The sequence below is a fragment of the Rhizobium sp. SRI_017 genome (assembly GCF_057586295.1).
Genome location: NZ_JBYCZP010000021.1, coordinates 1 through 100,072 on the forward strand (window position 1 = coordinate 1; position 100,072 = coordinate 100,072).

A 100,072-nucleotide genomic window follows, 5' to 3' on the forward strand; every position below is an offset into this window, starting at 1 on the left:
GGCGCTCGGCCGCTCGCGTGGCGGGTTCACGACGAAAATCCACGCCAAGGCGGACAATTCGGGCGGCATCATCGCGTTCGACCTGACCGGTGGCCAGGTGGCGGACACGACCCGCTTCGAGACCCTGCTCGACATAGGGCCGGACATCACCCCCCGCGCCGCGCTGGGCGACAAGGGCTATTCCAGCAAGGCCAATCGCGCCGCCGCCCGGGCTCGCGGCATTGCCCCGGTGATCCCTCACAAGGCCAACGAGAAGAACCCGCCCACCTTCTTCGCAAGGACGCTCTACAAGGCTCGCGCCCGCATCGAACAGGGCTTCGGGCGGCTCAAGCGCTTCAAGCGCGTCGCCCTGCGCTGCGAAAAGACCGCACGGAACTTCCGATCCATCGTCAGCTTCGCTGCCGGCCTATGCTTGATCAAATTCGTCCACACTGCCTAGCATGCCCCTGGTCATTCGTACGGGCCACATTTCTTGCCGGAAGAAATTCTTCCTGAGCTTGGCATTTGTCATTTCCGGTCCAGCTAATATGTAAAATATTAACAACTCCGGTTCATTTTTTTCTAAAGATCGTACGGCTTGTTAACCAGTAACCCGTTCGACTGCAGCTTCGCATGCATCATCTACGATTGATCGGACCAATTGCCAGTGGCATTGGCGAACGGAGAACTATTGATGTCCAGACCCACTATTCGCACATCCTTGATTTCAATGTTCGCCGTCTTCATTGTGCTCCTCGTCGCGATCTCGACTTTGTCGTTTTCGACGATGTCAAAGATGCATGGCAATACCACTGTGGTCGGCGAGGATAAGCTCCCGAAAGTCGTCGTGCTCGGTGAGATCAAATTCAATTTCAATCTTCTGCGTGCGGCCACGGCCAGGCAATTGCTGGCTGTTTCCCCCGCAGAAATTACAGCTGAAAACAAATTTACCGCCGACATCGAAACGATCCTTGATGCCGATATGGCAAAGCTTCAGTCGATGTTGAACACGGAGCGCGGCAAAACACTGTTTGCCGCAATAGACGCGGAGACGCACAAATATCGGACGATGCGTGACGAGTTGGTGATTGCGAAGCGTGACACCGGAAAGCTGGACGAAGCCAAGACAAACCTGCGTGGACCTCTGAAGAAGCAAACAGAGGCGGCCAACAAGGCCATTGACGAACTGGTGCAATTCAATCTCGAGCTGACCGCCGTCAACTTGGCCGAAAGCAAATCCAGCTTTCATAGTGCATTGTGGATCGTTCTGGCTTCAGCTTTCAGCGCGATTGGGATCGCCCTCGGCTGTGCAATCTATGCCGTACGAGGCATCTCCCGACCGATCTCTCGCATTACAGGGGCAATGGCGGGCCTCGCAGCGGGCGACACCGCGTCGGAAATACCCTTCGCTGGTAGGGCCGACGAAATCGGCGCGATGGCGGCGGCGGTGGAAGTGTTCCGCAACAACGCCATCAACAATGCGCGCCTCGAAGAGGAGGCGGTCGCCAACCGCAGCGCGACAGAGGCCGGCCGCCTCGCAGAGCAGCAGCGGATCGCGCGGGAGGCCGAGCAGTTGCGGATCGCGACGTCCTCGCTTGGCGAAAACCTGAAGAGGCTTGCCGGCGGCGACTTGACCTGCCGCATCGACACTCAGTTTGCCACCGACTACGAGCCGCTGCGGACCGATTTTAACGCCACGGTCGATCAACTCAGCCAGACAATCAGCGCCGTCTCGATTGCCGTCCAGAACATGGATAGCGGTACCCGAGAAATCGCCGAAGGAACCAATGATCTTTCCAAGCGTACGGAACAGCAGGCCGCCGCGCTTGAAGAAACGGCTGCCGCGCTTGAGCAGATCACGGCCAATGTATCTAGTTCGAGCAAGATGACCGACGAAGCACGCAACGTCGCGCAGGCTGCCAACAAGAGTGCGGCTCAGTCTGCCGAAGTGGTATCTCATGCTGAAGAGGCTATGGGCAGGATTGAGGAGAGTTCGCAGCAGATCTCCAACATCATCGGTGTGATCGATGAAATTGCGTTCCAAACCAATCTCTTGGCCCTGAACGCCGGTGTCGAAGCGGCACGGGCGGGAGAAGCGGGCAAGGGGTTTGCTGTTGTGGCGCAGGAAGTGCGCGAGCTTGCCCAGCGCTCGGCCCAAGCCGCAAAGGAAATCAAGGGATTTATTCAGAAGTCCACCACTGAAGTGGAGAGCGGCGTCACTCTGGTTCGCAACACCGGTGTTTCTCTGAAAGCCATCGGCGATTATGTCACTGAAATCAACAAACATATGCAAACGATCGCCACATCGGCACAGGAGCAGTCGACGGGTCTTTCGCAGGTCAATGTCGCCGTCAATCAAATGGATCAAACGACACAGCAGAATGCGGCCATGGTCGAAGAGTCGACCGCTGCCGCAGCGTCTCTTGCGCAAGAGGCGGCGAAGTTGCGCGATCTCGTCGCTCAGTTCAAGCTCGAGCAGAGTGCCGACCAAACTCGGGTATTGCGCCAGACCGCCGTTGCTATGGCACGCCCGGCACCTTCGCAGGTAGCCAAGACATCCGCCCCGCTGGTTCGAAAGCCGACAAATCATGTGGCCGCTGGCAATCTGGCTGCCAAGAGTGACGAGTGGCAAGAGTTTTGATTCTTTGCGAGCCGCCTCGTTGTCGGGGGAGGCCGCCTCTCGTCGCCCAGCATTCCTGCATGGCTTTCCTTCGAACTGCGTCAATCATACCTTGGTGAGTTGGCGCATCCGATGGCCAAAGCTGCGTAATAGGCAGGAGGTGCCGGCGACGTCTCAACGACGCTTTCTTGCGTCGCGATTGAGGGCTTGATGGTTCGAATCTCATTCTCCAAATGCCCATGCACGCAACGTCACAAAATGCCATGCGCATGTCTGGGTTGGCCCGCCATCCGGACGGGCCAAGCGTGGCGCCGAACCAAATAGCGATGGCGGGGTCGGAGGATCTGCTCCCCTCAAGACCTCGCAGTACTCGCACCGAAACGCGGAAATAATTTCCGCATCTTGCCGATGGGCAGGGCAGCCGTCGGGCCAGCTCAACTCCGGTGTTCTCCGGTTCGACTCCACTCATCTGCCATCATATTTCTGCGCCACGCAACGTCTGCCGAATACCAGCGAGATTTGCAGTGCGGGCGGCCTCGCCATCGGACGAGGCCGTCCGCGGCAGTCGGACTAGGAGGAGGGTCCGGCCACCCTTCGACCGTCCTGGTCGAAGTAATGCCCGTGGCCGTCCCTCGGTGACATCTTCAACTGGTCGCCAGGCTTCAGTGCAGGCGTCCCGACCAGTCGAAGGGTCAGATTGCCGACTTCCGAATCCAGGTAAGCAATCGCTTCGTTGCCAAGTTTCTCCACAACTCTGACAGTGGCGCTCCATGTCCCGGCGTCGCCGACATCCAGATGTTCCGGCCGTATTCCGATGGTCGCCACACCCATCGCCTGCGCGGCCGCGCCCTTGATCAGGTTCATTTTGGGCGAGCCGATGAAGGTCGCGACGAATTCGGTCTCCGGCTTCTCATAAAGCGTCAACGGATCGCCGATCTGTTCGATACGGCCTGCGTTCATGACGACGATCTGGTCCGCGAGCGTCATGGCCTCGACCTGGTCATGCGTCACATAGATCATCGTCGCTTTCAGTCTTTGATGGAGCTCGGCCAGTTCGACCCGCATTTGCCCGCGCAGTGCGGCGTCGAGATTCGACAAAGGCTCGTCGAATAGGAACACCTTGGGATCGCGGACGATCGACCTGCCGATCGCCACGCGCTGGCGCTGGCCGCCTGACAGTGCCGAGGGCTTGCGATCGAGCAGCTTCTCGAGCTTCAAGACCCCAGCGGCATAGGCCACCCTCTTCTCCCGCTCCTCCTTCGGCATTTTGGCCAGCCGTATGCCGAAATCGATATTCTGGCCGACCGTCATGTGCGGAAAGAGCGCGTAGGACTGGAAAACCATCGATATCCCGCGCTTCGAGGGCTCCTCATGCGTCACGTCGGTGCCTCCGATCGCAATGGAGCCGCGCGTCGGCTGCTCAAGTCCGGCGATCATTCTGAGCAGGGTCGACTTTCCACATCCCGATGGCCCGACAAGGACCGTGAACGAACCATGCGGCACATTCAGGTTGAGGTCCGGGATTATCTCAAGCGCACCGAACGTTTTGTTCAGCGAACGAATTGTCACGTCAGTCATGCCGATATCCTCCGATTGGCAAGGTTTACATTTCGACCATCAACCTTTGACCGCTCCTCCGGTCAGACCTGCCACGATGTATTTCTGCGCGGCGAAGAAGAAGGCGATGGACGGCAGGATGGTCAGGGTGATGAAGGCGAGCGTCCTGTTCCACTCGACAAGATACTCACCCCGGAACTGCATCATCCCGAGCGGCCAGGTGAACAGGTCGCGCGAGTTGACGACCACCAGGGGGAGCAGGAAGTTGTTCCAGCTCGAGACGAATGCGAACACGCCGACGGTCGCGAGAATTGGCGTCGAAAGTGGTAGCGTGAACCGCCAGAAGAACCGGATGTAGCCACATCCCTCGACATAGGCCGCCTCGAACAACTCCTTCGGCAACTGCTCGAAAAAGGTCTTGAACAGCAGGATAGAGAGAGACAATCCGAAGGCGGTCTGCGGCAGGATAACCGCCCAGGGGGAGTCGAGCAGGCCGAGGTCCCGCACCTTGATGAACAGAGGCAGAATGGCCGTGGCGAACGGAAAGACCAGGCCAAGGAGCAGATAGGACTGCAGATAGCGCGCGCCGAAGAACCTGATCTGCGCGAACACATAGGCCGCCGCGGCCCCGACAATCAGAGTGAGCATCACCGTAATCGAGGAAATGAGCAGCGAATTGCCCATGTAACTCCAGAAGGACGGGGCAACGACCAGGTCCGAATAAAATTCGAAGTGCCACTCTCGCGGCATGCCGAAAGGATTGACCCGAAGTTCGCCATTTGTCTTGAAGCCCCCCAGAAAGGTGGCGGCCATCGGCACGAGAACAAAGGCAGAGGCCGCGAGGAGTGCCGCCCAGCGGCCGGCACGCGCCAGATGTTGGTTCGCATTCATCGACGTGCTTCCTTGTTGAGTTGAGTTTGATAAAGAACCGCCACGGCAACCGCCGCCAGGAACAGAAGCACGCCCACGGCGCTGCCGTATCCAATCCGCAGGCGGACCAGGCCGAAGCTGTAGAGATAGGAGACAATCGTGTGGGTCGAATTGGACGGACCGCCACCCGTCAACGGCATCACCACGTCAAACAGCTGCAGAGCGCCGACCACTGCGAAGAAGCCGCTGACGACGAGGGCCGGCTTGATTTGAGGCACGAGGACGTGGCGGACGACCGCCGCCCGACCCGCACCCTCGATCTTGGCGGCCTCGACGAGTTCCTCGGGAACGCCCTGCAAAGCGGCGATGTAGATCATCATGTGGAAGCCGAAATACTTCCAGATGACGACAATCGTGATCGCGAGGAATGCCCAGTTCGGGTCCGCCAGGATGAACACGGGGTCCAGCCCCAGATAACGGAAAAGCCCGGCCGCAAGGCCAACCTTGCCATCGAAGACGAAGCTCCAGATCAGTCCCGACGCGATCTCCGCCAGAATGAAGGGCACGAAGAATATCATCCGAAACGCGGTATTGGTCGGCGTCTTGCGATAGATGAGGAGTGCCAGACCGAGTGCCAACGGAATCTGTATGCAGATCGAGACCGCCAGGACGATCACCGTATTGAGCAGCGATCGATAGAAGACGGGGTGATGAAGCACTTGGATGTAGTTCTGCAGTCCGATGAACTCGGTGGGGGAACCGTAGCCGTTCCATTTGAAGAAGCTGTAATAGCCTGCGTCCAGCAAAGGAAGGATCACGAACAGCGTGAAGAGAAGGAGAGCCGGGGGCAGCATTAGGAGGATGGCGGGAAGCCGGCCATCGCTGAGGCGCGGCCATGTGGCAAAGCGCGTGGCTGGCCCGACGGAAACATCATGTTCCATGGCATTGATCTCCAGGTGATGGGACATTGGAGCGGCCGAGGCATGGCTCGGCCGTCCGTATTGTCAGCGATTGGCCCAGGCATCCTGGATCGCGGCCGCGGCATCCTCAGGCGTCGTGTTACCTTGCGCCAGGTCAGCGGAGAGGTCGTTGAACGTCGCGCCAACATCCGCGCCAAGGGCCTGATCGAGGAACACCTGGTGGAAAGTGGACAGACCGAGTGCCGCCGAAATCTGCGCGTAGAAGGGATTGGACAGCCCCTTCTCCGCCCCAATTGCGACCGGGATGAAGAAGCCCTTGGCGGCGGATTCGGTCTGAATTTCCTTGCTGGTGAAAAACTTCAGGAAATCCACGGCCTCGGGCTTGGCACCTGTGGCGACGGCCCAGCCGTTGATGCCACCGAATGTGTCGGTCGGCGCACCTGCACCATCCTTGACCGCAGGGAACCGGACAAGCGCGAGATCGGAATCCGGGATGCCCTTGCCAGATGTCGAATTCTGCTTCGAGGTTGCGTAGTCCCAATCGCCCATGAGGTGGAACACCGCAGTTCCGTCGCCAAACATGCCCGATGCCTGTTCGAAGGTCGTGTCCATGAAGCCGGCCTGGAAAGGCTGAAGATCGACGAGGCGCTTGAATTCTTCGCCTGCTTTGACGAAGGCGGCACTGTTAAAACCGTCGCCCTGGCCGGTCATGGCGTCGGCGAAGCCCTTTTGACCTGCTTCGCGAACCGCGAGATAGCCGTAGTAGAAATGAAGAGGCCACTTGTCCTTGCCGCCGGCGACGATCGGCGTGATCCCGGCGGCCTTGGCTTTCTTGACGGCGTCGAGGAAATCGTCCCAGGTCTTGATCGCGGCCGGATCGATACCTGCCTTTGCGGCCAGCGGTTTGTTGACCCAGAACGCGACGTCGCTCGCGTTGATCGGAACGCCGTACACCTTGCCATCGATGGTGAAGGCATTGACGCCGGCCGGCGACAGGGACTTCGCCCATTCGCCGGTCATCTCGGGACTGATGTCCTGTAGAAAGCCTGCCGCTGCCTGGTCCTTGAGGACGCCCCCACCCCAGCTGTAGAATATGTCGGGCTTCTCGTCGGATTGAAGCAAGGTCGGCAGCTTCTGCTTGTAAGCTTCGTTCGCCAAATATTCGAAGACGATGTCCACGCCGGGATGCTTGGCTTCGTATGACTTGGCGACGTCTTCGTTGAAGGCTTTCTCGGCCGGGGGTGTCTCCGCCCGCAGGATTTTTACCGTTACCTCGGCATGCGCCATCTGGATGGAACCAAACAGGCTCAGAACGAGCGCGGTCGTCGATAGGGTCAGTCTCTTCATTTTCTCCTCCTCAGGGGTTGGTCTTCAGGCGTGGGCCGCGCGGGACGATCCCGTCAGGCCCGGTTGGTCAGGGTTGCGAAGGATTTCGGGGGCAAGCGCACAACCCAGGTCGAACCGCCGAGCTCGACGCGAACGTCGCGCTCGCTTGCCAGCGGGTTTTGGAGCACTGCGACGTCGTTACCGTCGGAGGTGCGAAACATCATGGTGTTGGCGGCCCATATGCCGACGGTTTCGAGAACCGACGAGCCTTGGCGGACAAAGCCCGCGAGGTGCCGCATGAGATGGTATTCGGGATTGGCGACAACGCCGCCCGTGGCTGGATCGACGCAGAAGAGACTGTTCTGCCGCCAGCCCCATGTGCTCACGCCGCCCGCTTCAAGCACGGCGTTCCAATAGACATAGGCTTCCGCGCCGTTCGAAAGATAATGCTGGATGAGGTCGAACACGTAATGGGCGTATGCCCATTCGTTTCTTCCATCGCCGCATTCGTTTTCGGTCTGGATAATGGGTAGGTCCGGCGCTGCCTGTCGGGTCCGCTGGACGGCCCCCTTGCCTGCCCACTGGAAGCCCACGCCGCCGATGATACTCTTGGTGTCGGGATCGAGCAGCGTCGGCGCGACCCAGTCGTTGAAACTGCCGCGCTCGATCGTCCCCAGCCAGATTTCGGCATCGACGCCTTCAGAGAGGAATACCGGTGCCAGATCATCGCGGATGAAGTCGCGCATCCGTTCGCCAGTCCAGCAGCAGGATGGAAACTTCTGGTCGGAATCAGGTTCGTTCTGGACATGCAGCGCGTCGATATCGATGCCCAGCGCCTTGTAGGCCTGCAGAAACCTGGCGAGGTAAAGCGCATAGGCCTTCCGGTGTTCATCGCGCCAGATCAGGCGGCCGTGATTATAGGCCTTGCGGTCCTTGAGCCATGTGGGCGGGCTCCAGGGGGATGCGAAGAGGTCGAAATCGCGGCCATGCGCGTTCCTTGCTGCTTCGAGGTAGGGAAGCAGATGGCGCTTGTCGTGGTCGATGGAGAAATGCTCCATCGACAGGTCGCCATCGGTTTCGTTGTGGCTGTACCAGCTTTCCGCATAGTCGCTGGCCCCGATCGGAAGGCGGCAATAATGGAAATCAAGGCCGGATGGCGAAAAGAGCCGTTCGAGGACTGCCTGTTGTTCCGCCTCGTCGACGGACTGTAAGGCGATCCATCCGAGCTCGTTGAAACACACGCCGAAACCACGGAAGCGCGGTGTCAGCACATCGCGAGACCTGACTTCTGCCTGGCCTTCAGCAGGACGGCATTCACCGTCCACCCAGGAGGCCTGGCTGGTTGAAACTTTGAACTGCAATTGATCCTCCATGCGCGGCAAGGCCCTCGAGCCGCCGCGGAATGTCCCGTGGCGCTTCCGCGCCCTCGAAATCCCCACTCCTGAGGAGTCTATAGCAGCCTCGGGAGCGCATTACAATACTTAATTAATTTAATGAAGTAAGTTTGACGATGTACAAGACCTGCTATTCGTGAGAAATCGACGGCGAACAAAGCGGTGACTGAATGCACGGAAAAGGCGACCCGACCAGCGCGAGAAAGGCCAATGGCCGCTTCCTTCTCGACCTGCTTCGCCGAGAAGGCACATTGAGCCGGGTGGAACTGGCCCAGGCGACGGGCCTTTCCGGTGCTGCCGTTAGCATGCTCATTGCTGAGCTGATCGAGGAAGGGCTGATCACCGAAGGCCCGCAGCAAAAGAGCTCCGGGGGACGGCGTCCCATTTCGCTGCAGATAGATTATGCCAGCCGGCTTTCGATCGGCGTGAAGATCATGTCTCGTTCCATCGAGGCCGTTCTGACGGACCTGGCGACCAATCCGATCCGTTCCGCGACCGTCACGATCTCTGAACCCGCCCCCGACATCATTGCCGCCGCTTGCCGCCAGATCGTCGCTGAACTGGTCCCGGATGCGACCGAGCGGAATCGAAAGCTGATCGGCATGGGCATGGGCCTGCCGGGACTGATCGATAGCGAAGCCGGCATATGCCTGAAATCCCATCGCTTCGGCTGGGACATGCTGCCGATTGCATCGATCGTTGAAGCAGCGGCAGGCGTGCCGGTCTGGATTGACAACGATGTCAACGCCTATGCGATTGCCCAGCAATTGTTTGGCCATGGCCGGACGCATCGGTCCATGGCGGTTTTCGTTGTCGGGACTGGCCTGGGGGCAGCTTTGATCTGCAATGGCCAGATCATCCGAGGAACCCGCTTCGCGGCTGGAGAAATTGGATTTTGCCGTGATCCAAATGAAAGCGCCGACAAACCGAACTGGGGCGAGCGGTTTTCCGAGCCTGCGCTGATCGACACTTGGCAACGCATTGGGGACGGCTCCGATCTTTTGGAGGCTGCTACGGTGTCAAATCCGGACGCACTCCGATTCCTTGAAGTCGTGGGCCGCGAGATGGGCGAGCGGATCGCCAATCTGGCTGCATTTATCGATCCGGAATTGGTGATCGTTAGCGGAGAAGCAATTCGCTTGGGTCCGGCTCTGACTGATGCGATCCGTATCGGTTTCGAGCGCCAGTTTCCACTCACGAAGCCAGAGCTCACAATGGACTGGCAAAGCGACTACTGGACCAGAGGCGCAGCTTCGCTCGTCGTTCAGGGGTTCTTTTCCCAAACTTAGTTCGCAACCGTCTTCGTGGCGCTGGACCCGCCAGTTCGATTCCAATCAAAGGCGTCGGAAGTTGAAGCGGTGAAGGGTTGATCGGTTTGCTGACCAAAGCTGGGCGATGCCTTCAGCCACCCGTCAGTCTCGGCAGCAGATAGATTTCCGCTCCGATCGGCAGTTCCTTCGACCACGTGTCGCGATAGATTGTTCCGTCGATTGCCACCGCGACCCCGCGATCCATGAGGGGCTCGAGCCCAGAGAACCGTTCGCTCAACCTCTTGAACAGTTCCCTGATATCTCTTGCCTCGATCTCGACCGTGCTGTTGCCCTCAGCGGCTGCCGCAAGAGAACCCCAGAGCGTTACCTCGACCATCTGGCCTCCTCAAGCTTCTAGCGCTGCCAGGATTCGCGGCGGCGACATTGGAATATGTTGCATGCGCACGCCCACGGCATTGGATACGGCATTGGCCACGGCCGCGAGCGGGGGGACGATCGATGTCTCCCCGACGCCGCGAACTCCATAGGGGTGATTGGGATTTGGGATCTCCAGGATCTGCGTGTCGATCATCGGCAGATCCGAGCATATGGGAATACGGTAGTCGAGGAAGCCCGCATTCTGCAGTCTGCCGTCCTTGCCGTAGATATACTCTTCGTTGAGTGCCCAGCCAATGCCTTGCGCGGCGCCACCCTGGTACTGTCCTTCGACATAGGTCGGATGGACGGCTTTGCCGGCGTCCTGCACCACGGTGTAGCGCAAGACCTTGGTGCCCCCCGTTTCGGGATCCACCTCGATATCGCAGATGTGGGTAGCGAAGGACACGCCGGCGCCATCGGCCACGAGTTCGCTGTGCCCGGCGATCGGGCCACCGGTGGTACCAGACGCGGCCGCAATCTCCTTCAAAGACAGATTTGGAAGGTTTCCGTGTGTGTCACCGTTGGCGACGGCACGGCCCTTTTCCCAGGCCACGTCTTCGACGGGAATGTCCCACATCTGCGCCGCACGCTCGCGGAGGATTTTGATTGCGTTGCGGGCGGCGGAAATGGTGGCCATCGAGGATGAGAAGGTTCCCCGGCTGCCGTCGGTCATGTCATTGTAGCCGAGACTTGACGTGTCGGCGATCACCGCCCTGACATGCGCGTAGTCGATCCCGAGTTCCTCTGCCGCGACCAGCGACAGCGACGCCCGCGAACCGCCGACATCCACTGTGCCAACCGCCAGTGAGACCGTGCCGTCCATGCCGATATTCAGGTCGACACATGTCTGGCCCCCAAAGTTGAACCAGAAGCCACACGCCATACCACGCCCCTGGTTCTTGCCGAGGGGTGCCTTCATGTGCGGGTGGTTCTTCACGGCCTCCAGGGTCGGGCCAATGCCGATCGGGCCATAGACGGGTCCATACGATGCCCTGGTTCCTTCCTGCGCCGCATTCCGGATACGGAAGTCCACCGCATCCATGCCGACCTTCTTGGCAAGCTCGTCGATGGCGCTTTCGACCGCAAACGCTGCCATTGGTGCCGAAGGCGCGCGGTATGCTGCGGTTTTCGGCCGGTTCACCAGCACCTCATATCCGACGGTCCGGACATTTTCGAGCCTGTAGCAGGCGAAGGCCGTCATGGCGCCGACCTCGGCCCAAGCGCCGGCATAGGGGCCGCAGGAATAGCGCAGCGTCGCTTCGGCGGCGACGATGGTTCCGTCCTTCAATGCGCCGATCTTCACGTCGATCGACGTAGCGCTTGTAGGGCCCGATGCGCGGAACACTTCGTCACGCGTCATCACCAGCTTGACCGGCCTGCCGGCCTTGCGCGACAGCGCGAGCGCGACCGGCTCGGCCCAGACATGGGTCTTGCCGCCAAAACCGCCGCCGATTTCAGACGATGTCACGCGCAGCTTGGAGGCGTCCATGCCGAGCAGTTGTGCGCAATGCTGGCGATAGACAAAATGGCCCTGCGTGCAGACCCACAGATCCGCCGTGCCATCCGAACTGACATTGGCCACGCAGGCGTGGGGCTCAATGTAACCCTGATGCGTCTGTTCGGTCTTGAAACTCCGCTCGACCACGAGGTCGGCCCTCGCCATGCCGGCATCGACATCGCCATGACCGAACTGGCTCCGCATGGAGACATTCGACGCGCGCTCGGGCTTGGGATCGACACCTGTCGTGATGATCGTGTCGTTGATGAGCGGGGCCCCCTCGGCAAATGCCTGGTCGACGTCGGTAACATGCGGCAGGAGTTCGTACTCGATCTCGATGAGCTTGAGAGCCTGTTTGGCGATGCGCGCATCGATCGCCGCCACGGCGGCCACGGCGTGTCCGTCGTAGAGCGCCTTCTTGCGGGCCATGCAGTTATCGAGAATGTCATACATCGCCGCGTCGCCATCGGTGAGGTCGGGCAGGTCCGCCGCCGTCAAAACCGCCTTGACGCCAGGAAGTTGCTCGGCCTTCGACGTGTCGATCTTTCGAATGATGGCATGGGCGTGGGGGCTGCGCAGAATCCGTCCGACCAGTTGTCCGGGCATATTGAAGTCCGCGCCGTAGCGCGCGCGGCCCGTCACTTTGTCGACCCCATCCGGCCGGATGGGTCGGGTGCCGACCGAGGAGAAGCTGCGTGTCGAATGGGTTGGATCGAAAGTCATGGTCATGCTCCTCTCATCACGCCTGCGGCGTCCTGGACGGCGCGCACGATCTTGTCATAGCCGGTACAACGACAGAGATTGCCGGCAAGGCCGAACCTTATTTCCTCTTCGGTCGGATCCGGGTTCTTGGCGAGGAGATCCTTGGCCGCGATGAGAAAGCCCGGTGTGCAGATTCCGCATTGCAAGGCGGCATGTTCAAGGAACTTTTGCTGCAGCGGATGAAGCTTGTCGCCCTGTGCCATCCCCTCGACGGTCTCGATGTGCCGCCCTTCCGCCTCGGCGCCGAGCACCAGACAGGAGCAAACCAGGCGGTCATCAAGAATGATGCTGCAGGCGCCGCAGTCGCCCGTTCCGCAACCTTCCTTTACGCCCATAAGTCCCAGTCGGTCCCGCAAGACGTCAAGCAGCGTTTCGTCGGGGTGACAGAGGAACTCGGCATTATCGCCATTGATTGTCGTCGAAACTGCTATCCCTGCCATCACTTCTGTCCTGCACGTTGATAGGCGGTCAGCGCGACCCGCTTGGCCAGCACTCCCGCGACTTTCTTTCGGAATTCGATAGTGCCTCGCTTGTCGTCGATCGGACGACAGGCGGCGGAACAGGCCTCGGCGAGGCGGTCCAACGTGCCATCGTCGACGCGGGAGCCGATGAGGATATCGGCGGCCTCTTGGACGAGAATCACCGTCGGTGCTGCGGCGCCAAGCGCGACACGCGCTGATTGGACGACCCCCTGATCGTCGAGGGTCAGGTGGATTGCGGCACTGACGACGGCGATGTCCATCTCGGTGCGTGGCGTGAACCGTTGATAGGCGTCTCCCGAATGTGGTTGCCGCTTGTCGAGGAGAATGGCTTCGATGATCTCGCCCGGCGCGAGCGACGTCCTGCCGGGTCCCACGGGAACCATTTCCACGGCGATCGTGCGAGAACCGGCGGGGCCTCTGATCAGAGCCTTGGCGCCAGCCGCCACCAATGCCGGCACACTATCAGCCGCCGGCGACGCGTTGCAGAGATTTCCGACTATGGTGCAGCGCCCCTGCACTTGCTTGGAACCGATCAGTTTGGCTCCCTCCACGACGCCGGGCCACGCGCGCCGAAGCGCTGCATTCTCGCCGAGGACTGCGCAAGGCACGGTGGCGCCGATGACGAAACCATCGTCGCTTTCACGGATGTGGCGAAGGGCATCTATGGCTTTGATGTCGATGATAAGGTCAGGCTCGACAAAGCCTCCCTTCATTCTCACCAGCAGATCGCTCCCACCGGCAAGAATTGCGGCTTTGCCTGACGCTTCCGCGAACAGGCCAAGGGCGTCCTCCAATGAACTCGGACGAATGTAGCGCAAAAAGTCCTCCTCGTGATAATCTTAGGGCAGAAACGAATATTGCGATCGATAGCATCCGTCGGATTCCATTCTCGGGCTCTGCAACTGCTCTATCAATGGACGTGTCACAAATTCTCTTGATTTACGGCATGTTGACGAACGCTGGTCTGTCCAGCGCCGGCATCTTCGCTCTTCTGCTTGTAGAGATCGCGAAAGTCGCGCTGCAGATTCATCATCTTGAGTATGTCGTCACGCGACAGGTTGATATGCCGGCGTGTTTCGCGGCAAGCCCGATCCATGTCGCGTGCGGCGATGGCCTCGACGATCGCGTGATGCTCGTCGCGCGCCGCCTGCCAGTCGTTGAGTTGTGTCAGTTCCATCCAGACATAGACCTGGCACTTTTCCAGCAAGCCATTCAGCATGTCGGCCAGCATGGGATTGCCGCTGAACCGCGCGATGGCGCGGTGAATCTCAAGCCCGGTCTGCAATTCTTCCAGCCGCCCGCGGGGCGTCGTATCCTGTTCGGCAAGCCGATTGCACTCGGTCACCAACCCGCGCAGCACTTCGACTTCGTCGTCGGTGATGCGCGCGATGGCAAGGCGGGTGGCGTACTCGTCAAGCTCGGCGCGTATGTCAAAAACGTTTCGTAGCATCGCTTCATCGAAATGCACGACGGCAAACCCCGTGCGCGGCCGTTCGATCACGAGCCCGTCGCGTTCCAGCCTGTTGAGCGCTTCGCGAACCGGCGTCCGGCTGACCTGCAACTGTTCTACCAGCTCGAGTTCGGTCAGCCGACTGCCCGGCGTTAGCTGGCCGGTGACGATCATCGCCTTGATCGCTTCATAGGTCGTCTGCCGCAAATGGCCGCGGGCAATTTCGTTCATCTGAACCCCGAGTGATCTCTGTGGAAGTCATCGATACCGGTTGACTCGCCGATCTGCAAGTGCATTATGTATACAAAAACGTATCCTATAATTATCGACAAAGATGTCGAAATGCGGATATCGACCAAGGGGAACTGCATGCACGCTGACATGGTCGTCACCAACGCGAGGATTCTAACCATGGATCCGGACAGACCTACGGCAACGGCCATCGCCGTTAGGGGTGGGCGGGTTGTCGCCATAGGCGATGACAGCGAAATCCAGGCACTAGTAGGCGCTGACACACGCAAGGTGGACGGTGGGGGACGCAGCCTGCTGCCTGGCTTCATCGAAGCGCACATGCATGTCTTCGGCGGCGGTGCCACCCTCAACGACCTGTCGCTGAATGGCGTTAAGGGGGATGACAAGGTCCGGCAGATAGTCCGCGACTATGCGGCCGCCAATCCCGACACCAAGGTGCTGTTCTGCCAGAGCGTCGATTACGTCATGCGCGACGGTGCGCCGATCGACCGCCATTATCTCGATTCCATCATCAGTGATCGAGCGCTCGCTTTCGTGGCCTTCGATCATCATACGCTGTGGGCCAACACCTTCTTGCTCGAGGAAGTGGGGCTGCTGCACGGCAAGGCGCTCGGTCCAGGCAACGAAATCGTCATGGGCCAGGATGGCCTGGCGACGGGTGAACTGCGCGAGGTCGAAGCCTTCGGACCGGTCGATGTCTATGCCGGCACCTTTCGTTCATCGCTGGGTCTCTCCACCGGAGGCGAGCCGCCCGAACCGCCGACGCCAGAGGAGCGGGCGATGGACCGGGCGTCGATAAGCGCTGGCCTTGATTGGTGCGCCCGTCACGGCATCACCTCAATCCACAATATGGACGGCAATCTCTACACGCTCGAGCTGCTCAGGGAGATCGAAGACGAGGGTAACCTGATCTGCCGCGTGAAGGTGCCGTTCCACTTCAAGAATTTCATGACAGTCGACATGCTGGAAAAAGCGTCCCGCATGAAGGAAGACTATCAGGGCGACTGGCTGAGCTCCGGCTTGGTCAAAGCCTTCTACGACGGCGTCATAGAAGGCTATACGGCCTATCTCGCAGGGGGCTATGCCGATCGCCCCGACTTCACCGGCGAGCCGCTCTTCACCCAGGCGCAGTTCAGTGAAATGGCCGTCGAGGCCGATCGCCGCAGCTTACAGATTGCGGTTCACTCGATTGGCGACGGCGCTGTCCATGCCGTCCTCAATGGGTATGAGGCCGCGCTCAAGGCGAACGGCGCGCGCGATGCCCGCCATCGCGTCGAGCACGTCGAGGTGATCCTGCGCGATGATATCCCACGTTTCGCCGAGCTCGGTGCAATCGCATCCATGCAACCCCCCCATCCTCCAGGGCTCATGGATTTCTCGCCGGAACCTGGCAGAACCCGGATCGGGCCCGATCGGTGGGCACTCGCCTATGCCTGGCGGACCTTGAAGCAGGCGGGCGCCCATGTCGTGTTCGCCTCAGACTGGCCGGTGGCCAGGATCGATGTCCTTGCCGGAATTCACGCCGCGGTCAATCGCACGCCGTGGGCGCCGGGCCTGCCGGACCAGAGCTTTTCGCTGCATGAAGCGATTGCGGCCTACACGGTCGAGGGCGCCTATGCGGAGCATGCGGAAGATCGCAAGGGCAGGTTGGCACCCGGCTATCTCGCCGATTTCGTTATTCTCTCCGATGACATCGAAAACGTGCCGAGAGACGCGATCAAGTCGGTTTTCCCGGTGTTGACCGTCTGCGGCGGTCGCGTGACATTCGAGGCCTGATCATGAGCGTATCGCCGCATGTTGCCTCCGCCGCCGCCCGAAAATCCGCCATCCAGACCATCGACCTGCAAAAGAGTTATGGCTCGGGCGCTGCCACCTTCCTGGCGCTCGACGACGTGTCGATCGACATTGCCGAAAACGAGTTCTTCACCCTGCTCGGACCGTCGGGTTGCGGCAAGACCACGCTTCTCAGGCTGATCGCCGGCTTCAACTTTCCTACAGAGGGCCAGATCCTGCTGCATGGCAAGGATATCGCTCCGTTGCCGCCGTTCAAGCGACCGATCAATACCGTGTTCCAGAATTATGCGCTCTTCACCCATATGTCGGTGGCGGAAAATATCGGCTTCGGCCTGAAGATGCTGGGATGGCCCAAGGCGAAAATCGCCACGCGCGTGGCGGAAATGCTCCGTCTGGTGCGCATGGAAGCGCTCGCCGGCCGGCGAACCAGCGAAATCTCAGGCGGCCAGCAGCAGCGCGTGGCACTTGCCCGCGCGCTTGCGCCACAGCCGCAGGTGTTGCTGCTCGACGAGCCGCTTTCGGCACTGGATTACAAGCTGCGCAAGGAAATGCAGGTCGAGCTGAAGCGGCTCCAGACCGAAACCGGTATCACCTTCATCTTCGTTACGCACGACCAGGAGGAAGCCCTGGCCATGTCGGATCGTATCGCGGTGATGAATCGCGGACGCGTGCTCCAGGTCGGTCGCCCGAAGGAAATCTACAACGCCCCGGTCGACAGGTTCGTGGCTGATTTCATCGGCGAATCCAATATTCTACAAGGCCAGCTCGCGGGCCCGGCAGGGACGGATGGATACCGCGTCGACATTGCCGGAACGGTCATCACCGCTTACAGCAGCGCCCCAATGCCAGACGCTGGCCCCGTCCAGGTTTTGGTCCGCCCGGAACATGTCGACGTGCTCGACGCGGCTGCGCCGGAAGCCATTCCCGCCGTCATCGAAGGCGAAGTCTTCGTCGGAACCGACACCCGTCTGCAGGTCAGACTGAAGGACGGCGCAGCCTTCACCGCGCGCGTGCCCAACAGTCCGGAACTTGAGAAGGTGAGGGCGCCAGGCACGCAAGTATGGCTGCGAATTCATGGCCATAGCGCCTGCATTCTGGGAGGCGAGGATGACCAGCATCGCTGAAATGGCCGCCGCGCGCCGGGCCGCAGAGACCCGGCGCCGATGGCTGCTCAAGGCGCCGGCCCTGCTCACCATCATTCTGGCTTCTGTCGGCCCGCTTGCCGTGATGCTCATCTTTTCGGTGATGGAAAAGGGCGCCTTCGGGGGCGTCATACTCGGCCAGTTCAGTCTCGATGGCTGGATGAACGTCTTTGTCGAGCGGGATCTCTTTGACGACACACTCATGTTGGCCGATGCCAACCTCATAATCCTCTGGCGCTCCATCAAGCTGGCGCTGGTGACGACACTGGCCACGCTGCTCATCGGCTTCCCCACGGCCTATTACATCGCGACCCGGCCCGAGCACATCCGGTCGCAATGGATGCTGCTGATCACGATCCCTTTCTGGACCAATCTCCTGATCCGCACATTCGCGATCATGGGCCTGCTGTCCAACCAGGGGCCAATCAACAATGTCCTCGTGTGGGCAGGGCTGATCGACAAGCCAGTCCAGATGCTCTTCACGGACGGCGCCGTTCTGATCGGGCTGGTCTACGTCTACCTGCCGCTCATGGTGCTGCCGATCTATGCGAGCCTCGAGCGGATGGATTTCAATCTGGTCGAGGCCGGATACGATCTTTACGCAACCCGGTTGAAGGTGCTTTGGCACATCGTCATTCCCTCCTGCAAGCCGGGCCTGATCGCCGGCTCGATCCTGGTCTTCATCCCTGCAATCGGCGCCTATGTGACACCGCGCGTCCTGGGCGGGGGCAAGAACATGATGATGGGCAACCTCATCGAACTGCAGTTCGGCCAAGGACGAAACTGGCCGCTCGGCGCAGCGCTGTCAATCTGTCTCCTCCTGATCGTGACGGTGGCCCTCGTCATCTACATGCGCGGAAGCGCGGCGAAGGAGAATGCCCATGGCCAATAGTCGCCACGCATTCGATCTCAAGGCACAACCCGGCTTCGGCATCATTGCTTGGCTGGCGATCGTCGCACTCTACCTGCCGATCCTCCTTCTCGTGGTCTTCGCTTTCAACGCGACGTCTTCGCTTGGTGTCTGGGGCGGCTTCTCGTTCAATTGGTTCGTCAAGGCCTGGCATAACGACCTGATCATCAACGCCGCCCTCTTCTCCTTGTTTCTCGCGACCGCGGCAGGCACCCTGGCGACGGTCATGGCAACCATGGCCGCGATCGCCATGACCCGGACCGGCGCCTATCGCGGGCAGACGATCTCCTATGCCCTGATCAACCAGCCACTGATCGTGCCTGAGATCGTCACGGCGATCTCGCTTCTGATCGTGTTTGCGGCGGTGAAGTCGACGACCGGCTATTCGGGCACCGGCTACCTGGTGATCGCCCACACAGCCTTCTGCATTCCCTTTGCCTATCTGCCGATCCGCGCACGGCTGGAAGGCATGGATCTGACCCTCGAAACCGCGGCAGCCGATCTCTATGCGGATGCGTGGAAGACCTTTGTTCATGTTACGCTTCCCAGGCTGGCCCCCGGCATCGTGGCGGGTTTCATGCTCGCCTTCGTCGTATCGCTGGATGACGTCGTCATCACCGATCTGGTGAAGTCCGGCGGCCAGGAAACCCTGCCGACATACATGCTGGGTCAGATCCGCCGTGACATGACCCCCGAAGTCAATGCCGCCGCCACCATGCTGCTGATCCCGTCGATTCTGCTGGTGACCGCCGTGCATCTGATCAACCGCAAAAAATAAACAACCTACAGAGGAGTGACAAGCATGCGATCCATATTGACAACCCTGACATCGGTGGCGCTGCTCGCGATGGCGAATTCAGCAGCGCTTGCCGAAGAGCCGGTCTTGAGCTTTTACAACTGGGGCAACTATACCAGTCCGGAACTGCTTGAAAAGTTCAAGAAAGAAACCGGTATCACCGTCACCGTCACGGATTATGACTCAAACGACACTGCGCTGGCCAAGGTCCGCGCAGGCGGTTCGGGTTTCGACATGGTGGTGCCCGGCGCCAACTTCATACCGATCTGGGTCAAGGAGGGTCTTCTCCTCGAATCCCGGCCGGACCAGATGCCGAACTTCAAGAATATGGATGAGCGCTGGGTCAATGTCGACTGGGATCCCGGCCGTCACTATTCGGTGCCGTGGCAGTGGGGCATGATCGGCCCGGTCGTCGCGACCTCGGTCTACAAGGGTGACATCAACACCAGCGCAATCTGGCTCGACCCGCCGGAAGAACTGAAGGGCAAGATCAATGTCGTACCGGAGAAGAATGACGTCCTTTACGCCGCGATCCGCTACATGGGTGGCACCTTTTGCACCGGCGACAAGGCGCTCCTGAAAAAAGTTCGCGATAAGCTGCTCGAAGCCAAGAAGTCCTGGGTCTCGATGGATTACGGCATCGAGAAGATGGACAGCCGCGATACGCTGGCCCAGCTCTACTACAACGGCGCCGCATTCCGGGCGCGACAGGTCAATGCAGATATAAAGCTCGGCTTCCCGAAAGAAGGTTACTCGATGTTCATGGACAGCGTTGCCATCCTCGCCGACGCCCCGCATCCGGAAAATGCCAAGAAGTTCCTGAACTTCATCATGGCGCCCGAAAACGCGGCGCTGATTTCGAACTTCGCGACTTATGCCAACGGCATCAAGGGCTCGAGCGAATTCATGCGTGAGGATATCAAGAACGCCCCCGAGCTGAACATTCCCAGCGAGCATCTGGCCGCGGCCGGCTGGCATACTGTTTGCCCAGCCGAGGTGGACGAGCTCTACACCCGTATCTGGACCGACCTCATGAAATAATGTGCGTGCCCGGCGGCGGCCATCCTCCGCCGGGCGCCCGAAACTCTGCTATACACAGGCCGCCCCAGCAGACATGCGTGACTTTCCAGCTATCAGGGTGCTCGCCCGCAACCTCCTACCCGCTCTCTACCCAGGCCGCTCGCGAGATACTGCGCGCGGGCGGCAACGCCGTGGATGCGGCCATTTGCGCAAGCGCGGCAAAGCGAGCCGTAAGTAAACGCTTACGGTGATTTACCGACTGGAGTGCTTGATGAGGTATTGACCTTGGATCGAGACAATGATTGGATATGTGGATACAAAAATATTTTTTGGTGCCGCATGCCCGCAGCCTTTTCCCCAGAGCCCCGAACATCCGCCACCGCAGAGGAGGAGGCATACCGCCATATCCAACGGGCTCTTCGCGTTGGCCGCTACAAGCCGGGCGAGCGGCTCATTCCCGAGGACATAGCAGCCGAGATCGGCATGAGCCGCATGCCGGTACGGGAAGCCTTTCGGCGTCTGGCGTCAGAGGGGCTGGTGGTTCTGCGTCCCAATCGGGGATGCGTAGTCGCGGGTCTGACAATTGACGAGCTCTACGAGATCTTCGAAATGCGTTCCGTGCTCGAAGGCCTCGCCGTGAGACTGGCGATGCCACGTATCGACGAGGATGAACTCGACGAACTCGAGAGCTTGCTCGACCGCATGGAGCGCGCCGGCAAGAGCGGCAGTAGCGACTGGGTGGTCCGCCATCAGGAGCTTCACGGCCGCATCTGTGCGCTCAGCCAAAGGCCGAAACTCATCCGCCAGATCTCAGCACTGCACGCGGTGATCGAACCCTACATGCGGATCTGGTTCGATGACATCGACAAGCCGCTTTCCGCACGAGACGAACATGCTGCACTGATCGCGGCGTTGCGCTCTGGCGATGCCCGTCATGCGGAGCAGGTGATGCAGGATCATATTCTCAGCACGGCACCGATGCTTGCCGAGTTCGTGACGCTGAGCAGGTAATGAGCGCCGGCCAGCTAAAAATGGTCTCCAACCGGCAATCAGACCGGCGCGGGCCGCGGGAACAGCTAGAACAGTCTAACAAAAGGGGAAAGCACATGAAAATTCGTCACTTGGTCGCTATGGCGGCCGTGTTCAGCGCGTTCGGTTTCGTCCAATCCGCGCCTGCTCAGGAGGCGCCTAAGGCCATAACCATCGCGACCGAGGGGGCCTATGCACCCTGGAACTTCACCACCGCCGATGGCAAGCTCGACGGACTGGAAATCGAGCTCGCCAATGATCTTTGTGCGCGGATGAAGATCCAATGCACGATCATCGCACAAGACTGGGATGGCCTCATCCCCTCGCTGAAGGTTGGCAAGTTCGACGTGATCATGGCCAGCATGTTCATCACGCCGAAGAGGCTTGAAACCATGGACTTCACGCAGCCCTACGCGGTCGATCCGTCAGGCTTCGCTGTTGCGAAGGACAGCGAACTCGGCAAACTGGGTGTTTCGGCCGACAAGTTCAAACTGGAGGACGAGGCTGCATCCACCACCGCGATCGAGGCGTTGAAGCCCTTGCTCAAGGGCAAGGTGATCGGTGTCCAGGCAGCCACGGCAAATCTCGAGTTTCTGAAGAAATACTTCGCCGACACCGTGGAAATTCGCGAATACAAGACCACCGAGCAGCATGACCTCGACCTAGCCGCCGGCCGCATCGACGCCCTGTTCGCGCAGCAGACGGCGCTGGCTGCAACACTCGCAAAGCCGGAATTCTCCAGTTTCACGCTCGCAGGCCCGGGCTTCGTGGGCGGCGTTTTCGGCCTCGGGACCGGTGCCGGTTTGCGCAAGGAAGACACCAAGCTCAAGGAGATGCTGAACGCTGCGATCGATGCGGCCATCGCCGACGGAACGATCAAGCGCATCTCGGAGAAATGGGTGAAGACCGACGTGACGCCGGTCAAGTAGGCGCGGGCGGACCCGCCCGATGGGATCGGCACTGTCGATCTCGTCGGGCGGCGCGCTGAAAGGCTTCTATTCAAATGATGGATATCTTGCATCTTCTCGCATTCGGCAAGGGTGGCTGGGGCGCAGCACTGTTGCTTGCATCCGGCGTTACGCTTTCGCTGTCCGTCTTCGGCTTTCTTATGGGCGCGGCGTTCGGCGCGGTGGCGGCGGGCGGACGACTTTCCTCGCGCCGTGTCCCGTCCTGGCTGGCCAATGCCTATAGCACGGTGTTCCGGGGCGTGCCTGATCTCCTGACGATCTATCTGCTCTATTACGGCGGCAGCATCGCGCTCACGCAACTCGGCAAGTTCTTCGGAAGTTCGGGCTTCATCGGGCTTCCGGCCTTTGCGACAGGCGTCCTAGCGATCGCGATAATATCGGGCGCCTATCAGGCCGAAGTCTATCGCGGCGCCTACTTCGCCGTCGACCGGGGCCAGTTCGATGCGTGCAAGGCACTTGGCCTGTCCCGCTTTCAATCGCTGCGCCTGGTCATCGTGCCGCAATTGATGCGTCATGCCCTTCCGGGGCTCGGGAACGTTTGGCAATTGGTGCTCAAGGATTCGGCACTGATTTCCGTGATCGGCCTCGTCGAACTGATGCGGCAAGCCCAGATCGGTGCCGGATCAACGCGGGAGCCGTTCGTCTTTTATATAGCCGCGGCCGCGCTTTACTTCGTGATCGCAGGTGTGACTGGTCTGGTCTTCCGCCATGGCGAGGCCAGAGCGTGGCGAGGCATGGTCCACGCATGATCGACCTCACCTTCTTTCTCGAAATCATCCCCACCCTGTTGTCCGGCTTGCCATTGACCTTGCAGCTCGCGGCCTCGTCGATCAGCATCGGCTTCGTCATGGCCCTGCTGCTTGCGCTGGCCCAGCAGGGAAATCATCGGGCTGTGGTTTGGCCTATCCGTGCTTTTGTCGCAGTCTTCCGCGGCACGCCTTTGCTCGTGCAGATATTCCTTATCTATTACGGCCTCGGCCAGTTCCGCCCGTCTCTACAGACGATCGGGCTCTGGTGGCTGTTCCGCGAGCCCTACTGGTGCGCCATCATCGCACTCAGCCTCAACACCGCAGCCTATGGCAGCGAGATCCTGCGCGGGGCGATACAGGGTGTGCCACGCGGCCTGGTCGAAGCCGCTACTGCCTCCGGCATGTCACGGTACCTCACGTTGCGGCTCGTCGTCCTGCCTCTGGCCCTGCGCCAGGCGATCCCGAGCTACAGCAACGAGATCATCCTGATGGTCAAGGGTACGTCTCTCGCATCTATCATCACGCTCGTGGAGGTCACCGGCATCGCCCAGGGGCTCATTTCGCAAACCTACCGGGCTGTCGAGGTCTTCGTGGCCGCAGGCGCCATCTACCTCACGCTCAATTTTATGATCATCTCAGCGCTGAATGCGCTTGAGACATGGCTCACACCCTATCGAGCACGCGCCTGAGGCGTGCAGGGCCTTGCAGCCAAATGACGAGGAGAACAAACCGAATGCGCAACTTCGAGATTCCAACCCGATCCGTCGCCGTGTCACGCCACGCGATGGCCGCGACATCGCATCCTTCCGCGACCCTTGTCGCGTTGCAGATTGTCGAGGCCGGCGGCAATGCCATGGATGCGGCGATCGCCGCCTGTGCCGTGCAGTGCGTCGTTGAACCGGGTTCGACAGGCATCGGCGGCGATTGTTTCGCGCTCTATGCTCCGAACGGCTCCGACAACGTCATTGCCTATAACGGTTCCGGACGGACTCCTGCTGCCTTGACCGCCGGCTGGTTCGAGGAACGAGGACTGATCGAAGTGCCCCGCCGGTCGCCCGCGGCCGTCACAATTCCCGGGGCGATCGATGCCTGGACGCGTCTGCATGCCGACCACGGTCGGCTTGCTTTCGCAGCAGTGCTTGCGCCCGCGATTCGGTTTGCGGAGGAAGGTTACGCGATCTCGCCGCGCGTTCATCACGATTGGTCATTGGAGGAAGCGGTACTCGCGGCGGATCCAACGGCAGCACGGATCTTCCTTCCCACCGGGCGGGCACCGAAAATCGGCGAGGTCCACCGACAGCCGGAACTTGCGCAAACTCTCAAACGCATCGCCGCCGAGGGGCGGAGCGGCTTCTACGACGGACCCGTTGCCGAGGACATGGTCTCCTATCTGCGCTCGCTCGGCGGGCTCCATACGATGGAAGACGTCGCGGACGCCTGCGGCGAATATGTGACGCCGGTGACGACGGATTTTCGCGGATACACGATCCATGAATGCCCGCCGAACGGCCAGGGCATTATCGCCCTCCTGATCCTCAACATCCTCAGCCGTTTCGAAGCAAAGGGCGATCCACAATCTCCCGACCGGCTGCATATCGAGATCGAAGCCACGCGTCTCGCCTATGCCGCGCGCGACGCCTGGCTTGCCGATCCGGACAAGGCGGACGTGCCAGTGGACGAACTGCTGTCGGACGCGCTGGCCGACCGGCTGGCGGCGATGATCGACCTGCGCCACGCGCTGACCGACCTGCCGTCTTTCGACATGCCGCTTCATCGCGACACCGTTTACATTTCCGTGGTCGATCGCGACCGGAATGCCGTGAGTTTCATCAACTCGATCTTCGACAGCTTCGGTACCGGCCTCGTCGCTCCGCGTTCCGGCGTCATCCTGCACAATCGTGGCCAGAGTTTCTCGCTCAAGCCGGGTCATCCCAACCGGATCGGTCCATCCAAGCGGCCGCTTCACACCATCATCCCGGGCATGGTAACGCGAAATGGCAGAGTAGAGATGCCATTCGGCGTCATGGGCGGACACTATCAGGCTCTCGGCCACGCTCACCTGATCTCCAAGATCGTCGATTACGGCATGGATCTGCAGGAAGCGATCGATCTCCCCCGCTTCATGCCGACGTCCGTTGGGACCAGGGTGGAGGCCGAGCATACGCTTGCCGGTTCGACCCGCACCGAGCTTGAGCGGCGGGGCTTCATCTTCTCTCCAGCACAAGATCCAATCGGTGGAGCCCAAGCGATCCGCATCGACTGGGAGAACGGCACTTTAACAGGTGCTTCCGAACCGCGGAAAGACGGCGTTGCGCTCGGAGTCTGAAGGCGCGGCATCAAGAATTCAATTGCCCCAGACTACTAAGGAGAGAATGAGATGGCGCGCGCAATCCTCGTGATCGACGTACAGAAAGTCTATACCGACCCGGCTTCGCCCTTGCATTGCGTTGGCAATGCCGAAGCGATTGCCAACATCAATGCGATCGTTTCGGCGGCGGAAGACGCCGGTGATCTCGTGGTTCATGTCCGGCATGTCCATGGCGCCGATGGCTTCGACGCCGGCCGCATGTTCGATTTCAGCGGCGAGTCCGGCGAGCTCGGATTTGTCGAGGGCACAGAGGAGGTCGAAGACGACCCAAGGCTCAAGATCCCGGCCAGCGCTTTGACGATCAGCAAGCAGCGCTATTCCTGCTTCATCGGCACGGGCCTGGACAGGGTGCTGCGGGGACGGTCGGTGGACCGGATCGTGGTGACCGGCTTCATGACCAATTTCTGCTGCGAGTCCACGGCGAGACACGGTCATGATCTCGACTACTTCGTTGACTTTCCTGTCGATGCCACCGGCTGCCCCGATCTGTCAGAAACCGCGACACAGGATGTGATCAAGGCGGGGGCGGCTGCAACACTGTCCGCCGGCTTCGCAAGAGTGATGACAACAGCAGAATGGCTCGCCGGCTCCTGAGCTTGACCGATGAGCGGGAAGGCCACCTTCCAGCCCATTTCACACTTCGAATGGACGACAGGAATACAATGATCAAACGCAAACTCGGCCAATCCGGCCTTTCAATTGCTCCCCTGGTATTGGGTGGCAATGTCTTCGGTTGGAACGTCGATGAGGATACAGGATTTCGTGTCCTCGATGCCTTTGTCGACCATGGCTTCAACGCGATCGACACGGCTGACGTCTATTCCAATTGGGCGCCTGGCAACTCAGGCGGTGAATCCGAAGCCATGATCGGCCGCTGGCTCAAGGCGCGGGCGGGCATGCGCGATCGGGTGGTGATCTTCACGAAGGTTGGCTCCGACATGGGCGGACCCGGCCAGAAGGGATTATCGCGGCGGTGGATCCTTGAAGCTGCCGAGAATTCCCTCCGCAGGCTCGGAACCGATGTCATCGATCTCTATTTCGCGCATGTGCCGGATCCCAAGACGCCCCAGGAAGAGACGCTTTCGGCCTTCGGCACGCTGCTTCAGGCCGGGAAAATCCGATCGATCGGCGCATCAAATTTCGATGCGGACCAACTGCGGGAGGCTTTGGCCTTGTCCCATAGCGGATTGCCCCGCTACATGGTCGTGCAGCCAGAATACAATCTTCATGACCGTTCTGGCTTTGAAGGGCCGCTGCAGGACCTTTGCGTGCAGGAAGACATCGGCGCGGTCACCTATTTCAGCCTGGCCTCGGGCTTTCTCAGCGGAAAGTATCGCAGCGAGTCGGATCTTTCGAAATCGGTCCGCGGGGAGGATGTCGAGAAATATCTCACACCACGCGGCTTCGCCCTTCTGAACGCTCTTCAGGCGGTTGCGGACACGTATGGCGCAAGTCTCAGCGAGGTTGCGCTGGCCTGGCTCATGGCCCAGCCAGCGGTGGCCGCACCGATTGCCTCGGCAACGAAGGTTGAGCACGTCAGCGGCTTTGCCCGGGCCGCCGGTCTGCAACTGACCGCCGAGGATCTTGCGCAACTCGCCACCTGATGATCTGGGTCGCGACCGGCGACAATCATGTCCAATCGAAACGCCTGAGGTTCGGCCACCATGATGCTGAAGAATTTTGAGGCCGGGTTGAAGCGCGTCGGCCTGGATCGTTACCTGATGATCCTGTTCCTGACCGTGGTGCTCGCCGCCTTCCTTCCCGCACGCGGGCAGTTTGCCACGGTCCTATCTTCTGTGACCTTCTGGGCCGTGGCGCTGCTGTTCTTTCTCTACGGCGCCAAGCTGTCACTGGCCGCAACTTTGGCCGGCCTCACCAACTGGAAACTCCAACTCGGTTGCCTCCTGTGCACCTACGCTCTGTTTCCGGTGCTTGCGCTTGGGCTGTTCGGCCTTTCGCAAGCCTGGTTTCCGGTGGCGATCGGCATCGGCTTTCTCTATCTCGGCTGCCTGCCCTCGACGGTGCAAAGCTCGATCGCCTTCACCTCGGTGGCGGGCGGCAATATCGCCGGCGCAATCTGCGCGGCATCGTTGTCGAACATTATCGGCGTGGTGCTCTGCCCGCTTCTGCTTGCGGTGATCCTGCAGGCCAGCAACGGCGCAGGCGATCCGCTGGCGGCAATCTGGAAGATCGCCCAGCAGATCCTCCTGCCGTTTGTGCTCGGGCAGATCGTTCGACCCTGGCTCTCCGGCATTCTCAACCGCCACAAACAGGCGACCATGCTGGTCGATCGTGGCTCGATCCTGCTGATTGTCTATTCGGCCTTTTCGGCAGGCGTCGTTGCCGGGATCTGGCATCTGCTGTCGTGGGCGCATATTGGCCTGGTGATCGCGACCTGCGTCACTCTTCTCGGCGTGGCGATGGCCATCGTGGAAGGCAGCGGGCGCGCATCAGGCATGGTACGGGAAGACCGACTGGCTCTGCTGTTCTGCGGCTCGACCAAGAGCCTGGCAACAGGATTGCCGATGGCCGGCATCCTGTTCGACCGTGCCGAAGTCGCGCTCATCATCCTGCCGTTGATGCTCTACCACCTGATCCAGCTGACCGTGCTGGCGGTGCTGTCCCAACGCAGCGCGTCGGCCGTGGTCGCGGCGGAATGATCGCCGGGTTGCACGCGCGGCAGGCGTATCAGCGTTGTTGGCCGGCGACCGACGTTGCAACCTCGCGCAGGCGCTGGCGGCCGACATGGCCGGACCCGTCCTGGACATCGGCGGCGATTGCCTCCTTCAGCGCAACGGCATCCTTTCGCCTGATCGCCTCGATGGCCTCGACATGCCGGTCCACCTGGTAGCTCTGATGGAGATGGGCGACCGCCTCACGCATGATCGGTCCCATCCTGAGCCAGACGGATTCGATCAGCGGCAGCAGCACGAAGGACGGCCTGACCTCGTACATGCAGCGATGGAACGCGAAATTGCGCTCGATGCCGAGTTCGATGTCGCCGGCCTGGTAGGCCTCGTCGATCATGTTGTCGAGGGCCACAAGACGGTCGATGCGGAGGAAATCGATGAAGTGCATGGCCCGTTCGGCGGCCACAGTCTCGAGAGCGATCCGGGTGGCGATCAGTTCGTCGAACCGGTCCGCTCCGATATCAGGCACGCGGACGCGCCTGTTGTCGAGATATTCAAGAGCTCCGTCTGCGATCAACTGGTCGAGCGCGCCGCGCACCGGCATAGTGCTGACGCCAAGGCTTTCCGACAGGCCCGAAATCGTCACCGGCAGTCCCGGCGGGAAGCGGCCGCTCATGAAGGCCCGGCTGACAGATGTCAGCCGGACCATTTTGGTTACTTGGTCAGGTCGGTCCAGATACGGGTATAGATCTGCTGGACATCCGCTGGGCAGGTTACCAGAAAGTGGGCGGCCGTCTTGAACTCGGGCGGAATGTTCATCTCTGGCGCGTTGGGCAGTTCCTTGTCCATGAACTTCTCGGATCCGAGGATCGCATTGCCATAGCGCGTATAGTTGGAGATCAGTGCGGCATTTTCCGGAGCCATGATGAAATCCAGGAACAGCTTTGCATTGTCGACATTCTTGGCATCGGCCAGAATGGCGACATTATCCTGCCAGAGCGAGAAGCCTTCCTTCGGATAGCCATAGGCAAAGCCGGGATTTTCGGCCCGGATGCGCATGGTGGCACCATTCCAGAATACCGAGGCGTTCAGGTCTTCCTTGATGAATTTCTCGAAGCTCGCATAGTCGATCGAGGCCCAGTACGGTTTTGCCGCCATCAGCTTGTCGCGCGCCGCCTTGAGGATTGCCTTGTCGGTGGTGCAGGGCTGGCCGCCGACATAGCCGATCGCCATGTCGATGACTTCATTCATCGACGGCACGACATTGATCTTGCCCTTGAGCTCGTCGGGCGGGTCGAAAATGACGGCCGAGGTATTGATGTCTCCCTTGTAGACCTTGGTGTTGACCATCACGCCGGTGGTGCCCCACACCCAGGGAACCGTGTAATGACGACCGGCGTCCCAGGACACGTCGACCCATTCGGAATTGACGTTCTTGAAGTTCGACATCTGGGATGGCTCGCTTTTCAACAGCAAGCCCTTCTCGATGTAGATCGGTACCACATAGGCCGAAGGCACGACGATGTCGAAGCCGTGGCCGCCGGCCTCGATCTTGGCCATCGCGGCTTCGTTGGAGTCATATTCGGTGAGCGTGACCTTCACATCATAGGCTGCCTCGAATTTCTTTATCAGGTCCGGCGGGGTGTAGAGGCCGAAATTGAAGATGTTGAGTTGGCCGGCGGCAAGTGCCGGCAACGCAGTGGCCATAAGCATGGCCGTGGTGAATGTCAGGCGGGATGCGTATTTCATGGCTTTCTCCTCTGAAAGTTTAGTTTTTCTTTCGTGTTGCCACCCATGACCCCGCCACGATCAACACGCTGATCAGAAGTAGAAGCGAGGAAATGGCGTAGATTTCTGACGTGAGATTGCGCCGAAGCTCTCCCATCAGGTATGTCGGCAGCGTTTCCTGGCCGGGAGACTTCAGGAAATCGCTGATGACAAGGTCATCGAGTGATACGACGAAGGCCAGCATGAAGCCGGCCATGATGCCTGGCGCCAGCAGCGGCAGCGTTACCCGCCGGAATGTGTAGAAGCGGGTCGCGTAGAGGTCGGCCGCCGCGGTCTCCAGGCTCAGGTCCATGCCTTCCAGTCGGGCGCGGATAGGCAGGTAGGCAAAGGGAATGCAGAAGGTGGTATGGGCGGCGATCAGGAATCCGAGCCCGGTATAGCCTGTCACTTGCTTGATCTGGCCGATGATGATCAGGAGCGCGATCGCGAGCACGATTTCCGGTACCATCAGCGGCTGGTTCAGGATGATGTGGATTGTGCCTTCGCCCCGGAAGCCGGCCGTGCGGGTGGTGGCAATCGCCGCCATCGTGGCCATCAGCGTCGCAAGCACCGAAGCGGAGGTCGCAAGGATCAGCGAGTTGATCGCCGCATCCAGAAAGGCCTCGTTTTGGAGCGCGGCACCATACCAATTGAGCGACAGGCCTTCCCAGTTGCCGATCACCTTGCCGGAATTAAAGGAATAGGCGACCAGGATCACCATCGGGATATAGAGAATGACGAAGCATGTTACCGCCAGCAGTGCCGCGCCGGGAAGCCGTTTGACGTTGAAGCCGCGCTCAGCCATGGTTGCGCTCCGTCCGACCCGACGTGAGCCGCGTGTACCAGATGAGGGCCACCAGCACGAGAATGGTGAGTGTGATCGCAAGGGCTGCGCCGAGTGGCCAGTTGCGGCCCTGGCCGAACTGCATGTCGATGAGATTGCCCAGCATCATCGACTTGCCGCCGCCCATGATGCGGGGCGTGACATAGGCCCCCAGCGCCGGCACGAAGACCAGGATCGAGCCGGCAATGATACCCGGCCGCACCAGCGGCAGGATGACCCGCCGCAGGCAGTAGAGGCGCGAAGCGTAGAGGTCGTAGCTCGCCTCCGCCAGCCGGAAGTCGAACTTCTCGATCGCCGCATAGACCGGCAGCACCATCAGCGGCAGGAAGACATAGGCCATGCCCAGCAGCACCGCGAAATTGGTGAACATCATTTGCAGCGGCTCTTCGATGATGCCGAGCGCCAGAAGCGCGCGGTTGAAGACGCCCTCCGAGCGGATCATCTCCTGCACGGCAATGGTCCGGACCAGCAGGTTGGTCCAGAAGGGAATGGTGATCAGGAACAGCCAGAAGCCCCGCTGCGTGGCCGGTCGGGTGGCGATGAACCAGGCGGTCGGCAGACCAAAGATCAGGGTCAGCACGGTGGTGGCCAGTGACAGGCCGATCGAGCGCAGCAGGATCGTCAGATGCGCATCCGACACCGCGACAGTGTCGTCGAAGATGTCACGCTCGAAAAGGACCGAAAACCAGCCGTCCGAGGAGAAGATCCATTTGACATTCCCAAAATCGCCCGGCGTCAGGAATGAGTAGAACAGGACTACGCCGAGCGGCAGGATCGAAAACAGCATGATGGCCACAACTGCCGGCGTCGCCAGGACCCAGCGGCGGGAGGTTTCGGACAGGATCATGCGAGAGCCTCCTCTTCCGCCGTAATCCGCAGCGCCTCGGCAGGCAACGCCACGCCGATAGTCTCGCCTTCGGCAAAAGTGCGGCCGCCATGCAGCGCGTTCTGCACGCGCGCCACCAGCGCGGTGCCGTCAAGCAGCCGGAGATGCACATGGGTGTCGGTGCCGAAGAAGACCATCTGCGTCACAGTCGCGGTCAGGTTCAGCGCATCCGGCAGGCTGGTCGCCAGAGCCACATGCTCGGGGCGGATCATCAGCGTGAACGCGCCGTCCGGTGCTCCGGCAAGGGGCACCTTGGCGGGGCCGACATTGACCAGGCCGTCGGCGGCCTGTGCGGACAGGAAATTCGATTCTCCGATGAAGCCGGCGACAAAGTGGTTGGCAGGACGGTCATAAAGTTCGCGGGGGCTCGCGATCTGCTGGACACGGCCGCCGTTCATGACCGCGATGCGGTCCGACATTGTCAGCGCTTCCTCCTGGTCATGCGTCACGAAAATGAAGGTGAGGCCGGTCTCGCGCTGCAGCCGCTTCAACTCGATCTGCATTTCCTTGCGCAGCTTCATGTCGAGCGCTGACAGCGGCTCGTCGAGAAGCAGGATGCGGGGCTTGGCGACAAGTGCCCGGGCGAGGGCGACACGCTGCTGCTGGCCGCCGGACAATTCGGAACTCTTGCGGTCCTTGAGATACACGAGCTGGACCAGCTTCAACATCTCGTCCACCGCTGGCACCACTTCCTCGCGGCGCCTGCCCTGGGCCTCCAGCGCAAACGCCACGTTCTGGCCGACGGTCATGTGCGGGAACAGCGCGTAGTTCTGGAACACCGTGTTGACCGGCCGCTTGTTGGGCGGCATTCGGGCGATGTCCATGCCATCCAGAACGAGTGCGCCGCCGCTCGGGGCGCTGAAGCCTGCGATTAATCGAAGAAGTGTGGTCTTGCCGCACCCTGAGGGACCGAGAAGCGTGAAAAACTCGCCCTCCGCGATCGAAAAGCTCACCTCGTGAAGCGCGGTGACTACACCTTTGCCATGGCCGAAGCGCTTGGATATTTCACGGATATCTAACATCGGCCCTCTTGCCCCAAAGGTCTGCACTATGACTATTGACAAAATAATTTTAGTCAATCAAATTTTTGATAACAACAAATATTTGATTGTGAAAAGCTGATGGCTGATCTATCCAGGGGCATGACACAGGCAGAACCGGGACTGCGCAGCCGCAAGAAGGCCAAGAGGCGCGACGAGATCATCGCCGCGGCTAGGACGCTGTTCGCCCAACAGGGAATCGATGCGACGACGATTGCTGACATCGCTGCCGCCGCAGGCATCTCTTCGCCCACAGTGTTCAACTACTTTGGCTCTAAAGACGGCGTCCTGATCGCACTGATCAGCGAAGGAACCGCCGAGGCGCGGGAGCGCGACCGGCACCTGCTTTGGCGGGATGAAACGGATCTAGGAACGCTCATCGTAGACCTGTTTCTCAGGGTATCGAGCCGCACCCTTGAGATCGCGGACAAGAGGGTCTGGCGCTACGCGGAATCCGCACCCATCCGCCATCCCGAGACGGAACTGGCGTTGCAGTACTGGAGCGTTTCGCAAGCACTGATCGATGTCGTGGCCGATTTTTTCACAAGCCTCGATCTAAATCTGCGCGCGGGCACGGCATTTTCACCAGATTTTGTCGCGCGGCTGTTTCACGACGTCTGGATGCCCTGCTTCATCCACCTCATCACCGACGAGGCACAGAGCCTTGAGCAGCACGAAACCATACTGAGGGCGCGCATCCTGCCGCTCGTCCACATGCTGTTTGACGACAGCAGCATAAAAACTCCTATTCGCAAAAGGACCGCGTGAATGACCGCCTCGCTGATCTTCCTCAACGCCCGTGTCCTGACGATGGATGCGGACATGCCGCACGCGCGGGCACTGGCCGTCGCCGGCAATCACATTGTGGCGGTCGGCGATGAAGACAGCGTGCGGGCGCATACCGGTCCCGATACCCGCATCGTCGATGCCGCTGGCGCCACGCTGATGCCGGGTTTCGTCGAAAGCCACCTTCACATCTTCGCCGGCGCCTATGGCCAGACCCTGTTGCAGCTCGGCGAGGTCAGGGGCTATGACGCCATGAAGGCCGCTGTTGAAGCCTTTGCTGCGGCCCGTCCGGCCGAGGGCCTGCTGTTCGCGCAAGGGGCGGATTACGAAATCCTGGGTCGTGGCACGCGTCTCGACCGCCATCAACTCGATGCGATGTGTCCTGATCGGCCGTTGGCCGTCATGGCGTATGATTTCCATACGCTTTTCGCCAACACCTTAGCCCTGGAGGCCGCTGGCCTCCTCAAGGGACGTGATCTCCCGGTTGGCAACGAGGTCGTGATGGGGCCTGACGGCCTTGCCACCGGCGAACTGCGCGAAAAGTTTGCTCTGCTTCCGGTGCTTGATCTGCGCACCTCGGGTGGCCGCGAGATGCTGGGAATGTCGGGGATCGAGCCGCCTGAAACGCCTACTGCGGCCGAATGGCGCGAGGACATGGATATCCTCAAGGCCGGCATGCGGTTTGTCGCTTCCAAAGGCATTACTTCAATCCACAATATGGACGGCAACCGCCACCTTCTGGAGCTGCTTCAAGCCGTCGAGAACGAAGGGGGTCTGCTTGCCCGCACGTCCGTGCCGTTCCATCTGACAAGGGAAATGGCGCTGTCAGAGCTCGACCGGGCCTCGGCCATGACCCGTGATTTTGCCAGCGACATGCTGACATGCGGCCGGGTGAAGATCTTTGTCGACGGCGTCATCGAAAGCGGCACGGCAGCCATGCTGGCAGATTATGCCGACCGTCCCGGCCTCAAGGGCGAACCGATTTTCGACGCGGAGAGTTTTGCCGATGCGGCCGTCGAGATCGATCGACGCGGCATGCAAATCACGGTCCATGCAATCGGGGATGCTGCCGTGCGGATTGCGCTTGATGGCTATCAGGCAGGGCGCGCCGCCAATGGCGACCGCGACAGCCGCCATCGCATCGAGCACATCGAGATGATCGATCCAGCCGATGTCCCGCGCTTTGCCGAACTGGGGGTGATTGCCTCGTTTCAGCCGCTGCACGCGCCTGTGGGCGAGACCCCGACGAGCCGCAGCATCGGCGCCGATCGCGCGCGCCATGCCTATGCCTGGCGGACGCTGGCCGAAGCCGGCGCGACAGTTGCATTCTCCTCGGACTGGCCAATCGTGCCGATTGATCCTCTGCTTGGCATCCAGACGGCTTTGACACGCGAGCCGCATCTCGAGGGCCTACCGGATCAACGGCTCGGATTGCCGCAGGTGCTGGCAGCCTTCACCTGCAACGGGGCTTATGCCGGCCATATGGACGACAGGACGGGTACGCTGCGCCCCGGAATGCGGGCGGACCTCGTCCTGCTCTCCGGCGATATCGAGGCGACGCCACCCGACGAGATCGCGGCACTGGGCATCAGGCTTACAGTATGCGACGGACGGATCACCCATGAAGCCTGAGAATGACATGTTCGACATGATGACCCTGGGTGCGGACGAAACGCTCGGTCCGCCGAAGCTCTGCAAGGCTTGCGTGATCCGCGCCGACATTGGGCCGGCCCTTGAATTTGCCACGACCCAAGGCACCACGCGCGCCATGTTTCCCATTGTCGGCGGCGAAGCGCGGGGCGATGGCTGGACGGCCCGCATCCTGCCAGGCGGAGCGGATTTCGCGCTCTGCCTTCCCGACGGCTCATATCTGATCGAGGCGCGCTATTGTCTCGAACTTGATGACGGCACGCCGGTGTTCGTTACGAATGCCGGCAAGATGGTGCGGCAGCCGGACGGCAGTTACAAGGGTCGTACCCGCGCGACGCTCGAGGTGCCAGCTGGAGCGCACCGCGCGCTGGGAGACGCAGTCTACTTCGGAACCGCCCTTGCCATCGCCGGTGATGCCGACCGTATCTTCATCGAACTGTGGGAAGCGCCGATCTGATCGACAGGCAAAGGTCCGCCGGTTGGCGTGGCTGAAGGCGGCGTCAGCCATGCGGTTCTCGAGAGGCTTCAGGGCGCATCGAGAGCGACCATTCCGGCTCAAAATGAACATGCCGAAGATGGGCGGCTTTCAATGCTTCAAAACGCTCGACGGACAATCGCGGGCTTCGAACCCATGTTCTGGCTTAGGAAGAGCTTCGGCATTCCGGTTTCCCTTCAGCTCAAGAAAACCTCTCCGCGTCTCCAAAGCAAATCCGGTTCGAACTCTAATCCGCGGCCGCGCGGCCAGTCCTAAAGTGTGTCCTTCCCAAGAGTCTGTTTCAACAGGTGAATGGCGTCAAGAATATCCGCCTTGATCGCCACGCCAACGGCCTCGGGATCTCCTCGGCGAATGGCTTCCAGCGTCATCTGGTGCTTATCGACAATGCTTGTCGTTTCGCTCATCTCATACACTCTACGCATGAACGGACCAAACTGCATCCAAATGCTCTCCAGCAGAGCGACCAGGACCTCAGACCCTCCAGCTCGGTACAACTCGAAGTGAAATTGATAGTTCTCGCGCATGTAGGCGTCTGCATCCTTCGCCCCATAGCTTTGGTTCATGCGTAAATCGCAGGCCTCCATCACCCCAATCGTCTCGGACGTCACATAAGGAAGCGCCCGGCGCGCGCAAAGGGGCTCCAGTTGCAGTCGGGCTTGCATAAGTTCCTCGAAGCGTCGGCTCGTGAGCTCGGGAATGCAGACCCGGCCGTTACGGCGCACCTCCAAAGCGCGCTCGCCGCCGAGCCGAGTAATTGCTTCACGGACAGGCATGAGTCCGACGCCCATACTCTTGCTTAGACCCCGTAGGCTGACGCTCGTGCCGGGAGAGAAGCGGCCGGAAATAAGCTGCTCGCGAAGCGCCTGATAAACCTGTTGCTGTTGGGTCGATAGTTCTCGCATTATGCCACATGCCTTGATACCGCCGCCGCGAGCAGCCTGCTGCGGTATCGCGAAGGCTTGCAGCTATTCTTGGACACAGAACGGTCGATTGCTGGATTTAAGGCGACTTCCTAGCATAATGCAGTGCTCGACAACCAGTGTCTCCGAAGCAATAGCCGTGCAGATACACGAACCGACCACTTGAACTCTCGTGAGATAGTTGGTGTTCAGGGCAATTGGACCTTGCGTTCCTGCAGGACATTGCCGCCATCGACGACCAGCATCGCGCCGTTGACGTAGCTGGCCTCGGCAGACGCCAGGAAGGCGGCGGCTGCCGCGACTTCATCCGGAGTTCCGGCGCGTCCGGGAGGTGTGTGCCGGGCAGCAATTCGCTCGTCCTCGGCCGAGGACCCTGTCTCTATCCAGCCGGGGGCGACTGCATTCACGGTCACTCCGCAACGCGCTACTTCGAGCGCCAGGGCATGGGTGAGCCCCACCATCCCTGCCTTTGCCGCCGAATAGGCTGCCTCTCCTGGATTGGAAACCAGCGGGCCGGTAACAGAGGCAATATTGACGATACGTCCACGCCCCCTTTCAACCATGGACCCCAGAAAGGCGCGCGTGACCAGAAATGCTGTCTTGAGGGTAACGTCTATTCCGATGTCCCAATCGGCTTCACTAAGCGCCAGGAAATCGCGTTGCACGGCTGGCGCCGCCGTGGATCCCATGCCTGCATTGTTGATCAGAACATCGACCGGCCCTACCAATTTCCTCAGGCGCAAGACCTCATCTGCCTTGGTCAGATCTGCGACATGGGATGTTACGTCATAGCCCTGTGCCCGCAGTTCCCGAGCGCGCTGATGAATTCGTTCGCTGGCGCCGGTGATGCAAACGACAAGGCCTTTCTGTGCAAGCTTGCGGGCGATCGCAAAGCCTATGCCGTCGGCCCCTCCCGCTCCGGTAACCAGGGCCGTGCGAAAGTCCCCTTCGCGCGCCGCAGGCTCGCCGCGACCGTTGAGATCGACAATGCTGTCGTCGGCATCAGGTGTGTTCATTACCGGGAATCCTGGTCAATGTCCGCGCCGTCATATGACGTCGCCGTAATAGGCAAACTCTTCGTCTGTCACCTCGGCGGAAAAGAAGCGGTGTTCCACACGCTTCAGCGCAACGAATACCGAGGCCATTCGTTCGCCGAGAGCGTCTTTCAGGAATTCGGATCCAGCAGCCTGGTCGATTGCCTCGCGCCAGTCGCATGGCAGCAACTTTCCAGCATCGTCGCTGTAGGTGGACGATTCTGCGTCTGGCTCGGTCCGGTTTTCGATCCCCTCGTACATTCCGGCAAGCACGGTCGCACCAACCAGATAAGGGTTGGCGTCGACACCGGGGGAACGATGTTCAAGATGGCGGTTGGCTGGGTTGCCTGCTGGCACCCTGATGGCAACGCTCCGGTTGTTGCGCCCCCAGGTCGGAGACGTCGGTGCATAGCTGTTGCGCGAAAAACGACGCCAGGAATTCAGATTGGGCGCAAATGTCAGCATCGAATCCGCCATCGTCTGCTGCAGGCCACCGATGGCGTGGCGCAGCATCGGCGCAAGATCATTCTGCACGTCGGCGAACAGATTGCGACCCGACTCGTCCGCAAGACTGGCGTGAAGATGCATGCCGGAGCCTGACTGATGGGCGAAGGGCTTGGCCATAAAGTTCGCTCGCATTCCGTGTCGGAGCGCCAGACCTCGAACAAGACGCTTGAGCATTACCAGGTCGTCTGCCGCCCTCAGGCCTTGGGCCTGGTGACGCAGAGTGAGTTCATACTGCCCGGGCGCATACTCGGAGATGATGGTTTCAACAGGCAGGTTTTGGATGGCAGCGGCGCGGTAAAGCGCATCGATAAACGGCTCGAACTGATCCAACACGGCCACGCTGTAGACGTGATTTCCCTTTGAGGCTGTTCCCGAGAGAGGCAGGCGTGCCGCCTTAGGTCTTCCAAGGACATCCTTTTCGGCGTCGAGAAGATAGAATTCCAGTTCGAAGGCCAGCACCGGGAACAGTTTTTTCGCTTCAAATCGCTCGATTTGGCGCACGAGAGCCTGCCGGGGATCAGCACTCATGGCAGATCCGTCGAGTTCGTACAGCATGACGCGAACTTCACCGCGTTCGGGGGATGTCCAGGGCAATGTTGTAAGTGAACCGGCGATCGGCCATGCAATTCTGTCAGCGTCTCCATCGTCCCAGGTCAAACCTGTCTCATCGACATCAGCGCCGGTGACATCCAGCCCAAGAATCGAGCCGGGCAAATGGCGGCCGGAGCGGAACAGCGTCAAGAGTTCATGGCGGCGGATAATCTTGCCACGCGCAACGCCATTCGGATCGATGAGCACGAGGTCGAAGGATGAGATGTCCCGGTGTTTCTCCAGGAAGGATTCGGCCTCTTCGATAGGCGCCGCATTGAGTGGACGTGTTCCGGTCATTTCAGGCAGCCTTCGTCATTCGATGTAGGATTTTCTCAAAGCTGGCGACAAGTCCTGCGACATGCTCTTCGCTTGTGGTCGGCGCCACAAGAACCATGTTGTGGAACGGGGTGACCAGATATCCGAGGTTTAGGAATGCTGTATGCAGCGCCTGCTGGATCGTCGGATTGGCTGCAGCGCGAGCTTCAACAGCATTCCGCACCGGATGATCCGCGAACACGACTTCGAGCCGCGCGCCGACCCGGCCAACGTGCCACGGCAATTGGTGTTGTTTGATGGCCGCGGAGAAGCCCATCTCAACCGCATCGGCAAGACGGTTCATTCTATCATGCGCCTCGGCAGTCATGACCTCTTCAAGGCACGCCCTGAGGCAGGCGAGTTGCAAGGCGCTGCCCGAGAGCGTCGTGCCAATGCCTGAATGGCCCGTCCCCGTATTCGCCGCGCGCACGGCGTCAAACCGGTTTGCCACATCGTCAGTCATGCCCCATACCGCAACGGGAATACCACCGCCGACTGGCTTTCCGACAACAAAAATATCTGGATCGAGACCGTGCACTTTCGTATACCCGCCAAATCCGGTCGAAACTGTGTGCGTTTCATCGATGTGAAGTAGCGTCCCGGTGGAGCGTGTCAGATCCCGCAGGGCTTTATGAAACCCGGGAAGCGGAAGAATCATGCCGCAATTGGTCATGACAGGCTCCGCCACCACGCAAGCGATATCGCCACCTTTGAGCGCTGCCTCAAGAGCGGAAACGTCGTTGAACGGAATACAGACCGTCGTCTCGGCCAGATTCACCGCCTGGCCAAGCAGGCCGTCGCGAGCGACCGTCTGCCCGTCGACGAGGTCCACCAGCGTTTCGTCGGCCGCGCCATGATAGCAACCATCGAACACCAGGATTTTCTTGCGACCAGTCACCGCACGCGCAACCCGAAAGGCAAAGCGGTTGGCGTCACTTGCCGTTGTCGTCACCTGCCACATCGACATGCCAAATGTACCGCGCAAAAGGCGGCCAACGGCATCCAGGTCTTTGGAGGGCAACATAGTTGTAAGGCCCAGGGTGCCGGCGCCGGCCAGCGCATTCAGGATCGGCTGCGGCCCGTGCCCGAACATCGCGCCGCTATCTCCCAGGCAAAAATCAATCGCGTGGTTTCCATCGATGTCCCAAACTTCGCTCCCGGCGGCTTTGGAAATCACAACCGGGAACGGCATCGGCCAGTCCCGCATCCAGTATTGCGGAACCTGATTGAAGAATCCCGAGGATGGCGCGGCAAAAATCTCCTGGCTCTGCGGCCGCCGGCTGGTGAAGATCGCAGTTTCTTCGGCAAGAATCCGCCCGGCGGCAGTGAGAATTCGATCGGGTTCCAGTTGTCTGGTGGGTGAGGTGTTTGGCACTGGTCGAAACCTTCCGAAGTGATTAATGTGATCACATTTATGGATCCGATATTTTTGTGTCAACAAGAAAGTATACAAGATACGGAGATATATCCGCGAAATTAGGCATTTTTGTCGTTGCTAATTTGGCTGGCGGCGGGAATATTCGATATTGATGTGATCACGATTGCGGCACTAAGGCGTTCGCTGTGACAGAGTGTGTTTTGATCAGAGCGGCAGATTTTCGGGGAGCTGCAAAGTTGGAATGTCGCACTCCGCGCCTCATGCACGTGATGGAGACATGCAGATGGGATTGAAGGTGGTGTCCGAGCGCCATCTCCGATGAATTGAGGTTTGCCGGATACTGTTGCGGGCGGATGACGATACGCCCTGCCTCGAAACGCTGCCCTTTGAAATCATCCCTCGATTGGCGCGGCATTCAGAATCATTGACACGCTCCACGACTTTGGCTGCGGCAACTTCCTCACCGCCGGTCAAACAGCTCGTTAACAACTAAAATTTGCGACACGGCCCGGCGAACTTCTAGAACAGATCATCGCTAGCGGCTTCGGCCCGATTGCTCGCCCGGCCGGTGAAAATTAAATCACCCGATCCCTTGACTCGTCAACTAAATTGATATCAGTTCATTTTAGTTGACGAGCTCGATTTAGAGTGAGCAACCTCTGGGAGGAGTTACCAATGATCAGGATGTCAATGGCGGCGCTCAGCGCTGCGTGTATGATTGCTTTCGCGCCTATCGCCATGGCGCAGGACGCAAAGGGGAACATCGTATTTCTCGATTGGCTGGGTGGTGGTGAAGGCGAATTGCTGCACAAGTTGGAGGCCGGCTTTGTCGCCCGTAATCCCGGCGTGACCTTCACAAATGTGCCGGTATCTTTTACCGCAGACCCGCGTGGCGGCATTCGCACCGTGCTGGGCGGTGGCGAAGCTGTGGACATCATGCCCAATACATGGCCGGCCTTCCGCGCCGAGCTGGCAGATGCTGGCCTGCTGGTGCCATTGGACGACATGTGGGATGGTCCGATGGGCAAGAACCTATCGCAGGCCTGGCGCAATCTGGGCAGCTACAAAGGCACCAGCTATGGCGTGCCGTGGCGCTACGGCAATCGTTCGGGCCTTTGGTTCCGCACCGATGTGCTCAAGAACAATGGCCTGACCCCTCCGAAGACCTATGAGGAATTCGTGGCCAGCTTTGACGCCCTTAAAGCCGCAGGCATCACCCCGCTGGCCATCCCGGCCAAGGCCTGGGCGCATGGTGAAGTCTTCGAAAACCTATTCGTGCGTATGCATGGTATCGAGGTAGCCCAGCAGCTTGTTGACCATGAAATCCCTTGGACCGATGAGCGTGTCAAGTCGACTCTCCTCAAGCTGGGTGATCTGCTAAAGGCCGGATGTTGTGGCGATGCCGCTGTTATGCTGGGCAGTGAGTGGGACAACTCCGCTGACGATGTGCTCCTCAACGGCAAAGCCGGCTATCTGCTGATCGGCAGCTGGGTGAATACCCGCGCCATTGATGATTACCATCTAAAACCGAATGTTGATTACGCCTCGATCCAGTTTCCTGCCATGGGTCTTGGTTTCGACGATACCGCCATCATCGACACTCGCGAAATGAACGTCATCTCGACCGGGAAAAATCCGGAGGGCGCCAAAGCGTTCATCGAATATATCGCAAGCGCAGAAGGTTCCAACCTTATTGCTAAGGCCGGCCTCACCCCTCCGTCGAGCCTGACCGATCTCTCCCTGCTCGATCCGGTCTCTGCCGGTGTCGCCAAGATCATCGCCGATTCCAAAGTGATCTTCGTGCTGGGGGACCAATTGCCGGGCGACGTGGTGGACGAGTTCCGCGTACAGCTGCAACGTGTGATTCAAGACCCCTCTGAGTCCACGATCGACGCGGCGCTTGTTGCCGTCGAAGCCAAGGCCAAGGAAGCCTACTGATGCCGGCAAGTTTGCCGAAAATGACATTGGTTGCGGGTGAAAGCCCGCAGCCGAACAGGCGGCGCTGGGGTGTCTCCGAACCCGTTGCCGCGCTGATCCTTCTTGCGCCGATGCTCGTGTTTTTCTCCGTATCGGTGGTATATCCGTTCTTCAACACCATCTGGCTCAGCTTTTTCGACGTTCGCGGGCTGGGTGGCGCCAAATGGGCGGGCTTCGGCAATTACGCGCGACTGTTCCACGACCCCAGTTTCCAGTCGGCTATGGCCACCACCTTACAATGGACGCTCGCGACGACATTCCTCTCAGTTGGCATCGGCTGGGGTCTGGCGATCATGTGTTCCATGGCACCGCGCGCCACCGCCGTCTTTCGGATCATGTTCTTCGCAACCTACGGCGTCTCGGAGGTTGTGAGCGGCTTTATCTGGCTTGGCATTCTGCGCTCCGGCGAAGCAGGACTGGTCAATGCCTTGCTCTCCGCATTCGGGTTGGAGACGTTGATGCAGCCCTGGCTCGGCAATCCGCAGACCGCGATCTGGGCGGTAATTTTCGCTTATGCCTGGACTCAGGTCGGCCTGCCGCTGCTCACCTGTTACGCCGCCGTTCGCTCCATTCCAACTTCCATCCTCGAAGCCGCCTATATCGATGGAGCAAAACCTTTGTCGATGATGCGGTACATCATCCTGCCCCTGTCTTTCACAGGCTTGCGCGTAGCACTTTTCATCAATCTGCTCGCAGCGCTGCGCGCCTTCGATATGATCTTCTTGTTGACCGCAGGTGGCCCCGCGCGCGCGACCGAAACTATGGGCTTCTTCATTTATCGTGAAGCCATGACCCAGTTCAAATTGGGTTACGGCGCTGCCGCAACGGTTGTATTGCTGATCTGCGTGTTGCTGGTCTCTGTGCCTGCCATCCTGCAACGTACCCGTGAGGTCCGCTGATGCGCCGCACTCCTTACGCCATCGTACTCGCAGTCGGCATCCTGGCCTTTGTGTGGATCATTCCGTTGATCGGTCTGGTTGCAACCTCGGTTCGACCAACAGCAGAAACCACCAATGGGTGGTGGCGGCTCGATCAGCTCACCATCACCTTTGACGCTTGGCAAAAGGTGTGGACCAGCTTCCCCCTGGGCCAGGCATTCTTCACCACAATGCAACTGACGCTGCTTTCTGTGATTTTGACAATGTTGATGGCGCCGGCGGCGGCTTACGCCTTCCATTTCCTCAGGTTTCGGGGACGGCGCTGGATGCTGGTCATTCTGGTCAATGCCTTCGTTCTTCCCCAGCAGATCGTCATCATCCCCCTGTTCACGCTCTATCGTGACCTCCAGATGATCGACAGTATCTGGGCGGTGATCATTCCCCAGGTCGGCCTCTCCTTTGCTTGGGCGGTATTCCTGGTGAAGACCTTCTTCGATGATTTTCCAAAGGAACTCATCGACGCAGCCAAAGTGGACAATTGCGGGCCACTGCGGACCTATTTTTACGTGGTCCTTCCCAATGCGATCACGCCAATCACCGCGGTCGGCATTCTGCAATTTCTCTGGTGCTGGAATTCGCTGCTCCTCCCGATGCTCTACCTACGCACCCAAGTGCCGCTGACGGTTCTGCTGGCGCAGATCGCGGGGTCCTACGACGCCAATTTCGATCAGCAGGCCGTTGCGGCAATCATCACCCTTTCCGCACCCTTGGTGGTGTTCATCCTGTTCCAGAGATTCTTCGCAATGGGCGCCAAGAATACCTCTGGTGGTAAAGAATAGTCATGACTCAATACCCGCCCCTTCGTCGTCGTCAGATTCATCTTGATTTTCATACCTCTGAACATATCGAAAATGTCGGGCTGCATTTCGATGCCGTCACCTTTGTCGAAACGCTCGAGAAAGCGCATGTGAACTCGATCACTCTGTTCGCCAAGTGCCACCATGGCTGGTCCTATTACCCGACTGAAGCCGGCGAAGCGCATCCGCACCTCAAGCGCCCAAATCTTCTTGGGGAAATGGTCGCAGCCTGCAACGCCGCCGATATCGAGACGCCCATTTATATCTCGGTGCAATGGGACGAGCGTATCGCGCGTGCCCATCCTGAATGGCGTGCCGTCAGTGCGACCAACACGCTGGCCTTTGCCGAGCCGGGAGATGTTTCCGCGCTCAATCAGCTTTCTGCGGCCTGGCATACACTATGTCTTACCAATCGCGGTTATGTGGATGAACTGAAGGAACAATCGCGCGAGGTGCTTGCTTCCTATGATCCGCCAGGCCTGTTTTATGACATCCTGCAGCCACCCGATTGCGTGTGTCGCAATTGCCTCGACCGTCTGAAAACGAGGAGCCGAGATGCGACGAACCTCGCGCATCGCCTGCTGAACGATCATGAGGTGCTGGAAGAATTCCGCAGTGAGATGACGGCATTTGTGCATTCCATTAAGCCGGATACGCGTATCTTCTACAATGCCGGTCACATTCCCAAATATGGCCGTGACAACCTCAAAACCTTTACCCATCTTGAACTGGAAAGCCTGCCCACCGGCGGCTGGGGTTATGACCACTTCCCCTCTTCGGCGCGCTATGCCGATTACCTCGGGATGGATTTTCTTGGACAAACCGGCAAGTTTCACACCTCATGGGGTGATTTCGGCGGCTTCAAGCATCCCGATGCTCTGATTTACGAAACAGCGCAGATGTCGGCTCTGGGGGCAAAGTGTCTGGTCGGCGACCAATTACATCCCAACGGACGGATCAATCCGGATACATATGCATCCATAGCCCCCGCCTATGCCCGCATTGCCGCGTTGGAGTTCTATCTCAACAAATCCAGCTACGTGGCGGAGGTCGGGATTTTGGCGAGCGAATTCTACCACCGGGACAAGGATCAGAAAAACCATGCGGCGGATGACGGGGCGGTTCGCATGCTGCTCGAGATGAAGCTGAACTTCGACATCATCGACGAGAACGCGGATTTTTCGCGCTATTCCCTGCTGATCCTGCCTGACGCCATTCCCGTTCGGCCCAACTTGGAGGCGCAGCTTTCCCAATATCTGGAGCAGGGTGGCAGGCTGCTTCTCTCCGGGCGGTCGGGTCTCGACCCGTATACCGGAAGTTTCGCGCTCGACACCGGCGCAACCTATCGCGGACAGGGAGATTTCAACCCCGTCTTCGTGTCGTCTCCAGGGCTGGCCGATCTGCCGGAAACGCCTTTTGTGGTCTATTCCTGCGCCGAGATCGTCGAGGTGACGACGGCCGAAACCTTGGCCGATCTGCGCAACCCCTATTTCAATCGAACTTTCGCACATTTCTGTTCGCACCAGCATGCGCCTGACGACGCCGACGCAGCCAGTCCAGGCCCGGCAGCGCTGATTAACGGCAGCGTCGGCTATGTGGCTCTTCCCATCTTCACGGCCTATCACGATGCCGGCCAGCCGCTTTATCGACGTCTTGTCGAAGCCCTCATCGACCGGCTGCTCCCGGACAGGTTGATCCGCACCAACCTGCCTTCCTCGGCCCGAGCAAGTCTTTCCCGGGCTGCAGAGGGTTACATGCTGCACCTCCTCTATGGCGCAGCGCAGGTTCGGGGGCGCGCCATCAAGCTTCCGGCTCGCCAGAGCCTGCAACAGATCGAGATGATCGAGGATATCCCCGTTCTGGGCGCGGTCGAAGCCAGCCTCAAGATTCCAGACACCTATCTGGCCTTCGATGCGCTGTCCGGTGAGCAGTTTGAAACACGCGCACAAAACGGCAGGCTGGTTGTGAAAGTGCCATCCCTGCATATTCACAGGGCGATCATCTTGAAGAATAGCGAGGCGTAAGCGCTTTATGTCCGTGAAGATCTTAACCTGCAGGGACCCGCTGTGACCGGAGCATTATTATCAGACCGCAAGGCGACCATTTACGATGTGGCCAAATCGGCCGGCGTCTCCGTGGGTACGGTGTCGCGCTATCTCAACGGCCAGACATTGCGTCAGTCCAATCGTGCGCAGATCGAAAGGGCTATTGAAACGCTGGCATTTCGGCCGAATGTGCTGGCTCAAGGGATAAAACGCGGCGGCTCCCGCGTGATCGGCTTTCTTGTGCGCGAATTCGACGAGTTTCATGGGGAACTCCTCGAACGCCTGTCGCGAGAATTTCAGGCAGCTGGCTATAAGATCATGACCTATTGTCATGACGCGCGGCAGGATGAGGTGATCGAGGCCGTCGAATATTTCGCCGGCCAACAGGTGGATGCCCTCATCTCGGGTGGTGCCCCGGAAACTTCGATGGCGGTATCGCGTCTTCTGGAAACGGGAATTCCTGTCGTCACCTACAACAACGATCTTCTGGGCATGAATGTTGATCGGGTCTTTGTCGAGAACCGGCGCGCCTCGGCCCATGCAGTTTCCCATCTCATTGATCTCGGGCATCGCCGGATAGCCCACATCGCCGGTCAACAGCTGGAGTCCACCGGGGTTGCCCGTCGCGACGGATATCTGGATGCTTTGAACGAGCGTGACCTGCCGATAGACGAGAACCTGATTGAATATGGCAATTGGCACATTGATGGGGGTTATGCTGCCATCACCCGGTTGATGGCGCTGCCCGAACCTCCCACGGCCGTTTTCTCAGCCAATTACCGCATGACGTCGGGCGTGCTCGAATGTGTACGCGAAAACGGTTGGAGGGTGCCTGACAGCTTTTCGCTGGTCAGCTTCGACGATACCGAGCTTTTCCGCCTCTATGGCGATGGCGTCTCCGCCATCGCCCAACCCACGGAACAGATTGCCAGGAGCATCGTTGAGCGCGTTCTTGCGCGCCTTAGTGGCGCCGATGTTCCAGCTACAACCACTAGAACGATCCAATGCAATCTGATTCTGCGTGGCTCGACTCGTCCGCCGACACGATAATCCGAGAGCGAAATGGCCAAAGTAAAACTCGAAAACATCACAAAATCCTATGGTCACGCACAGGTCATCCATGGCATCGACCTCGAAATCGACAACGGAGAATTCGTCGTTTTCGTCGGCCCCTCCGGCTGCGGAAAATCTACCTTGCTGCGCATGATCGCCGGACTCGAAGAGATCAGCGGCGGCAACCTTGTGATCGGTGATCGGTGCGCAAATGATCAGACTCCGACTGAGCGCGGCATTTCCATGGTATTCCAGAACTACGCGCTCTACCCTCACATGACGGTAGAACAGAATATTGGCTTCGGCCTCAAGATGGCCGGCTATTCAAAGGCGGCTGTGAAAGCCAAGGTCGACGAGGCCGCCAGCGCCCTGCGACTAAACGACTATCTGCATCGCAAGCCTTCGGCCCTGTCCGGTGGCCAACGCCAGCGGGTTGCCATTGGTCGAGCCATTGTGCGCGAGCCCCAAGTGTTTTTGTTCGACGAACCGTTGTCGAATCTCGATGCCGAATTGCGCGTCTCCATGCGCATCGAGATCGCCCGGTTGCACGATATGCTCAAGAATACGATGATTTACGTCACCCACGACCAGATAGAAGCCATGACTCTGGCGGACCGTATCGTGGTGCTCAATTCCGGACGAATCGAGCAGGTCGGCACGCCGCAGGAGCTTTACGAGACACCCGCCAATCTCTTCGTCGCCGGCTTTATCGGCAGCCCATCCATGAACTTGATCAAGGCCGAGCGCGCGCCGAAAAGTCTTGCTGCGACGATCAAAGCCGCTGGAGCGACCCAGCTCGGCATTCGGCCGGAACACATCATGATCGGTGATGACACAGCAGAAACAGCGATGAAGGTGGACGCGGTCGAATACCTGGGAGGCACCTGCTATGTCTATGGCACCTTGGGCGATGCTCAGATTATCGTGGAAATGCGTGATGGCACGCTGCCAAAGTCCAGCGAAATGGTGCCTTTGCACTTTCCGGCAGGGCGGGTTCATCTTTTCGCAGCGGATGGCCGCCGGATTGACCCTCACTGAATTTTCCCAAAACTAACTCATGCGGCAACCGTCAACTCTGCGGCTCAGCAAAGCGCGGATCGCAGCTGATCTGCCATTGAGAATTTCCCCCAGAATTGATTAGAGTCCGGCCCTTGAGGACGGACGAATGAAGAAGCAGAGATTTACGAACCAATTTAACTACCAAGCGACATCAGTTTTCTCTGCATGACGATTTTGGGCATGAATGCCTCGTTTCTATGATTTGTAACGTTACGAATGCGCCATAGCAGCAAATCTTCAAGCGATTTCTTTGGCAGGCGCTGCCTTCCTTGCCTTGCGGAAAATGCCGACCTACAAGGAAGGAGGTAAGATGAGCAGAGGCGACATGACGGCAAAGGCAAGGCCCAACCTGCGGAGGCTTGCTGACGAGCTCGGTCTCTCGGTGACTACGGTGGCGCGGGCGCTCAAGGACGGGCCGGAGGTTCATCCTGACACTATCATGCGCGTCAAGATGGCGGCGGAGGCGGCCGGGTACGTTCCAAACTTACACGGGCGGGCGCTGCGTACTGGTTCGACTCGCAACCTGACCGCAATCCTGCCGATGGAAACGAGAGACCATCTCTCCGACATCGCCAAGCTTCCCCTGATGGAGGGAATGACGTTGGCGGCGAGGCAGCTCGCCTATACGCTAACTATCTTTTCGACCGCGCCTGAAGAGAGCCCACACGAGAGCCTCGATCAGGTTCTCCGCTCGGTCGCGGCCGACGGAGTCATTATCACTCGTATGCTGACAGAGGACCCTTGTATTCCCTACCTGCTTGAGCGAGGCGTTCCGTTCATCGCATTCGGGCGCAGCAATCTCGACCGGGACTACGCCTATGTCGACATCGACAATGAACGCATCGCCTATGAAGCGACGTCTCTCCTGATCGAACGCGGGCGCCGCCGCATCGCGCTTCAGTTGCTGATCCGCGAAGATCAATACAATTCCATGAGGCTGACGGGCTATTGCGCCGCAATCGAAGATCACGGGATAGTCCTCGACCCCGACCTGATCGGGCAGGAAGATTTCACCATGGATGCCAGTGAGCGGTGGATCGAGCGGCTGCTCGATATCGCCGATCCGCCGACCGGGATCGTCTGCGCTAACGAATTGGGCTTGTTAGGAGCGCTCAGGGCCTTGCACAAGCGCGGGCTCGCGGCCGGCATCGACGTCAGCATCGCGACCCGAGACAACACCCGAATTGCTCGCTATCTCTCTACACCGCTCGTGACCCATTCAGTGGACATGGTCAACGTCGGCCGCGCCTTGGTTGAGGGGTTGGTCCGCCAAATCGAACATCCTAATGCCCCACTGGCACAGGAAGTATTCGCCGGCGAAATGTCGGTGATCGACGACGAACAATAGCCGGATCTTGGGTTCGCTTCCCATCACATTGCAATGCGCCGCACGGGTATCAAAGGCCTCCAATTAGCGACATTTCGGCTACGAATATCTTTCGTTCAACAGGTGCATCCGGATGTTCGATCTGATTGACGAGGCCTTCAACTAGAGCCCGGCCAACGCTAACCATGTCAACCGTATGCGTCACAAGTGGAGCCCACAAGTGGCCCGCGATCCGAGTGTTGTCGCGCGTCGCGATGCTGAAGTCGTAGCTGGTCGTGAGCCCGCGACGACGCAGGGCACTAAGCGCTCCGAGCAGTCCCAATTCGTTGGCGCATACAAGTCCAGTTGGTGGATCTAACCTGTCGAACAGTCGCCCGACCCAGCGCTCACTGGCATCCATGGTGAAATCGTCATGCCCGATCAGGTCAGGGTCGAGCGTAAGTCCGTGATCTCGGAACGCTCGACAATAACCATCTAAGCGCATCGCGCTATATTGATCCTCTGGGATCAGCAATTGAAGCGCGATGCGCCGGCATCCACGGGCGATCAGGGCCGATGTCGCTTCATAGGCGATGCGTTCATTGTCGATATCGACATACGCGTATTCATGGTGGAGACGAGTTCGTCCAAAAGCGATGAATGGAACACGGCGCTCGAGCAAATAGGGTATTCGGGGATCTTCCGCTAGCATGCGCGTAATGATCACGCCATCCGACGCGCCGGAGTGGAGAACCAAGTCGAGGCTATCCTGTGGGCTTTCTTCCGGGGTGGTTGAAAAGACGGTCAGCGTGTAGCCACGTTCCCTCGCAGCAACAGTCATACCCTCCATCAGGGGAAGCTTTGCAATGTCGGCTAAATATTCCCGCGTTTCCATGGGCAGGATCGCTATTAAGTTGCGCGTCGAGCCTGTGCGCAACGCTCTTCCATGAAGATTCGGCACGTAGCCCGCTGCCTCGGCAGCCGCCTTGACTCGCCTAATAGTGTCTGGATGGACATCCTCCCGGTCTTTTAGCGCCCGCGACACGGTCGTCATTGAGAGGCCGAGTTCGTCCGCGAGCCACCGGAGGTTCGGCCTTCTCTTTTCCGTCATAGCAACCTCTGATCCTTCTCCAATTTTCTAGCCCTTGTAAGTCTATGCTTCAGTTTAGGCAAGGAAGCTCACTCTGAAACAAAACGCTTGACAGTCCAAAATATTTCCGCATCTTAACGTTAAGGTCAAAATCTTAACGTTAAGATTGATGTCAAAACGTTGTGTTTTGGGCGAAGGATGACGCTGAGACCGTCAAACAGAGGCGAACTGAGGAGAAAGCCCAATGATGCACATTTTTCGTTTTTCCATTGCGACGATAGCGCTTGTCGCTGCCCTCCCTGCGCTTGCGCAAGACGTGACCATCACCACGGCCGGTGGCGAATATGGCGACGCTATCAAGAAGGCGATGTGGGAGCCCGCGGCCAAAGAACTGGGACTTAACGTTCGGGAGGAAACTCAGAGCGATGGCCTTGCCGCACTCAAGATGCAAGTTACTTCCGGTGCGGTGACGACGGATGTCATCCATCTCGGATCTCCTGAAGGAGCGCAGGCTGCCGAACAGGGTCTGTTGGAGCCGCTTGACTACACCATCATCGACCCCAAATCGCTTCCGCCAGGTGCCGAGTCTAAGTTTTGCTTTCCGTTTAGCTCCTACGGTACTGTGATGGCCTGGAATACAAAGGCGATCGGCTCTAATCCGCCAGCCAGCTGGGCGGATTTCTGGAATGCTGAGAAATATCCCGGCAAGCGCGCGCTTCGTGCCAACGCGCAAGATCTGCTTGAAATCGCACTTCTCTCCGAGGGGGTCGTTCCGGCAGATATTTACAAGGAACTCAGCGCGCCCGGTGGCTTGGACCGGGCCATCGCACGCTTGGAGGCGCTCAAGCCCAATGTCGCGGTATGGTGGACGTCAGGCGCGCAATCTGCCCAGCTCCTAAAGGACGGTGAGGCAGACTTAGTCGTTACCTGGAACGGACGTGCAGAAAGCGTGAAGGCTGACGGCGGTCCCGCGGATTACAAGTTCCAGGGTTCGGTGATCGGCACGGACTGCCTGGCAGTCCCTAAGGGTGCGCAGAACCGCGAAGCAGCGATGAAGCTAATTGCGGCGATGACAAAGCCGGAACGTGAAGCCAAGCTCACTGACTTCGTCGCCTTCGGCCCCGTCAACCCGAAAGCCTACGAACTAGGTCTTATCTCGGACGAAAAGCTAAAGCAGCTCGCCACCGCACCGGGCAATGTCGATGGCTCAGTTTTCTCCAACGCGGAATGGTGGGTCAAGAACGGAGAGACGGCGCAGCGCGCTTTCGACGAGATGATGAGCCGTTGAGCCTTTGAGCCTTTGAGGAGTTAAAGATGTCGCCCGCCTCACTCCCAATTTCGATCACAGACCTCCGGAAATCCTACGGCAACTATGTCGCTCTTGACGATGTAACGTTGGATATCGCCGCAGGGGAGTTTCTCACACTGCTGGGTCCATCGGGGTCTGGCAAGACGACCCTGCTGATGGCGCTTGCGGGTTTTGTGAGGCCGGAAAGAGGCGCGCTGCTGGTCGGCGGGCGGGATGTGACCCGCCTGCCGCCCAACAAACGGGATATAGGCGTCGTATTCCAAAACTACGCTTTGTTTCCACATATGAGTGTCTGGGAAAACGTTGAGTACCCCTTGAGATTGCGGGGCGTTACCAAGGCGCAGGCACGCGAGCGGGCTGAGGCAGCCCTTCGCCGCATGGAACTGTCGGGTTTCGGAGCGCGTGATATCGCCGCGCTCTCCGGGGGGCAGAGACAGCGCGTCGCGCTCGCCCGCGCAATTGTCTTCGAACCGCGCGTTATGTTGATGGATGAACCGCTCTCGGCGCTCGACAAGAACCTGCGCGAACAAATGCAGTTCGAAATTCGGAAACTTCATGACGATCTCGGCGTCACGACGATTTACGTGACACATGACCAGCGCGAAGCGCTGACCATGTCGGATCGTATTGCAGTCATGAATGCCGGCCGCATTCAGCATATCGATGCCCCGCAAGAGATCTATCGGCGGCCGAAAAATCGCTTCGTTGCAAATTTCATGGGTGAGGCCAACATTTTTCCGGTCGCCACGCTCCAGGGTCCGGGCGCCGGCCGCCTGCCACGAGAAAAGCTCGCGATGATCCGCGCCGAGAACTTCGAGCTTGATCCGGCCAGTCTCGGAGATGATCGGGTCGAGGTGACCGGACGTCTCGTCTCAAAGGCATTCCGCGGTGAGAACTGGCTTTTGAACCTCGAGACGGTCGATGGACATCAGCTGATGCTGAGCATGACGGCGAACCGAGCCGCTGCTTGCGGCGATTTCAAGATCGGGGATGAGTTACGCGCTTATGCGTCTTGCACTCACGTCCACGTTTTAGAAGAGGCTCGCACCCAATGAGCGATCCGAGCCTTCTGCGCGAACAACGACGGGAACGCATGTTCTTTCTGAGCCTCGCCGCGCCGGCGATAATCCTTGTGGGCGTGGCGGCCATGGTCCCCATCCTCTGGATACTCCGTCAGTCCTTTCTGACGTTGGCGGGCGAGGCAACGCTTGGCAACTATGAAAAGATCCTCTCGAGCGGGCTCACTTGGTCGTCGCTCGTCGTGACCCTAGAACTGTCGCTGTCGACCCTCGCACTTTGTATGGTTCTAGGAATCCCCCTTGCGCTTGCGCTCGCCAGCGCAAGTCGACGCGTAGCAAACCTCGCGCTTATCCTGATCATGTTGCCCCTTTGGACCTCCATCCTTGTGCGGACTTACGGATGGCTCGTGCTGCTGAGGAAAGACGGACTGGTGAACACCACTCTGGCGTCGCTCGGACTGACTGATCAACCTTTGCCACTTGTATACAACTTTACCGGTGCGCTAATCGGCATGACGCATTACATGCTGCCTCTTTTCGTGCTGCCGGTCTACGCGGCGATGCGAGACATCGATGGCAACCTCGTCCGCGCCGCCGCAAGCCTGGGTGCCGGATTCTGGCGTTGCGTTGCGACCATCATATTGCGCCTCGCATTCAGCGGAATTGCGTCCGGCTCCATGATCGTCTTCATCTACACACTGGGCTTTTTTATTACGCCAGCGGTGCTTGGTGGTGGCAAGGTCAATCCCATCGCCATCCGCATAGAACGGACGTTGTCGACATTCCAGGATTGGGGAAGCGCGAGCGCCCTCGGAATGCTGCTTCTGATTATGGTCCTGATCGCCGGCTCCATGTTTTTCGCGATCCGCCGGCTTTCGGGCGAAAGGATCCGACATGCTTGACGCTTATCATGACAGCCGACTCTCTCGCGCGCTGATCTGGACTATTGCCAGCATCGTGCTCATGTTTCTCATGCTGCCGACATTGATCGTCGTGCCCCTCTCTTTTTCTGCATCCGACCTGCTGGAATTTCCGCCAAAGGAATGGTCGCTGCGGTGGTACGAGACCTTCTTTGCTTCGGCCGCCTGGATGGCGGCGCTCAAAACCAGTCTCATGCTGGGCGCACTTACCGCAGTGATCGCCGTTCCGGTCGCCTTCCTGGCCTCAATCGCCATCAACAGGTTAGGATTTCCATTAGCCGGCGGAGTTTATGCCTTTCTTCTCACACCATCTGTGACACCCGGCATCCTGCTCGCGATCGGGCTTTTCGTTGTGCTGGCAAAATTGGGTCTGATCGGATCTTTCATCGGCGTACTTGCAGGACATGTGACCCTCGCTATCCCGGTGGCCGTCGTGGTCCTGCTACCGGCGGTCAACCGCTTCGATTGGCAGCAAGCACAAGCAGCCCGCAGTCTGGGCGCGGCTTGGTCAGGCGTAATCGGCAGGATCATTGCGCCACAACTATCGCTAAGCCTCGTGGCCGCTGGACTCATGGCCTTTCTCAGCTCTCTTGACGAGGCGGTGATCTCCATCTTCGTCGCCAACGGACCGAACACGACACTGCCCAAACTGATGTTCATCTCCCTGAGAGATCAGATCGATCCCACAATCGCCGCTATCTCGACGCTCTGGACGCTCTTCGTGGGGGTGGTTGTCCTGACCCTCAATATGCGTACGACCAATGCCTGAATGTGAACCCCGAAATGCCTGACAAACTGAATATTGCTGCAATCCCGTCCGTCCGCACCGCGGTGATAACCGGTTCGGCCAACTGGGGCCTCGCTTTTCCCGAGGACGTTGGCATGCCTGGCGTCCGCGTGCTGGCGCGCGACCTTGTATTTGACACACCTTATGGCCGCTCCGAAAACTGGAAGCTGCTCGAGTTCGACTCCTCGTTGACTGCCGAAGGGCGGGCGAAGCAGGTTCTCTGCATGTATTCGCATGGAAACCCTCGCGACCACATAGACCATTCGTGTCATCGGCGCGCCTTCTGGGTCCTTATGCAAGCCGGAGTACGCCGCGTGCTGTCGTGTTCGACGATCGGTGCCGTCAACAAGGCCATTCAGCCTGGAGACATGGTGATCAACGCCGACATCATCGAAATGACGCAGACACCTTTCTCATTGCTGGAGGGTCGGCAACACTTCGATTGCTCAGGCAAGCAACTCGTTTGTGCCCGTTGCGCATCGCTGCTCGATCAAACCGCGCGCCTGCACTGGCCTGCCTCGCGCCGCATCCACGGCGTTGAACTCGGCCTTGTCGTCGCCCACGCGTATGGGCCGCGGCTGACAAGCCCTGCCGAGGCCATCGCATTTCGCTCTATGGGAGCCGACGTCGTCAATCATTCAATCGCGCCAGAGGCCACCCTATCTCGAGAAATCGGTGCGTGTTTCACGCCGTGCGCTTTCGTCACCGCAGGCTTCAACGACTACATGGATCGAAGTCGTGGGCAGCTTCTCCAAGACGATGTTCTACCAAGTTTGTCAATGATCGCTTCGCGTGTTGCCTTGGAGACCATTGCTCATTTTCCTGAGGACGAAGACTGCGCCTGCCACGCGCTGAAGTCGCCTCAGCCGGAGGATCGTTACGTCCGTTTCTGACTAAAGGCAATTTGGATTCACCAATGGCAGGAAGATGCAAGTGGGGCGGCAGACTGCAGAAATATCTGTCGGCGACCGTTGATGGTTGCTGGGCTTCGGGTTTGTGAAGCGCCTGTCGCAAGGAAGATGATTCTGAATTGAAACGAGGGAGATAAGCTATTGTCTAAGTCGCAGCCCAAGATTGCAATTATCGGTGCCGGACTAGGAGGGGCTGCGGCTGGAGCGTTGCTGCAACGCGCGGGCTTTCAGGTTGATATTTTTGAGCAAGCGCCACTGTTCGCGAGAATTGGTGCCGGGATTCATATGGGTCCTAATATACTCAAAATATTTGAGAGGATCGGTATCGCCGAGAGCCTAGAGAAGATCAGCAGCAAGCCTACACACTGGTTCAGTCGAGATGGTCATACGGGGGAATACCTTTCACGAATTCCTTTGACTGGGTACGGCGCGACCTACTGCACGGTTCATCGCGGCGACCTGCATGCACTTCAGATATCGGCGATCGAGCCAGGAACGCTTCACTTCGCAAAGCGCCTGATGGCTCTAGAGGACTCCGGGAGTGGCGTAGCGTTGCAATTCGAGGACGGGACCCGTGCGACTGCCGATATTGTTGTTGGGGCCGATGGCATCAATTCTAGGGTCCGTGAAGTACTGCTAGGACCGGAAAAGCCACACTATAGCGGGTGGGTAGCGCATCGCGCGCTGATATCCGGCGAAAAACTGAGGAAATACAATCTGGAATTTGAAGACTGTGTGAAGTGGTGGGGCCCAGACCGCCACATGATGGTGTACTATTCAACTGCCGACCGCGATGAATACTATTATGTCACAGGTGTTCCCCACCCTGCATGGGAGTTTGATGGCGCCTTCACGGATAGCTCCCGTGAAGAAATGGCTGCTACGTTTGAGGGTTACCACCCGGTCATTCAAGCGCTCATTGAAAGCACAGATACGGTCACCAAATGGCCCTTGTTCAACCGCCATCCGTTACCTCTTTGGAGCGAGGGCCGGCTCGTATTGCTCGGCGACGCGTGCCATCCAATGAAGCCGCACATGGCACAAGGTGCAGCGATGGCCATTGAGGATGCAGCAGTTCTCACTCGCTGCCTTGAGAAGACTGGAATTCATGAATACCGCGCAGCGTTCTCGCTCTACGAATCTGTGAGGCGCGCACGCGCTACGACCGTTCAATCCGTGTCGAATGCCAATACGTTTCTTCGCCACCAGGAAGATGCGTCTTGGGTTTACGGATACGACGTCTATGCGGAGACTATGAAAGCGGAGTCGGCCTAATGTCGTCACGTTTTCTTTACGGCGCAAATGTTCCAGCCAACGGAATCCGACAACATTATCTTCGGTATGGAGGTGAAGGTAATCCCGTCATCGTTATCCCGGGCATCACCAGTCCTGCAATAACATGGGGTTTCGTCGCAGAGCGCCTTTCTAAAGATCACGATGTTTTCGTCCTTGACGTACGAGGCCGAGGGCTGTCGTCCAGTGGACCAGAGCTGGCATATGATCTCGATTCAATGGCTGAAGATGTCTGTGCATTCGCGAAAGCGCTTCGACTAGATCGTCCACGATTGTTGGGCCACTCGATGGGAGCGCGGGTCGCCATCCGTGCCGGCAGAGATAGTTCCGATTTCTCTCGCATTGCGCTGGTTGATCCTCCGGTCTCCGGTCCTGGCAGACGACCGTATCCGAGCAAACTTTCCTGGTACGTGGACTCGATCCGGATGGCACAGCGCGGGATGGACGCGGAGGCTATGCGCGCGTTTTGCCCGACCTGGTCTGACGAGCAACTTAGTTTGCGGGCGGAATGGCTGCATACGTGCTTTGAACCTGCAATCGTCGCCGCCTATCACGGATTTCACGACGACGATATCTTCCCCGATCTTCCAAAGCTTGTCGCGCCCGTGAGGTTGATTGTGGCCGGAAAGGGCGGCGTAATCGAGCCGGAAGAGCTATTCTTGATCCACGAGCTCAATGCGGCAATCGAGATCGTCAAAGTTCCGAATGCTGGGCACATGATTCCTTGGGATGACTGCGACGGATTCTTCAATTCATTGGGAAATTTTTTCGCCTGATAAATACGCCGGAACGCTTTCCAGGCGAAAATCACACGCGCTGGGCTCTTGGATGGAAGGAAACGCCGATGACCAAATTATATCGCGTCGGGCAAATAGTACCGAGTTCCAATACGACGATGGAGACCGAAATCCCTGCCATGCTCGCGTTGCGTCAAACGATCAGGCCCGAACGTTTTACTTTCCACTCGAGCCGCATGCGGATGAAAACGGTCCAGAAGGAAGAGCTGGCGGCTATGGATGCCGAATCTGATCGCTGCGCCATCGAGCTGTCGGATGCTCGCGTGGATGTCCTTGGATATGCCTGCCTCGTCGCAATCATGGCAATGGGTTTGGGATACCATAGAAAGTCTGAGGAGCGGCTCAAAAATCGCACTATCGAAAACGGCGAAAACATCCCTGTAGTGACTAGCGCAGGGGCCCTGATCGAGGGACTTAAGGTCATGAAGGCGCGCCGCCTGGCCGTTGTCGCTCCGTATATGAGGCCACTCACCGAGTTGGTAGTGAATTACATCCGCGAAGAAGGGTTTGACGTGCACGACTGGCGTGCGCTCGAAATCCCCGATAACCTGGATGTCGCACGCCACAATCCCGAAAACCTGCCAGAAATCGTGCAGTCCATGGATTTGACCGGGATTGACGTAATCGTGCTTTCAGCTTGCGTCCAGATGCCGTCACTTCCAGTGATTTCGAAGGTTGAAGCGCTCACAGGAAAACCCGTCGTAACCGCTGCAGTTGCGACGACCTACTGCATGTTGAAAACGCTTGGCCTCGAACCAATCGTACCGGGTGCCGGCGCTCTGCTGTCCGGCGCGTACTGAGGACCCGACGATGGACCTCATTAGCAACTATCAAGGGGTCTGGGGCGGCCGGACAGGCTTCGGGCGGCAACCTGCTGTCGTCGCTGTCGATTTCCTGAAAGCATACACTACGCCAGGCGCAGCGCTTTACGCGCCTGGGGTCGTCGATGCAGTGAGTGCGACGCCGGCATTGCTCAGCGCTGCTCGAGAAAACGGAATCCCCGTCATTCATACCCGGATCCTGTATTTTGCTGAGAACTGTGCCGATGGTGGCGCATGGGTGAAAAAAGCACCTGTGATGAAGGCGATGGTCTTGGGGAACGAACTCGCTGAGTTTTGCGAGGAGGTGCTGCCAGCTCACGGCGAACTCGTCATCGTAAAGCAATACGCGAGCGCATTCTTCGGCACCACCTTGTCGTCATACCTTCGCGCGTTTGGGGTCGACACCGTCGTTCTCGCTGGATGCTCAACCAGTGGATGCATACGCGCAACGGCAGTTGACGCTGTACAGCACGGGTTTCAGACCATCGTGGTGCGCGATTGCGTCGGAGACCGCCACCCCGAACCCCACCAGGCAAACCTCTTCGATATCGATAGCAAATATGGTGACGTCGTTTCAGTTGAGGAAGCGATTTCAGCCTTCGCGGCAGTGGGCGGGGAGGGGAGGGGTTTAATCGCTGAATAACAGGGCGATCACCTCAAGGCGTCCGACATCTAACAGTCAAGTGAATTCGAGAGTCACTCAGGAGGGTTCCAGCATGGACCACACTAGCTTCACAGAAATATGCCTGCATCAACTAAAGATGTCGGGTGTGCGGGAGGGCGAAAAACTTATCGTCCTCACCCAAGGAAACGAGCGGCTCGACTACGCCGATGCTTTTCTGGCGGCCGGTCAGCGCCTGGGTGCGAAGATGTATCATATGCGCTTGCCTGCTCCCCTGCCGACAGGCGGCTGGAACGTCGGTCTGACGGGACTTGCGGCGATGCCCGAAGCGGTCGAGGCACTCAAAAACTGCGATATGTTGATTGACTGCATCTTCCTGCTTTTCTCGCCGGAGCAGATGGCGATCCAAGCCGCCGGTACCCGAATACTGACCGCAGTCGAACCACCGGAACTCCTGGCCCGATTGCGTCCTTACCAGGAGTTGCGTGAGAAGGTTGAAATTGCTGGAGAAATTCTGGGCAGGGCCAAAGTCATGCGGATCACATCTCCTCATGGGACCGACGTCACATACAAGCTCAATACGTATCCCGCGGTGACCGAATATGCGTGCACGGATGAGCCTGGCCGATGGGACCACTGGCCCTCCGGCTTCGTCTTTACGGGCGGAGATGACGACGGAGTCGACGGGCAGATCGTCGTTTCATCAGGCGACATTCTTCTTCCACACAATATCTATGTTCGCGATCCAATTACCTACACGATCAAGAATGGCTGGATACAGGACATTAGAGGTGGCCTCGATGCTGACCTTGTTAAAGGCTACATGGAAAGCTTCAATGACCCACGTGGCTTGGGTATGAGTCACGTCGGTTGGGGCATGAACCCCCAGGCAAAATGGCATCGGATGGTGCCTGGCGAATTCCCCGGCGGAATGGGCATGGAGCCGCGAAGTTTCTACGGAAACGTCATGTTTTCGACAGGCCCGAATAACGAGCTGGGCGGTCCGAACGACACTGCATGCCATTTGGATATCCCGATGCGCAACTGCTCGCTGTACTTGGATGATGAGCCGGTCGTCATCAATGGCGATATTGTTGTCAAAGAAATTCAACTCGCTCGCGCATGAAGTCCGGCATTCCAAGCGGGGGCAGGCACATGGCGTCGCCTTGGGTCTCGCACTTAACGAGGTTTCGCGCCGCGCCGACAACAGGAGAGGTCGTGAGCATCTTTGAGCTTCTTCAAATCGCACACGTACCGTTCGTTGTCGACCGGTGTTTTCTGAGCGGCTGGGGGTGACATGTGGTCGTCGTTTCGGTCGAAATCCATGTCAATGGCGAACAACACAAGATCGAAGCCGATCTCAAGACGCCGCTCCTCTATGTCTTGCGAAACGACCTTGCGTTGAATGGGCCGAAATACGGGTGCGGACTCGGCGAATGCGGAGCGTGTGCAGTACTCGTTGACGGACGGGCGGTTCGCTCCTGCACGATTCCGATTGCCGCGGTCGGAAGGCGCCATATCGTCACCTTAGAAGGGCTTGCCCGCGGCGATGAACTCCACCCAGTTCAGCGTGCTTTTGTGGAAGAGGCGGCCGCCCAGTGCGGCTACTGCCTGAACGGTATGATCATCGCCACCGTGGCGCTCGTAGCACGAAAGTCAGATGCGAACGAAAGCGATATCCGTCAAGCCCTGCGTCATCATCTCTGCAGATGTGGGACGCATGTGGAAATACTGGCAGCCGTGCGGCGGTCTCTTCAAAACACGCGAGCCGAACACCTGGCAAGAGTGCCGGACGAGGAGGCGGGGGAACAGGAATGACTGGGGATGGCGAGGACAATGCTAGGGCGGAAACACCCTCAACGGGTGGGCTTACGGTCTGCTCACCAGACGCGGACCGGCGCATCTACATTCATATAGATGGTGCAGGCCTGGTCAGGGCGTTCAACGGTCACGTGGACCTCGGAACTGGCATCCGCACCGCTCTTGCCCAGATCGTGGCCGAGGAACTCGATATCCCCTTCGAGCGTATTGAGATGGTCCTCGGCAACACCCGAACTGGTCCGGACCAGGGAGCGACAATCGCCAGCGAAACCATCCAGGTAACAGCGATTACTCTCCGACAGGCATGCGCGACGGCCAGGGCGTATCTTTTGGCCAAGGCCGCTGCACATTTCAAAACATCAACCGGGAAGTTCATCATTGAAGATGGCGTCGTCCGCGCCGGGGTCGAGGGAAACTTTGGCATTGGCATAGGCGACCTTATCGGCGGCGAGGACATCCAACTTGAGATCGATCCAAAGGCGCCCGTTAAGTTGGCCTCTTCTTATCGCATCGTCGGCACGTCGCGCCCGCGGGTTGATATTCCCGCCAAAGCGACTGGTAAATGGAACTTTGTGCACGATGTCCGCCTGCCGGGCATGCTGCACGGCCGCGTCGTTCGCCCGCCCTATGCGGGATTCGATCATGGAGATCATGTTGGCAATAGTCTCATTGCGGTCGACGAGAACTCGGTTTCGCACATCGAAGGCGTCGTCGCCGTCGTAGTGATCGGCGACTTCATCGGTGTCGTCGCCACGCGCGAGGAGAATGCGGCTGAAGCTGCGAAATGTCTGAACGTCGTTTGGCGTGCCCCACCGCCGCAACCCGACCTGAACGCACCTGAGGATGCCCTTCGTGCCAATCCTTCGACGCCGCGCAAGCTGGTGGACAAGGGTAACGTTGATCTTGCACTGGCAGCAAGCGCCACACCTATCGAGCGCACTTATGTCTGGCCCTATCAGATGCACGGTTCGATTGGTCCGTCTTGTGCAGTTGCGGACTACGGAGAAAAGGCGTTGACGGTCTGGTCTGGCACACAGAACCCATTCCCGATGCGCCGCGACCTAGCCTTTCTTCTAGACATGCCTGAAGAGCTGGTTTTTGTCGAACGCTTGGAAGCGGCTGGGTGTTATGGACGCAATTGCGCCGATGATGTCACCGCCGACGCCGCCCTCCTATCGCGCGCCGTCAATGCCCCGGTCCGTGTCCAACTAACCCGCGAGCAGGAACATGCCTGGGAACCCAAGGGTGCTGCTCAAATCATGGACATTCGTGGAGGCCTCGACCTGGAAGGTGGCCCTGCGGCCTACGATTTCGAGACGCGATATCCCTCTAATCTCGCGCCGACCCTGCCTTTGATTCTCACAGGGAAGCTGCCGCCAGTTGCCGATATCACGCAGATGGGTGACCGCACAGCGATTCCGCCTTATGCTTACAGTAGTCTTCGGGTGACCGTTCACGATATGCCGCCAATCGCGCGCGCTTCCTGGTTTAGAGGCGTCTCTGCGATGCCCAACACGTTTGCGCATGAATCCTACATGGACGAGCTCGCCGTTGCGGCGGGGGTCGATCCGATAGAATACCGGTTGCGCTACCTGCATGATCCTCGCGCTCTCGACCTCGTGCGGGCTGTGGCTGAGCGGGCGAAGTGGATCCCGCACACTTCCCATGGCAGCCTGGGGGGCGAAGGTGACCTACTCTACGGGCGCGGTTTTGCTTATGCAGTCTACGTTCATGGCCATTTTCCGGGCAAAGCGGCCGCCTGGGCCGCATGGGTGGCCGACGTTGCGGTCAACAAGAAAACGGGCGAGATTGTTGTTACCAAGGTCACGTGTGGTCAGGACGCTGGCCTAATGATCAACCCCGATGGTGTTCGCCACCAGATACACGGCAACGTCATCCAGTCGACCAGCCGCGTGCTGAAGGAGAAAGTCGAATTCTCCTCCACCGCTGTGACGTCGAAGGAGTGGGGCGGCTATCCCCTGATTACCTTTCCCGAGGTGCCGGAAATCGACGTGTTGATGGTCTCGCGGCCGGACGAACCGCCGCTCGGAGCCGGCGAGTCGGCCTCGGTGCCTTCTGCGGCCGCTATCGCCAACGCTGTCTACGACGCCACAGGTGTGCGCTTTCGTGAACTGCCGTTCACGCCGGAGACAATAGCGACCGGACTTAGGGCCGGCCCGTCACACTCGCCGGAACCTATGCGACACAGAAGACGATGGTGGAACATCGGCCTATCGATTGCAGGGGCGACGGCAGCATTTTCTGGGTTGGTGACGCTAGCTTCGCCGTGGCGACCAGCCATCTCCACCATCGAGCGGCCAGCCGCCAATGTCTTTAGCGAATCTACGATCCAGAGAGGGCGTCTCGCGGCAGCGGCGGGTGCGTGCAACGTGTGTCATGCCAGTGACCTCGGAACACCCTTTGCGGGCGGCCGCCGGTTTCAAACGCCCTTTGGCACAGTTTACGCGACGAATATCACGCCTGATGTTGAAGACGGTATTGGCGGATGGTCCTATCCGGCTTTCGAGCGCGCCATGCGTGAAGGCGTCAGTCGCGATGGCCACCACCTTTATCCTGCCCATCCCTATACATCTTTCGCGGGGGCGGAGGATGCTGACCTTCAGGCGCTTTATGCCTACCTAATGTCTCAGTCACCAGTCGCTTCGCGCGTGCCAGAGACCAAGCTGAAATTCCCTTTTAGTATTCGAGCGATGATGGCCGGTTGGAACGCTCTGTTTCTCAACACGAAGCCTTTCCAGTATGACGCCACTCATGACGCGCGATGGAACCGCGGGGCCTATCTCATTGAAACCCTCGGTCACTGTTCGGCTTGCCACACCGACCGCAATCTACTCGGTGCGGAGAGGAGCGGCACCGCGCGTCTTTCCGGAGGGTATGCGGATGGATGGGAAGCCCCGGCGCTCAACAGCTTTGCGAAAAGTCCGGTGAAATGGAGTGAGGACGCCTTCTACGATTACCTGCGCACGGGACATTCACGCTATCACAGCAGTGCAGCAGGCCCAATGGCGCAAGTGGTCGAGGTAATGCAGGCGCTACCCGACAGCGACATCAGTGCCATGGCGAGTTACCTCTCCAGCCTGAACATGGGGGTTGACCCAGCTACGGAGGAGGTGGAACGCGAGCTGGTGGTCGCGGCAAGCAAGGCGGCTAACGCCGAGGCATCTAAGATCTCGCCGCGAGGAGAGCGGATTTTCGATGGTGCTTGCGCTTCCTGTCATGGCGACGACGACGTGCTTTCGTCTCTGGCGTTGAACAGCAATCTCCACTCCGATACTCCGGACAACCTGTTACAGGCGCTGATGAATGGGATTGAGGCGCCTGCGATCCTCGCGGAGACGAGCGGACGCGAAGCTCCAGAAATCATGTCCATGCCATCTTTTAGGGATATTTTTCAAGATGACCAGCTAGAAGATCTGGCCGCATATACCCGGGCACGTTTCGCTCCAAGGAAGCCGGCATGGGACAACGTTCGAGCGGCTCTAAGGCGTGTTCGCGATACAACCCATTGAAGATCGCAGATCAATGCCATGGGTGTTGTCACGTTAAGTTGCCCAGGCTGAGAAAGACCAGCGGGTCGCGGAATTTCAGGCAATACGGGCCGCAATATTCCAGGCATCGAAAGCTTCGAGCCGATGGTAGCGGATTGTTTGTGCGCCGCGTCGGCGGGATGAAACTGAAAAACAATTGCGGGTCGCTGAGTGCATGGAGACGAACCGTTGGAGCGCTCCTGGCGATCGGTGGCCTTGCATGGTTCGTTCCCGTTTTCGGAACGGCAGATGGCTGTTCTCGGCCCGATTGTTGAGGCCCTTGTGCGACCAATGGTCGAGGCTTGGTGCCACGTCCGCCTTTGCCGCGCTGTAGGAGCGGAGTTTATCGGTTATGATTCGTTTGGGAGCAAATCCATAGCGCTTCATCAGCGCCACCAACACGCGCTTTGCCGCCCTTTTATCACGTCGCTTCTGCAAGATTTCTTCGAGAACTGTGCCGTACTGATCGACTGCGCGCCAGAGCCAGAATTTCTCTCCAGCGCATTTCACTGCGACTTCGTCCAGATACCAAATATCGCCGGGGCGCGTCTGCCGCCGCCTGAGGTTGCGTGCGATCTGGGGTCCGAACTTGGCGATCCAACGGCGGACCGTCTCATATGACACGTCGATACCACGCTCGAGCAGCAATTCTTCGACTTCGCGCAGACTCAAATTGAACCGCAGATAAAGCCAGACCGAGTGAGCAACGACCTGTGGTGGAAAACGGTGACGCTTGAAACTGATACCTGGTGTCTGCATCACCGAAATCTAAGCCCAACCCGAGACGTAGGCAATCGCATGCAGGTTAACGTGACAACACCTATATCGGCTATGGCTGTCATCCGGATCGCCGGGAAGGCCGCGCCGCGTTTCGATCGGCGCCTCGCCTCGGGCGAGGATCGCGACACCGTTCCAGGATTTCTGGCCGTGCCAGATGGCGCCATAGCCCGCCTTCTCAAGTTCCCGCTCCGGAAACTTTGTGTCCGGCGCCTTGAGTTCCTGCAGACAGACGACGTCCGGCTCGGCCTGCTCGAGCCATCGAAGCAGGATGTTCAGTCGGCCGTTGATGCCGTTGACGTTGAAGGTCGCGATCTTCACGGTCGACGTCAGTGCTTGCGGTCGCCCTTATTGCCCTGGCCCGGCTTGGCGTCAGTCTTTGCGTCCCGCCGTGCATCGGCCGAAAGCGATCGGGAGACATCGACGCTTTTCTTGAACTTGCCTTCGTCGTCACGCTGGTCATAGCGCTTATCATTTCCGGTATCGATCATCTCACGCTTGGTCATGATGGACTCCAATTGTTTGGCGAAGACTTCAACGCGGTTGATCGCCGAAAGATGCATGCCGAGACCTGGATGCCGAGGCGACCCTACTTTGCGTCCGGTTTGTTCACGATCAGACTCTTGGCTGTTCCGTTACATGCAAGGACCGCGATAGAGATGTGGATATGCGGATGTCGGAATAGATCGAGCAGCGACATGGCCGATGCTGGCAGGTATTGAATTGCATGGCATTACAGTTCGACATGTTTTCAGAGGACGAGCGCGAGACGGGGCGCAAGCGCGGCCGCAGCATGCCATCGACACGCCCGCCGTCGCGAGAGCTGACCGAAGTCGATATGGTGCGGCATCTCCAGGACACAGGCCGATACCGCATTCTGAGAAAGCTTGAGCCGAGAACCGTAGCCGAGGTCGTTCGCCCGGAGTTCCCGTTGCGCGGTGTGATCCTGGACACCGAGACCACCGGTCTCGATCATCGCAAGGACGAAATCATCGAGATCGGTGCGATTGCCTTCACGTTCGATGCAGCCGGCAACATTGGCGATGTCACGGGTCTTTATGGCGGCCTGCAGCAGCCCGGCATTCCGATACCCGTCGAGATCACGAAGCTCACCGGCATTACCGATGAGACGGTGGCGGGGCAGGTCATCGACACCGCAGCGCTACGAGACCTCATCGAACCCGCCGATCTGATCATCGCCCATAATGCCGGCTTCGATCGGCCATTCTGCGAAGCCTTCTCACCAATCTTCGCCAACAAAGCCTGGGCTTGCTCGAATTCAGAAATCCAATGGTCCTCTCGTGGTTATGAAGGCACGAAGCTCGGATATCTCATCGGACAGGCGGGCTATTTCCACGATGGTCATCGCGCCGTGGACGATTGCTTTGCGCTGCTCGAAGTTCTGGCGCGTGAGGCCGAGGGCATTCCCAAGACAGCATTTGCCGAACTCTACCAGGCCAGCCAGCGATCGCGGGTTCGCATCTTCGCCGAAAACAGTCCCTTCGACATGAAGGACCTTCTCAAGGCGAGGGGTTACCGGTGGTCTGACGGCAGCGACGGCCGCCCCAAATCCTGGTGGGTTGAACTGGCCGAGGAAGTGCTGGACGACGAACTGCACTATCTCCGCACGGAGATCTATCGCTGGCCGGATGCCGATCCGCCGATCCGCAGGCTGACAGCATTCGATCGCTTCAAGGCTTGAGGTTCGCTCAATCTTCGGAGGGGTCGAGAGCTGCTGGTTCCAACTCGCCGCCCAATATGACCGCCTGCAAACCCTCATGGGCCGCTTCGACGGCCAAGCGCTCCAGAAGCTCCATACTATCGCCGACCTCAAACGGAAATCCAGCTTCCATCGCCGCGACGATCAGCGTGGCACGCGCGCCCTCCATCGAGCCTTTGGCTTCGACGAAGGCTGAGCAAGCGGCATGAGCTCGCAAGTACGACGGTGCGTCCTGGTCAGGAAAGAGGTCCTCAAGGCAAGCAAGCGCCTGCTCGCCGGTCTCGATGTAAGTCCATCCGCCGTCGATCATAAGACAAACGGTCTGGTCGAACTTTAGCCGAGACACTTCGATTTCGGCGACGGGATCAATTGAATGTTCGTTCATTTGCAGTGGCTGCTGGTATTTCACTCGTGCTTCAGAGCTGTTTCGTTACGTCCGCATATTCTGCAGTGTCGACCTGGCACAACGCAACATATGTTTGTCTCGACGCGCACCTTAATGCGACGGCCTCCTGCACGCAGCCGGTCCGGCACTTCACCTAAACCATTTGCTCTATCTTTGTTCCAGCGATGGTTTCCCACCCCGATTGTGCAGGCGATGAGGCGCGTCATGTCCAGACTTTCGCAAACACCCAGCTAATTGGTGAGATCGCAGATTATTTCGACGTGGAAGATGTGACGCCAATCCCGGTTCCGAGTGAAACGGTTGAGGGCACCCAGCGTCTAATCGTCGTGGAGAGACGGCAAGCGCCTGCTGAAGTCGCTGCCTTGGGGATTTCCGCGGCACACCCGGGAAATGCGCCTCAACGGTCAACGAGCCTTCTCTGCAGCCGACCGGGTTGTTCCCGTGGAAACAGAAGTGCGCCTTTGTGCGTGCAAAAACAGGATCACCGGATGAGAGAAGACATCCACTGAAACGAAGAACTGAACGGCACTTCAACCCAACACCTTAGAGGACAACAATCATGAAAAAGTTCATCATCGCAGCCTCCGCCGCCCTCGTCGCCACCGTTTCCATGGCCGCCACCGCTGAAGCCGGCTGGAAGTGGAAGCACAAGCATCACAATCACGGCTGGAAGCGTCATCACTGGGGCGTGGTCGTCGTCTCCCCGCGCTACGACGACGATTACTGCTTCGTCAAGAAGGTCAAGCGTTACGACGATTGGGGCAATGTCTACGTCAAGCGCGTTCGCGTTTGCGGCTGATCTTGATCTGACCCGGACCACGGCCCCTTGATCCTCCCCTGCTCGGAGCGGCCTATCCGGAACCACGATCGAAATTGAACTCCCAGGCAGACCCGGCGCCCTCAGTGATTGCCCCTTAGGGGCAATTCACGACAGCGCCGGGTTTGCTTGTTGGATAGCTCCCGACTGAGGAAAATGGCCGAGGTCAATCACTGGTCTCGGAGCACTTCAAAAACGCCCGCATTCACGTCAATTCGAAAGCAACGCCGAACTGATGACCTTCGTCCTGGACAAAAATGAGCTCGCGCCTGAGTTCAAGAAACGTATCGCGATCGCCCGAACTGAAGATCTTGTGCCACTCGCGGGTCCGATGCGGAAGAAGGTGCACTTCGCAGCCCAACTCCCATTCCTATTGGAGGAACTGGAACGGCGCGGCCATCCTGTGCTGGAGACAGAGGTGCATGACCCGCATGGCATGGCCCGGGCATTCCTTATCTTCATAGTCGGATTGGCTCTGATGATGCTCTTTTTCGACGGGCATCTTTGGCTTCGCGATATGATCTATAGCGACTTCGCAAAACTGATGAATGCGGTAGGGACGTAGCGCCGTACGAAGATCGGACCGACGCGTTACGACGTGATTTCTAAAGTCGGGTTAGTGGAACGCCCGTGAATGGCTCAAGACCGGCGGCCAGCGCTGCAACAAGTTCGAAACGTCGCGCCGGCCGCGACCCAAAGAGTTTTCCCCCCTTTCCTCAGTCAGGAACCACGCTGCTTCGGCGACACCCGTTCGCGGCAGACCCGTTACTCCCATTAATGCACTTAGGCCGATCGGCTTTCGATCACCGTAGAGTTTCCAATTGCCGCCATAAGTGCCACCTGCTTTAGGCGGGAGGCGGGTGTTTCCTCCTCAAACAGATTCGCCATGATCTGATTGATGATCAAGGCCAGAAGGACTTGTTCAAAGCCGGTGGTTTCATTTGATCGTGCCTGATGAATTGAGATTGGTGCAGGGTAGGGCGTCCTTAAAATCGGATGTCGGCGCAATAGGCGAGCTTTGCGGCGGCAATCGGCCATTGTCGCGCGAGGATCAACCATCAGCGTAGCACCGGGGTCACTCGGTGGTCGGCCCACGCAGGTAATGTTGACTTCGTCATTCCCTCGGACGACAAGAATTGTTGCCTGCAGAGGGAGATAACTGATGGCCGACGAGAACACTACGAATTCCAATACTGACGCTGCCGTGACGGACGCACCGGCAACGAAGAGGAAGTACGCACCGCGTCGTCCGAAGGCCGCGGTCGACATGATGGGAGGCATGACCGTCGCGAAACCGCCGAGTGGCCGCCGGAAGCGTAGCGAGCAGGTCGCAGACGCGACGGTGCTGCTTTCCGAAACGCCAGTTGCAGGCAAGCGCAGGGCGAAGGGCATTATCAAGGAAGTTGGACGAAAGAGGCGGTCAAAGCCCGCCGAGCAACCGGTGACGACGCCCGTCGCGGCAATGGACGAGATGGCGGACCTTATTCAGCTCGAGGAAGAGAACAAGAGGCTCCGCAAAACCCTGGCAGAAAAGCTGCGTGCGGAAAATGCGGATCTGCGCAAGCGGCTCGGGCTCGATTGATCGCCGATCGATCAATAGCGAGACGGTTGTTACGTCGGCCTCAACCACTACATTGTCGGAACGGCAAACATTCGCCGGGCTCGCATCGAGCCCGCTCCGAAGGTGCGACAACGTCATGGTCCGGTTTGCCCGAGGTTGAAGCGCTATGAAATCACCATGGAAATTCCTTGCTCAATTCATACCGCAGCGACGGTCGGCAGAACCGCTCGCGAGTTCGATCGGGCATGACCCCGACACTGAGAGAAGCCAAAGTGGAGCGCAACAATCGTCGGGCGTTCCGTTGGACGCAATGGAAGCGTCTCGTGGATCTGAGCTCGATGAAAGCCGACCGTCGGAATTGAAGACACCGACCTCAAGTCAAGATGAACACGATGTCGCTGTCCCGCCGGCAGTCGTGGTGCCTGATGATGCCGAAGCGTCGCATTCTCCAGCGCGTGGCAAGCCTATCCAGTCGACCGCTCGGTCACATGCGCTTCAGATGGAAAGAGAGCCGAACAAGAAGTCCCCGCAAACACCATTGACGAACAAACTCGAACGCGCGAAGAGCACCGACGTGGCTGCACAGAGCGCTGCCGTTGCAAATAGGGATCGAGCCGCACGAGCCTCGTCCTCCCGAGACGCCTTCCTCGATGAGGTGGGAAGCCTGGACGAGGACATCAAGCAACTGCGAATTCAATTGGCTCGCAAGCTGCATTTGCAGAATGTTCAGCTTAAGAAGATGCTTGAACGATTCGACGTCTCATAACACCGCCAAGCAATCGCATGGACTGAATAAATATGAAAACACAGCAGCGAAAGTTCATTGTCGAACGCAAAGCGGGGCGCCGGCGTCTAACGATGCAGCCGGCCTCCATTTGGGGGGACACTGATCTCAAGGCAATTGTGCGTAAGGCGGAAGCCGACGCACCGCATTTGTTCGAACCCAACATGGTGGCGGAAACAATTGGGCACGATAGGGAGCTGCACACGGATACAGCGTCCGAAACTCACCTGAACGACAAGACAGGCACCGGCGACCCGAAGCTGATTGTGGCATTGCCGATTGAGGCGGAGCAGAACGCTCCATCTCATCAAGGTGATGATCTGACTTTGAATGCCGCCGCACAATTGAAGCCGGACACGCCCGGTCGGCGATCTCCAAGAATGGCGAAGCGTCGACGCCTGGGCCAAGCGGAAGGCACAAACATAGCACCCACGGTGCGCCCAACTGTCGCTAAGGCCGAGGTGCCTGCTGATGAGTTGATCGCGCTTGACGAAGAGAATCGGCGACTGAAGGGCTTACTGGCGGGACATTTTCGCGAGCAGAACATGCATCTTCGAAAAATGCTTGCGCGATTTAATTTCAGTTGAACATCGTGTGGATCGATCCTCCAACCCGCATAGCGGCGGACCGATTAAGCTCTCCCACATAAAGATGCGCGAATGATTGAAGGCAGGCTCGTTTTTCGATCGCAACGCAGTCTTTGGCGCGATCCTGCTTGCGACCGGTATCGATGATCGGCGTGCAAAGTCGTTCATCGCCCGCCTTTCAGCCGCTTTCTCTTGCTCTACTGGGTAAAGTCTCTCCCAAGACGGCAAGTCGCGATGAATTCTTGTATCGTTGGGTCTGCAGTCGACTCCCCTCAAGGCTATGATGGCGCGGTCTCTCCAGTTCCAATGCCATCTTCCCCAACCAGCGACCAAACTAGCTCGACTTGCGACCGTCGTTGGGCGGCGCCCCGACGGGCAGCGACGGCACGAAGACGCTGGCGATGACGGTAAGACCTGCAAACAGGACCATCGCGGAGAATGTGAGGTGAAGCGAATCCTGTAGCGCTGCCCTGATTGGCGCGACCGTCGCCGCGATCTCGGTCGTTCTGTTCAGCAGATCTTGCAACTGCCCGGCGGTGACCGAATTGCCTCCGGTGGAATGAAGGAGGCCGTAATTCAGGACTGCGCCAAAGAGTGAGGCGCCGAGCGTGCTGCCAAGGTTACGCGAGAAAATGTTGGACGCAGTGGCGCTACCGCGCTCGGTCGCGCCTGCGGAGGCCTGGATCAGCATCAATGCGGAAATGCTCGTGAGGCCCATCCCGACGCCGACGATCAACGAGCCCGTCGCCGCGACCCATGGGCTGCTTGAGGGCGACAGCAGGAGGAGAAAGCTGGAGCCAAGCGGTACGAATACGCTGCCTGTTATCATCAAGGGTCTAATGCCGGTCCTGTGGAAACTTCTCGCGGCAAAGGTCGCGGCGGCTGGCCAACCGAGCAGCATGGCTGAGAGCGTCAGCCCTGCCACTAGAGCTGAGCGGTTGAGAACGGTCTGGATGTAAATCGGGAGAAACGTCGTCAAACCCATCATGGCCATGCCGGCGGTGAAGGTGACCATGTTGGAACTGGCAATCGGGCGGCGCAGCCACAAATCGAGCGACAGCATAGGATGCGTCGCCCGGATTTCTTGCCAGAAGAACAGCCCCAGCGCCGCGAGGAACACGACGCCGCAGGTGAAGATGTAAGTCGAGGATGCCTTCTCGATATCCGTAAGCCCTATCATCAGTGCGCCTACGGCGATGGAAAACAGAAGGGCTCCCACCACGTCGACCTTCTCATCGCGCTTCTGGAAATCCTCGTGGAGGAACAGAATGAAACCGAGCGCGGCGAGAATGCTGACGGGAATATTGACCCAGAACACCCATGACCAGGACAGCGAATTGATGATGAGGCTGCCCGTGAGTGGGCCGACAACGGCCGAGACGGCCCAGACCCCGGCGAGATAGCCCTGGATCTTGCCGCGCTCATGGAGTGGATAGAGGTCCGCCACGATCGTCATCGCGGTCGGTTGGATTGCGCCGGCACCCAGGCCCTGCAGCAGCCGGAACGCGATAAGAGTGGTCATGGACTGCGCGAAACCGGCGAAAATCGTGCCGACCAGAAAGATGCCGATCCCCACGAGTATGACCGGCTTGCGACCGAAAATATCCGCCAGCCTTCCGAAAATGATCGTCGTCGCTGTCTGGGCGAGAAGGAAGGACGAGAATGTCCAACTATAGAGGTTGATTTCGCCAAGCTGGGCGGCAATCTGCGGCATGGCGGTGGCCACGATCGTCGCCTCGATGGCGATCATCGCCATGCTGGCCATAACGGCGACGATCACGAGTGCTCTATTCGAGCCCTGGGCTGACATGATGGATCCTTGGGAGTGTGACCGGGGTGCAGCTAGCACTGCGTTGTAGCGCAGTTCCGACTGTAAGCCTCAGCGAGGCACAGTCAATATCGGTTGGCCTCCGACCCGTTCATGGCTGCGCGGTGTCGACCGTGTCGTATCCCTTGATAAAATCGCGCGTTAAATCTTCGCTGCCTACCGCCGGCGATAGCAATTGCTCCCTGTGAGAGTTTCTGCGGTGAAGTGAAGTTGCACGACAACTAATTCTCGTTGCCCCTGGAATTTGCAGAGGGTCGGACCGGTGAGACTGTCAAGTTCGAAAGAGCTGCCCGTCAGGACCGAAGCGTATCAGCTTCGACACCAGGGCCGCCCATGAGAATGAGACACTGAGCATAGCTCGGACCTCCATGGTAACATACCGCCTCGCGTTTACAGACCGGTTCCTGGATCGCCTTCGATGTAGAGACTTCGACTGAGGTGCAGGCAGATGGCGGCGTGCGTTCGGGGAGTGCCCGGTCCGATGGGCCGGGATTCAGGGTCCGTCGATCAGGTAGCGACACTAAGGCGCTTCGGCACAAGCGCAAGTGCTCGGACTGGACTACCTGTGCCCTTGACGATCTTAAGAGGCGCAGCGATCAAGATAGCCCCTTTCGCCGGAACTTGGTCGAGGTTTGCCAGACTTGCGAGCCCATAGCGGTTAGCGGCGTGCAGCTTGACATGGGCGGGAAATGGCACCGGGAGCCTGCTCGAACTACTTGCGTCGGTGCTGATGGGTTGGACGCCCAATCCGATCGCACCCCGGTCGATGATGTAATCGATGCAGTCTGAAGAAGGGCCAGGATAGCGGGGACCGTTCTGGTCCGCGTTGAAAAAGCACTCCCTCGAGTGGTTTCTCTTATCCCAGTCGGTTCGCATCAATACCCATTCCCCCGGTCTGATCTCGCCATGACGCGCTTCCCACATCTTCACATCTGCCGCAGTAAGTAGAAATTCCGGATCTTCTGCTGCGTTGCCGGCGCAGTCGATCACGTTCACTGGTGCGACACAGTTCCGGACTGGCATGGTGTCCGTGTAGCCATCGACAAAATTCTTCCCCGTGACCCAGTGATGTGGCGCATCGAAGTGCGTGCCCGAGTGCTCGCCGAGCTTCAGCCAGTTCCAGGCCCATTGACCGCCTTTTTCATCGTATTCCGAGATCTTGTGGATCTCGATGGTCGGCGTGTTGGCACCCAAACCTTGGGGCAGTTCCAAGAGCGGTGTTTCCGGTCCGAGGGGTGCGGTAAGATCAATAACATCTACTCCGCCGCTCAACAGCAGTTCGCCAAGTTCATCCAGGCAATGGGTTTCGGCCATATGTTCTTCTCGCAGGTTGGTCGCGTGTGCGCAATTTCAATCGGAGTAAACCTTCGGTGCTGTCCAGCCTGTCTTGCGTGGATAGATCCGACCATGTTTGAGCATAAAGGCCCCGACTTGTTGCCGGTGAACCCGTAATGCCTCGACAGCCGCCGCCCGAGCGCGCACGAGATCTCGGATAGCCTCATGTCCCTCGTCGGGAACCCAGACGGCCGTGAGTTCGCCGGCCCTCAATAGCCGGGCAAGCGCGAGTGCATCTCGACGGTTCGTCTTCACCCGGTCGCCAGGCTTCCTCGGGATCAATGACGGGGCGACAACCATGCATTCATGGCCAAGGGATTGGATCAGCCGATGGAGGCCATAACCGGTCGGGCCGGCTTCGTAGCAGAAATGCACGTGATCAAACTTCGCGGCTATTCGCTGAATGATGCGACGCATACCGGCGTCCGTCGCCTCAACTTCGCCGAAATACCGCACCTCTCCATCCCGACCAGATTCGGCAACTGCAATCGCATTCTTCAGTTTGGCAACGTCGATTCCGACGAAAGCTTCTCTATAATCTGCCACGGCTCGTCCTCCTGTGATGAGGATCGGCTCAGCTGATCCGAGCAACCCTCGGAAGACCAGTGTAGGGCGAGCCACCTCGACCACGAAAGACGGACATACAGTCTTACCTTCATGCCGACATCGCCTCATCTTCTCGACTCCGCGCCGGCTGTACCCTACTGCGCATTCATGACCGACAACGCTGAAACGATCCTGAATTTTGCTGCGGAAGGCATGGAAAATGGGTTTGGCGGAGCCTTGGTTACTCTGTAAGCCCACGGTGAGGGCGACTTTGTTGCATCGATCACATTCCGGTCGAGAAAGCCCAACCCTTCAGATTTTTCGTGCCACACGCCTGAACTCTGGACGGCCAAGCTCAGTCATCCGGTTGAGAACACGGACGCCGATTTTTGCTTCAGTCGTCTGGTTGTCGAAATTCCTCGCTTTGAGTTTCGGCCCGATCACCGTCTTCCATCGACCCATTTGGGTCTCAACCCGGCTGCGCTGGTTATAGCCGGTGGATTTCTGCCAGGCCATTCGTCCCTTGGTCTCGATTTCCGCGATGTGGCGGTCGCGTATCGATGGGTCCAGTGCCGATTGCGGGCTTTGGACTGCTGTCTTGGGAGGCGGGATAATGACCTCCACGATTTCGCCAAGGCGGTCCGCCAAAAGATCACGGGTCGGCGATCCATCATAGGCACCATCGGCGATAAAGCGCTCCACAGAACCATCAATCTGATCCAGAAGATCAGCCAAGGCTGTGGGATCACCGACATCGTCTGTAGTCAGATTGGAGCAAATGATCTCGCCGCTGACAAGATCAAGACCAATGTGAAGCTTGCGCCATTTCCTCCGTTTGACTTTGATTTTGTGCTTGTTTTCCAGCCATTCGCCCTCACCAAAGACCTTTAGGCCCGTGCTATCGACCACAATGTGAACTGGGGCCCGGCTTGCTGACCGGTACCGGATTGACGGTAAAGCCAGTCCCTTGCCCCGGCGCGACAGGGTGGAAAAATCCGGCGCAATATCAACTCTCATCAGTTTCGCGATACTGCGCATCAGGCCTTGAGTTTGGCGCAAAGGCAGATCGTAAACAACACGCAGGGTCAGACACCTCGCAATTGCCAGGTCAGAATATTTCGGCTGGCCACCACGCGACGTCCGCCGCGACGCCGGCCACTGACCAAGCGCCTCATCGCTTACCCAGACCGTCAAATCACCGCGTTGTCTCAGGCTTTCATTATACGCCGACCAATTCGTGACCTTGAATTTCTGCTTGGCTATCTTGTGCCGGCGATCCGCGCAACAAGGTCGCTTTGGCGCGGCGCACCGAGGACCGCGTTGCACTGAGGGGCTGACGGCAGTTTGCTGCGGTGCGCGCGGCATGATGGGCAGCTCCGCGTACGGTGTTTTCGAGAAAGGAAAATCGGCGATCTGAATTATTCTAGAATTCCTGTTTGAGAGGAAACTTGCACATTTGCTTAATTCAGGTCTTTGCTTGCGACGAGCTTTGGCGGAAAAACACATTCCCCACTATTCAGACGACTTCGGGTACCATCTCGCGCAGTACCCGGCGCAGTATGCTTCGAGCGGCGATGGTGGCGACAGAGGGTGTGCGGTCGCGCGCGGTGATAAGCCGAACCTCGCGCACGATTGCTGGGTCGACCAGCGGACGCGCGACAATGCCGCGGCCCTTCAGCGCCGCAAGCGAATAGGCCGGAAGGATTGCAATTCCGGCACCGTTCTCGACCAGCGAAAGAGCAGTATTTATTTGGTGGACCTCCAGTTGGTGGTGCAGGGGAAGTCCAGCCGACTCGAAGCCGAATTCGGTCAGCAATCGAATGCTGCTTTCTCGTGTGAGCGTAATGATTTTATGATCTCGAAGCTCAGCCCAGCGGATATGGCTGCGCCCAGCGAAATCGTCATCGGGAGTACAGAAAACCATCAGGCTGTCCTGCAGTCCGGGCTGTGATTCGAGCCCTGCCTCGCCCGGCGAGAAGGTGCCAACACCGAGATCACAGCGGCCGCTTCGCACCTGCTCGACAATGATGTCGGTGCTCACGTCCTCGATGCGCAAGACCAAATCGGGATGCGCAGCCGCAACCTCGCGCAGAAGCCGCGGCAGGATGGTGCATGCGAGAAGCGGTGGCGCGGCAATTCGCACGAGGCCGCGTTTCAGGCTGCTGAGGTCGCGCACGTATTCGGCAGCACGGTCGATCTCACTCAGGCCGGCAAGGGCGCCAGCCGCGAAGGCGCGACCCGCGTCGGTCATATCGACCCTTCGGGTTGTCCGGTCGAACAGCCGCGCGCCCAGAACCAATTCGAGATCGCGGATTGTGTGCGAAAGATTTGCTTGCGAGGTCTGCATGCTCTCGGCCGCGCGCGAGAAGTTCCCCGACTCGACCACGGCTTTGAAGGATTCGATCTGACGCAATGTCGGGCGCATGGATAATGACACTCATGTTCTAATCCTCATGAATATATACCGAATGTTCGTCTTCACGCATGAAAAAAAATGGGGTCGGATGAGGGCACAGGATTTGCTGCGGTACGGATCGGGAGAGGAGTGTTGAGGCGGCCATGAACATGGATCGGCGACGAAGCTTGCTGACTCACAATGACCTACCGCGCCAGCACGCCCCTCTTTTCCGAACAAGCACGCTCCGGTCCGTTACCGGACGACGATAAGGAATGCATATGAAATACACTCGCAAGGATGCCAAGGCACATTCCCGCGCGACGATGCGCGGTGTCTGGGCTGCCGCCAATACGCCTTTCACCGCCGACGGCGCGATTGATGATGATCTCTACCGGCGCAATGTCGAGCACTGGATCAACGATCTAGGTATTGACGGGCTTTTCGTCGCCGGCAAGCAGGGCGAGTTCTTCTCGATGTCCATCGATGAGCGCAAGCGCATGTTCGATCTGTCGGTCGAGGCGGTCGGCGACAAGGCGCAGACGATTATGTCCTGTTCAGATCAGAACATGGATGTGGTGATCGATCTTGCGAAACACGCGCAGGCTTGCGGTGCCGACTACATCGTCGTTCATGCTCCCGTGCTGCATTTCCTGAAAGCACAAGACGAAACCCTGACCCGCTACTACGAAACCATCGCATCAAAAGTGGACATCGGCATAGCGCTTTGGTCGCATCCTGACAGCGGCTATCTGATGAGCCCGGAGCTATGTAATCGCCTTGCCGATATCGAGACTGTGGTAGCGATCAAATATTCGGTGCCGCGAGACATGTACAAGAGCCTAACCGCGCTTGCCGGCGACCGTATCCTTGTTTCGACTGCCTCCGAGGAGGAATGGCTCGACAATATTCTCGAGCTGAACTGGCAGCTTTATCTCTGCTCGTCGCCGCCCTACACGTTGCAGACCAAAGCCGACCACAGGATGCGCGACTATACGGAACTTGCCTTTGCCGGAAAGGCGGAAGAAGCCCGCGCCGTCAGCGCGACCCTGCAGCCCGTTCGCGACGCTATCCGACGAACCCGCCCTGCCGAGAAGCTGCATTCGCACCAGAAATACTGGCAGGAGCTTTTGGGCCAGGCTGGCGGTCCGGTGCGGCAGCCGCTTCTCGAATTGTCCGAAGAACAGAAACGCCAAACCCGCGATGCTTTCGAGACCTGTGGACTGAGATTCGTCTGAGCGACGAATAGAAAGGGAATGAGATGAGCAAACTGAGCGCCTTCAATCTGCAGAAATGGATCGACGAGCACGCGCATCTGCTGAAGCCGCCGGTGGGCAATCAGCAGATCTGGAAGAATGCCGATCTGATGGTCACCATCGTTGGCGGCCCGAACAAACGCACCGACTACCACGACGATCCGGTCGAGGAATTCTTTTACCAGCTAAAGGGCGACATGCTGCTCAAGCTGCATGACACATCGAACGGCGAATTCTACGACGTGCCAATCCGCGAAGGCGATATCTTCCTTCTCCCTCCGCACGTCCGCCACTCTCCGCAGCGCCCGCAGGAAGGGTCCATCGGACTCGTCATCGAGGCAACCCGTCCGGAAGGCGCTCTGGATGCGGTGGAGTGGTACTGCTTCGAATGCACGCATCTTGTCCATCGCGCCGAGGTGGATCTCGAATCGATCGTCGATGACCTGCCGCCAATCTACGCCACTTTCTACAACGACAAGGCGCTGCGCACCTGCCCGAACTGCGGGACGGTACATCCGGGCAAAGTACCGCCGACGGACTGGGTCCAACTCTGACTGTAACCGCCGTCAGCCCCGATCCAAATTGGGGCTGACGGCATGAGATCGACAAACAAAAAGCAACAGGGGAACTTGTATCGTGAAGAAAACAACTCTCGCATTCAGCCTCTTTGTGAGCCTTGCAACCTCGGCCCTGGCCCAGGAACCGGTGAAGATCGGTGTCATCACAACCCTCTCCGGTCCGGGTGGCTATTTGGGCCAGGACGTGCGCGACGGCATGCAGCTTGCAATCGACGAAGAAGGCGGGAAGCTCGGCGGTGTGCCGGTCAACCTGATCGTCGAGGATGACGCAGCCAAGCCGGCGAACGGCCGGCAGATCGCTGAGAAGCTTTTGAACGAGCAGGGCGTCAAGCTGATGTCAGGCATCATTTTCTCGAACGTAGCCGGCGCGACAGTGCCCGACATTGTGGACAATGGCGCAATCTACATCAGCGCTAATGCCGGTCCATCGAACCTGGCGGGCAAGGAGTGCAACGAAAATTATTTCGTTGTTTCCTGGCAAAATGACACGCTGCACGAAGTTTCCGGCATAGCGGCCAGGGATCTCGGCTACAAGCGCGCGTTCCTACTGGCGCCGAACTACCAGGCCGGCAAGGACGCGCTCGAAGGTTTCAAACGTACCTTTAATGGTGAAATCGTCGGCGAAATATACACTCAGCTGGAGCAGACAGACTATTCGGCGGAAATGGCGCAGATCCGTGCCGCAGCGCCGGATGTGGTTTATCAGTTCCATCCAGGTGGGCTCGGCATCGCCTTCCTGCGCCAGTACCAGCAGGCCGGCCTTCTCGGCAAATTCCCGATGGTGCTTTCGGAGGCAAACAGCGACGGCGTGATGCTCAAGGCTCTTGGCGATGCGGTGGTTGGCCAGGTCGCCACCAGCCATTGGGCAGCAGATCTGGACAATGAGGCGAACAGGGCGTTCGTTTCGAGCTGGAAAGCAGCGTTTCCCGCCCGCCCAATAACCACCTACGCTTCGCAGGGTTATGACACCGCGAAGTTGATCGCCTCAGCCCTGAAGGTGACCGGGGGCGTCGACGACATCGATGCGGTCCGTGCGGCGCTGAGAAAGGCTGATTTCGCCTCTGTCCGTGGAGATTTCGCCTTCGGGCCTAATCAGCATCCTGTGCAAGATTGGTACCTTGTGGAAGTGGTGAAGGGCGAGAACAGCGTGGCTACCACCGTGACTCGTAAGAAGCTCGCGGAAGACATCGGCGACAGCTATTCGGCCAATTGCAAGCTCTGACGAGTAGCAGCCTAGGGCGACGTGGAGCGGAATGAGCGCACGGCGCACTGATAGATCGCATCACCCAACGCAGGGTACACCGACATGACACTCATTCTCGAACAGCTTTTGAACGGTCTGCTTTACGGCATAACGCTGTTCCTGCTGGCTGCGGGTCTCACACTGATCTTCGGCATCATGGGCCTCATCAACCTGGCCCATGGCTCCCTTTACATGGTGGGTGCGGTCGTCGGCGCATGGGTCGCCAGCCAGACAGGAAACTTTTGGCTGGGCCTGCCGGCGGCGCTAGTCGGTGCCACGCTGGCCGGTTGGATCATCGAACTGGGTGTCATGCGCAGACTTTACGCGCGCGACCACCTTGATCAGGTGCTGGCCACCTTTGCGCTGATCTTGATCTTCAACGAGCTCACGGTCCTGCTTTTCGGCCGTGAACCGATGTTCGTCGAACTTCCCGCATCGATTTCGACACCGATCGAATTGCTGCCAGGTTTGGTTTATCCGCCTTTCCGTCTTCTTATTATCGCAGCGGGCCTCGGCGTGGCCCTTGGATTGTATTTCCTGATCAACCGCACACGGATCGGTATGCTGGTGCGCGCCGGCTCGACCAATCGAGAAATGGTGCGAGCGCTCGGTGTTGATATCCGCCTGCTCTACACACTGATCTTCAGCCTTGGAGCTCTTCTGGCGGGGCTCGCGGGTTTCATGACCAGCCCGGTGCTGGCGGTCCAGGTGGGCATGGGTGAGCAAATCCTGTTGGCTACCTTCGTCGTGGTGGTTATCGGCGGCGTCGGTTCGATCAAGGGCGCCTTCGTGGCCGGCATTCTGCTCGGCATAGTCGACACCTGCCTACGTGCCTTCCTCCCGGGGATATTACGCCAGATAATGGCGGGGTCGGAAGCTGATGCGCTTGGGGTGGGCATCGCATCCATGGGAATCTATCTGATGATGGGCATTGTGCTCTTGTTCCGGCCCCGCGGCCTGTTCCAGGCGGGCGGCTGAGCGATGCGGCAACATCTGATCTTCATCGTTCCGGCGATCTTCTGTCTGGTCGTCCTGCCCTTCGCTGCAGAGGCCACGGGCCAACTGGCATTGGTCGGCCTGACGTCGCGCATCATGATCTATGCCATAGCAGCAGCCAGCCTCAACTTCATCCTCGGTTATGGTGGAATGGTTTCGTTCGGCCATGCGGCCTTCTTCGGGATTGGCAACTATGTAGTGGGTATCCTTTACTACCATCATGCCGAGGGAGTGCCGCTCTGGGGCTTGATACCCGGTTCCGACCAGCTCTTGGTAACGTTGCCGGCAGCGGTTCTCGTGGCTGGGTTTGCGGCGCTAATTGTCGGATTGCTGGCGCTACGCACAAGTGGCGTGCAGTTCATCATGATCACACTGGCCTTTGCCCAGATGCTTTATTTCTTCTTCGTCTCGCTCAAGACCTATGGCGGTGAGGACGGGGTTATCGTGCGGCGAGCCAATGATCTCTTCGCCTTGAGCCTGCGCGACAAAACGGCGATGTATTACGTCATTCTGGTCGTGATGGTGCTGTTCTTCGCGTTTCTCTGGCGGGTAGTGCACTCCTCGTTCGGCACGGTTCTGTCGGGCATCCGTCAGAACGAGCGGCGAATGACTGCGATGGGGGTAAGCTCCTATCGATACAAGCTGTACGGCTTCGTGTTGGCCGGTATGGGCGCCGGTCTCGCCGGCGGCTTGATGGCGGTGTTCATGCGCTTTGCCAGCCCGGATACACTTCACTGGAACAAGTCCGGTGAGTTGCTGATCATGGTCATTCTTGGCGGGGTGGGCACTTTCTTCGGCCCCATCTGGGGCGCGGGGGCCTTCCTGATCCTCCACACCTACCTCGCGTCCTGGACCGAGCACTGGCAGCTCGCCATGGGTCTTATCCTGCTGGCGATTGTGCTTGGCACCAAGGGTGGCGTCCAGGGACTGTTCGACTCGATCGCTCGCAAAGTTCGGATGACGCCAACATGAACACGATCCTCACAATCGACGGCTTGGTGAAACGCTTCGCGGGCCTGATCGCAACCGATCATGTGTCATTGAACGTGACGACCGGGCACATTCATGCATTGATAGGGCCCAATGGGGCCGGCAAATCCACGCTTATCAACCTGCTCTGTGGCGAACTGATCCCCAACGAGGGGCGGATAAAGCTCCTAGGCGAAGACATTACCGCGTGGCCTGCCGCGGAGAGGATGAAGCGCGGCCTCGCACGGACATTCCAGATCACGAACCTGCTAAACGACTTCACTGCGCACCAGAATATCTGCCTGGCCGTACAGGCGCGGCAAGGCGACAATTTTCGTATCCTCGATACCGCGCGCGGACGCGTTTCGATTTTGGCTGAAGCGGATGAGCTTCTTGATAAAAACCGCCTCGAAGCACGCCGTGACGTGTTGGCGGGGAGCCTTTCAAGTGGCGAACGCAAGCAACTCGAACTCCTGATGGCGCTTGCCGGCAGACCGAAGCTTCTCCTTCTCGACGAACCTATGGCGGGGCTCGGCCGCCTGGAAAGCCAGCAGATGATCGAGACGCTGCAGGGGCTGCGCGGCAAAGTCTCGATGCTCTTGGTCGAGCACGACATGGAGGCGGTCTATGCGCTGGCCGACCGGATCTCCGTCCTTGTCTACGGGCGGCTGATGCTGACCGGCACCGCCGACGATATCCGGGCAAGCGGCGAGGTGCGGGACGCCTACCTGGGTTTGGAGGACCAGCTATGCTGAAAGTCCAAGGCCTCCAGGCTGGGTATGACAATGGACAGGTGCTGTTTGATGTGAGCTTCGAGGTCCATGAAGGTGAACTCGTCACATTGATGGGCCGCAACGGCATGGGTAAGACTACCACGATCCGCACCATCATGGGTTTGGTGCGGCCTACGGGCGGGCGGATCGAAATTGGCAGACGCGACACCACCGGATTTGCCCCGGAGCGCGTGGCACGGCTTGGTGTCGGCCTCGTGCCCGAGGGGAGGCAAATTTTCCCGACGCTCACCGTTCGAGAGAATTTGATCGCAACCGCTGCCAACCGATTGGGACGTTCGGACCCCTGGACCCTGGAAAAAGTCTATGACCTTTTCCCCCGCCTGCGCGAGCGGGCCGGCCAGACAGCGGGAACTCTATCAGGAGGTGAACAGCAGATGCTGGCAGTCGGGCGGGCGCTGATGATTAACCCGCATCTACTTATCCTCGACGAGGCGACCGAGGGCCTAGCACCCGTGATCCGCTTGGAAATATGGAACTGCATCACCCGCTTGCGGTCGCTTGGCCAGTCAATCCTGTTGATCGACAAGAACCTAGCGGTACTGAAGAAGCTCGCGGACCGCCATTACATCATCGAAAAAGGTCACGTTGTCTGGTCGGGCACCGGCGGAGATCTGGACCGCGACCATAAAACGGTGCATCGCTATGTCGGCGTATGAGGATATCTGCCTCATCGGTTGGGGCTCGATCGGCGCTCGGGTGGCAGCGCTCCTGGCCGAACGACGCAGCCCCGTTAGAATTGTTTCCGTGGCGGTACGCGACGCAAGTCGCGATCGCCGGAACCTGCCGAAAGAAGCGGCTTTGATTTCTGATCCGGCCGAACTCAAGGGCATCAAGGCGACACTTGCCGTTGAGATGGCTGGGCGCGATAGCGTCCTGCCCTGGGGGCGGATGGCGTTGGAGGCTGGGATGGATTTAGCCATTTCCTCAACCTCGGCCTTCGTCGACGATAGCGCACTTGCCGAACTGACGAAACTTGCCGACTCCCGTGGAGCCAGGCTCTTGGTGCCACCGGGCGCTTTGGGCGGGGTCGACGCGCTGGCCGCGGCCTCGCGGCTAGGTCTTGCCTCTGTAGAGCACCGGATAATCAAGCCGGCGCAGGCATGGGTCGGCACCGGCGCAGAAGCATTGTGCGACTTTGAGGCGTTGACTGAACCGACGGTGTTCTTTTCAGATACTGCCCGAGCGGCGGCCGATGCTTTTCCGCAAAATGCAAACGTGGCCGTCATCACCTCGCTGGCAGGGATAGGGCTAGATCGGACAAGGGTCTCGCTGGTTGTTGATCCATGCGCGCGATGCAACACGCATGAGATAAGCGCTGAAGGCGACTTCGGGCGGATTGAAATTCGGATGGAAAACCGCCCGCTGGCCACCAATCCGAAATCGTCTGAGATGACTGCCCTAAACCTTGTGCGGCTCATCGAAAACCGGGTATTTCCTCTGGTGATCTGACGCCGAAAGCACCTTGATTCCGGTGACCACGCGGAGACAGTTGTGGCGGAAACAAAACGACCTGGCCGCTACGCTGCGTGAAATCGCATGCGTCGAGTGCATGCGATTTCACCTTGCACCGGGTCTGCTAACTCGCCACCGTTGAACTCCACAAAGAAGAGCCAGAAATTCAGTTCCTCAGCGGTGCCCTTCCATTGTCTCGGCCTTCTTTGAGATCGCTGTTAAAAACACTCAACCCGTCGCGTAGCTACCCTCGATCGCGTCACCGGTGGCTACCGATTGAGGGCATTTGCATCGCCACGACATCCCGACCGATTTGATATATCTCTTCGTGCAACATCGTGCCGAGCTATCTCCGACGTTCGAGCCAAGGTTAAGGTACTCCATAAGTCTATGCGTGAGAATCACGAAACGCCGCCCGCCTTCCGGTCCGCGTCGAGCACTCATGTGCAAAACATCATAGATTTATATGAATAGTGAGGATTGTCTCATGAGTGCGAAAGGACAAGAATCCCACATCGAACTGAAGCATTCAAAGCCCCAGGTTTATGATTTCGAAGGTCGTCGAGCACATCAGGGACAATTTTCATGCAGATTTCTGAAGCCCATCTCTTCATTGCCGGCGAGTGGCGCAAGACCAAAGAGACGCTTCCTATTATCAACCCCGCGGATGAGCAGGTAGTCGGCACAGTCGCAGTGGCCGAGACTTCCGATCTCGACGCCGCGGTGAATGCCGCAGCCGAGGGTTTCCGCGTTTGGAGCCGCACCTCTCCGGCCGAGCGCGCCGGCATCATTCTCAAAGCCGCGGCGCTGATGCGCGAGCGGATCGAAGAGATCGCCCTCTCGATTACGTTGGAGAATGGTAAGACGCTCAGGGAAGCGCGGCTGGAGGTGATCCGCGGTTGTGAGTTTTTCGAATGGGACGCGGGCGAAGCGGTGCGTTTCTACGGCAGGGTCATCCCGAGCGCGCCGGGCATCCGCTACATTGTTTTGCACGAGCCGATCGGCCCGGTGGCAGGTTTCGCGCCCTGGAATTTCCCGATGAGCCAGCCGGCGCGTAAGATCGCCGGGGCTCTAGCAGCAGGCTGCTCGATCATCCTGAAATCCTCTGAAGAGACGCCGACCGGCGCCGCCCATATCGCCCATGCGTTTGCCGATGCCGGACTTCCCGCCGGCGTGCTGAACCTGGTCTATGGCATACCGTCGCAGATTTCGGAGTTCCTGATTCCGCGCCCGGAAATCCGTGCCATTGCCTTTACCGGTTCCACACCGGTCGGCAAGCACCTGACCGAACTTGCCGCGCGCTTCATGAAACCTGCGCTTATGGAACTGGGTGGTCATGCCCCGGTAATCGTCTGCGAGGACGCTGACCCGGTCGCTTCCGGCATTGCTTCGGCCAGTCGCAAATATCGTAACGCAGGTCAGGTCTGCACATCGCCGACGCGGTTTTTTGTGCATGAGGCGCTTTTTCAGCGCTTCATCACAGCCTTCACCGAAACCGCGGCCAAACTGCGTGTCGGCAATGGCTTTGATGCCGAGACCACGATGGGGCCGGTTGCAAACGGCCGCCGCGTCGCCGCGCTGGAAGAATTGGTGGCAGATGCGCAGTCGCGTGGCGCACGACTGCTCTTTGGCGGCAGCCGTCTCAAGTGCAGTGGATACTTCTTCCCCCCGACGGCGCTTGCCGACCTTTCCGATGATGCCCGGGTGATGCGTGAAGAACCCTTTGGCCCGCTGGCGGTCATCAATCCGGTTGTATCGATCGACGAGGCCATCGACAAGGCAAACAGCCTCCCCTTCGGGCTTGCGGCCTACGGCTTTACCAACTCAGTCGAAAAGGTCGACAGGCTGATAAGAGGACTTGAGGCCGGCAACATTTCGATCAACACGCTTGAGGCTTCGGTGCCCGAGACACCGTTTGGGGGCGTCAAGGAAAGTGGGCTAGGCCGCGAAGGCGGCGCCGAAGGCCTGCATCACTATACGATCGTCAAGAACATCTCTCATCGAATAGCTGTTTAGCACTGATCAAGCCAATGAAAGGGAGAGCAAATGATCTATGTCATTGTCTACGGAGCATGACATACCGGCGAGCATTTCAGCGACCTTGCCGATTTCATCAGGGCAAGCGCACATGTTAAACTGCGCTGAAGATACGGCGATGCCGCACAGTTTGCCTTGGCATCCACGGATGTCGGAGAAGCAGGGTCTCTTCCGCCTCGTTCGGTCTCCCGGAAGCCATGAGCTGGGTTTTACCGATCCGAAACTGCTGGCTGAAAAAGTGATCGAAGCTGGCCACGACTAGCTTTTAGAGCTGAGCGTCGGCGGAACATTACGCACCGTCGCAGAGCAACCTAACGCCTGTTGTGCCGGTGTCGGCGCGAAAGTGAGGATGAAATGGTCAATCGACCCGAAAGCGACCTGGACCTATTTACTAGCGAGGTCATAAACGATCCTTATCCGGTCTATCGCATGTTGCGGGAGCTTGGACCTGCGGTTTGGCTTAGCAAGCACAACGTCTGGTGCATCACCCGATACGAAGGCGTAAAGCGGGTGCTGGGCGATTACCGCACGTTCACCACGTCGAAGGGCGTGGCGATGGACCCTGCAGTCAACGAAGCGACCTCCGGTCCCGGTCGTGCCAATTCGCTAACCAGCGATCCTCCGTTGCATGATGAAATCCGCCGCGTTACCGGCGCGCCACTGACGCCACGGGCGCTGACTGAGATCAAGGAGCAGATCGAGAACACCGCACGCAATCTGGTGGACGATTTATGCAAGCGTCGGACGGTCGACGGCATGGTCGATGTTGCTCAAGTGCTGCCGCTGACTGTCGTCTCGGAAATGGTCGGCCTGCCTGAAGAGGGCAAAAAGTCGATGCTGCGTTGGGCGGCAGCGACCTTCAACGCCATGGGCCCCATGAACGGACTTGGCGTCGAGGCGCTGCCGCAGATTCGTGAATTGCATCAGTTCTGTATCAACGATGCGGTCCCGGGGAAACTCAAGGCCAACGGCTGGGCCGACCGGATTTACCAAGCGGCCGCGCGCGGAGAGATTCCGGTACAGCAATGCCCGGGCATGATGCGGGAATATATCGGCCCGAGTCTGGATACCACCATCTTTGCCACCGGCCATCTGCTGCGCCTGCTCGGCGACAATCCCGACCAGTGGAGGCTTCTAAGAGAAAATCGGGCGCTTTTGCCAGGCGCCATCAACGAAGCTTTGCGGATCGAGGCGCCAATCCGACTGTTCAGCCGCTACGTTCGCACTGAATCGACCTTCGATGATGTCATCGTTCCGGAGGGGGCACGACTGCTGGTGCTTTACGCTTCTGCCAACCGCGACGAGCGGAAATGGACGGACCCAGACCTGTTCGATATCACGCGCAAGAACGGCGACCACGTGGCATTTGGTTTCGGCATTCACACATGCGCCGGCATGCATCTGGCGAAACTGGAGATCACCTCACTGTTTAATGCCATGCTCGACCGGATCGTCTCGTTCGAAGTGGGTGAGCCCGTGATCTCCATGAACAACACACTGCGCGGTTACGATCGTCTACCGCTGACGATCTATCCCGCATAACAAAATGTGTGAGGGCAGGTGGATGAACGAGGCAAGTATTCCTATGAGCGCCACAACCGGCGAATGGCAGCGTGTCCGAATCGCCAGCCGGGCGCAGGAATCGGAACGGATCATATCGCTTGATCTGGTGTCGGTCGATGGCGGCAGTTTGGCGCCCTTTGACGCCGGCGCACATATCGATGTGCGCGTCAGTCACGACATTATCCGGCAATACTCGCTGCTCAACAGCCCCTCCGAACGCCACCGGTACCGGCTCGGGATATTGCTTGAACAGGGATCCCGCGGTGGCTCGGAAACAATTCATCGTACCTTTCTGATCGGCAAAGAGATCGAGGTCTCGACGCCGCGCAATCACTTTCCACTCCACCCACAGGCGAGCGAAGTGCTGCTGCTGGCGGGTGGCGTGGGCGTCACGCCGATCATGTCGATGGCGCAGCAGCTCGCGCGGGACGGTATTCCTTTCGCGATGCATTATTGTGTCCGAAGTGACACTTGTACTGCCTTCGCGCGCGACTTGCTAGATAGCCCGTTCGGCCATCAGGTTAAGCTGCACATCGATAGCGGCCCCGAAGAACAGAGGTTTTCGGCCATTGAAGTGCTGCAGCGCGTGCAGCCCGGAGCGCATCTCTATGTGTGCGGGCCGGGGGGGTTCATAGACCACGTGGTGAAGATGGCGGCCTTTGCAGGATGGTCGGGTGATCAGATCCATCTTGAACGTTTTACGGCAGCACCTTTGGCTCACGAGGCTTTCACTGTGTTTGCACAGTGCAGCGGCATAGCAGTCGAGGTCCGTGCCGGTCAGCGCATTTCGGAGGCGCTTCGTGAGGCCGGAATCGAAATAGTGTTGTCATGCGAAGCCGGTGTGTGCGGCACCTGCTACACAAGGGTCCTGGAGGGCGAACCCGACCATAAAGACAGCTTTCAGACCGATGAAGAATTGGCTGCGAACGAAGGAATCGCAATCTGCTGCTCGGGGTCAAAATCGGCGCGGCTCGTTCTGGATATCTAAGTGGTGAACACCCGGTCAACGGCTAATGTGCACTGAAGCCTGCGCGACAGCGCATCATTGGGCGCGTCATCTGATGGCGCTTGGCCATGAGGTCAAGCTGATGCCGGCTGCTTACGTGAAGCCCTACGTCAAACGGCAAAAGAATGACGCGCCCTTGAGCGCCACCCCCGGGTGAATACGGGCCACGGGGCTTAGTGCGTTACGTCGGAATCACCGATGTGAACACTACCTCTAAAGCGAATACTCCGAAAAAGTATTTTAGGCTTAAAGTTTTTGTTGCCAGTTTTGAAATGTGCTGCCAATGTGTGCATCGAGGCTCAAAACCAGAGGGAGGAATTGCTGAAAATGCTGGGACGGTCAGGGCATTCCGATACTTTTGCGCGCGACAATCTCCCGCCACTAGGGCTTTGGCCAGAAATCAAGTTGGGCCGTTTCCAATACCCTGAGTCCCTGAACGCCGCGGTCGAGCTGACCGATCGTATGGTCGAGAGAGGCTTCGGAGATCGCATAGCACTCATTGGCGTAGGCCGAAGGCGCACTTACAAGGAGCTCTCCGACTGGACGAACCGCATGGCTCGTGCGCTGACGGAAGACTTTGGTGTCAAACCAGGGAACCGTGTCCTCATTCGGTCAGGGAACAATCCCGCAATGGTTGCGTGCTGGTTGGCCGCCACCAAAGCCGGTGCCGTGGTCGTCAACACCATGCCGATGCTGCGGTCTGGCGAACTCGAAAAGATTGTCGACAAAGCTGAGATCGAGTTGGCGCTTTGTGACACGAGACTTTTGGACGAACTCAATATGTGCGCTGAGAGCAGCCGCTTCCTGAAGCAGATCATCGGCTTCGATGGATCCGCGAACCATGACGCGGAGCTCGACAAAGCTGCACTAAACAAGTCGGCCCAATATGAAGCAGCTGACACGGGACGCGATGACGTTGCACTCCTTGGCTTCACATCCGGATCGACGGGTGTGCCAAAGGCCACCATGCATTTCCACCGGGACCTTCTCATCGTGGCCGACGCGTACGCCCACGAAGTGCTTAATGTAACTCCCGACGACGTCTTTGTCGGTTCTCCGCCCTTGGCATTCACTTTCGGTCTCGGCGGGCTGGCTATCTTTCCGTTGCGGTTTGGTGCTTCGGCTGCCCTCGTTGAGAACGCCGGTCCGGCCAGACTGGTTGAATTGATCGAGCATCTAGGAGCAACTGTCTGCATCACCGCCCCAACTGCCTACCGTGGAATGCTGGCTGCCTTGGAAGATGGCGCTGACATATCTTCGCTGAGGGTGGCCGTTTCGGCAGGAGAGACCCTTCCGGCCTCTGTGTTCGAGGAGTGGGTCGCAAAGACCGGAACTCCAATCCTGGATGGCATCGGTTCGACGGAGATGCTCCACATCTTCATCTCCAATCGTTTCGATGACACCAGACCTGGATGCACTGGAAAACCCCTTGAAGGGTCCGAGGCGGTCATCGTCGATAACGACATGAACGAAGTTCCGGTAGGCCAGATCGGGCGGCTAGCAATCAAAGGCCCCATAGGATGCCGCTATCTCGCGGACGACCGACAGAAGGAATACGTCGAGAACGGTTGGAACATAACCGGAGACAACTTCTACCGTGACGAAGGCGGGCATTTCTACTTTGTGGGTCGCTCCGACGATATGATTGTTTCGTCAGGGTACAACATCGGTGCCCCGGAAGTGGAGGCGGCGCTGCTCGAGCACGATGCAGTTTTGGAGTGTGCTGTCATCGGCGCACCCAGCGAGAGCCGCGGCACGGTCGTGCAGGCACATGTGGTGCTCGCCAAGGGTTTCGAACCAGGAGCGGACCTGGTGGAACTGCTCCAAAATCACGTCAAGGCGACGATCGCGCCATACAAGTACCCGCGATCAATCGTCTTCGTGGATGCTCTCCCAAGAACAGAATCCGGAAAAATCCAGAGGTTTCGTTTGAGGGACGCCTGATAGCCTAAGGCATCGCTACGCTCGGATGTCTGCCGAGGCCGAAGACTTTTGTAACCAACGACCACGAAGCCAATGCTTGGAAGAGGAGAGACGCAGTGACTGAACTGAATGGAGGCATTACGCGCAACGGTGAGGGGTTCGGCGATATTGAATGGAACATCCTTGGGCAACGGTACTATCCGAAAGCCGAGAGCGACTCCACCTTCGCGTTTGAAGCCTTATCCATGCCCGGGCAATTCGTGCCGGTGCATATCCACCCCACTCAGGACGAGTTTATTCTCGTTTTGGAGGGCCAGCTCGAGCTGAAGCTCAATGGTCAATGGCACACCGCGAAGATCGGCGATCTGGTGCGTATGCCGCGCGGGATTCCTCATGGCTACTTCAACAAATCTGACGTTCCGGCGCGTGGTTTGTTCTGGGTGTCGCCAGCGCGCAAACTGCATGATCTCTTCAAGGTCTTGCACAACATGTCCGATGTCGAAGCGGTTGTCCGTGCTTCTGCCGAGCATGAGGTAAACTTCTTGCCGCCGGAAGCCAACGACTGAATTAGCAATCAAGATCCCGGGGGCGGCAAGGGGCTGCCCTCGGGATCAAACTGATCAAATGACGGAATACGGGAGACAGGGATGCGGTACCGCATCGCAGATTGGACTTGGGCGTACGACAACTACGCAAACATCCCGAAAAGCGAATCGTGGCCTGGGCTTTGGGCGGAGCCGGCGCGGCTCGTTCGGGATGCGTTGATTGCGGAGAATCGAGCTAGAATTGGCCTCGCTTATGGCGATGCTCCACGTGAAGAGTTTGACCTGCTTCTGCCGAAGGGAGAGCCCGAAGGCATAGTGGTATTTATCCACGGCGGCTTCTGGATGGCCCTCGACAAAAGTTACTGGTCGCATCTTGCCACCGGTCCGCTGACGCGAGGTTATGCCGTCGCCATACCGAGCTATCCTCTCGCGCCTGATGTCCGGATTGCCCAGATAACCGCTTCGATCGGCCGAGCCATTGCCGCGGCGGCAGCGTTGGTAAGTGGCCCTATTCGTTTTGTCGGTCACTCTGCAGGCGGTCACTTGGCGACGCGGATGATCAGTCAATCGACCCCGCTTCCTGCGAACGTGATTGCGAGGATTGTCGGTGTTGTCTCGGTCTCGGGCCTGCATGATCTGAGACCCATCATTAAGCTAGCGCGAAACGTCACTTTGAAGATCGATGCCGAAGAGGCACGTTTAGAAAGCCCAGCACTTTTGGAACCGCTGCCGGGTAAGAAATTGTTGTGCTGGGTCGGCGCAGGCGAGACGTCCGAGTTCAGGCGTCAGAGCGCGTTGCTTGCCAACATCTGGCGTGGTCTCGGCGCCGAGACCGATTTGGTCGAAGAGCCCGACCGGCATCACTTCAACATCCTCGACGCTCTCAGTGACCCCGAACATCCGCTGACACGCGGCCTCATGGGTATGTGAAGACCCTTTCGGCAACTGGGGTGCTGAGCCCGTGAAGTTGAATGGGCGTCAAATTCAGAGTCCGGACCCGGCATCCCCTTCTAATCGACCCGAGGCAGGGAACTGACCATCAAAATTGTTTAGGTATGAAATGAATTTGCGGCCACCATCGATGCTGATATCATCCTTGGGCGGTCGACCGGTCTTATAGTCTCGAACGAGCGCGCGGGTGCCCTCGCCCTAAATCTCTGGCCGATATTCTCGAGTGCATCGGCTCACAAATGCCCATGAAACCGGACGGATGTCAGATTGTCATCAGGTACGGTGGCTGGACATGTTGCAAGTGCCTTGTCAAAGCTTCAGGGTTTGTATGTCTTGCGCCAGCGGCTCGGTGACATACCCGCGAGTTCGCGAAAGCGGCTCGAGAAATGAGCGGACGACGAAAACGCGAGTTCAAATGCGATCTGTGTGATGGACTGGTCGGTTTCCGTCAATAACCGCTTTGCCTCCCCAATGCGTGTTTCACTCACCATTCTGTAGGGAGAATGTCCGGTCGCTGCCTTGAACGCACGCCCGAAATTGTCGGAGGAAAGTTTTACTTCCTGCGCGAGATCGTCGACCGACACTCGTACCCCTGGCCGATCCATCAGCGCTTGCACTCTGAGAACCTGCCTAAAGTTGAGCGGTGACACCTTCCGCTGGTCATCGGTGGGAAGCGAGCTCGCAACTTGCTGCAACAGTGCCAGAATGGTCCCTATCCCGCAGTGAACCAAGGGCTGGGACAGTTTGCCGGCGCCATTGCCAGCCAGGTACCACAATCGCCTCGTCAAGTCCGCTATCAGAGTATCGAAAGCGGGGTACTGTCCGAGACCCGCGGTCAGCCTCTCGCAGTCCTCATCGCCTAACAAATCACACAATGCACTTGTCGGGACCGCGAAATACAAAACGTCAGGGCTACCTTCGAAGCGCCAATAAGTTGGGGTACCCGGCGGCGTCACGAGAATGCCGCCCGATCTACAAGCAAATCCTATCCTGCCCTTCCCGGTATCCCGGATGATTTGCGAGCCGCTCCCTCGAAGGGTTACGCCGATTACCAAGTCCTTTACCGGATCAAACCACCGCCCCGAATTCGGCGCATGCGAAACAAGTGCCATAGATAGCCCTGCATTCGCCTCCGAACGCACTTCTACATTCCGAGCCGGCAGGCTGCGTAAAGTGAGGTAGTCAACGAACCGTTCGCTCACGGTGGCATCTCGACTGTCACCAGTGGCCATGGTGTGCCTCTCCATCAGATGACACGGCCTTCCCAAGGAAAGAATGTTGACAAAGAGTGCCAGATTTTCGTTCTTCCGGCAATCCTTAGATGTTGCCGGAACGCGCGACTTTATGAAGGATTCAGATCTATCGACAACGCGTCGGATCTCCATGAGGGCTTCAATGTTGCTCGTTTCCATTTCTTTGACAGGAAGGGGAGCCTTTTTCCGGAAATCTGAAAAACGGCCCGAAAATCTGGAAGCGATCCCACACATCCAGTTCTAGTATTCCTGATCTTCTACGTTCGCGGTCCCTTTTGGGACAGGTTTGGAATGGTGCCCAGTCACTAACTGCTCTAGCCACCGAACGGTCAGAAGCCATGTCATTACTGCGCCGGGAAGGCGTGGCTAAGGGGAAAGAAATGGCACAGCAGAAAACCAAATCGAACCCAATCTCCACTTCAAAAAACAAGATCAAACTAGGAGTGTTTGGCTTGAACGGCGCAGGAGCCGCCTTCACATTTCATCACGATCGATACAATGGGGAATGGGACTCACAAGTCCGGGTCGCGCAGAAAGCGGACCGGATGGGAATCGAAGCCGTGGTGTCGGCCGCTCACTGGAAGGCGTTTGGCGGTGATGGCCATTATTCTGGGGACTTGATGGAGACGTTTACATGGGCGGGTGCAATGGCGGCCGTGACCGAAAATATTGCGCTTATCAGCACCCTGCATCTAACACTCATTCCTCCCATGTTCGCGGCCAAGGCCGTAGCGACTGTCGATCGCATATCTAACGGACGAGCGGGCATGAATCTCGTGCTCGGCTGGAACCAAGGCGATATGAACGCCTTCGGTGTGAAGCTCGAAGGGCATGATGATCGCTTCCGGCTTGGCGATGAATGGATGCAGATTTTTGACCGGCTCTGCGCGGGTGAGGCATCTTTCGATTTCGATGGCGATTATTACAAACTCAAGCAGCTCTTCTCTCAGCCCCGCCAGATTCAGGACCGCCCAGTTCTCCTGAACGCCGGTTCTTCTCCCCGGGGCCGGGAGTTCGCGGCAAAGAACGTCGATGTTGCCTTCGTGATACCGCAGGATCCTCGACCCGAAGCGGTCAAGCGCCAAGTTGATGACTATCGCGCCGAGGCACGTCAGAAATTTGGGCGCGAAATTCAAATCTGGATGTCGTGCTATGTGGTGCAGCGCGATACCCGTGAGGCAGCTGAAGCCTACGTGAATGACTACGTCGTCGCCCAAGGCGATGACAAGGCAGTACGAGAGGTACTCCTCGGAAACATTGAAAACTTTGAGAAATTTCCCCCGGAAGTGCAGGACAAGATCGCGTTCGCGTTCAAGGCCGGATGGGGCGGTTACGGTTTGGTCGGTTCCTCCGAAGATATCGCCAATACACTGGAGGCACTTTCGAACGCGGGCGTGGACGGCTTCCTGATGACATGGCTGGATTACGAAGGCGGGCTGGCCCGCTTCGAAACCGGCGTCATGCCGCTGCTCGAACGTCGGGGACTGCGCCAACCGGTGGGGCAGGCCTAAGGCAGTTCCATAGTGATCAGCAGCTTGGCATCAGCAGCATCACCGCGCCGATTCGAGGAAGGACATCATGACTGATACAAGACGGCTGGAAAACGCCGCACTCGACACGCTTTTCCTGAAAGCGCGCAGCTATAATGGCTATCTACCAAAGCCGGTGGACGAAGCGCTCCTGCGCGAAATCTGGAACCTGGCGCGGATGGGACCGACATCCGCAAACATGTCTCCTGCCCGAATCGTCTGGTGTGTAAGCGACGACGCTAAGGCGGCGTTGGCTGCGACTGCCTCAAGCACCAATGCCAAGAAGATACTTCAGGCGCCCGTCACGGCTGTAATCGGCATGGATTATGATTTTGCTGACAAATTGCCCTATCTTTTTCCCCATGTCGACGCGCGGCCATGGTTCACACACAGTGATGAAGTCGTTGCCACCAACGCGATGCGCAATTCGACGCTACAAGGGGCTTACCTTATCTTAGCGGCGCGTGCGTTAGGCCTTGATACCGGACCGATGTCGGGCTTTGACCATGCGCAGGTCGACGAGGCATTCTTCCAGGAAACGCGAGTCCGATCCAATTTCATAGTCACCATGGGATATGGCGATCGGACAAGCATCTTCGACCGGCTGCCGAGGCTGTCCTTCGAAGAGGCCAACCTGCTGCGCTGAGGCACTGAGGTGTCAATGATCACTCAACGGAGGTTCGCGTATGATCGAACAAGATTTCCGCGCCGCGATGCGTCGCCTCGCTGCCACCGTGAACGTCATCACTATACAGGCTGAAAAGCGACCGATGGGAATGGTAGCAACCGCCGTGTCCTCTCTTTGCGCCCAACCGCCGTCCTTGCTGGTCTGTGTCAACGAGAGTGCATCGATTCACGACCTGTTAGTCGCCGCGCCTTTCTTTGCAGTGAACGTTCTGCATCAGGAGCACCAGGACCTGGCACGCGTCTTCGCCAACACAACGACACGTGAGACGCGTTTCTCGACCGGCGCTTGGGACATGCAGCATGCTGCGCCCTGCCTCGCCGATGCGCAGGCGGTGCTTCTTTGCGAGAGGGTCGAGCAGACCCGCTTTGCCACACACACGATCTGTATTGGTCTCGTCCGCGAGGTGCGGCTGCGGCCTGACGTGGACCCGTTGCTCTGGCTCGACGGCCAATACAGGCGAGCTGGCTGAGGGAAGTAATTCGCGAACCGGATATTTGGAGGACACCATGCTTGAAAAAATCGAAGCGGATCTCGTCATCAATGCAGGCCATGTCATTACTATGGATGCAAGCCGTAGGATCATCCGGGATGGTGCTGTCGCGATCTGTGGGCAGGATATCGTCGCGATAGGAAAGGCATCAGAGATTGGCTTGGCGTGCTCGGCAAGGCGCAAAATTGATCTTCCGAATGGGGTTCTTACCCCTGGCCTGATCGACATACACAACCATCCTGCCGATTACCTTCCCAAAGGTCTGATCGACGACCAGCCGCAAGTTCTGCGCTTGAAGAATATTGTCATTCCCTACGAAGATACCCTGACAGAGGATGAAGTTTATGTTGCGGCGGTTGCCAACTTCCATGACATGATCCGCCACGGGACCACAACCTATTTGGATGCGGGTAGCCCACATCCAGCGGCCGTTGGGCGCGCGGTGTTGGACACGGGAATCCGTGGCACACTGGCTTCCAAGACTGCGGATATCGTCGGACCTTTTGGTGGTAGAGCGCAGACCACCGAGAGCGCGCTTGACCTGGCTGACCAGATTTTCGAGGATTTCCATGGCGCGGCCGATGGTCGAATCCGCGTGTTTTTCGATATCGACCAAATCGGAGGGGCAAGCGATGCCTTGGCAGTGGGAATCCGGGACCGAGCCGAAAGAAACGGTGTTGGCATCGTTACGCACCTAGTCGAGCGTAAGCCTGAGGGCGATGTAGTCGGTTATCGGAATCCGAACGTTAAGCGATTGGCTGAGCTAGGGTTGATCGGGCCGCATATGGTGCTGACGCATATCGGCTGGCTGCCCGATGCGGATGTGGAATTGATCGGTAAGGCTGGTAGTAATGTCGCTCATTGTGCGGCGGCGAGCCTGTTCGGCGGCAATGGTTGGGTCGCTCACGGGGTGATTCCGGATCTTGCCGCGGCGGGAGCAAACATCGCGCTAGGTTCGGATGCCGCTGTCATTTCGCGTTTTCTCGACATGCTGCGACTGATGCATCTTACAAGCGTCTCGCACAAGGAGGCGCGCCGCCGTCCTGATTTGTTCCCTGCGCATGAGATGCTTGAAATGGCCACCTTGAACGCGGCGAAAGCGATGGGCCTAGCAGACCGAATTGGATCGCTGGAGAGGGGCAAAGCCGCCGATCTAGTGGTGTTCGACACAAGCAAATGGCAGCCGTGGCCTCAGGCCAATCCCATATCAGATTTAGTTTACGGCGGTTCTGGCAGCCGGGTTGACCTCGTCCTCATCAACGGCCGAATAGTGCACGAAGCGGGCCATTATGTGTATGATTTTGATATTGCGTCGATCCTTGCGCGGGTCGACGCGGTTGCCGACGCTGCGACCGGTCGACTGGGCCTGAAACCCGTCTGCCATTGGCCGATCTTGTGAAGCCGGCGGAAAACCACGCCGAAATTGTCAAGCGTGAGCGGCAGCAAATACCTCGGTTAGCTAGAGGTCGAGTCCGGTTTGATTGATGCATCACCGTCACGGCCTTTCGGATAACTTTGGCCTTTCTGAAGAGTCTCAAAGGTAATCGCTCTTCGCAAAAGTCACGGCTAGCACCAGGACGATAGCGAGTACCTCCGCGGGCCGCAGCAGAGCGCCCACAATGATCTCTCAGCCACTGCCTGACCTCCCCGACCTCATTTAGAGACGCAGTCTCTGAAACATGCAAAATCATGTTTCTTCATAGGCGCAATTGTCATACAACAAATGGCCCCGTGTGCCTTAGAGTCCGTCCGAGAATTCATGAAGCGCGGCCAATGCGTCTGACGAGGGTCATGATGGATGCGGCGTAGAGGAAGGCCGTGGCGGACTTGATGGTCGCTTCCGGGTCCTTCCAGAGCCGCCGGTTCCGGCTGATCCAGGCGAAGAAGCGCTCAACAACCCACCGCTTTGGATGAACGGCAAAGCCGATCTGATCCTTCGGTTTGCGGACGATTTCGACATCGACAAGCGTCGCATTTTGCGGCCGGTCACCGGAATAGCCCATGTCGGCAAAGGCCTTTGCGACGAACGGGAATGATTTTCGCGACAGCCGCAGAACCGGAACCGCACCATCCCGATCCTGCACATCAGCCGGTTGAGGGTCGAGCACGAGAGCGCGTCCGTCCATATCGACCATCGCTTGTCGCTTGCGGCCTTTGATTTTCTTGCCCGCATCATAGCCACGCGGACCGCCGCTTTCGGTGGTTTTGACGCTCTGGCTATCCAGCACAGCGGCGCTTGGGGACGCTTGGCGGCCGGTCCGCTCGCGATCCATAATGACGAGGCGATGATTGATCCTCGTGAAGACACCGGTGTCGCGCCAGCGGCTAAAATAGCCGAACACCGTGCTCTTGGGAGGCAAGTCCTTTGGGATGAGACGCCAGGGTATTCCGCCTCGCAGAATATAGCAGATGGCGTTGATGATCTCCCGCAGCGGCCAGGCTGGCTTCCGCCCTCTTGAGGCAGGCCGTGGGAGAAGAGGTGCGATAACCGCCCATTCCGCATCCGTGAGGTCGGTTTCGTATCGTGGCTGAGTGCGACTATACTGCCGCCGGGTGGTCGGGTTCCACATGGCGCTTCCATTCAGGCTTCAGACACCTTCTTGGAATCATCATCGGCCCGATCACTCAACCCCAATTCTCGGACAGGCTCTTAGCAAATGAGAGCGGACGCGTTTCGTTAGCAACGGTTGCATTAATATGCGTCAGCATATAACGCGCGCTAGAATCATCGAAACAAGCGAAAGAATCCGCTTGCAAAATTCCGCCCACTTATTTTAAGATTAAAATATTCCGATCAACAAAAATTGACGGCACGAGCAAACGCAACGGAGGAACGACCATGAAGATCACCCTTTCTGTCGCTGCCATATTTGCCGCCCTCTTGAGCGCCGGCGTGGCGCGGGCCGATGCCATTCCCGGCATGCGCGGCCATGACCATACCGGCGTCACCGTACCCAATATCGTCGAGGCTGTGGACTTCTTCACCAATGTGATTGGATGCAAGAAGGCTACGTCCTTCGGTCCATTCGCCGACGACAAGGGCACGTTCATGACGGACCTGCTCGGCGTCGATTCCAAGGCAGTCATCAAGGAGATCGCGCTGTTACGCTGCGGCTTCGGATCGAATATCGAACTCTTCGAATATACCGCGCCGGACCAGAAGGATCTTAAGCAGAGGAACAGCGACATCGGCGCCTTCCACATTGCCTTCTATGTCGACGACGTCGCGGCGGTGAAAGCCTATCTCCAGAAGAAGGGCGTTGCGACCCGGCTCGGCCCGCTGCCGATCAATGACGGTCCGGCGGCGGGACAGACGATCCTCTATTTCCAGGCGCCATGGGGATTGCAGTTCGAAGCGATCAGCTATCCCGAGGGCATGGCCTACGAGAAGTCAGCGGAGACCAAGCTCTGGGATACTAAGAAGCCAGCTGAATGAGCGCGGCCTAGCGGTGCTGGCGGAGCGTCTCCGACGCGCTTGCCGTCGCGGCCGACGGCAAGCAGAGGTTCCGCAA

The 100,072-nt window shown here is 58.6% G+C and carries 93 protein-coding genes and 5 pseudogenes; 66 read left to right on the forward strand and 32 right to left on the reverse strand.

Going from position 1 to position 100,072, the window contains the following annotated elements:
- Together AC2YI2_RS30125 and AC2YI2_RS30130 are read left to right on the forward strand one after the other, a co-directional pair.
- Window positions 1-439: IS5 family transposase (locus AC2YI2_RS30125; protein ID WP_487390229.1), on the forward strand; the 439-nt coding region annotated here is incomplete at its 5' end.
- A 234-nt stretch (window positions 440-673) separates the two neighbouring features.
- Window positions 674-2,620, forward strand: coding sequence for a methyl-accepting chemotaxis protein (locus tag AC2YI2_RS30130; RefSeq protein ID WP_487390230.1), 1,947 nt, complete (start codon window positions 674-676; stop codon window positions 2,618-2,620).
- Window positions 2,621-3,169: 549 nt separating this feature from the next.
- Here AC2YI2_RS30130 and AC2YI2_RS30135 read toward each other — a convergent pair.
- The 5 genes from AC2YI2_RS30135 to AC2YI2_RS30155 all read right to left on the reverse strand — a co-directional run bounded on the left by AC2YI2_RS30135 (window position 3,170) and on the right by AC2YI2_RS30155 (window position 8,633).
- On the reverse strand, window positions 3,170-4,177 hold the full coding sequence (locus AC2YI2_RS30135; RefSeq protein WP_487390231.1) for an ABC transporter ATP-binding protein: 1,008 nt from the start codon (window positions 4,175-4,177) through the stop codon (window positions 3,170-3,172).
- Between the two features lie 39 nt (window positions 4,178-4,216).
- Window positions 4,217-5,047, reverse strand: a complete 831-nt coding sequence (locus AC2YI2_RS30140) for a carbohydrate ABC transporter permease (RefSeq protein WP_487390232.1) — start codon at window positions 5,045-5,047, stop codon at window positions 4,217-4,219.
- Window positions 5,044-5,967, reverse strand: coding sequence for a carbohydrate ABC transporter permease (locus tag AC2YI2_RS30145; protein WP_487390233.1), 924 nt, complete (start codon window positions 5,965-5,967; stop codon window positions 5,044-5,046). The genes AC2YI2_RS30140 and AC2YI2_RS30145 overlap by 4 nt, the downstream gene beginning before the upstream one ends.
- 63 nt (window positions 5,968-6,030) lie before the next feature.
- Window positions 6,031-7,293 (reverse strand): ABC transporter substrate-binding protein, encoded by a 1,263-nt coding sequence (locus tag AC2YI2_RS30150; protein ID WP_487390234.1) that lies wholly within the window; start codon window positions 7,291-7,293, stop codon window positions 6,031-6,033.
- Between the two features lie 53 nt (window positions 7,294-7,346).
- A complete protein-coding gene (locus tag AC2YI2_RS30155) occupies window positions 7,347-8,633 on the reverse strand; it encodes a glycoside hydrolase family 30 protein (RefSeq protein ID WP_487390235.1) in 1,287 nt (428 codons plus the stop codon).
- 203 nt (window positions 8,634-8,836) lie between these two features.
- Here AC2YI2_RS30155 and AC2YI2_RS30160 point away from each other — a divergent pair, with 203 nt between their 5' ends.
- The gene (locus AC2YI2_RS30160; protein ID WP_487390236.1) at window positions 8,837-9,955 is read left to right on the forward strand and encodes an ROK family protein; all 1,119 of its coding nucleotides are present in this window, start codon (window positions 8,837-8,839) and stop codon (window positions 9,953-9,955) included.
- A gap of 112 nt (window positions 9,956-10,067) precedes the next feature.
- On the opposite strand, the gene AC2YI2_RS30165 is transcribed toward AC2YI2_RS30160, so the two are convergent.
- The 5 genes from AC2YI2_RS30165 to AC2YI2_RS30185 all read right to left on the reverse strand — a co-directional run bounded on the left by AC2YI2_RS30165 (window position 10,068) and on the right by AC2YI2_RS30185 (window position 14,777).
- Window positions 10,068-10,313, reverse strand: a complete 246-nt coding sequence (locus AC2YI2_RS30165) for a MoaD/ThiS family protein (protein ID WP_487390237.1) — start codon at window positions 10,311-10,313, stop codon at window positions 10,068-10,070.
- A gap of 9 nt (window positions 10,314-10,322) precedes the next feature.
- Window positions 10,323-12,575, reverse strand: a complete 2,253-nt coding sequence (locus tag AC2YI2_RS30170) for a xanthine dehydrogenase family protein molybdopterin-binding subunit (protein ID WP_487390238.1) — start codon at window positions 12,573-12,575, stop codon at window positions 10,323-10,325.
- A 2-nt stretch (window positions 12,576-12,577) separates the two neighbouring features.
- Window positions 12,578-13,054, reverse strand: coding sequence for a (2Fe-2S)-binding protein (locus AC2YI2_RS30175; protein ID WP_487390239.1), 477 nt, complete (start codon window positions 13,052-13,054; stop codon window positions 12,578-12,580).
- Window positions 13,054-13,914: an FAD binding domain-containing protein gene (locus AC2YI2_RS30180; RefSeq protein ID WP_487390240.1), complete on the reverse strand. Its 861-nt coding sequence runs from the start codon at window positions 13,912-13,914 to the stop codon at window positions 13,054-13,056. Before AC2YI2_RS30180 ends, AC2YI2_RS30175 begins: the two co-directional genes overlap by 1 nt.
- 104 nt (window positions 13,915-14,018) lie before the next feature.
- A complete protein-coding gene (locus AC2YI2_RS30185) occupies window positions 14,019-14,777 on the reverse strand; it encodes a GntR family transcriptional regulator (protein WP_487390241.1) in 759 nt (252 codons plus the stop codon).
- A gap of 138 nt (window positions 14,778-14,915) precedes the next feature.
- On the opposite strand from AC2YI2_RS30185, the gene AC2YI2_RS30190 reads away from it, so the two are divergent.
- The 13 genes from AC2YI2_RS30190 to AC2YI2_RS30250 all read left to right on the forward strand — a co-directional run bounded on the left by AC2YI2_RS30190 (window position 14,916) and on the right by AC2YI2_RS30250 (window position 28,234).
- Window positions 14,916-16,574 carry an amidohydrolase gene (locus AC2YI2_RS30190; protein ID WP_487390242.1) on the forward strand — a complete coding sequence of 553 codons (1,659 nt, stop codon included), beginning with the start codon at window positions 14,916-14,918 and terminating at the stop codon, window positions 16,572-16,574.
- Window positions 16,575-16,576: 2 nt separating this feature from the next.
- Complete coding sequence (locus AC2YI2_RS30195; RefSeq protein WP_487390243.1) at window positions 16,577-17,716, forward strand: ABC transporter ATP-binding protein; 1,140 nt, start codon at window positions 16,577-16,579, stop codon at window positions 17,714-17,716.
- Window positions 17,700-18,626 carry an ABC transporter permease gene (locus tag AC2YI2_RS30200; protein WP_487390244.1) on the forward strand — a complete coding sequence of 309 codons (927 nt, stop codon included), beginning with the start codon at window positions 17,700-17,702 and terminating at the stop codon, window positions 18,624-18,626. The genes AC2YI2_RS30195 and AC2YI2_RS30200 overlap by 17 nt, the downstream gene beginning before the upstream one ends.
- A complete protein-coding gene (locus AC2YI2_RS30205; RefSeq protein ID WP_487390245.1) occupies window positions 18,616-19,422 on the forward strand; it encodes an ABC transporter permease in 807 nt (268 codons plus the stop codon). Before AC2YI2_RS30200 ends, AC2YI2_RS30205 begins: the two co-directional genes overlap by 11 nt.
- 24 nt (window positions 19,423-19,446) lie before the next feature.
- Window positions 19,447-20,481 (forward strand): extracellular solute-binding protein, encoded by a 1,035-nt coding sequence (locus AC2YI2_RS30210; RefSeq protein WP_487390246.1) that lies wholly within the window; start codon window positions 19,447-19,449, stop codon window positions 20,479-20,481.
- 318 nt (window positions 20,482-20,799) lie between these two features.
- Entirely contained in the window at window positions 20,800-21,471 is a 672-nt protein-coding gene (locus tag AC2YI2_RS30215; protein ID WP_487390247.1) for a GntR family transcriptional regulator, read from the forward strand.
- A 95-nt stretch (window positions 21,472-21,566) separates the two neighbouring features.
- Window positions 21,567-22,418 carry a transporter substrate-binding domain-containing protein gene (locus AC2YI2_RS30220; protein ID WP_487390248.1) on the forward strand — a complete coding sequence of 284 codons (852 nt, stop codon included), beginning with the start codon at window positions 21,567-21,569 and terminating at the stop codon, window positions 22,416-22,418.
- 74 nt (window positions 22,419-22,492) lie between these two features.
- A complete protein-coding gene (locus tag AC2YI2_RS30225) occupies window positions 22,493-23,206 on the forward strand; it encodes an ABC transporter permease (protein ID WP_487390249.1) in 714 nt (237 codons plus the stop codon).
- Window positions 23,203-23,895, forward strand: coding sequence for an ABC transporter permease (locus AC2YI2_RS30230; protein ID WP_487390250.1), 693 nt, complete (start codon window positions 23,203-23,205; stop codon window positions 23,893-23,895). Before AC2YI2_RS30225 ends, AC2YI2_RS30230 begins: the two co-directional genes overlap by 4 nt.
- 44 nt (window positions 23,896-23,939) lie before the next feature.
- Window positions 23,940-25,532, forward strand: a complete 1,593-nt coding sequence (gene ggt, locus AC2YI2_RS30235; protein WP_487390251.1) for a gamma-glutamyltransferase — start codon at window positions 23,940-23,942, stop codon at window positions 25,530-25,532.
- A 51-nt stretch (window positions 25,533-25,583) separates the two neighbouring features.
- On the forward strand, window positions 25,584-26,168 hold the full coding sequence (locus AC2YI2_RS30240) for a cysteine hydrolase family protein (RefSeq protein WP_487390252.1): 585 nt from the start codon (window positions 25,584-25,586) through the stop codon (window positions 26,166-26,168).
- Between the two features lie 68 nt (window positions 26,169-26,236).
- On the forward strand, window positions 26,237-27,178 hold the full coding sequence (locus AC2YI2_RS30245; protein ID WP_487390253.1) for an aldo/keto reductase: 942 nt from the start codon (window positions 26,237-26,239) through the stop codon (window positions 27,176-27,178).
- A gap of 63 nt (window positions 27,179-27,241) precedes the next feature.
- The gene (locus AC2YI2_RS30250) at window positions 27,242-28,234 is read left to right on the forward strand and encodes a bile acid:sodium symporter family protein (RefSeq protein WP_487390254.1); all 993 of its coding nucleotides are present in this window, start codon (window positions 27,242-27,244) and stop codon (window positions 28,232-28,234) included.
- Between the two features lie 28 nt (window positions 28,235-28,262).
- Here AC2YI2_RS30250 and AC2YI2_RS30255 read toward each other — a convergent pair whose 3' ends face one another.
- The 5 genes from AC2YI2_RS30255 to AC2YI2_RS30275 are packed head-to-tail and all read right to left on the reverse strand — an operon-like array spanning window position 28,263 to window position 32,723.
- Complete coding sequence (locus tag AC2YI2_RS30255; protein ID WP_487390255.1) at window positions 28,263-28,913, reverse strand: GntR family transcriptional regulator; 651 nt, start codon at window positions 28,911-28,913, stop codon at window positions 28,263-28,265.
- Window positions 28,914-28,918: 5 nt separating this feature from the next.
- Complete coding sequence (locus AC2YI2_RS30260; protein ID WP_487390256.1) at window positions 28,919-29,953, reverse strand: extracellular solute-binding protein; 1,035 nt, start codon at window positions 29,951-29,953, stop codon at window positions 28,919-28,921.
- Window positions 29,954-29,972: 19 nt separating this feature from the next.
- The gene (locus AC2YI2_RS30265; RefSeq protein WP_487390257.1) at window positions 29,973-30,776 is read right to left on the reverse strand and encodes an ABC transporter permease; all 804 of its coding nucleotides are present in this window, start codon (window positions 30,774-30,776) and stop codon (window positions 29,973-29,975) included.
- A complete protein-coding gene (locus AC2YI2_RS30270) occupies window positions 30,769-31,662 on the reverse strand; it encodes an ABC transporter permease (RefSeq protein WP_487390258.1) in 894 nt (297 codons plus the stop codon). The genes AC2YI2_RS30265 and AC2YI2_RS30270 overlap by 8 nt, the downstream gene beginning before the upstream one ends.
- On the reverse strand, window positions 31,659-32,723 hold the full coding sequence (locus AC2YI2_RS30275) for an ABC transporter ATP-binding protein (protein ID WP_487390259.1): 1,065 nt from the start codon (window positions 32,721-32,723) through the stop codon (window positions 31,659-31,661). The genes AC2YI2_RS30270 and AC2YI2_RS30275 overlap by 4 nt, the downstream gene beginning before the upstream one ends.
- Before the next feature lie 99 nt (window positions 32,724-32,822).
- Between AC2YI2_RS30275 and AC2YI2_RS30280 the strand changes: the two genes are divergently transcribed.
- The 4 genes and pseudogenes from AC2YI2_RS30280 to AC2YI2_RS30295 form a co-directional block, all read left to right on the forward strand.
- Window positions 32,823-33,509 carry a TetR/AcrR family transcriptional regulator gene (locus AC2YI2_RS30280; protein WP_487390260.1) on the forward strand — a complete coding sequence of 229 codons (687 nt, stop codon included), beginning with the start codon at window positions 32,823-32,825 and terminating at the stop codon, window positions 33,507-33,509.
- Complete coding sequence (locus tag AC2YI2_RS30285; RefSeq protein ID WP_487390261.1) at window positions 33,510-35,159, forward strand: amidohydrolase; 1,650 nt, start codon at window positions 33,510-33,512, stop codon at window positions 35,157-35,159. It abuts the gene before it with no gap.
- On the forward strand, window positions 35,149-35,634 hold the full coding sequence (locus AC2YI2_RS30290; RefSeq protein ID WP_487390262.1) for a DUF3237 family protein: 486 nt from the start codon (window positions 35,149-35,151) through the stop codon (window positions 35,632-35,634). The genes AC2YI2_RS30285 and AC2YI2_RS30290 overlap by 11 nt, the downstream gene beginning before the upstream one ends.
- 91 nt (window positions 35,635-35,725) lie before the next feature.
- Window positions 35,726-35,838 (forward strand): annotated as a pseudogene (locus tag AC2YI2_RS30295) (IS6 family transposase); the annotation flags it as partial.
- 86 nt (window positions 35,839-35,924) lie between these two features.
- Here AC2YI2_RS30295 and AC2YI2_RS30300 read toward each other — a convergent pair.
- The 4 genes from AC2YI2_RS30300 to AC2YI2_RS30315 form a co-directional block, all read right to left on the reverse strand.
- On the reverse strand, window positions 35,925-36,575 hold the full coding sequence (locus AC2YI2_RS30300) for a GntR family transcriptional regulator (protein ID WP_487390263.1): 651 nt from the start codon (window positions 36,573-36,575) through the stop codon (window positions 35,925-35,927).
- Between the two features lie 206 nt (window positions 36,576-36,781).
- On the reverse strand, window positions 36,782-37,609 hold the full coding sequence (locus tag AC2YI2_RS30305) for an SDR family NAD(P)-dependent oxidoreductase (RefSeq protein ID WP_487390264.1): 828 nt from the start codon (window positions 37,607-37,609) through the stop codon (window positions 36,782-36,784).
- Window positions 37,610-37,639: 30 nt separating this feature from the next.
- On the reverse strand, window positions 37,640-39,022 hold the full coding sequence (locus tag AC2YI2_RS30310; protein ID WP_487390265.1) for a glutamine synthetase family protein: 1,383 nt from the start codon (window positions 39,020-39,022) through the stop codon (window positions 37,640-37,642).
- Between the two features lies 1 nt (window position 39,023).
- A complete protein-coding gene (locus AC2YI2_RS30315) occupies window positions 39,024-40,415 on the reverse strand; it encodes a transaminase (RefSeq protein ID WP_487390266.1) in 1,392 nt (463 codons plus the stop codon).
- A 678-nt stretch (window positions 40,416-41,093) separates the two neighbouring features.
- On the opposite strand from AC2YI2_RS30315, the gene AC2YI2_RS30320 reads away from it, so the two are divergent.
- The 7 genes from AC2YI2_RS30320 (at window position 41,094) to AC2YI2_RS30350 (ending at window position 49,635) form a co-directional block, all read left to right on the forward strand.
- Window positions 41,094-42,356: an ABC transporter substrate-binding protein gene (locus AC2YI2_RS30320; protein ID WP_487390267.1), complete on the forward strand. Its 1,263-nt coding sequence runs from the start codon at window positions 41,094-41,096 to the stop codon at window positions 42,354-42,356.
- Window positions 42,356-43,294 carry a carbohydrate ABC transporter permease gene (locus AC2YI2_RS30325; protein ID WP_487390268.1) on the forward strand — a complete coding sequence of 313 codons (939 nt, stop codon included), beginning with the start codon at window positions 42,356-42,358 and terminating at the stop codon, window positions 43,292-43,294. The genes AC2YI2_RS30320 and AC2YI2_RS30325 overlap by 1 nt, the downstream gene beginning before the upstream one ends.
- Window positions 43,294-44,112: a carbohydrate ABC transporter permease gene (locus tag AC2YI2_RS30330; RefSeq protein ID WP_487390269.1), complete on the forward strand. Its 819-nt coding sequence runs from the start codon at window positions 43,294-43,296 to the stop codon at window positions 44,110-44,112. Before AC2YI2_RS30325 ends, AC2YI2_RS30330 begins: the two co-directional genes overlap by 1 nt.
- Window positions 44,113-44,114: 2 nt before the next feature.
- Window positions 44,115-46,154, forward strand: a complete 2,040-nt coding sequence (locus AC2YI2_RS30335) for an alpha-amylase family protein (RefSeq protein WP_487390270.1) — start codon at window positions 44,115-44,117, stop codon at window positions 46,152-46,154.
- Between the two features lie 42 nt (window positions 46,155-46,196).
- Window positions 46,197-47,225, forward strand: a complete 1,029-nt coding sequence (locus tag AC2YI2_RS30340; protein WP_487390271.1) for a LacI family DNA-binding transcriptional regulator — start codon at window positions 46,197-46,199, stop codon at window positions 47,223-47,225.
- Between the two features lie 12 nt (window positions 47,226-47,237).
- Complete coding sequence (locus AC2YI2_RS30345; RefSeq protein ID WP_487390272.1) at window positions 47,238-48,266, forward strand: ABC transporter ATP-binding protein; 1,029 nt, start codon at window positions 47,238-47,240, stop codon at window positions 48,264-48,266.
- 346 nt (window positions 48,267-48,612) lie between these two features.
- On the forward strand, window positions 48,613-49,635 hold the full coding sequence (locus tag AC2YI2_RS30350; RefSeq protein WP_487390273.1) for a LacI family DNA-binding transcriptional regulator: 1,023 nt from the start codon (window positions 48,613-48,615) through the stop codon (window positions 49,633-49,635).
- A gap of 49 nt (window positions 49,636-49,684) precedes the next feature.
- On the opposite strand, the gene AC2YI2_RS30355 is transcribed toward AC2YI2_RS30350, so the two are convergent.
- Window positions 49,685-50,704 (reverse strand): LacI family DNA-binding transcriptional regulator, encoded by a 1,020-nt coding sequence (locus tag AC2YI2_RS30355; RefSeq protein WP_487390274.1) that lies wholly within the window; start codon window positions 50,702-50,704, stop codon window positions 49,685-49,687.
- Between the two features lie 223 nt (window positions 50,705-50,927).
- On the opposite strand from AC2YI2_RS30355, the gene AC2YI2_RS30360 reads away from it, so the two are divergent.
- The 12 genes from AC2YI2_RS30360 (at window position 50,928) to AC2YI2_RS30415 (ending at window position 64,513) form a co-directional block, all read left to right on the forward strand.
- A complete protein-coding gene (locus tag AC2YI2_RS30360; protein ID WP_487390275.1) occupies window positions 50,928-51,971 on the forward strand; it encodes an ABC transporter substrate-binding protein in 1,044 nt (347 codons plus the stop codon).
- 26 nt (window positions 51,972-51,997) lie between these two features.
- Window positions 51,998-53,047 carry an ABC transporter ATP-binding protein gene (locus AC2YI2_RS30365; protein ID WP_487390276.1) on the forward strand — a complete coding sequence of 350 codons (1,050 nt, stop codon included), beginning with the start codon at window positions 51,998-52,000 and terminating at the stop codon, window positions 53,045-53,047.
- Window positions 53,044-53,913 carry an ABC transporter permease gene (locus AC2YI2_RS30370; RefSeq protein WP_487390277.1) on the forward strand — a complete coding sequence of 290 codons (870 nt, stop codon included), beginning with the start codon at window positions 53,044-53,046 and terminating at the stop codon, window positions 53,911-53,913. Before AC2YI2_RS30365 ends, AC2YI2_RS30370 begins: the two co-directional genes overlap by 4 nt.
- The gene (locus AC2YI2_RS30375; RefSeq protein WP_487390278.1) at window positions 53,906-54,700 is read left to right on the forward strand and encodes an ABC transporter permease; all 795 of its coding nucleotides are present in this window, start codon (window positions 53,906-53,908) and stop codon (window positions 54,698-54,700) included. The genes AC2YI2_RS30370 and AC2YI2_RS30375 overlap by 8 nt, the downstream gene beginning before the upstream one ends.
- 14 nt (window positions 54,701-54,714) lie before the next feature.
- Window positions 54,715-55,611: a phosphorylase family protein gene (locus AC2YI2_RS30380; RefSeq protein ID WP_487390279.1), complete on the forward strand. Its 897-nt coding sequence runs from the start codon at window positions 54,715-54,717 to the stop codon at window positions 55,609-55,611.
- Between the two features lie 159 nt (window positions 55,612-55,770).
- Entirely contained in the window at window positions 55,771-56,904 is a 1,134-nt protein-coding gene (locus tag AC2YI2_RS30385; protein WP_487390280.1) for an FAD-dependent monooxygenase, read from the forward strand.
- Window positions 56,904-57,698: an alpha/beta fold hydrolase gene (locus tag AC2YI2_RS30390; protein WP_487390281.1), complete on the forward strand. Its 795-nt coding sequence runs from the start codon at window positions 56,904-56,906 to the stop codon at window positions 57,696-57,698. Before AC2YI2_RS30385 ends, AC2YI2_RS30390 begins: the two co-directional genes overlap by 1 nt.
- 68 nt (window positions 57,699-57,766) lie before the next feature.
- Window positions 57,767-58,519, forward strand: a complete 753-nt coding sequence (locus tag AC2YI2_RS30395) for a maleate cis-trans isomerase family protein (RefSeq protein ID WP_487390282.1) — start codon at window positions 57,767-57,769, stop codon at window positions 58,517-58,519.
- Between the two features lie 10 nt (window positions 58,520-58,529).
- On the forward strand, window positions 58,530-59,183 hold the full coding sequence (locus AC2YI2_RS30400; RefSeq protein WP_487390283.1) for an N-carbamoylsarcosine amidohydrolase: 654 nt from the start codon (window positions 58,530-58,532) through the stop codon (window positions 59,181-59,183).
- 73 nt (window positions 59,184-59,256) lie between these two features.
- Window positions 59,257-60,288, forward strand: coding sequence for a 2,5-dihydroxypyridine 5,6-dioxygenase NicX family protein (locus AC2YI2_RS30405; protein WP_487390284.1), 1,032 nt, complete (start codon window positions 59,257-59,259; stop codon window positions 60,286-60,288).
- Between the two features lie 173 nt (window positions 60,289-60,461).
- Window positions 60,462-60,980 (forward strand): (2Fe-2S)-binding protein, encoded by a 519-nt coding sequence (locus AC2YI2_RS30410; RefSeq protein ID WP_487390285.1) that lies wholly within the window; start codon window positions 60,462-60,464, stop codon window positions 60,978-60,980.
- Window positions 60,977-64,513 (forward strand): molybdopterin cofactor-binding domain-containing protein, encoded by a 3,537-nt coding sequence (locus AC2YI2_RS30415; protein WP_487390286.1) that lies wholly within the window; start codon window positions 60,977-60,979, stop codon window positions 64,511-64,513. Before AC2YI2_RS30410 ends, AC2YI2_RS30415 begins: the two co-directional genes overlap by 4 nt.
- Before the next feature lie 75 nt (window positions 64,514-64,588).
- Here AC2YI2_RS30415 and AC2YI2_RS30420 read toward each other — a convergent pair whose 3' ends face one another.
- The 3 genes and pseudogenes from AC2YI2_RS30420 to AC2YI2_RS30430 all read right to left on the reverse strand — a co-directional run bounded on the left by AC2YI2_RS30420 (window position 64,589) and on the right by AC2YI2_RS30430 (window position 65,814).
- Entirely contained in the window at window positions 64,589-65,290 is a 702-nt protein-coding gene (locus AC2YI2_RS30420) for an IS6 family transposase (protein WP_487390287.1), read from the reverse strand.
- Window positions 65,291-65,353: 63 nt separating this feature from the next.
- A pseudogene (locus AC2YI2_RS30425) lies at window positions 65,354-65,629 on the reverse strand (endonuclease/exonuclease/phosphatase family protein); the annotation flags it as partial.
- Between the two features lie 8 nt (window positions 65,630-65,637).
- Window positions 65,638-65,814 carry a hypothetical protein gene (locus tag AC2YI2_RS30430; RefSeq protein ID WP_487390288.1) on the reverse strand — a complete coding sequence of 59 codons (177 nt, stop codon included), beginning with the start codon at window positions 65,812-65,814 and terminating at the stop codon, window positions 65,638-65,640.
- A gap of 287 nt (window positions 65,815-66,101) precedes the next feature.
- Here AC2YI2_RS30430 and AC2YI2_RS30435 point away from each other — a divergent pair, with 287 nt between their 5' ends.
- Window positions 66,102-67,010 (forward strand): 3'-5' exonuclease, encoded by a 909-nt coding sequence (locus AC2YI2_RS30435; protein WP_487390320.1) that lies wholly within the window; start codon window positions 66,102-66,104, stop codon window positions 67,008-67,010.
- Window positions 67,011-67,017: 7 nt separating this feature from the next.
- On the opposite strand, the gene AC2YI2_RS30440 is transcribed toward AC2YI2_RS30435, so the two are convergent.
- On the reverse strand, window positions 67,018-67,437 hold the full coding sequence (locus tag AC2YI2_RS30440) for a DUF982 domain-containing protein (RefSeq protein ID WP_487390289.1): 420 nt from the start codon (window positions 67,435-67,437) through the stop codon (window positions 67,018-67,020).
- Window positions 67,438-67,993: 556 nt separating this feature from the next.
- Here AC2YI2_RS30440 and AC2YI2_RS30445 point away from each other — a divergent pair.
- Both AC2YI2_RS30445 and AC2YI2_RS30450 read left to right on the forward strand, forming a co-directional pair.
- Window positions 67,994-68,233 carry a hypothetical protein gene (locus AC2YI2_RS30445; RefSeq protein ID WP_487390290.1) on the forward strand — a complete coding sequence of 80 codons (240 nt, stop codon included), beginning with the start codon at window positions 67,994-67,996 and terminating at the stop codon, window positions 68,231-68,233.
- Window positions 68,234-68,486: 253 nt separating this feature from the next.
- Window positions 68,487-68,816 (forward strand): hypothetical protein, encoded by a 330-nt coding sequence (locus AC2YI2_RS30450; protein WP_487390291.1) that lies wholly within the window; start codon window positions 68,487-68,489, stop codon window positions 68,814-68,816.
- Window positions 68,817-69,034: 218 nt separating this feature from the next.
- On the opposite strand, the gene AC2YI2_RS30455 is transcribed toward AC2YI2_RS30450, so the two are convergent.
- On the reverse strand, window positions 69,035-69,310 hold the full coding sequence (locus AC2YI2_RS30455) for a hypothetical protein (protein ID WP_487390292.1): 276 nt from the start codon (window positions 69,308-69,310) through the stop codon (window positions 69,035-69,037).
- A 103-nt stretch (window positions 69,311-69,413) separates the two neighbouring features.
- Here AC2YI2_RS30455 and AC2YI2_RS30460 point away from each other — a divergent pair, with 103 nt between their 5' ends.
- The 3 genes from AC2YI2_RS30460 to AC2YI2_RS30470 all read left to right on the forward strand — a co-directional run bounded on the left by AC2YI2_RS30460 (window position 69,414) and on the right by AC2YI2_RS30470 (window position 71,183).
- A complete protein-coding gene (locus AC2YI2_RS30460; RefSeq protein ID WP_487390293.1) occupies window positions 69,414-69,833 on the forward strand; it encodes a SyrB-like regulator in 420 nt (139 codons plus the stop codon).
- 337 nt (window positions 69,834-70,170) lie between these two features.
- Window positions 70,171-70,578: a hypothetical protein gene (locus tag AC2YI2_RS30465; protein ID WP_487390294.1), complete on the forward strand. Its 408-nt coding sequence runs from the start codon at window positions 70,171-70,173 to the stop codon at window positions 70,576-70,578.
- A 32-nt stretch (window positions 70,579-70,610) separates the two neighbouring features.
- On the forward strand, window positions 70,611-71,183 hold the full coding sequence (locus AC2YI2_RS30470; RefSeq protein WP_487390295.1) for a hypothetical protein: 573 nt from the start codon (window positions 70,611-70,613) through the stop codon (window positions 71,181-71,183).
- A gap of 334 nt (window positions 71,184-71,517) precedes the next feature.
- Here the strand turns inward: AC2YI2_RS30470 and AC2YI2_RS30475 are convergent, their stop codons facing one another.
- The 5 genes and pseudogenes from AC2YI2_RS30475 to AC2YI2_RS30495 form a co-directional block, all read right to left on the reverse strand.
- The gene (locus tag AC2YI2_RS30475) at window positions 71,518-72,993 is read right to left on the reverse strand and encodes an MFS transporter (RefSeq protein ID WP_487390296.1); all 1,476 of its coding nucleotides are present in this window, start codon (window positions 72,991-72,993) and stop codon (window positions 71,518-71,520) included.
- A gap of 525 nt (window positions 72,994-73,518) precedes the next feature.
- Window positions 73,519-74,325, reverse strand: coding sequence for a cyclase family protein (locus AC2YI2_RS30480; protein WP_487390297.1), 807 nt, complete (start codon window positions 74,323-74,325; stop codon window positions 73,519-73,521).
- A 60-nt stretch (window positions 74,326-74,385) separates the two neighbouring features.
- Window positions 74,386-74,892, reverse strand: a pseudogene (locus tag AC2YI2_RS30485) (IS110 family transposase); the annotation flags it as partial.
- A gap of 312 nt (window positions 74,893-75,204) precedes the next feature.
- Window positions 75,205-76,257 carry an IS5 family transposase gene (locus AC2YI2_RS30490; RefSeq protein ID WP_487390298.1) on the reverse strand — a complete coding sequence of 351 codons (1,053 nt, stop codon included), beginning with the start codon at window positions 76,255-76,257 and terminating at the stop codon, window positions 75,205-75,207.
- Between the two features lie 151 nt (window positions 76,258-76,408).
- Window positions 76,409-77,317 carry a LysR substrate-binding domain-containing protein gene (locus AC2YI2_RS30495; protein ID WP_487390299.1) on the reverse strand — a complete coding sequence of 303 codons (909 nt, stop codon included), beginning with the start codon at window positions 77,315-77,317 and terminating at the stop codon, window positions 76,409-76,411.
- Between the two features lie 251 nt (window positions 77,318-77,568).
- On the opposite strand from AC2YI2_RS30495, the gene AC2YI2_RS30500 reads away from it, so the two are divergent.
- From AC2YI2_RS30500 to AC2YI2_RS30575, 16 genes and pseudogenes are all read left to right on the forward strand, one after another.
- Window positions 77,569-78,525 (forward strand): dihydrodipicolinate synthase family protein, encoded by a 957-nt coding sequence (locus AC2YI2_RS30500; RefSeq protein ID WP_487390300.1) that lies wholly within the window; start codon window positions 77,569-77,571, stop codon window positions 78,523-78,525.
- A gap of 23 nt (window positions 78,526-78,548) precedes the next feature.
- Window positions 78,549-79,097 (forward strand): 3-hydroxyanthranilate 3,4-dioxygenase, encoded by a 549-nt coding sequence (locus AC2YI2_RS30505; RefSeq protein WP_487390301.1) that lies wholly within the window; start codon window positions 78,549-78,551, stop codon window positions 79,095-79,097.
- Window positions 79,098-79,179: 82 nt separating this feature from the next.
- Window positions 79,180-80,343, forward strand: a complete 1,164-nt coding sequence (locus tag AC2YI2_RS30510) for an ABC transporter substrate-binding protein (RefSeq protein ID WP_487390302.1) — start codon at window positions 79,180-79,182, stop codon at window positions 80,341-80,343.
- 84 nt (window positions 80,344-80,427) lie between these two features.
- On the forward strand, window positions 80,428-81,342 hold the full coding sequence (locus tag AC2YI2_RS30515) for a branched-chain amino acid ABC transporter permease (RefSeq protein WP_487390303.1): 915 nt from the start codon (window positions 80,428-80,430) through the stop codon (window positions 81,340-81,342).
- Between the two features lie 3 nt (window positions 81,343-81,345).
- The gene (locus AC2YI2_RS30520) at window positions 81,346-82,332 is read left to right on the forward strand and encodes a branched-chain amino acid ABC transporter permease (protein ID WP_487390304.1); all 987 of its coding nucleotides are present in this window, start codon (window positions 81,346-81,348) and stop codon (window positions 82,330-82,332) included.
- Window positions 82,329-83,084 (forward strand): ABC transporter ATP-binding protein, encoded by a 756-nt coding sequence (locus tag AC2YI2_RS30525; protein WP_487390305.1) that lies wholly within the window; start codon window positions 82,329-82,331, stop codon window positions 83,082-83,084. The genes AC2YI2_RS30520 and AC2YI2_RS30525 overlap by 4 nt, the downstream gene beginning before the upstream one ends.
- Entirely contained in the window at window positions 83,078-83,779 is a 702-nt protein-coding gene (locus AC2YI2_RS30530; RefSeq protein WP_487390306.1) for an ABC transporter ATP-binding protein, read from the forward strand. Before AC2YI2_RS30525 ends, AC2YI2_RS30530 begins: the two co-directional genes overlap by 7 nt.
- Window positions 83,766-84,572 carry an aspartate dehydrogenase gene (locus AC2YI2_RS30535; RefSeq protein WP_487390307.1) on the forward strand — a complete coding sequence of 269 codons (807 nt, stop codon included), beginning with the start codon at window positions 83,766-83,768 and terminating at the stop codon, window positions 84,570-84,572. Before AC2YI2_RS30530 ends, AC2YI2_RS30535 begins: the two co-directional genes overlap by 14 nt.
- A 588-nt stretch (window positions 84,573-85,160) precedes the next feature.
- Window positions 85,161-86,591 (forward strand): NAD-dependent succinate-semialdehyde dehydrogenase, encoded by a 1,431-nt coding sequence (locus tag AC2YI2_RS30540; RefSeq protein ID WP_487390308.1) that lies wholly within the window; start codon window positions 85,161-85,163, stop codon window positions 86,589-86,591.
- Between the two features lie 115 nt (window positions 86,592-86,706).
- Window positions 86,707-86,874: pseudogene (locus AC2YI2_RS30545) on the forward strand (alpha/beta hydrolase); the annotation flags it as partial.
- A 92-nt stretch (window positions 86,875-86,966) separates the two neighbouring features.
- Window positions 86,967-88,154: a cytochrome P450 gene (locus AC2YI2_RS30550; protein WP_487390309.1), complete on the forward strand. Its 1,188-nt coding sequence runs from the start codon at window positions 86,967-86,969 to the stop codon at window positions 88,152-88,154.
- Between the two features lie 22 nt (window positions 88,155-88,176).
- Window positions 88,177-89,163, forward strand: coding sequence for a PDR/VanB family oxidoreductase (locus AC2YI2_RS30555; RefSeq protein WP_487390310.1), 987 nt, complete (start codon window positions 88,177-88,179; stop codon window positions 89,161-89,163).
- A 22-nt stretch (window positions 89,164-89,185) separates the two neighbouring features.
- A pseudogene (locus tag AC2YI2_RS30560) lies at window positions 89,186-89,314 on the forward strand (IS110 family transposase); the annotation flags it as partial.
- A gap of 194 nt (window positions 89,315-89,508) precedes the next feature.
- On the forward strand, window positions 89,509-91,125 hold the full coding sequence (locus AC2YI2_RS30565; RefSeq protein ID WP_487390321.1) for an AMP-binding protein: 1,617 nt from the start codon (window positions 89,509-89,511) through the stop codon (window positions 91,123-91,125).
- A 95-nt stretch (window positions 91,126-91,220) separates the two neighbouring features.
- A complete protein-coding gene (locus AC2YI2_RS30570; protein WP_487390311.1) occupies window positions 91,221-91,670 on the forward strand; it encodes a cupin domain-containing protein in 450 nt (149 codons plus the stop codon).
- 81 nt (window positions 91,671-91,751) lie between these two features.
- On the forward strand, window positions 91,752-92,579 hold the full coding sequence (locus AC2YI2_RS30575) for an alpha/beta hydrolase (protein ID WP_487390312.1): 828 nt from the start codon (window positions 91,752-91,754) through the stop codon (window positions 92,577-92,579).
- Window positions 92,580-92,917: 338 nt separating this feature from the next.
- Here the strand turns inward: AC2YI2_RS30575 and AC2YI2_RS30580 are convergent, their stop codons facing one another.
- A complete protein-coding gene (locus tag AC2YI2_RS30580) occupies window positions 92,918-93,832 on the reverse strand; it encodes an AraC family transcriptional regulator (RefSeq protein WP_487390313.1) in 915 nt (304 codons plus the stop codon).
- 401 nt (window positions 93,833-94,233) lie between these two features.
- Between AC2YI2_RS30580 and AC2YI2_RS30585 the strand changes: the two genes are divergently transcribed.
- The 4 genes from AC2YI2_RS30585 (at window position 94,234) to AC2YI2_RS30600 (ending at window position 97,959) form a co-directional block, all read left to right on the forward strand.
- Window positions 94,234-95,364, forward strand: a complete 1,131-nt coding sequence (locus tag AC2YI2_RS30585) for an LLM class flavin-dependent oxidoreductase (RefSeq protein ID WP_487390314.1) — start codon at window positions 94,234-94,236, stop codon at window positions 95,362-95,364.
- 67 nt (window positions 95,365-95,431) lie between these two features.
- Complete coding sequence (locus tag AC2YI2_RS30590) at window positions 95,432-96,028, forward strand: malonic semialdehyde reductase (protein ID WP_487390315.1); 597 nt, start codon at window positions 95,432-95,434, stop codon at window positions 96,026-96,028.
- Window positions 96,029-96,068: 40 nt separating this feature from the next.
- Window positions 96,069-96,539 (forward strand): flavin reductase family protein, encoded by a 471-nt coding sequence (locus AC2YI2_RS30595; protein WP_487390316.1) that lies wholly within the window; start codon window positions 96,069-96,071, stop codon window positions 96,537-96,539.
- Between the two features lie 37 nt (window positions 96,540-96,576).
- Complete coding sequence (locus AC2YI2_RS30600) at window positions 96,577-97,959, forward strand: amidohydrolase family protein (RefSeq protein WP_487390317.1); 1,383 nt, start codon at window positions 96,577-96,579, stop codon at window positions 97,957-97,959.
- Window positions 97,960-98,317: 358 nt separating this feature from the next.
- Here AC2YI2_RS30600 and AC2YI2_RS30605 read toward each other — a convergent pair whose 3' ends face one another.
- On the reverse strand, window positions 98,318-99,130 hold the full coding sequence (locus AC2YI2_RS30605; RefSeq protein ID WP_487390318.1) for an IS5 family transposase: 813 nt from the start codon (window positions 99,128-99,130) through the stop codon (window positions 98,318-98,320).
- Between the two features lie 269 nt (window positions 99,131-99,399).
- Between AC2YI2_RS30605 and AC2YI2_RS30610 the strand changes: the two genes are divergently transcribed.
- On the forward strand, window positions 99,400-99,996 hold the full coding sequence (locus tag AC2YI2_RS30610; protein ID WP_487390319.1) for a VOC family protein: 597 nt from the start codon (window positions 99,400-99,402) through the stop codon (window positions 99,994-99,996).
- Window positions 99,997-100,072 lie beyond the last annotated feature (76 nt).

Bases quoted from the DNA above. Each gene is read 5' to 3' on its own strand.
- AC2YI2_RS30470 (WP_487390295.1), top strand. From the start codon at position 70,611: ATGAAAACACAGCAGCGAAAGTTCATTGTCGAACGCAAAGCGGGGCGC.
- AC2YI2_RS30525 (WP_487390305.1), top strand. From the start codon at position 82,329: ATGAACACGATCCTCACAATCGACGGCTTGGTGAAACGCTTCGCGGGC.
- AC2YI2_RS30605 (WP_487390318.1), bottom strand. From the start codon at position 99,130: ATGTGGAACCCGACCACCCGGCGGCAGTATAGTCGCACTCAGCCACGA.
- AC2YI2_RS30210 (WP_487390246.1), top strand. From the start codon at position 19,447: ATGCGATCCATATTGACAACCCTGACATCGGTGGCGCTGCTCGCGATG.
- AC2YI2_RS30145 (WP_487390233.1), bottom strand. From the start codon at position 5,967: ATGGAACATGATGTTTCCGTCGGGCCAGCCACGCGCTTTGCCACATGG.
- AC2YI2_RS30475 (WP_487390296.1), bottom strand. From the start codon at position 72,993: ATGTCAGCCCAGGGCTCGAATAGAGCACTCGTGATCGTCGCCGTTATG.
- AC2YI2_RS30460 (WP_487390293.1), top strand. From the start codon at position 69,414: ATGGCCGACGAGAACACTACGAATTCCAATACTGACGCTGCCGTGACG.
- AC2YI2_RS30305 (WP_487390264.1), bottom strand. From the start codon at position 37,609: ATGAACACACCTGATGCCGACGACAGCATTGTCGATCTCAACGGTCGC.
- AC2YI2_RS30455 (WP_487390292.1), bottom strand. From the start codon at position 69,310: ATGGTTGATCCTCGCGCGACAATGGCCGATTGCCGCCGCAAAGCTCGC.
- AC2YI2_RS30265 (WP_487390257.1), bottom strand. From the start codon at position 30,776: ATGGCTGAGCGCGGCTTCAACGTCAAACGGCTTCCCGGCGCGGCACTG.
- AC2YI2_RS30550 (WP_487390309.1), top strand. From the start codon at position 86,967: ATGGTCAATCGACCCGAAAGCGACCTGGACCTATTTACTAGCGAGGTC.
- AC2YI2_RS30595 (WP_487390316.1), top strand. From the start codon at position 96,069: ATGATCGAACAAGATTTCCGCGCCGCGATGCGTCGCCTCGCTGCCACC.
- AC2YI2_RS30270 (WP_487390258.1), bottom strand. From the start codon at position 31,662: ATGATCCTGTCCGAAACCTCCCGCCGCTGGGTCCTGGCGACGCCGGCA.
- AC2YI2_RS30435 (WP_487390320.1), top strand. From the start codon at position 66,102: ATGCCATCGACACGCCCGCCGTCGCGAGAGCTGACCGAAGTCGATATG.
- AC2YI2_RS30415 (WP_487390286.1), top strand. From the start codon at position 60,977: ATGACTGGGGATGGCGAGGACAATGCTAGGGCGGAAACACCCTCAACG.
- AC2YI2_RS30590 (WP_487390315.1), top strand. From the start codon at position 95,432: ATGACTGATACAAGACGGCTGGAAAACGCCGCACTCGACACGCTTTTC.
- AC2YI2_RS30245 (WP_487390253.1), top strand. From the start codon at position 26,237: ATGATCAAACGCAAACTCGGCCAATCCGGCCTTTCAATTGCTCCCCTG.
- AC2YI2_RS30150 (WP_487390234.1), bottom strand. From the start codon at position 7,293: ATGAAGAGACTGACCCTATCGACGACCGCGCTCGTTCTGAGCCTGTTT.
- AC2YI2_RS30355 (WP_487390274.1), bottom strand. From the start codon at position 50,704: ATGACGGAAAAGAGAAGGCCGAACCTCCGGTGGCTCGCGGACGAACTC.
- AC2YI2_RS30260 (WP_487390256.1), bottom strand. From the start codon at position 29,953: ATGAAATACGCATCCCGCCTGACATTCACCACGGCCATGCTTATGGCC.
- AC2YI2_RS30540 (WP_487390308.1), top strand. From the start codon at position 85,161: ATGCAGATTTCTGAAGCCCATCTCTTCATTGCCGGCGAGTGGCGCAAG.
- AC2YI2_RS30320 (WP_487390267.1), top strand. From the start codon at position 41,094: ATGATCAGGATGTCAATGGCGGCGCTCAGCGCTGCGTGTATGATTGCT.
- AC2YI2_RS30195 (WP_487390243.1), top strand. From the start codon at position 16,577: ATGAGCGTATCGCCGCATGTTGCCTCCGCCGCCGCCCGAAAATCCGCC.
- AC2YI2_RS30565 (WP_487390321.1), top strand. From the start codon at position 89,509: ATGCTGGGACGGTCAGGGCATTCCGATACTTTTGCGCGCGACAATCTC.
- AC2YI2_RS30445 (WP_487390290.1), top strand. From the start codon at position 67,994: ATGAAAAAGTTCATCATCGCAGCCTCCGCCGCCCTCGTCGCCACCGTT.
- AC2YI2_RS30165 (WP_487390237.1), bottom strand. From the start codon at position 10,313: ATGGTCGAGGTAACGCTCTGGGGTTCTCTTGCGGCAGCCGCTGAGGGC.
- AC2YI2_RS30225 (WP_487390249.1), top strand. From the start codon at position 22,493: ATGATGGATATCTTGCATCTTCTCGCATTCGGCAAGGGTGGCTGGGGC.
- AC2YI2_RS30220 (WP_487390248.1), top strand. From the start codon at position 21,567: ATGAAAATTCGTCACTTGGTCGCTATGGCGGCCGTGTTCAGCGCGTTC.
- AC2YI2_RS30310 (WP_487390265.1), bottom strand. From the start codon at position 39,022: ATGACCGGAACACGTCCACTCAATGCGGCGCCTATCGAAGAGGCCGAA.
- AC2YI2_RS30430 (WP_487390288.1), bottom strand. From the start codon at position 65,814: ATGACCAAGCGTGAGATGATCGATACCGGAAATGATAAGCGCTATGAC.
- AC2YI2_RS30515 (WP_487390303.1), top strand. From the start codon at position 80,428: ATGACACTCATTCTCGAACAGCTTTTGAACGGTCTGCTTTACGGCATA.
- AC2YI2_RS30490 (WP_487390298.1), bottom strand. From the start codon at position 76,257: ATGCCGCGCGCACCGCAGCAAACTGCCGTCAGCCCCTCAGTGCAACGC.
- ggt (WP_487390251.1), top strand. From the start codon at position 23,940: ATGCGCAACTTCGAGATTCCAACCCGATCCGTCGCCGTGTCACGCCAC.
- AC2YI2_RS30250 (WP_487390254.1), top strand. From the start codon at position 27,242: ATGCTGAAGAATTTTGAGGCCGGGTTGAAGCGCGTCGGCCTGGATCGT.
- AC2YI2_RS30600 (WP_487390317.1), top strand. From the start codon at position 96,577: ATGCTTGAAAAAATCGAAGCGGATCTCGTCATCAATGCAGGCCATGTC.
- AC2YI2_RS30230 (WP_487390250.1), top strand. From the start codon at position 23,203: ATGATCGACCTCACCTTCTTTCTCGAAATCATCCCCACCCTGTTGTCC.
- AC2YI2_RS30580 (WP_487390313.1), bottom strand. From the start codon at position 93,832: ATGGCCACTGGTGACAGTCGAGATGCCACCGTGAGCGAACGGTTCGTT.
- AC2YI2_RS30215 (WP_487390247.1), top strand. From the start codon at position 20,800: ATGCCCGCAGCCTTTTCCCCAGAGCCCCGAACATCCGCCACCGCAGAG.
- AC2YI2_RS30450 (WP_487390291.1), top strand. From the start codon at position 68,487: ATGACCTTCGTCCTGGACAAAAATGAGCTCGCGCCTGAGTTCAAGAAA.
- AC2YI2_RS30535 (WP_487390307.1), top strand. From the start codon at position 83,766: ATGTCGGCGTATGAGGATATCTGCCTCATCGGTTGGGGCTCGATCGGC.
- AC2YI2_RS30390 (WP_487390281.1), top strand. From the start codon at position 56,904: ATGTCGTCACGTTTTCTTTACGGCGCAAATGTTCCAGCCAACGGAATC.
- AC2YI2_RS30170 (WP_487390238.1), bottom strand. From the start codon at position 12,575: ATGACTTTCGATCCAACCCATTCGACACGCAGCTTCTCCTCGGTCGGC.
- AC2YI2_RS30205 (WP_487390245.1), top strand. From the start codon at position 18,616: ATGGCCAATAGTCGCCACGCATTCGATCTCAAGGCACAACCCGGCTTC.
- AC2YI2_RS30160 (WP_487390236.1), top strand. From the start codon at position 8,837: ATGCACGGAAAAGGCGACCCGACCAGCGCGAGAAAGGCCAATGGCCGC.
- AC2YI2_RS30375 (WP_487390278.1), top strand. From the start codon at position 53,906: ATGCTTGACGCTTATCATGACAGCCGACTCTCTCGCGCGCTGATCTGG.
- AC2YI2_RS30555 (WP_487390310.1), top strand. From the start codon at position 88,177: ATGAACGAGGCAAGTATTCCTATGAGCGCCACAACCGGCGAATGGCAG.
- AC2YI2_RS30190 (WP_487390242.1), top strand. From the start codon at position 14,916: ATGCACGCTGACATGGTCGTCACCAACGCGAGGATTCTAACCATGGAT.
- AC2YI2_RS30185 (WP_487390241.1), bottom strand. From the start codon at position 14,777: ATGAACGAAATTGCCCGCGGCCATTTGCGGCAGACGACCTATGAAGCG.
- AC2YI2_RS30400 (WP_487390283.1), top strand. From the start codon at position 58,530: ATGGACCTCATTAGCAACTATCAAGGGGTCTGGGGCGGCCGGACAGGC.
- AC2YI2_RS30380 (WP_487390279.1), top strand. From the start codon at position 54,715: ATGCCTGACAAACTGAATATTGCTGCAATCCCGTCCGTCCGCACCGCG.
- AC2YI2_RS30495 (WP_487390299.1), bottom strand. From the start codon at position 77,317: ATGCGCCCGACATTGCGTCAGATCGAATCCTTCAAAGCCGTGGTCGAG.
- AC2YI2_RS30610 (WP_487390319.1), top strand. From the start codon at position 99,400: ATGAAGATCACCCTTTCTGTCGCTGCCATATTTGCCGCCCTCTTGAGC.
- AC2YI2_RS30585 (WP_487390314.1), top strand. From the start codon at position 94,234: ATGGCACAGCAGAAAACCAAATCGAACCCAATCTCCACTTCAAAAAAC.
- AC2YI2_RS30365 (WP_487390276.1), top strand. From the start codon at position 51,998: ATGTCGCCCGCCTCACTCCCAATTTCGATCACAGACCTCCGGAAATCC.
- AC2YI2_RS30395 (WP_487390282.1), top strand. From the start codon at position 57,767: ATGACCAAATTATATCGCGTCGGGCAAATAGTACCGAGTTCCAATACG.
- AC2YI2_RS30520 (WP_487390304.1), top strand. From the start codon at position 81,346: ATGCGGCAACATCTGATCTTCATCGTTCCGGCGATCTTCTGTCTGGTC.
- AC2YI2_RS30480 (WP_487390297.1), bottom strand. From the start codon at position 74,325: ATGGCCGAAACCCATTGCCTGGATGAACTTGGCGAACTGCTGTTGAGC.
- AC2YI2_RS30285 (WP_487390261.1), top strand. From the start codon at position 33,510: ATGACCGCCTCGCTGATCTTCCTCAACGCCCGTGTCCTGACGATGGAT.
- AC2YI2_RS30175 (WP_487390239.1), bottom strand. From the start codon at position 13,054: ATGGCAGGGATAGCAGTTTCGACGACAATCAATGGCGATAATGCCGAG.
- AC2YI2_RS30275 (WP_487390259.1), bottom strand. From the start codon at position 32,723: ATGTTAGATATCCGTGAAATATCCAAGCGCTTCGGCCATGGCAAAGGT.
- AC2YI2_RS30130 (WP_487390230.1), top strand. From the start codon at position 674: ATGTCCAGACCCACTATTCGCACATCCTTGATTTCAATGTTCGCCGTC.
- AC2YI2_RS30575 (WP_487390312.1), top strand. From the start codon at position 91,752: ATGCGGTACCGCATCGCAGATTGGACTTGGGCGTACGACAACTACGCA.
- AC2YI2_RS30335 (WP_487390270.1), top strand. From the start codon at position 44,115: ATGACTCAATACCCGCCCCTTCGTCGTCGTCAGATTCATCTTGATTTT.
- AC2YI2_RS30505 (WP_487390301.1), top strand. From the start codon at position 78,549: ATGAGCAAACTGAGCGCCTTCAATCTGCAGAAATGGATCGACGAGCAC.
- AC2YI2_RS30280 (WP_487390260.1), top strand. From the start codon at position 32,823: ATGGCTGATCTATCCAGGGGCATGACACAGGCAGAACCGGGACTGCGC.
- AC2YI2_RS30290 (WP_487390262.1), top strand. From the start codon at position 35,149: ATGAAGCCTGAGAATGACATGTTCGACATGATGACCCTGGGTGCGGAC.
- AC2YI2_RS30255 (WP_487390255.1), bottom strand. From the start codon at position 28,913: ATGGTCCGGCTGACATCTGTCAGCCGGGCCTTCATGAGCGGCCGCTTC.
- AC2YI2_RS30200 (WP_487390244.1), top strand. From the start codon at position 17,700: ATGACCAGCATCGCTGAAATGGCCGCCGCGCGCCGGGCCGCAGAGACC.
- AC2YI2_RS30500 (WP_487390300.1), top strand. From the start codon at position 77,569: ATGAAATACACTCGCAAGGATGCCAAGGCACATTCCCGCGCGACGATG.
- AC2YI2_RS30140 (WP_487390232.1), bottom strand. From the start codon at position 5,047: ATGAATGCGAACCAACATCTGGCGCGTGCCGGCCGCTGGGCGGCACTC.
- AC2YI2_RS30300 (WP_487390263.1), bottom strand. From the start codon at position 36,575: ATGCGAGAACTATCGACCCAACAGCAACAGGTTTATCAGGCGCTTCGC.
- AC2YI2_RS30420 (WP_487390287.1), bottom strand. From the start codon at position 65,290: ATGCAGACACCAGGTATCAGTTTCAAGCGTCACCGTTTTCCACCACAG.
- AC2YI2_RS30405 (WP_487390284.1), top strand. From the start codon at position 59,257: ATGGACCACACTAGCTTCACAGAAATATGCCTGCATCAACTAAAGATG.
- AC2YI2_RS30360 (WP_487390275.1), top strand. From the start codon at position 50,928: ATGATGCACATTTTTCGTTTTTCCATTGCGACGATAGCGCTTGTCGCT.
- AC2YI2_RS30350 (WP_487390273.1), top strand. From the start codon at position 48,613: ATGACGGCAAAGGCAAGGCCCAACCTGCGGAGGCTTGCTGACGAGCTC.
- AC2YI2_RS30370 (WP_487390277.1), top strand. From the start codon at position 53,044: ATGAGCGATCCGAGCCTTCTGCGCGAACAACGACGGGAACGCATGTTC.
- AC2YI2_RS30240 (WP_487390252.1), top strand. From the start codon at position 25,584: ATGGCGCGCGCAATCCTCGTGATCGACGTACAGAAAGTCTATACCGAC.
- AC2YI2_RS30135 (WP_487390231.1), bottom strand. From the start codon at position 4,177: ATGACTGACGTGACAATTCGTTCGCTGAACAAAACGTTCGGTGCGCTT.
- AC2YI2_RS30530 (WP_487390306.1), top strand. From the start codon at position 83,078: ATGCTGAAAGTCCAAGGCCTCCAGGCTGGGTATGACAATGGACAGGTG.
- AC2YI2_RS30325 (WP_487390268.1), top strand. From the start codon at position 42,356: ATGCCGGCAAGTTTGCCGAAAATGACATTGGTTGCGGGTGAAAGCCCG.
- AC2YI2_RS30345 (WP_487390272.1), top strand. From the start codon at position 47,238: ATGGCCAAAGTAAAACTCGAAAACATCACAAAATCCTATGGTCACGCA.
- AC2YI2_RS30330 (WP_487390269.1), top strand. From the start codon at position 43,294: ATGCGCCGCACTCCTTACGCCATCGTACTCGCAGTCGGCATCCTGGCC.